Below are 115,343 nucleotides of genomic sequence, written 5' to 3' on the forward strand. Positions count from 1 at the left end.
GCTGGCGGCGCCGGCCGCGGTGACTTGGGTTTTGAAGCGCGCCACCGGCCGCTCGCCGCGCCAGACGTAGTCGAGGGCGAGCCAGTTGCCTTGGGCATCCTTGCCGATTTCCGCCAGCAATTGGCCGCCGGGGCCGTATTGATACACGGTTTTACCGCCGCTCAAGGTTTTTAACGTGCGCTGGCCCAGGGCGTTGTAGCTGTAGTTCGCGACCGCCGCCCCGCTTTGGTAAACCCGGTACAGCAGGCCGCGGCGGTTGTATTGGTAGCTGTAAGCGCCGTCGCTGGTGATGTTGCCGGCGGCATCCACGCCAATGGCCACGCCGCCTTGCTGAGTCAGGCGGTTGCCGGCCGGCGCGTAGGCGTAGCTTTCGGTCGCACCGTTGGCTAGGACAGGCTGTGAACTCTATAGCGCCACCGAGAAGGCAATTGTGGAAGTTTAATCGACATTCGTAGCGGCGGACGTGCCCGACTAGAAGGCTTGCGCCGGCTCTGCTATGCTTGTCGCCGCTGGCGTTTTCAGTTAGACCATTCTTTCAGTCAGTTCGGAAACAGTCCTAATCACCCAGCAGTCGGTCCCGGCTTGCGATGACGAGCGAACAGTCACGCTTAGCGGGCCACTACCCGAGCGCGTGTTTCGGGTAAGGCATAACGAAATCCAATCCCTCCAGGAGTTTTTATGAATAAAAGTTGCGCGTTTGTAGCAGGAATTGTTCTGTTTTTTTCCGGTTTGACCGCCCATGCCGAAGCCGGCTTCATAGCGGACGCCAACCGCTACGACATTGCCTACGATACAGTGCGGCAAGTACTGTTTATCAGCGGCGGCACCACTGTTCGGCGGTACGACATGGTCGCTAAAAAGTTTCTAACGCCGATTACGTTGGGTGGCCAAACCGCCGGCATGGACATTTCCGCCGACGGTAAATTGCTGGCGGTCGCCAATTTGTCGCGCGGGGCCAAGCAAAACTTTATCGACGTTATCAATTTGCGCACGCTCGCGGTAAAAAGGGTCGGCTTCGATTTGAGTTTCGGCGAGGGCGGCACCTTTACCGTGGCGTTCGACGAATTGAGTAATATCCTGGTCTCCAGCAACTACGAAGGCTCGGGCTGGGTGCCGCTGCGGAAAATCAATTACTTCACCAAGGCGGTCTCGGAATTGGGTTCGGTCAGACAAAACAGCATGTTGGCCGCATCGGCGGATAGGCATACGATAGCGGTCGCCGAGTCCAATATCTCCAACGGCGCCTGGGGCGTTTACAAAGCCGGAGACGAGCAATACCAATCGAATAACGCGACCAATTGGTTTAATTTCGAGATCGGCATTTCTTATACTGGCAGCCAAATCGCTGTTCCCACCTACGGCGGCACCATCATCCTGGACAGTAAACAAGTCTTCCCGGCGGTTGGCGAATACGCCGGCGTAACGCCGATCGGCGCGGCTTACGCACCGGTAGGGAACAAGGTGTATTTCCCAATGGCAAATTCCGATTACATCTCAGTTTATAACTCGGACACAATGACTGAAGTCGCTCAGATCAAAGTGCCCGGCAATTTCGACTGGAACGGCAATTTCGCCTTCGGCGAGGGCCGCGTCAAGGTTGCCTCGGACAATTCGTTTTTGTTTTCCACGCTGGATTCCGGGGTTTATTTCGCGCCGTTGCGGACGCCGGCCCAGTAATTCGCTAGTCTTCTCACGCTCAGCGGCTTGCCTTGGCTGGCCGCTGTTTGGCGGGCATCGTCGTGCGCTTGCGCCAGTGGTCTTGTGCAAGCGCCTCCAAAGCTATCTCTTCGGAGTTCTCATGAAAACCACCACTCAGCAACGCGAACATCTGGAAGCCTTGATCGGCCGGGCCGAGCAGGAAGCCAAGCGCCGGCCGCGGCGTTATCGGGCCAAGGTCGGCTTGCTGGCGCTACTGGGTTATTTGGTGATCTTCGGCATGCTGTTTACCTTGGTGGCGATCAGTGTCGGCATCGGTTGGGCGGCGCTGGCGAGTACCACGTTCGCGATATTGCTGCTGAAGAAGAAATTGATCGTTGTCATTCTGGCGATGATTTACGTGTTGCTGCGGGCACTGTGGGTGAAGTTCGAGCCGCCGACCGGCTACCGTTTGACCGCCAAGCACTATCCGAAATTGTTCGAACGCTTGAAAACGCTCAGCCGGCAATTGCGCGCGCCCAGGATTCATCAAGTCATTTTGACCCCGGAATACAACGCCGCGATCGTGCAAACCCCGCGCTTGGGCGTGTTCGGCTTTCCGAAAAACACGCTGTTTTTGGGTTTGGAATTGTTGCTGAGCCTGTCGCCGGCCCAGGCCGAAGCGGTGATCGCCCACGAATTGGGCCACTTGTCGGCTGCCCACAGCCGATTCGCCGGCTGGATTTATCGGGTGCGCTTGAGCTGGCAACGCATCGTCGCCGGATTGGAGCGTCAACAAAACATCGGCGCCTCGCTGATGCGGCGGTTTTTCGATTGGTATGCGCCCACCTTCGCCGCCTATTCCTTCGCGCTCGCTCGCACCAACGAATTCGCGGCCGACGCGGTGGCCGCGCAACTGACCAGCCGCCACGATGCCGCGCAAGCCCTGGTCAATACCTACGTGGTCAGCGGCTTGGTCAACGAGCATTTCTGGATGCCCTTTCTGAAGCAGGCAGACACTAGCGAGCTGCCCACGGCGCCTTTCAAACCCTTGCGCGATTTCCTGCGTCAGCCGCCGTTCGAAACCGCCGATTTGCACGCCAAGGTCGCCGAAGCCTTGAAGGTCGCCACCGGCCATTACGACACTCATCCGGCGCTGAGCGACCGGTTGCAAGCCCTGCAAACCGAGGCGCCGTTGCCGAAAATGCCGGCCGACTCGGCCGCGCGGGCGTGGCTGGGCGGCGAACTGGACCGGATCTTGGCGGATTTCGACGCCGATTGGCTGAAAAACAACGACGACAAATGGCGGGAGCGCTACCGCTATTGCCAGGAAGGCCGGCAAACCTTGGCGGAATTGTCCCAACAGGCTTCCGAAACCCTCAGCGCCGCGCAACATTGGCAATTGGCGGTGTTGACCGAGGAATTCGCGCCGGACATCGATCCGCTACCGCTGTTTCAAAGCTATCGCGCCGCCCACGCCGATGCGGACGCCGATTTTGTAATCGGCCGGCTGCTGCTGAAAAGCGATGACAGCGCCGGCATCGCGGCCATCGAGGCTGCCATCGCCGCGAAGCCGGAGTTGACGCTGGAGGGTTGCCGCTGGCTGGACTATTTCTACCGGCGGCGCGGCGACGAAGCCGCCGCCGATGATTGCCTGAAACGGGCCGAGCGGCAGATGGACATCAACCGGGCGGCGGGGCTGGAGCGGGATACGCTGACCCGCAAGGATAGGTTCGTCAAACCGCGGGCGGACGAGGCCACGCTGGCGGCGATTCGCGCTGCCGCGGCCGAAGTGGCCGGCGTCAAACGCGTTTGGCTGGCCGAAAAGCCGATGCAACACTATCCCGAAGCCAAGACGTATGCCGTGGTATTCGCCAAGTCCGCTTTCGCCAACGAGAAGAAATTGACGCGACAATTGTTGGAGCGTCTGTCGTTACCGCACACGCTATTCGTGCTGGCCAAGTCCGGGTCGCATGCCGCGATCGCCAAGCGCGCGATCAAGGCGGGTAGCGAGATATATCGGCGGTAGATGCGGCGTGTCGCGGAATGTTATCGGTCGCCCCCCCCACTGTTTCGAGAATGCCTTAGCGGCGAGTGGCGGTTGCTGGGCGGAGCTGAGGTTGCTGAGCGGAGCCGAAGCAAAGCCGCTTCAATGAGGCCCGGCGGGTGCCGGGGAATGCGACGCAGGATGGAACATACAAGGGTACGCACTGCGTACCCCACATCTATCAGATGGAATAGCCCAGTAGTCGCCGCGGCGTTATTGGGGAAGCTGATTCGGGATGAAGCGGATTTTCTAGTGTATTTCAATTGTATTCATAATAGACCGACAAAACTAACTGGTTAATGCCGTTAAAAGGCTGGCCATACTCGACTTGTCACCAATGCGTCTAACGCGACGTCCATCCTCTAACTTTGGCACGAATTGATGAAGACTTATATCGAATTGACTAGCTTTAACATACAGCCATTTTAGGAGATCAATTATGCGAGCGCTTCAATTTCCCGTAGCGATTGCGCTATTTTTTTGTTTTCTATATGCCGCAAATGCTAACGTATATCTTAATGAAATAAACGAGATTGACAATGACGAGATTGGCGTAGTCATCAATATGAAGTATTACCCGAGGGACAAACTTGTTGTATACTCATTTGAGGTCTCAAACAAAGGCAAAAACCCAATATTCTTGCCTCCCAAATATGACGCAACGACTCCACCGCACAAAGGTTTCGATCCTTTTTGCGATATCGAGCTTAAAATCAACGACCGATGGGTTCACTGGATCGATAATCGTCGAGTTCCGGGTTGGGAAAAACAGAATGGCGGCATGACTTATTCCCAATTTTATGTAGGCACACTTCGTGTGAATGCTCAACCCATACCATTAGAAACAAATAATCGGGAAATAAAATTTCGTTCAGTACCGACTTTTCCACAAGCCATTCGAGTAAGTTTTCCTTATAAAACCAAATTGCAAGATAAGGACGAAAAAATCGCAATTTTTGTTTTAGAACAAAAATCCCTGGAAGAATACCGAAAACTGTTGTCTGAATAAGCCAAGAAAATAGCCTCGATGGAATCGAGGATTCGAAGACATCCCCCTGCAAGTCGCCGATGTTAGTCTCGTGACAGAACCGCCGACACCCTCGATTCTGCTAACTTTGCATCGAGGCTACGCAATACCAACCAGTACGAACCTACCGCGTTGTTTCCGGCTTCTCTACGGTGATAAGCTTATGCCTGTACCCGTGGTACGCGATGCATCACGACCGCTTGTGAAGCTGTGACGGCTTTACCGGCGTCCCCCTTTCGGAGTCTAGCCGGATGAAAACCCTGCCCCTCAACCACGCCTTCACGTTGATCGAACCCGGCCCGGTGGTGTGGGTGACGACCAACGACGGCCGGCGCGACAACGTGATGACGGTTTCCTGGACCATGGTGCTGGACTTCTCGCCCAAATTCGCGATCGCAACCGGGCCGTGGAACCATTCCTATCAAGCGTTGCGCGACACCAAGGCCTGCGTGCTGGCGATTCCGACGCTGGACTTGCTCGACCGGGTGGTCGGCATAGGCATTTGCTCGGGCAGCGATACCGACAAATTCGCCAAATTCGGTTTGACCGCGCTACGCGGCCAGCACGTCGCGGCGCCTTTAATCCAAGAATGCTTAGCGAACATCGAATGCCGGGTGATCGACATCGTCGAACGCCATAACATCGTCGTGCTGGAAGGGCTGGCCGCTTACCTGGACGACGAACGCGCGGAACGCCGCACCCTGCACGCAGTCGGCGACGGCAGTTTCGTTGCCGACGGCATAAAACTGGATCGGCGGGAGATGATGGCGGCGAAATTGCCCGAAGGTATCTGATCGCCCATCCGCAAAAGCGGCGGATTTCGGTCGGTTCCGGCATTCGTTTTTAGCGACGACGCTAGCGCGGCGGGTTCATGCCGCCGCTTGCGGTCTGGAACGCGACGACGGATGTTCCGAACTCGGCGATTCTGGTTTCGAGCTCTCCGACAAAACCGTCGAGCTTTTTTGGAAAACGTTATCCTGCCGAACGGCAAGGTTTCGGCGACGAGTTCGAACAATCGCGTTATTTTCTAAAAACGCCGTGCTTCGAGCGGCAACGGCCGAGAAACTATCTGTAACGGGCGTGTTCCGAGGCCGAAGTCTCGGGTTCGATCACCCCGCACGCCGCTGCGACGTTCGATTGCCGCAGCTTTAAATCGTGAAATTGCACATAGCTTAGCGCGCAAAAATAGGAACCGACGCAGACAATCCATACACCATAAACCACTTCGCGAATAACGCTGGTTTGTCCATCCGCTCCCCAACCCTCGGTCAGACTGTCTGCTGCGGCACACAATAGTGCCGCAACCAAAGTCGGAGCCAGATAGATCACGGCTGCGGATATCACGTGTCCCCAAGCCAACTTGCAGCTGGCCTGCAATGAGGCATACGCGGGCAAGGCATCGATAACGACAAAATAAGGATAGAAGGCCAGTGAAACCGCTATAGCGGCAGCAAGGTACGCCCCTAATACCACACCGATGACCATTGAAATTCCCATGACGATGGAATTGTCGGCGCCTGACAGGACGGTGGAAATCAACATAGGGATGAAAGACACTGTGCCTATCATCATCATGCCGGTCAATCCAACCAGGATAGACGGCAGAAGTGTGGCAAGAAATAAAGGCCATATCTTTTTTACGCCTATCGTGAATACTTGCTTAAAGCTTTCCTCTCGTCCTTTTGCGACACTATCAAAACGTTGAACCATACAGGCGTATGCCCAAAATAAACAAAGCATGGTCGGTAACCAAAGGATTGTTTGTATCGTTTCAATGATAGAGACTGCGTCTGCATTCCTGTCCAACACGCTCGGCAATAGCGCTAAACCCCATTCAACAGAAAAAATCGCCGCCAAAATCCAAAATAAGGCCAATAGTTTGGGCAGGCTTTCGATATACAACTTAATGCTGGTTTCTAAAACGGCATACTTGCCGATAGGTTGCGAAGACAATAATGGCATGACGGCTCCGAAATTAGTTATGGTGGAGTTGCAAGGTCGCCCGCAAATGACAAATACGGCGTTCGGATCGGGGCTATCAATGCTGTAAACAACCGGCACCGCATCGTTCGCGATTGATGCGGTTTACAAACACATTCGCGCCGAACGCCTGATTTCGAACGAACGCTGACCGTTGGCGAGCGGCGTTTCATCCGGCGGCGCTGGACTTTAGGTTGCGCGTCGCCATCCCAGCCGGAACGCTCCCGGCAAAGCGTAAATCGCAGGAAGCGCCCACAACCGCCACACTAGTCAATTAAAAAAGTTAGGGCGCTTTTTTCCAGCCCGCCGCAAGCGCCTGTTCGACGTTATCGAAGCAGCGTTCGCCTTTGCTGAAGTCGATGACCACGCTGGCATAGGTCGGATGGCTGGGTTCGAAGTAGAGTTTGCGATACTTGCCGGAAATATTGCCCTTGACCGGGCAGGCGTTGGCATCGCCGTTGCCGGCGTTCGTATCGCCGCCGCCGGACTGGCCGCCTGTTTGGCCTCCCGTTTGTTCGCCGGGCCTGGGACAGGCAAACGGGGCGAAGTCGCGGTCGTAGCAGATGCGCCATTCCTTGGCGTTGCGGTCGAAGTAAACGCTGTCCTCGGGCAGTTGCGGATTGTGTTGCACGAACCAAGCCTTGCCCTGAGCTTCGTTGGTCATTTGCCGACTCGGCAGATGCAATGCGTTATGCAGCGCCAGGGCTTTATCGAAATAGGCCTCCGGCGTGCGCAGGTGTTGATCGATCATGCAGGTGCCGTGGTTCTCGAATTCGTGCTGCAACAACCACACGCTGGGCGTCATGCAGAAATATTTCGCCAGCAGCGCCCGGTCGATTTTGGGCTGGTCGCCGCCGCAGGCGCGCGGGTAGTCATTGGGCTTGGCCACGCTGCCTTGCGGCCAGAGTCCGTGCAGGATGTAGCCGAAGTGGGCCTTGCCGCCGCATTGCAGATAGTCTTTTTGGCCCGGACGGCGTTGCCCGCCCTTCTGGGCACAATAGCTCGGGGCCCAGGAATAAGACAAAACATAGAACTCCGACGGCCGGTCTTGGGTTGGATCGGCGACCACATTGTAAGACTCATAAGTATCTTTCGGATCGACGCAGTCGGCATGGGCGAGGACGGCGACCAGCGCCAGGCAAACCGCGGCAAACAATTTGGTTCGGGACATGGACACTCCTCTGGGGCGTTATCAGGGTTAAGCCGGCGCGCACGGGACGACGCGCGCTAGACTGATTATGCCGCGAATACTGTGACAAAATGAAGACTTTAACCCACCAATCGGCGGATCGGCCCGGCGCGAGCGGTCGGCGTTCTATCCAAATCAAAATCTCGCGGCATACTAGCCGCTGTCAGTTTAGACCCCAGGCAGGCCATCGCGGGAAAGTTGCCGTTCGCTAGCCGGGTTAGACGACGCGAAACGGGCGGTTAGCCTTTAACACCGGCTAGCGTTACACTTCAGCTCGGCTATAACTATGGCCGCGGAGTGCCTTGGTAGTTTTTTCAGCCGATAGGGGGAGAACATGAGTAACTCTTTAAAATTTAATTTGGACGACCACATACTGGCCGAATTGGTCGAAGTCTGGTACGCCAAAATGCGCGACGATTTCCGCATTAACCGTTATTTTTACGACCGACCAATCGCCGACCAGATCGCGTCGTTGAAGAACCTGATGCGCGCATTGCTGGCAAACCAGACGGTCGATCCGGCGACCTTGTCCAGACTAGCGGACGAGGCGTTTACCGCGGCCTTTGCCCGAGGCAACGCCAAACCGAGTTTGGTCAACAATCGCGATTTCGCGTTTCTCGGCGCGCTGATGAACGGCAATATCGTCGGCGACGACGACGGCACGCCGCGCTTGACCTTGCTTTGTCCGGCGCATTCTCACTTTCTGCGATTGCAGCCGGTGGACGACGTTTACGACGTGGCTTTGGAGCTACTGCAAGCAACGCTGGAGCAATTGAAAATCGCCGATGAGACGGCCGTGCGCCTGATCAATTTCGTCGCGCTGGGCAAAAAGTCGCTGATGGGCAGAGGCGAGCCGATTTTTGACGACGAAGAACATTCCAGCCGTTTCAGTACCCATGGCTAAGCTAAGCCTTTAATACGGCGGCGCTATCCTCGGCAAACTTCAACCTTGAAGATGTTTTAGCCGCGAACCGCATCTCGATAGCCTGCCGGGTTAAGCCGGTTAGGCGAACGCGGCCCGCGTTTTTATCATCCGCGTTGGATTAGTTCACGAAGCGCGTTCCAGCAAGGCGTTGCGTGCTTCGGTAATACGAATGAATTGTTCGTGGCTGCCGCCGACATCGGGATGGGTCTTTTGGGCGAGCCGGCGAAACGCGGCTTTAATTTGCGCGGCCTCCAGCACACCTTCGAGCGGCAGGTTCAGGGTCTCCCGATGCCGCTGGTCACCGAGCGTACGGTCCTGCCCCGGATATCGAAAACGGCTCTGATTGTGACGGGCCTGGTACTCGTACAGTCTTTCCTGAGCCGCGCGGCGCAGCTTTAACGATTCCCGGCGCAACGCCACTTGATCCTCCCGCCATTTTTGCCGGGACATTACCGTACAGGCTTCGAAGTCTATCCAGCCGTTGGCCTCCAACCAGTCAAGATCAAACGGACCGACCATGTCGTACGGTTCCTCCAGCCAAGCGCTCTTACCCAGCGGACCGGCTTCGACTTGGCCGATGGTCACGGTATCCACGATGCCGAGCGAGCCATTCCAAATCACCCAAAGTTCTTCTTCCTCCGGCCACGGATTTTGATGCATGGTCTTTACCTGATTGGCGAATTAACAAGAATGTTTCGGTAAAGCTGCAAGATAAATACCAAGCCGATTGACCCTCGCTGGATGCCCGCCAAACCTGGCTTGACGGCGTTTTAACGCCAATTCGCCGGTTTCGGCATTCCGTACTTAGCCGCCTATCCGGCACCGAAATGCCGACAGACTGTGGGTTTTGAAACAAGCCGGTTGCCGAGGCAAACGGCTGGAGCGAATTCCTGGCGTCGGCACCGCTTAGCCGGCAGCGCAATCGGCGAATTCGGTCGTACGTCAAAGAACTCGCCGCATAAGACTCGGAACCGAGTTTACGGCGCTACTGATTATTCGGCGGATTACCGTTGGTGTCCTCCGCTTTCCCTTAATAATAAATCGCCAGACGGGAGTCATTCGAATGGGATTTTAGGATTACGTGCACAGCGGCAAATATACGTCGGTTATTTTTACAGTAGTTTTTTTAAGGAAGTTTTATTTAGGAAAAATTCTTTATAAAACAGCCGCCTGCAAGTCAGGCATCAACCGGATTTATTATTGCTTGCCAATTGCCGGTGAAATCCAAAATCGGCTTGATCCGCGAAAAGTTATTCCCACAGTTATTTAAGGAGAAAATCATGCGCCACGCTAATTGGTTAATCTTGGCATTATCCATTCCATGTCTGTCAAACACCGCGCTCGCGGCCTCGGCCTCCGCCGGCGCGTCGCTAGACTGGAGTACGTTTTCGGTTTCCACGATCAGTCTGGGCGCCGGCACGCCGATGCTGACCTGGATAGACAGCAGTTATTCGGCCAGTACCTCGGCCATCACCTCCGGGCCGGATCTTTCACAAACCGATTTTGTGCCTGACTGGGGGACCGGTTCGCTATCGAGCGCCGGTGACTCATCGACTCAGGCATGGGCTGAAATCGCCGCGGACGCCATTTCGGCCAACGCCAGCGACGTGAACCCGACCGGCGGCAGCAGCGCGACCGCCTCGGCGATTCGGCACGGCGAATTCACCGTGTCCGGCAACGGCTTGATTCTGTTTTCGGTCGGGTATTCGATAGCCATCGATTTTTACCCGGATGGCTACTCACCGAGCTCTAACGCGACCGCCAGCGCCACCTTGGGCGCCGCTAAAGCCACCGCATCCAGCAACAGCAACCATCTCGCCTACGAGTTACTGTTCCCGGCGTCCCCGAGTGGCCTTGCGCATTCCGAACGAAAAACCGGTACGCTCTACCTGCCGGTCGTGGTTGCCGACGGCGAGACCTACAGTTTTTACGCCCAAGCGGCTAGCAGCGCGGCAATCGCCGGTTCAACCAACGTCCCCAGCGTACCTTTGCCCGCCGCGGTATGGCCCTTTGTTTCCGGCTTGATCGGCTTGGCCGGTGCTTCGCTAAGCCGACGTCGCATCGCGTAAATCGATTGGATTACCGGAGCGCCTAACCTGTGTCGTTGGACGCTACGATCCCGGCGAGCCGGGTTATTCCGCTCCTGCCTTGGAAGTCCACCTGTACAACATGGATCGAAGAGGCTGAATGGAATATCCCAACGCCATCGTAAGCTTTACGTGTGGATAGCCATCGAACGGTGCCGGACTGCTCCGGCACTACTTGAAAACCGACGCTGTTGATTGGCGGACTACCTTGATGCCGACCGCGCTTACCCGCAATGCGTCGGCAAATAGCTGATAATGCCGAACACCGCGCCTTGCGGGTCTTGCAACATACTGAAGCGGCCCAGCTTGGGAATATCCTGCGGCGGCACGCACACGCTGGCACCCAGTGCGGTAGCCCGCGCCACGGTGGCGTCGACATCGTTCACGGTGATGTAACTCCCCCAATGCGGCGGCATGCCGGCCGCGCCGGGCGGAATGGCCATCATCCCGGCCACCGGTTCGCCGTCGAGCTTGGCAACCGAATAATCGACGCCGGGCGGTGCGTTCGGCGCCGGCTCCAGCGTCCAGTCGAACAAGTTGGCATAAAAGTCTTTCGCGGCTGCCGGATCGGTGGTTAACAATTCGCACCAGCTAAATGTGCCGTGACGTAACGTGGGATTGCTCATATTGGATTCCTGGATGATGTTTGAAAAAAGGAGGCTGAATCTGCCTGAGCCGGAAAAATTCGGCACTGATAAATTCTAGCGACAAAACTAACCCGCATTAGCAACTTTTCATGTAAGCCACCAATTGTTCGAAGGCCTTGCCCCAACCGTCCTCGAAACCCATCGCGGCGTGCTGATCGCGGCCGGCGACATCGGCGTGCAACACCGCGGCTTTGTAGAGCGTGCCTTGCGGGTGATCGCTGAGCTCGATAATGCCGGTCATCGCAAAGTCGCCGCAGGCCGCAGGCTCATCCCCGGCGCTGAACCGTTTCGGCCGAAAGCCGGGCAACAACGCATTGGTCCAAACCAAGCGGCGGTTTTCGACGATGTCCAAATAAGTACCGAGATGCGGAAATTCCTCGCCCTCCGGCGAGCGCATCGTGGTCCGAAACGCGCCGCCGGGCTTTAAATCGATTTCGCAGGCCACGGTTTTCCACGGCAGCGGGCAAAACCAGGGCAGCACATGCGCGGGCACGGTCCACGCTTGCCAGATTTTGTCCTTAGGAAGGTCGGTGATGCGTTCGAATGTCAGGTCGAGTCGCGGATCTAAATCGGTCATCGGGTTTCTCCCATTAAAAATATTAAAAAGCGAGGCACGCCGGCCGAACCCGGTTGGCGTGCCCTCAGTGACCGGCGGCGAGCGCTTCAAGCATCCGCGGCGGCGCGCTCCAGCGTGGCGATGTCGATTTTGCTCATCGTCAGCATGGCCTGCATGACTCTGGCGGCTTTGCCCGGGTCGGGGTCGCTAAGCAAGCGGCCGAGCGCGGTTGGCGCGATTTGCCAAGGTACGCCGAACCGGTCGGTCAACCAACCGCATTGGCCGGGCTGACCTTCCGCCGACAGTTTTTCCCAGTAGTCATCGACTTCCTGTTGGGATTCGCAGTTAATGACGAAGGAGATCGCCTGATTGAACGAGAACATCGGCCCGCCGTTCAACGCGACGAAAGCCAGACCGTTCAGCTCGAAGCTGGCGGTCATCAGCGTACCTTCCGGCAACGGCGCCCCGGCAGGGTAGCGGTTGACATTCAGCACCCTGGCCTCTGCAAACACGGACAAGTAGAAATTCATCGCCTGTTCGGCTTGATCGTCGAACCATAAAAACGGTGTGATCGTAGCCATCGTCGTTTCACTCACAATCGCCGTGGCCGGCGAACATCGCGTCCATGCGCGACTGGAATTCGCTAGCCTCGACGTCTTCGACGTGGGTCGCCAACATCCACTGATGGCCAAACGGATCGATCAGCACGCCCATCCGGTCGCCCCAGAACTGATCGGCCGGCGGCATGGCCGGGACGGCGCCGGCCGCGACGGCCTGGGCGAAGCTGGCATCGACATCGTCAACGTACAAATGCAGCTTGACCGCCGTACCGCCCAATTTCGTTGGAGACGTCGAACCGGCGTTCGGATATTCGTCGGAAATCATAAAATGCGAGACGCCGATCGTAAACTCGGCATGGCCGATTTTGCCGCCCGGCATCGTCAGCCGCATGAATTCCAGCGCGCCGAAGGCTTGTTGGTAAAACGTCAACGCCGCCGCGGCGTCTTCGACGGTCAGATAGGGCGTGACGCTTTGGTAACCGTCGGGAATGGGGTTGACTGGCTTGCTCATCGTATGACTCCTGGTTGGGATAAAAGGGTTTGCGTTGACTAGTCGAACCCGCTTGACGGAAATCGACAACACCCGGAAAAAATTTGCGAACGGCTCGTGTCCGACCTGTAAGCCAGGCTGGCGCTCCAAGGCTTGACAAGTCGGTGGGTTGCGGCCACTTTTCGATATCGAGATGCACTTTACGCCATACTCTAACGCGACTGCTATCTCGCCCGGTAATTTAACGATGGAAACCCTAATGACGGTGACGCGCTTGTTGGAAAGTTATTACGCCTACGGACTCAGCGACCCCGGTCTGGCGCGGGCGGCGAACGAGGATGCGATCTCGATAAATGCCGCCGCCGGCTTGTGCTTGCTGGCCGACGGCATGGGCGGGCACGGTCAGGGCGATGTCGCCAGCCGGCAAGTGATCGCCAGCGTCAACGATTTGATCGGCCGCTATTTGCCGGCCGCCGCCGAGCCATTCGCGCCGAGCTGGTTCGAACGTTGGTTCAAGCGCCGCGACGGACCGGATCGGGATAGCCTGGAACGGCAACTGGATTTGCTGGCGGACATAATTAGGGAAGCCAATCGGACCTTATATCGCGACAATCAGGCCCGAGGCGCGGCGGAGGGCTGCGGGATAGGCACCACTCTGGTCGGTTGCCGGTTGGCGCGCGGGTCGGCGAAAATGCAGGTTTTTCACGTCGGCGATAGCCGCTTGTATCGGCTGCGCGGCAACGCGTTGCAAGCATTGACCAAGGACCACTCGCTGTACCGGCAGTGGCAGGACACCGGCCGGACCGGCGAGGCGCCGCCCGCCAACCGACTTTATCAGGCCATCGGCCCCAAGCCGGCGATAGTCCCGGATGTGCAGCTGGTGGAGTTTGCCGCCGGCGACAGCTTCCTGCTGTGTTCCGACGGTCTGACCGGCATGCTGGAGGACGGCGAAATCGCGGACCTATTGGGCGGATTAACCCCCGACAATCTGCCGGCCAAGGCCGGTGCGTTGATCGATGCCGCCAACGCCAACGGCGGAACCGACAACATCTCAGTAATTTTGCTGTGCCAATGAGTCGGCGTCATTGCTCGACGAACTTCAACAACACCTGTTTGATCGCGATATTGTCGTCGTTGCTCAAGCGGACCTGATGCCCGACCGCCCGGCCATTCAACCGGATGTGCTTTTTGACGACCGGGGTCAAATAATAATGGTCGCCGAGGCGGATGATTTCGGCGATCAACTTGGGCGTAAACCAGCCGCCCACCCGAACGTTGCACTGCGTCCCCTTGCCGATCGAATAATAATCCCGGTTTAACAGCAGTTTGTTGATGTTGCGGGCCTCGCCGCGCATCAACAGCGCGTAATCGCCGGTTCTCGGCGCATTGCCGGCCGGACCGGACGCGGAATTCACCAGCAAGGTTCGGTCGAAATCGTCGGCTTGCGTCTGGCCAATACCGCTGTTGGCGGCGTTGGGTTGGGCCACGAATTTTAATTCGTGCTTGCCCAAGGTGATGACGTCGCCGAATTGAAGTCGTTGCCGGCCTTCGATCTTTTTTCCGTTCAAATAAGTGCCGTTGGTGCTGTTCATATCCTCCAACCACCAGGCGTCGCCTTGTTTGGAGATCGCGGCATGCACCAGCGAAACGCCCTTATTGCCAATCGAAACGTGGTTATAGCTGGCCCGGCCGATGCTGCAAGCCTGATCGCCGATTTCGACCACGTTTTGCAGCGAGCTGTTAAAGTAAATCTCGACAAAACTCATGCCTTCGACTCCTCGGATTGAATGACGCAAACGTCACAAGTATTGGCCGGAGTCGCGGAAAAGTCAGTTTTTATTTGTATTGCCTAATGCTTTGTTTCTGGCGAGCAGACACTATTGGTGCATGGCCCCCTAATTCAGCTTCTCCAGCAAGGCGGGCTTGATTTGATCCAGCCAATCCAGAATACGGCTCTTGGTCATTTCTGGTTGGGTATGGTGGTCCAACACCAACCCGACAAATTTACCGTTGACCACGGAGTTGGAATGGGTGAATTGATAGCCCTCCGTGCTCCAGGCACCGACCACTTCGGCACCGTAGCCCGCGACGTAGTGATACAAATGAATCAGGGAACCGGCAAAGCGGGCATAGTACTTTTGCTGATTGCCCAGGCCGAATAGCGCGACACGCTTGCCGGACAGATCGACCTCATCCAAACGGTATAAAAACTCTTCCCAGTTGCCTTCCTCGCTGCCGGTGGTCCGGCCGGGGATTTCGCCGACGCCATAACTCGGCATGCCTAAGATCAAGGCCTTATAGCCGAGCAATTGCCCGACCGTTGCCCGATTAACGTTGACCGGCTCGCTGGCAATCTCATCGCCCAGCACACGGTACATCACTTGCGCCATCATCTCCGTCATGCCTTTTTCGGTCCCGTAGAAAATTCCAATCTTGTTCATCTTCAAACCCCAATTAGCTGTCTACGTTCAGCAAAGCAAAATTTAAACCAGCCTCGGTCTTGGAAGGCTAGTCGCGCCCGCCGGAGACGTTTAAGCCCGGAGATCTTTTAGAATCAAGCGATTGGCGGAACCGGCGGCCGCTATATCTAAAGCGTCGATTTCCGCTAAGCAAGTGCTGCATGAGGCGATTGCTGGTCATTTTGACAACAATCGATCCGACAGCGGGCTCCGTTTGCGACAAACTTTCGAGAAATAACCGCATTCAAAGACTCGGAAGCAGAGGAACCATAGGAAAATCTAGTGTTCATCGTGTTCCGTCCGGCGGTAAACTATCCGCCCCCGACACCGAGCTCCGGCGTTCAGAGTATCCCCGGAGCAAGCCGCGCATGCCGCCATGACCAATAACGCAATCCTGTACTCCAGTGCCGAACTTCCCGAAAACACTCGCTTCGACGTGTGGCGGGAAACCTTTGCCAAGGAAATGGCCGGATTCGACATGCGGCATTGCGACGTCCGTCCGTTCTATACCAAGGCAAGTTTTCGCGCACTGGGCGCGGTGAGCTTGGCTACTAACCTCAGCACCGCGATGCTTTTCGATAGAAACCAACAAAATATCGCGCACGACGGATTGGATGGCTTCGCGTTGCCGCTCTGCGTGAACGGAAAACTGGAAATAAGCCAAGGTAAGACCCGAATGTCGATGCACAAGGACAGAGCGGCTTTAGTGGATTTCGGTCGGGCTTTGAACGGCGGTTTGGCACCCACTGCGCCCGGAGAGCATCAATTCCAAATGAGTTTGTGCCTACCGCGCGGCGAATTTTTGCATCGAGTCCCGAAAGCGGAATGCCTGACCATGCAACCCTTCGAAAACAAGGAAGCGCTATCGTTGTTGATCAATTATCTTCGGATGCTTGACCGACAAGAATTGGAACCGAGCGCCGACCTCGATCGATTGGTCGGCGAACACGTGTTAGACCTAGCGGCCTTTTTATGCGGTAGCTGTAGCAATGATGATGCGGCTTCGGGCGGCGTTCGAGCGGCCCGCAAAGCGGCCTTGACGGACTATATCGAAAAACATTTTCGGCAACCCGGCTTGTCGGTGGCCGATATTGCTACCGCCTTGAAAATATCCAAACGCTATTTATATGCCTTACTCAACGAAAACAATGAAAGCGTCACTCAAATTCTCAATCGTCTCCGATTGGAATGTGCCGCGAGAATGTTAACTTCGCCTATTTATCGCCAGCTGAGTATAACCGATATTGCGCTGCACTCAGGATTTAACGATGTTTCCTATTTTTACCGTCAATTTCGTCGCCGATTCGGCGAGACGCCAAACGATTTTCGATCTCGGACTCAGGCGACGCCAAGCAAATCAATCGATAAACCCCGATAAATTTAATAGGCTTTGCTGATAAAATCTTCGTTGAATTGAAATAATGGATCAATATCTACGCGATATTGAACATCCACCATTCAGCTTTACCTGATTCCGAGGAAAGGCTGACAGGATAGTTTAAATCGCATCCAATTTCAATTGAAAAATTGCAATATTATCGAGTTATTTTCCGGCGCCATAACTCTCAAAACGTTCGAACGCCATAGCTACATGAACTTCGATGTAGCGTTGGAAAGCGACATCGATTATTTTGCGTATGTGAATAGTGAAATACTCGCTATCGCCATAACAATAGCACTCGAATTTTAAATTCGCCAAAAGTATTGGTCGCGGTTAAACTTCCGGCACAGTGCTGTGATAGCTTACGAACTCAAGGCAATACTCGCTAGTCTCCCTTTCGTCTGGCGGCTCCCATAATCGGTTGGCCAGATAGAAAACCTCGTCGCTGACGACCATGAAAAAGGTGGCGCCTCTCTCGACATTTCGCTGTTGCACTCGCCGGCGTCGGATGTTTTCCGGCGTACTCAGTACAAACACCCGTAAATCAAAGCCGTTTTCGATAACGCGCCGATAAAACGCCTGCCGGTCGGCGCGCTGGATCAAACCTAACTCCAACACAACGTCGATGCCGGAAGCCAATAAGGCGCCAGCGTGCTTCCAAATCAGATTCAATACTCGGTCTTTCCGTTCGAGATACCAGGTTACAACTTCCGCGTCCGGTCTATCCGGACCGAACAGCAACGCGAACCATTCGTCCAGCGCAATATAAATACCATTCGTTTCGGCGGCCAGCAATTTGGAATATGTCGATTTCCCCGCGCCGATAGGACCCTCGATTAAATATACCTTTGCCATTTTGGCTTAAACAAGTGTTTGAGTCATCGGAATTTTATCGCCTTGGCCCGCCGTTTCACGCAATTGGTAGTTGTCCTCCAGTGTCGGATAACTATCCGACTGCGAAGTCAATTGACTGTGTTCCGATGTAAATTGTCCGGGTAGTAAAGAATTATTTCGATAAATCGGCGTAATATTCGAAAACCCTTGCGAGAAAATGATCGTATTGTCGGCTTGATTGGATTCCTCGAGCAAGCCAATATTGCTATTGGAAAAAATGCCGATTTGCTGATTTTGAAAATGATTATGGTGAATGGAAACGCCTCTAGCCGATTCGACATAAATACATTGATTAATGACATTTCCCGGCGAGCTCGCCGACTCGTCGTTGCTGTTTGCGGTATTTTTATGCAGTTTGGTCAGGAATGCATTATTGGCGATTTCGACCCCGGTCACTTCCGGACTGGCGGCGCTATACCGGGAAACTAAAATTCCGCGCGTGGCGGAGGCCAGCGAATCGCCATTGAGCGTCCCCAAATGGTCGCGGGTATACAAGAAGGTATTGTTCAGGATTTTACTCATGGCGCTGCCGAACACGACCACTGCGGCGTCTTGATGCCAGCCTGCTCGATTGGTGGCGCAATTGTGACAAGCGTTGTTGGTAAATAACAAGCCGTAATGATCGGCGTCGCCCGCCTGATCGCCGCCGTATACCAACGCCGCGCCGCAATCCAAAAAATGATTGGCGTCGATGATCGAATTGAAGACGTTATCGTGGCTGCCGCTGATCTTAATCGCCGCCTGACGAATGTTTTTAAAAGTGCAAGCCTGCCACTTACAATGACTGCGACCGGCCCATGCGTAACAAGCGGCACTGGAACCCAGCGGTCCGATTCGGTCATAGGCGGTATCGGTCGGCAATTCCCACACACAGCCAGAAAATGTGGTGCCAGGCCCCGGAATGGTTGCGTTCCTGGCACCGAACGAATAGCAATTTTCCAAAACCGTACCGAAATCGCCGGGCGCGGCATCCTGCATAAACAACGCACCGCCGTAAAAATTTTGGCAATGGGAGATTCTCGCATTGCCGCACCCGTGTAAATAAATGCCGGCGCCAATATTTTCCTCGACGACGAAATTCGTCGAATCGCCCGTAGTGCTTAATCCTACGACTTTGAGCCGCGCGCAGTTTTTAAAGTACAACGCACTACGGGCCGCTTGATTGCCGATGACGGTCTCGTTGCCGACCCGGCTAGTGTCGGCGGAATAGGCGGAATAATCCAACAGACTACCGGGCTCGGCGATGACGGTTAAATCGTCTATTCCTTCGATGACCAGCGGTGCGGTCAAGGGGTATCGGCCCGCCGGAATATACACCACCGGTCCGGCCGCTTTACTCGCTTCGGCAAACAAATGCACCAATACCGACGGGCTGGCCTGCTTGTAAATGGTATTGGCCTGGTTAGCGGTTTTAGATAAAGAAAAATAAGGGGTTATTAACATTAGCGGGACCTCGTATAACAGGGTTTCTAGTCGATGGTTCGAATGCTTAGCGCCGGTCTTCAGTTACGCGGGCCATGCGGGGTAACGGGCCGTGTAGCTGACGACAAACAAGATATCGGCGATGGACTCGTCGCCTATCAACTGACTGACTAAACGCCCGTCCGCCAGCCGATCGCTAAGATCCAAATGCCAACGTCCGACCGGCGACTTACCCTGCAACGCCAACCAACTCGCGGCATTGCCGCGCCGGCTGCTGGCGATACCGGCAACCGCCGTCGCCGCACCGCCGACCGATTCGGCATTGCCGTTATCAAGGCCAAGAAATTTGATCGGCAGTTCCGGCAAGACCAAGCCATCCTTACCCACGAAGTACAGCACCAGCTGCGATATCGACACGTCCAGCGCGTTCGCCGGAAAATCGCCTTTTGCGATATCCCACTGCACGATATTGGGTGTCGCTGCCTGATCGGCATGATTCAAGTCGTACCAAAGGTCCGGGAATTGATCGCGCAAGCCGAACGAACGGTCGGCACCGAAATCGGTAGGCAGGCTTTGAATGACCTGCTTGCGGTATTGCCAGCTATCCAACGCGGTGTAATCCAACGTGACCAACACGTCGCCGATGGTGGTGAAATCGAAGGGGTTAGCCGCCTTGGGCATGCGCAGTTCCCAAAAGGTATCGACACCGACCGATTCGAACGGCATCAAAAATTCCGGCTGTTGATTGAGTTCGAATACCCCGGTCGCATTAACCGCGCCGGTCAGCGCTACCGACTGCATGCCATGATGCACTTCGACCTGCCGGAAACCGCCGTCGTCAACGACCACCCGCGATACCCCAAAATTGGTCAGCGTGGCGTGAATACCTACTGTCGGCGGGACTAACGCGACTACGCTGGTCCGCGCTTGGCGGATCAAACGCAAATAATGGCCGGGAAAATCCCGGTCGAACAGCGCCATCGCGGTGTTGAAGCGAATCACCCCGGTATCGCGGAAGCGTTGAAATTCGATCGGCGACAGCGCCGCCAGCGAGAAGGTCTTGCTCATCTGCAACTTCCGGCTATTGCTCAGGAATGCGTACTGGTCAAGCTCGGTAATATCCTGCAACAAACGCACCGAGCTGGTCATGCCGCGCTGGTCGGAAGGCTGATTGGCAGAACCGTCGTTCGGCGCTTGCCAATAATCGGCTTGGATGAACGCCGGCATCGCTTGTTGGCGCTCGAAGATCAGTTGCGTTTCAGCTAGCCGCGCGGTCGCGGTCGCTTGTTGCAGAAAATAACCGTATGCGCGTTGTAGAACTTGAGCCATCCATTTGTAGAGTTCGGCATTGGTGAACTTTTTGGACAGGAACTGAACCATGTGCATCGCATGCTCGGCCTGAGCCTTGGCGATCGCATATTCTTGATCAACGACGGCCACCTGATCACTAGAAACTTTGATTTGCGCATTCCCAATTTCTTGATCCTTTTGCGCCAATGCCAATTGCCGCCGCCATTCCTGCTCTCTACGTTCGAAACTTGCTCTAAGTCCAGTGACCTCGGCATTGGACTTTTCCGCGGAACTTTTTATATTCAAGCCTCCGCTGATAACAGAACCTATATTTGCACCGTTTCCCAGCGCGGTCGGCAAATAACTCCATAAAGCCGACATCCCGCCGGTGAGTCCCGCGGTCACCATTGGCGAGGCCACGGCGAGCGCGGTAGATGCGACGCTCGCAATTTGGCCGAACAGCCCCCAATCGCTAGTATGTTCCAAGGCGTGAAGTTGGTCGGTCTCGTTCGCGGTTAAACCCGATTTGAGTAAATCTTGATAATGCTCGACCTGCAAATCGCTGCGGCCTTTTTGCAATTGCACGACGCTGGCGGTATCACCGACCTCCGTTTGGCGCTTTTGCTGCAACTCCTGTTGTTTTTGGGCTATATCCAGGCCCTGGCTGGCCTGTTCAAGGGTATAACTTTCAGCAAAGTACTTTTCCAACGTCGACAGAAACGCGGACTCGACTTGTTCCGCCGTCGAAGTCAGTTGTTTGGCGCGCTCGATCAAGACCTGATAACGGTATGGCGTCGGTTGGCGCATCACCATCGCGCTACCGGGCGCCACATTGATGCGCTCCATCCCGGCAATGTTCAAGCCGCCTCGCAATTTTTGCAGGTTTACCTCCGCGCGTTGCCGCAGCGCTTGTAGCAGCGCGTTTGTTAGCGGTTTTCCGCTCAATTGCGGCGGAACGCTGATGACCGGCGAATTTAACAACGCTAATACGTCGAGATAGCTTACCCTCGCTTGCGCCAAACTTTGCGGCGTTTCTTGACTGAACAGGTCATCCGCCCAGGCCAGCAAGCATTCGCTCAATGCGGCAATGGTATGGCGGGTATAGACGTTACCGCGAGTTTCGGCGAATTTATGCGGGTTGAAATCGCCAGTCAGCCAATCGTTGGTCAGCGCAAAATCCACCGGATCGTTCTCTTCCCACACCAACCCCAAATAGACTTTCGGATTGCCTGGCAAATTGTAGGCATAAACCGCTTGATACCAATCCAGCGCCGTACGATAGTCCTTGGATCTCGTCAAATGTTGCGCCAATAGCATCGGAACGAAATAAAACACTTCTTGTACCCAGGCCGGCGCGTCCCAGAAATGGGTGGCAGTCGGTGCCGTGTCATCGGTCGGTACCGTGTCATGCAGTACCGCGCTAATTTTGTTACGTAGCGCGGTCACGGCGTTCACCGATGCCGGTGCCTGTAATGTAAAAGCGTCGCCCAGTTGCTGCTTAGCTTCCGCCACTTCGTTTTTCAGTGCCGATAGATAGTCGGCGGCTAGCGTTTTTGCCGTCGTCCCGGTAACGCGGGATTTGTCGTTCAACGGTTCGACCAATTTAAATCTGAACGAGTCGGTTTGGCCGCGCGCTGCCGGTTGTAATGGACGGTGATCGGCTTGCAGAAAATTTTCCGGAAACAAAAACACATTCATAGCCGACTGCCAGGCCGCAAAATCGCTCATCCACTGCCATTCCAGGTCGAATGCCGCCAAATCGACCTGCAATTTCCAGCCGCCGGTTTGGCTAGCGCCCACGGCGGGCGTTATATTCGCCAGACGTTCCCGCCGCAGCGCCGCCAGCACGGATTGCAAGGTCTCTAGCCCCTGATCGATTCGCGATAACGTTTGTTGCCCGCCGGCTTTGAAATCGATGAACAATTCCTGGGTCAGGCGTTCCGCGACATCGGCATCCGCGTCCAGGTGGGCAGCGTGAGCGACGACGTTTATTAATTGGTCGCGCAGTAACGGCAAAACCGAAGCTTCCGTGACATCCACCGCGGCAATCAATTGTTCGCGCGCCGCAGCATCGGCATCGATGCGCGCTTTTAACCGATGCTCCCAATCCTGGCGCCGAGCAATGCTCGCCCGCCAAGCCGGCAAAGGGCTGGATTCGACGGCCGGTTCCGGAATAACGAAGTCGTCGGGACCCAAAGCTACCGCCGCATTGACTTCTTCCTGGCGCCAGTTGCCATACAAGTCGCGCAGTTTCCTAGTCTGCACCAGAACCGAGAAGATACCATCCCATTCCGCGGGTAGCGGGGTATTTCCGCCCGTCAACACGGCGTACTGGTTCAGCAAAAACAAAAACGCCGGGCTGTCGAGGAATAAGCCTTTCAGCGCTTCGCCGATGTCGTGCCCTTGTCCGTAGTCGGCAACCAAGGTTTTGAATTGCGCGAATTTACCAGCGCCCAACCCGGTTTCGATGGCCGCTTCGAATAGCGCCGCACCGCTACCGGTCAATTGCCGCAATGAGTTTTCGATCTGATCCAATTGGCTTTTCCGCGCGGTAAACCAATCTTTAACCGTCTGCGACTTCAAGTCGCCGGCCGATAATAGATCCGGATCCACAATCGGTACCGGCGTCGCGGCAAACGGTGCAATGCGAACGTTATCGTCCTGCTGGCGCCACTGGTATCTGAGATATCCTTGGTGCTTGCGTAAGTACAACGGCGGTATCGCTGTCGACGCAAACGGATCGTTGAGCGCTGTGGTGTCCGCCAAACCGAACAAATTTTCCAAAGCCGTTTCGGTCAATTGGTCGTCGGCGACGACGAAATTTTGCAAAGCATCGGCTCCGATGCCTAGCCGTCCGGCCAACGCGATGCGAACACCGGCGGGAGCGCTGGCGGCCAAGCGAATTTCGGTCACCGACGTACCCAACTGATTCAACAAGACGCCGTATGCCCGCCCTAAGTAAGCGGCATTGGCGGTCGTGCTCCCGGCCACGCCACGCGTCGCAATGTAGTCGCGCAACACCTCGATCGCGATGCGCGTTTGCCGAACGTATCGCGTCGCTATCGAACGATTGGCCGGGCTGACCAGCACGCTATAACGTTGGCAAAAAATACGGCTGAAATCGTCGGCACTCGGCAACTTGTCGTCGCCGTTGGCGTTACCGCTATCGATGCGCGACGCAGCAAAACTCAGTAAGTTACCCAGGTAAGAAACCGCGCCGGTAACGTATTCCGGATCGGCGGGTGTGTAGGGCGCAACCACGTCGACGGTCAACGATGCACTGCTTTTCAAACTGAAGACGTCGGTGGCTTCGACGGACAGAGTATGCGTTTTAACCTGATCCACAACAACGTCGGTTTGCCAGCGACCGGTAACGGCGTTCAAGCTCAGGGCGCCCATCGGCGTGCCGTCCAATGTCCAGGTCAGGCCTTGTAGACCGCGATTGTCGGAGGCAATCACTTCCAACGGTATCGTTAAGGTGCCGCCGGACAATTCGAACGTCTGATCGGGCAGCGGTTTGGTAACGGCAATGGCCGGTACCAGTTTGTCGACTGCGATGGGCAAATAATCCACACGGACTCGCGCTCTTGTATCGGGATACTCGGCAATGGCGGTAATCCAGAGTAGTTGATCGTTATGACTGGCCTTGTCGAGCGGCATATCGCCGCTGAACGACCACGTCCGGTTGCCGTCGCTCGACGCCAGCGACAATTTGCGGGCTGTGGAGTCCGTTCTGCTGTTGCCGAAAGAAACAGATAATTCCATTTCGGAGGTAACGTCTTCGGTTTCTTCGGATTCATTGTTATACGTAATGGTCACCTTTCCGTACGCATTTCCTTCGAGGTCCAAACGAGTCGCATTCGATAGGTCTATATTCGCGGCCGGAGGGAAGCCGTTGACTTTTGTAATTGAGATATTTAAAGAATACGATCTTCCGGTTTCGGTTATTTTTGGCGGTTCGTTGTCCATGCGTTTTCCCTTATGTTTTTAAGTAGTATCCAAAAGATACCCAAAATTGGTAGTTGAATAATATCGATGAATTTAGTTCGTAGTTTGGCTAGCTAATTTCTCTGGCTTTTGCAAACATTAATAAACCCCTGACTAATGAAGACTTTTCAAGAAAAACCGATACAAAACTCTTCGAATTAATGGAGTCTAAAATCCAAGAGCGAACGTATTAATCAAAGGTTTCCTAAGCGCTTGTATTCCGTCGAGTAGCCCCAGATCCTTACGATTACCCGAAGCTAGGCGCGCCTACGGGACTAGAACGGAATCTCCGGCGACGGCCGGGCTACGCCGCCACCGTAAACGTCATAGGTCACATCTGTGTTTCTGGGTACCTTGATCTGCATGCGGGCATAGCCGAGCGAGCCCAGGCCGACTTCCAGTTTCTTGTAGTCGTAGCCGTTCAGGGTTTGCTGTTGCCGGTCGAACCCGAACCAGCTGACGCCGTAGCGGACTTTAATTTGCGCGCCGTCCGGCGCCTTGAAAAAGGCCGTGCCGTTAGCGTTCCAGAACGACTCGACGGTACGCCAATCGCAGCAGGTGATGAGCTTGGTTTTGATCATGATTGCTTCCTCTTCAAGGATATGATTTTGTGATTTATGAGTGGAAAGAAATACTTGTCCGGTTTTTACTACAGATCATTCGGCGGGCCAATTTCATGGTTCCGCCTTACACGAGTTGCAAGAGCCTTACATACAACATCGGTTTGCGAAGGCTCGAAAGATGAACTGTTTGACTCAGTAGTGCCGCGGAACTATATAATTTGGAAGATTTTTCAAATAAGGTAGATTAAAAACAGCAGCAGCCTCACTGTTGGATATGCCACTATTGATTGGTCTATATTCACTAGGCGAGCGACCAAATATAGCCTGGTCCAGATGAATAGCCCGCGCGGTGTGTAGCACCGCCGTTCGAGTTGCATTTCTTGGATCGCGTGTTGTTTTGCCTGAGCGTGGGATGTCGTCGCCACCTGCAAGGCGGGAGAAAAGTTTTGTAGCTGGAACGATTCCCGCGTTAAGAGCGACTCTAAGCACAGTGAATCGCTTTTCTGGATCGAGATCATCCAAGGTTTGGGATGAAGCATCGCGCGAAAGCTTATCCCGCAGCATGTTCTCTTGCATCTTGAAATAGACTCCAAACGCCGTCACTGCCTTTTCTGACGGCAATAGACCTCTCGGCTTACTATTACCTCCGGCTTTTTCAGTGGAGGTGTCCCAAGTATCCCCAGTAGCCTTTACATCGGTAAACTTTATTCCAAGAGCCGGATGAGCTGTAATGATGGCTTTCAACCCCTTCGATAAATTTGGGTCAAACCAGTCGTCCATTCCAAGTATCTCCGATGGCACTGAGCCTGCCTTTTCAGACCAAGTGGAAGCGCCAGACTCGGCAAGTAGCGATGCACCTAGAAGCCCTGGATCTATATCGAGTTCCTTCGACACGGTTTCTACACGTGATCGAAGTGTCAGATTGTTTTGAAAAATAGTATCCAAATCTTCCCGACCAAGTACTTCCGGGCTCGTTTCTGGCAGCGATTTTCGATCAGGTGCCCCGACAGGCGGCACATATTCATTTGTAGTAGCGGAGGCGACCACACTTTTCTCATCTGTTCCTCTGGGATCGATATTTATTATCGGATTGCTGGATGAATACTGATATAGCGATGGTCCACTCACCAATCCCAACGGATCAGCACTCAGCCACCTCACTACCCACGCCGCGTAATACCTCGCCGCGTGGTAATTCAAGCCGCTTTCCTCATCCCGCTCCTTGCCGGTAAACCGGTAGCGTTTCCTGGCAAAACTGCCGAAGCTGGTTTCCCCGTATGGCGTGTATTCCTCACGGTTCAGCCAGACTCCGTCGCCGCCGATGACCACATGGCTACTGCCTAGATGATCGCCCAAGTGGTATTTGATCGCCGGAGTAGTGTCGTCTGGGAAAGGCGTGCCGACTCTGACCAGCGCGATGCGCGACTGGTCGTCCATGACGTGCAGAGTGTTGTTTTCCTGGACGGTGGCGCCTTGCACCGCGCGGTGGTATTCGAACAAGCCGCCGATGTAGACGGTAACGGTATACTCGCCGCCCTGCTTGCGAGTGAGTTTTTTCACCCGCATGCCGCCGGCGTCGTACAGATATTGCGCGTGTACCGAAGGCTCGCTACCGGCCACCTGAATTCGGAAGGCTTTTAGACGGTCGCCGTGGTCCCAATCGAACCGGCGGGTTTGATGTTCGGACAGCATGTTGCCGTTGGCATCGTAGGCGTAGCGGTAAACGCCTTGGCCTATCGTCACCGTGTCCAAGCGGTTATTGCCGGCGGCATTGGTAAACACCCGGTTGCGAGCGCCGTCGGCTAATTGGTGCTTCATTTCCAGCATATTGCCCAGCGCGTCGTAGCGGTATTGCTGGCTATAGGCGCGAGTACGGGTCAGGTCGGTGCAACGCGGCTGATCCAGCCAGGGTGGCGTTTCCGGCGCTTGGTCGCACTCGCGGCCGGTGGCGGACAGCAGCCGGTAAATCGGATCGTAGGCAAACTGGCGCAGTAGAGCATCGCCGGACGCGAGCAGTTGCTTGAGGGCATTGTCGGCGACCGAGGCGGCGGCCGGATTGTTCAAGATGCCGCTGCCCTGGGCGCGGTCTTCGATTTGCAAGATATTGCCGACCAGATCGTAGCGGTAGGCAAAGTCCTGCAAGGCTTCGCCATTCGGCTGGTAACGATCGGCTTCCGGTTGGCTGTAGCGCTCGGTTCGTAGCCGCGACAAGCGAAAGGTCCGTGGATCGTAAGCATAGCGGCTCATCACGCCGTTGCCGTAGGCTACCAACACTCGTTGGCCCTTGGCGCTATAGGCAATTTGTTGCACGAATAGCTGGCCGTTCAGTTTGACTTGCGCCAAGCCGCCGGCCCGGTTGTAGAGCGGCAAAAGCTCCTGGCGTTGGCCGGTCACGTCTGTGGGATATTGCGTGCGCTTGACACGGTTCAGCGCATCGAAGCTTGAGGTCGTTTCGTAGACGTTAGCATCCAACAGGGTTTGCGCATGCGCGGCCAGCGTGGTGCCTGCCGGCGCCTGCCAATCGATGCGATATGCGTCGACGGCCCAATTGCGCGCGGCGCCGTTTTGGTAAACGCTCAGCAACGTGGCGTCGCTAAGCACCTGCCGGCTTTGGCTGAGCGGATTGCCTTTGAAGTCGTAGCCCGGCACGCTGACTAATCCGGCTTCGTCGTAGTGTTGAACCAACTTGCCGAGCAGATTTTGCCGCCGCGCCGCATCCGCGCTCAAACCCGATTCTGGCCGGTCGCCGTAAATCGACACTTCGCGTAGCGTCAACGTTTGGTTGAGGCCGTCCCTGGCCCACAGCCGGTTCGGACGATTCCCTTCGTCGTAACCGTGCAGGGTTAACGCGCCCTTGCCGTCGCGTTGTTCGAGCGGATTGCCGATCGCATCCAGTACCGTGCGCCGCAGGCCGGCATCGATACTCTCCGTGCGCCAAGGCCGATTCAACAAGTCGTAGTCGTAACGGAAAGCGACTCGGTTCAATGCGTCGGTAACGCTGAGCAAATTCCCGCGAATATCGTAGTCGGACCGGGTGACATACCAATCGGCCGGACTGGCGCCGTTCCGCGCCGTGGCCTGCACGGTGCGGCCCAACGCGTCGATGAGTATACTGGCCGGCGTGTTCCAGTGGCTTTGGAAGGCTTGCGACGTCGCGGCATGGGTGCGGCCGGCGTTGTCGTTGGCGTCGTAGGTATAGGCTTCCCAAGGTGTCGGCGCGAATTGCTCGGGCTCGGCCAAGTCGGTAGGCACGCCGTAAATCACCCGTTGCTCGGAGCCGTCCGGGTTCAAGGTGCGGATTACCTGACCGCGCGGATCGTAGCTCATGATCGCCTTTTGGCCGAGCTGCGCTTCGCCGGGTGCGGCGTAAACCCAACCCCGACTATAAAACGGCTCGTATTTTTCGACCACCCGACCCTTGTTGTCGTAAATCTGCCAACCGCTGACCAGCACGTTGGGTTGGTCGGCCTCGGCGTTGCGGTCGCCGGTAAACGCCAACTTGGTGCCGGCGGCGTCGGCTTGATCGATAGGCAAAATGCCGCCGCCGAACGTGGCGTCGCCGAAGCGAATCTCTTCCGACTGCACCCTGGTTTGCAGCAAGCGACCGAAGCCGTCGGAATATTCGACGCTGTCGATAGTTTCGTCGCGTTGCGGCAGCGGTACGTCACTGTCGCTGTCGTGATATTGATAGCGGCGAGTACGCACCGAGACCGGTTGGCCGCGTTCGCCGAACGCCGTCAAGTCGTACTCCATCTCGATACTGGGCCTATCGATGTCGCCCTCGGCGGCATCCGCCTTACCTTGTATCAGTGTGGCTCGAGGCAGGCCCAGCGGCGTGAAGCGCGCTCGGCTGCGATTGCCGTTAGGGTCGGTAACGCATGCGGCTTGCAGGACGCGGTAATCGTATTCGGCTTCGACCATCAGACCCAACGGGTCTAGGACTCGAACCGGTAACAATTGGTAGACATCGTAGGCAATCGTTGTCGCGCGGCCTAGCGGGTCGCGCTGCTGTAACAACAGCCCGCGAGGTTTGCCCGACGCATTGTCGCTTTGAAAATCGTAAGCATGCGCGGCCGTCACAACGAAATAGCCCGGCGCCGACATCGCGCCGGCGCCGCTAGGACGGTAAACGTAACCGACTAAGCCGGGTAGGGTATGAAACTCGGCGGGATAGTCGTCGTTCCAGGTCGCGCCGGCCGGTTGCAGATAGGGGGGGATCGTGAGAAGGGCCAGAGACGCGGCGGATCGTCGCGATGCTTTATGGGTCATCCCTTCGGCCGCTCCCGCGTGCTTGCCGATGCCGGCCAGGGATTGATCGCCGGGAGCCGGATCGGCAATCGGGTCGGCCGCACCGTAGAGGACTTTCAATTGCGCGTCGGTGAATACCAGGTTCTCGGTCCGGGTCAGTGCGCCGAAATCGCCCAATTGCCCGAACGGCAAACCGGCGAACGCCGGCCCGTCGTAGAAATTCAAGGTTTGCGCGAACAACTGGCTGGCCGCTTTGCCGGATTGCACGGCACTCCACAGCATCGACGCCGATAGTTTTCCGTCGTTGATCACTTGGTATTGGCTGATCTTGACGGTCCGGTCGATCAGGTAGCGCCGGTCGTCGTCGCGTTTCGCGTATACGGTTTCGCTAACGGTCGCCAGATAAGGCGATACCGGGCCGGAAGCTGCCGACCGGTAATCGCGGCCGCGCGGCACGGCAATCGCCAATGCCGCGGTCGAGCGGCCGTATTGATCGGGTTCGGCCGTGAATGCCAATTGCGTCAACGGCTCGTTGCCGCGCTCCCACTGGCTGGTGCGTTCGGCCAACCCATAGGCGAAATAAATCCCCGGTCGGCCGCTATCGTTCGGCGGCGGAACTTCTTCGCGCACTCCCTGAAGGTGTTCGGTGACGGTGTAGGGCCGATTTTCCCGTTCACTACCGTCCAGCGCATACAACTCGGTGCGCAAAACGCTGCCGCGTAACGCTCTGAGAGCGTCGCGCTTACGCCGCCTGGGTAGCGAATTGAGCTTGGCGGTGACGGCCGCCGGGCGGTCCAAGGCGTTGGTATCTCCGGGCCAAAATTCGGACCGGCAGTCCAGTTCCCGCCAATCGCCGAATTCGTCCCCGACCGGTCCTTGATGAAACCAAGTGCGGGTTTCCAGCGGCGGCGAAAACTGTTCGGCGCCCACCGCTTCAAAAGCTCGCCCGCCGTGCAGTCCACTACCGTGAAAGTCGGCAAAGACTTCGCTGTCGAGCTGATCGACCCGGCCGAAGCCTCGAAATTCGCGCTCCGCACCGTCCCAATAGCCGTGGCGGTAACGGTATTCGCTGGTGAGTTTGCCTTGGGAAATTTGGTCGATGACTTCGACCTTGGCAACCACTTGCACCGGCATCGGCAGCGGGGTTTGCCAACGATAGGCCGGATGCGCTTGGTCCTCCAGATAAAAACGCGTGGACGGCGCGTAAGCGACTTGGGTCAGCGCCCCCATGTGGTTGTCCATTTGCGTCAATAAATACGGCTTGACGCCGCCGCAAAAATCCAGGAAATACATCGGCGGCCGGCCCGAGCCGTCGGCATCGCGGCTCCACAACAAGCCGCGATGGCCGCTGCCCAGTAAATCCACCAGGCGAATCGCATCGATGTCGGTAACCGCCGGGGTGCCGGTGATTTCGATGGGGTCGCTCCACCGGTTTCCGCTCTGATTAATCCAGATCAGGACTTTGCGATCGTCCACGTAGACGATGTCGGCCAGTCCGTCGCCGTCGATATCGTCGATCAAGATCCGTTTCGGGTCGTAACCGTAGGGCAATCGCGGACTATGCGCCATCGCGACGCGAGCGCCCCAATCGCCGTATCCAAGATTGGGCCAATAGCTGACGTTGCCGTCATGAATCAGTGCGATGTCTTGCAGACCGTCTCCGCTGAAATCGCCCCATTTGACGCGCGGATCCGAGAAATTGACGTTGGGGAAGCGCTCCAAGGCTTGACGTTCGACAGCCCGGCTGGCCTGCCAGCCAACATTGCGGTCGTTGAAGAAAACTTCGAGGCGGTTACTACTGCGAATGGCATCGGTCACGCCGTCGCCGGTCAGATCGACCAGTTTGACTTCTGGGTCCTGGAAGTTAAAGCTGGGGGCCACGGTATAACGGCGAAAGGCGCTTTTATCCCATAGGCCGTCGTAGCGCAACGGGAAATAGCCGGACAGATTGTCTCGGTGCACCAGCAAATCGATACGGCCGTCGCCGTCGGCATCGATCAATTGCACGCCCGCCTGACCCAAATTCAAGCCGGCCGGCGCGTCGGCCATGGGTCGCGGCTCGGCGAAACGGCCATCGCCAAGATTACGCCAATAGCGGGCGGTACCGTTCAGTTGCACGATGTCCGGCAAACCGTTACCGAACAGATCGGCCAATTCGTATTCGGGATGGGCTAGCGACGCCGCCGGCAATGGGCCTCTTACGGCAAAAAAGGTTTGCGCCTTTGGTTGAAAACGGCTGTAGTCGAAAGTCAACGGCGGCAGAAACTCCGTAGCTTGTCCGTCGCGGCCTTCGACGCGAATCCGAGCAAGTAAAGAAGCCCCGTTGGCCGGCAAATCCGCGTCACCAAGTTGATCGAGATAGTCCAAATGATAGTTGCGAGTCAGCCTTTCTTGATCGGCTTGGGTATAGATCTCGATCCGAACGCAGCGGCGCGTCGTACGTACCTCGAAGCCGGCGCGGTAGTCGGAAAAAGGGTCCGGGCGGTCTGCGTAAACAAAACGCACCCGGACCAGGAAGTGCGGATTGGCGGGATCGCCGTAGTCCGCGTAGCGCAATTCGGATAGGTAAAGTTGATCCCAACGGCGCGTAGCGCCTTCCGGCTGATGGTCGCGTTCGTAGACATAGTCGATGCGATTGCCGAAGGGATCGACGGTTTGGCTGAGTTTCCAGGCGAATATTCGCTGCCGGTCGTTCGGGTCGGCAATCGTCGCCAGTTCCGGCGCGGCGGTTGCCGCGGAACCGTAGTAACTGACCAGACCGTCCTTGCTCGAGACTTGCCAATAGTCACGTACCTTATCGCGGCGATGAACGATGCGGGCAAACAGCCCTTCCGAACGAGGGCGGTAACGGGTAATGCCGCTGGCTTCGTTGACCGGTACCAAATCTTCCGCGCCGGACAGCAAGAAGGTGTCGCTACGGTCGTCGTAGCGCGGCAGACCGCCGGACGTTTTACGCATCACGCCAGGCACGCTCAGTGCCCAGCCAAATCCGAACGGGCCGTTGCCGCTACCGGTACTGTAACCGAGCGTCAAATGCGGTTGGAAGCCGTTGCGCCCGGAAGGCAGCGCAATCGGTACGCTGAAGTTCCCGGTGCCGGTATGTAAGTCGGGAGAAAACTTTTCGCCTAAGCCATGAATTGCCCCGCCGCCTTGCGGCAAGCCGATGATTTGACTGGATGTGCCTGATTTGTTGCTCATTTAGGTACCGAAAATTTGGTCGTATCGTTGCGGTTTTCAGATTAAGGCATAGGCTAAACAGGCCTAACGCATTGACTTAGGCCATAGCGTATACAACGCAACCTTGCCCAAACATCCTCTGCAAAGGGGGTATTTGGGCAAAACTGTCCTCTAGTCGGGTCCGCGTATGCCAATTCGCTACAGCCTTAACCCGCCGGGTTCGTTAATCAATGAACAGAGTTGACGCTCAGAAGCAAAGGCAATAAATCGCCGCGCTGCCGGATATTCAGTTTTAAATATATTTTTCCGGCGTGGTCTTTCACGGTATTTTGCTTAATATGCAGTTTTCGACCAATTTGCTCGAACGATATGCCTTTGGCCAATAACATCGCGACTTCCTTTTGCGTCGGCGACAACGGAAAGTTCCGAACAGCCCTTAATAACTTTAACTCGATTGGCTCACGGTATTTCACGGTGACGCCAATCATATTGTTACTGTCTGAATCGAGATTATTTAACCAATAACCTTTAAAGCTAAAGGCGCCGTAGGGGTTTACGCGATCGAATGCCGGGATGGCGCTCTCTTTGCCGCGATGGATACTGACTAGATCATCAGCTAGTTTCTTTAGATTTTCCAGTAGCCGGTTATTCTGGCGCCTGTCAATCAATGTTCTTGGCGTATCGGCTAACTGTATTAAGCGTTTAGCTTCCGGACATTGATAAATTAACCTCCCCTCCGGATTCATAATTAACATTCCCTGGGATGCGGTGTTTCCATACTCGGTGGCTTGGTTAGGCTTTGCCTGATAGGCGTGCGAAAGATAGGCGATTAAGCTGGTTATTTGATTTCGATCGCCGCTGCTAAAATCGGCCTGTTTTTTTGACCGATATAAACCCAACACGCCAACCTGACTGTCGTTAATAGGCACTTTAATCCAGCTCGTGTAATGCATATCGAAGGCTCGATAAATAATATTGTAGACATCGGATTTGTAAAATTGATCATCCACGATACGAGGGTCGTCAAGCGTTGGCGATTGCCGAAACCAATTGGCGACCCGAACGAGTCGCTCCTTGGTATGGTGATCCCTTAATACGTTCGGAACAGCGAGCGCCAGATACCCTAAATCGAATCCCGTCAGGTGATAAATAGAGCGTAGTTGCTGATCGCATACCGAAAAAGTATTACTATTCGATTGAATAAGATTCGGAATCGCTCGCAGAAACTCAGTCGTGATTAATTCACTACTTAAATTTGAGCAACAAATTTGGCGTAAATAGGCCAATGCGTGACTTTTTCTCATACGACATTCTCTTTTACGATGTGAAAAATTAACTAATATCGCAATGCGATTTAGCTTCCGGCGTTTAATGTAAATCTCAAACTGCGGACTGTCTTGGTAAATAGCGCACAGCCTTAGTGGACACGCGTGCAGTTTCTTGCAGAACATATCCCCGAAGCAAATAAAATCGTTGAATTTAAGCGCGATGCAGAGTTCAGATTATATGCAAGGTAATATTTCACATATTAAATACCCATTCGCACGCGACATAACCACTTAAAATACGCGGGTACTCCGCTAAATTGCTTGCCTATTTCAAGCCGCTAAAATAAATGGTCTTCAAAGCGACTCGTTGTAGCTGTGTCTCGGAGGACACTTAGGCCGTTTGAGCGTTTTGGTAGCCCGGCGGCTAACTTGGAAGCTGCGAATAGCCGATATAAGCTTTTCACCGATACATTGAAATTTGTTATTGCAGAACCAGATAAGCCTTTACCCTTGTCCCACTTATTTCGCTTGATTTAATCGGGGCGGTTTCACATGGTCCAAAGGGGAGTTGATCGAAACGACGCTCCTCTGCGCTTCCCCCGTCATTGACCAACTCAGGGTAAACTTGCGACTTTTATGTGCGAGACCAACCTGGGCGCGTGCCTTAGCCCACTCCACTTTCACGCCTAACGATTCCTAGAACCCAATGCAAGCAAATGCTCAGCGCGAAGATCGATCGATGGCTCCGGCCACGACTTTCGACCGTCACAACAATGCCTCTCAAACCCGGTATCCCGGCTTGTTTTCGAGACACCATCCGATCGGCTACCCGGAAACACGGATTCTTTGGCATAGCAACGTTTCGACTGATCGAATCGACGCAGCGTCGACGATCGAACCCGCCTTGGCGGGTCCCGCCGAGGCTGTAGCGTATGCCGATTTAACCAAGCCCAACCAACGTCCGGACTTGAATCTCTGGCGACCTTACCCGGCGTTTGGGGGCCGGCGGGCACCAACGCGCTCAGGCCCCGGAGACCCGCGGTTTTGCGCGCGATGAAGGCGAAAATTTGGGCCGCGTTGCTGGCGGTCTATCTGGTGTGGGGCTCGACCTATTTGATGATCCGTTTCGTCGTCGAAACGCTGCCGCCTTTCTTATCGGCGGGCTTTCGCTTCGTCGTTTCCGGTCTGATTTTACTGGCTTGGCGGCGGCTGGCCGGCGATGCCGCGCCGACCGGACGACAGTGGCGTTCGGCCGCTATAGTCGGTACCTTGTTGTTACTCGGCGGTAATGGTTTGGTGTGTTGGGCCGAGCAAACCGTGGCGTCCGGGCTCACCGCGCTGATCATCGGCGCCGTGCCGATGTTTCTGGTGATTGCCGACGCTCTTCGGCCGAACGGCGTCCGACCGACGCCGCGCGTACTCGTTGGCTTGGTCATCGGCTTTTCCGGCATTTATCTGCTGGTCGGACCGACGGCGGATACCGAAAGCATGCCGTTAAACATCTTCGGCGTGGCGGCGTTGCTGTTGGCTAGTTTGCTGTGGGCGATCGGTTCGATCTACAGTAAGAGCGCGGATTTGCCGAAATCGGCCTTGATGACGACCGGCGCGGAAATGCTGAGCGGCGGAATGGCCTTGTTGCTGGTCAGCCTGCTCGGCCAAGAGTGGCGCGCTTTCGATCCCGCCGAGGTATCCACCGAGTCATGGCTGGCATTGGCCTACCTGATCGTGTTCGGTTCGATGATCGGTTTCGCCTCTTATGCGTGGTTGTTGCAGAACGCCTCGATCTCGCTGGTGGCGACGTATGCCTACGTCAATCCGCTGGTCGCGGTGTTTTTGGGAAATTGGTTCGCCCAAGAGCCGCTGACGCCACGTATTCTAGGCGCGTCGGCAATCATCATCGGCTCTATCCTCTTCATGAATAGCTCGCGTGCCGCGCGGCCGAAACCGCAAGCGGCCCGGCGCGGGAACGACTGATGCACCGTCGTTGGCACTGGTTTTAAAAAAACATCGCCGCAAGCTAGCGCTAGCTCGCGTGGGCTTAGCGCTTTCTGTTTACACAGCGCTATGCTGTTTTCGTCTGGACGTCGAGACAAGCGGCTTATTCGAACTGCGGCAACACCTCGGTTTCGGCGCGACCGGCCGCCAGCCATTCTTGCATGGCGGGCTCCGCCAACACGGTTTCGATGTAGTCCCGAGATTCCGGTCCGTGGGGGAGGGCGTAAGCCTGAAAGCGCAACGCGACCGGCGCGAACATCGCATCGGCGATTGTGAAGCGGCCAAACAGCCAAGGTCCACGCTCTGCGTAGCGTTGCCGGCATTCTCGCCAGATCGCGTCGATCCGCGCCGCGTCGGCCTTCGCGGCGTCTGGCAGCGCTTTGGCGGCCGGCGTCCGGCAGACGTTCATCCCGCAATGTTCGCGCAACGCCATGAAACCGCTGTGCATCTCGGCCGCCAACGCGCGCGCCAGTGCTCGTTCGGCGAAGTCTTCCGGCCAGCCTTGGGTTTGCGGAAATCGCTCGGCCAAATATTCCAAAATCGCCAGAGAATCCCAAATAGGCAGTTCTCCGTCCCATAACACCGGCACCTTGCCGGCCGCCGAGTAGCGCTGGATTTCGGCTTTCGAGCCCGCCTGGTAAAGCGGGATGCGTACTTCCTGAAATTCGATGTCATGGTGTCTCAAAAATAGCCAGGGCCGTAGCGACCAGGACGAATATTTCTTATTGCCGATGATTAAGCTCAGACTCATGTCGATTAGCTCCTGACGAACAAAAAGGATCAACGCGGAGCGCTAACGCCGATAATGCGCGTTGACGCGGGTGATTTTGGCATCCTGATCGATTTCCATGACTTCGGCGGCCAGCAAGTCGTTAACGCTACGGTAAACTAGGGTCAGGCTAGCAACGCCGGGCAATGCGTGCAATAGCGTGAAGTGCAAATCGGGATATTTGCCTAGGCCGATCCGGAAATAGTCCCGCAAGGCCGGTTTGCCGACTACCGTGCCGCTCGCTTCGCCCAGCAAAGCCTGCGCGAACGGGCTGGTAAACTCGATTGAGTCGGCATAATGGCCTAGGATACGCGCCAGGTCGCGGTCGTTCCAAGCTTGCAACCATTCTGCGGCGAAGCGGTCTGCAAATTCTTCGGTCATTGGGCGTCCCTTGAAGAGAGAGTGCTTGTCGAATCAGTCCGCGGCGCTGATGCGTTTATCAAACGTTACCGCATGGCCGCTAGCTATCGCGTCCGAAACCGTTTCCACACTGCGGGGATTGTTGGTATTCCGGGACGAAAACCGTCTTCTGCTCGGCAGGCCGGCCAGAGAGCCAAACTGCGGCGAGCGCGCATATTCTACCGATTATTTCAGGTGGCTAGAAGCTCGGGCCAGCCGGCGATACCGCGCCTAGCGAATGTCCGTCCGCCGGCGTAGGACTACCGCAGGAGGGACTTATCATACGTAATACCCTCTGAAATACCATCCGAAGATCGCCGAGCAAACACCCGACACGTCCCATTACCAACGATCCCTCGCGACGACAACTGAAGCCGCCATCCTCAGAAAAACTCGCCGGCCGTCATAGGCCCGGCTCGGACGGCATCGGGTAACTTGATCCAAGAACGCCGCGTTAACCCGCCGGGCTCAGCGCCGCCTGCATTTGCGCGACGCTTTGCGGACGGTGTTCCGGAAACACCGCCATCGCCCAATCGATGGCCTTTAGCAGATATTCCGGGTAACGGCGTTTGAAAGCCTTGACGGCCGGCGGCAAATCGTCTTGCTTGACCCGGTCGGGCGACGACATCGGAATCCGGCAATCCAAACAGGCGCGCATACTGGCGCCCACCGCATACAGGTCGGACCAAGGTCCCAGATTGCCTTGGCTATCGTATTGTTCGATCGGCGAATACCCGTTGGTCAGCACCTTGGCTCGACTGCGTTGCGGCGACAGCGAGATCTTGCGAATCGCGCCGAAATCCAGCAACAGCGGATCGTTGCCGCTACGGATCAAAATGTTGGCGGGTTTGATGTCCAAGTGTACCAATCCCTTGTGATGCACGACTTCGATACCGGTCAGCAATTGCCGAAACACGGTCAAAAGGAATTCCTCGGTGATCGGCAGCATGCGTTTATGGAGAATTTTATCGAGGGTGACGCCGTAGTCGTAGGCCATCACCATGTACACGGTATCGTTGGCCTGAAAGAAGTTGATAACGTCGACGATGTTGTGGTGCTTGAGCATCGCCAATACCTTGGCTTCCTCGAAAAACAAGGCCCTGCCGCGCATGAACAACGCCTTGGCTTCGTCGCCGTTGGGCACGACCACATTATTCCAGGTGCGGTGCGCCAGCTTGCGCGGCAGGTATTCCTTAATCGCGACTTGTACCTGATCGGCCATTTGCCTGGCCAGATACACCGAACTGAAGCCGCCGTGCGCCAATTCCCGCTCGATCATGTACTGATCTATAATGGTGCCCGATTGCAGGTAATTCCACTGCTTAGGATAGGTTTCGGGATCGTAGTATTCGGCCATGGGCAAGCAACGCGGATTGAGGCTCTGGATTATAGGTGAAAAATGATTAGAAGCATGACCGCTTTCGCGGACGGCGAGCTGAGCGCCGACAACCTGACATTATTGTGCGAGCTGCGTTCGGTCAATCACCGCTATAGCGACGTCAGCGTCAAATTGCCGGAACGCTTGCGCTTCGCCGAAGCCGAGGTTCGGCGCCTGATCTCGGAAAAACTCAAACGCGGCAAAATCGAATGCTCGCTCGGCTACAAAAAACAAATTGGCGAACAAAGCTTGCACGTCAACCACGAATTCGTGCGCAAGTTGCTGAGCGTAACCGCCGAAATCGAAACGGCCATGGTCAATCCCCAGCCATTCTCGGCACTGGAAGTCTTAAGCTTTCCCGGCGTGCAACAAGAAACCGAAATCGACAAGGAAGCGTTGCGCGAGCTTATCCTGCGGTTGCTCAACGCCACACTGGAAAAAATGCTGGATACCCGGGCTCGCGAGGGGACGCAACTGGCACAGTTGATCGACGACCGTTGCCAAAAAATCTCCTTGCTGGTCGAAGCCGCGCACAAACGCATGCCGGATGTCCTGCATAACTTGCGCGGCAAGCTGACCAGCCGGGTCGTCGAAATGGTCGCGGATCCCAACTTCGACCGTCTGGAACAGGAACTGGTCCTGCTGGCGCAAAAATTGGACGTGGCCGAGGAATTGGACCGTTTGGAAACCCACGTCGCCGAAGTCCAACGCACCCTCAAATTGCCGGAGCCGGCCGGCCGCCGCCTGGACTTCCTGATGCAGGAAATGAACCGCGAGGCCAATACGCTCGGGTCCAAGTCCGCCGACCGGGAAATGACCCAAATCTCGATAGACTTGAAAGTGCTGATCGAACAAATGCGCGAACAAATTCAAAACGTCGAATAAGCCGCCCATTCGGAATTCACATGAGTGTTAACGACACCAAAACCGGCCACGCCGATCCTACCCTGAAACTGACATTGCGCCTGATGCACTGCGGCGAAATCGCGATGGGTCCGGGCAAGGCCGATTTGCTTGAAGCCATCCAATCCACCGGTTCGATCAACGCCGCCGGCAAATCGATGAACATGAGCTACCGGCGCGCCTGGCTGCTGGTCGACGTGATGAATCGCAGCTTTATCAAACCGCTGGTTCAAGCCGCCAAGGGCGGTCGGCACGGCGGCGGCGCCAAACTGACGCCGTTCGGCCTGGAGGTGCTGGCCAACTATCGCAAAATGGATCAAGCGGCTAAATCGGCTGCCAGAGCCTACTTGCCGCTGTTCGACGGCTTGATGGCCCCGGCCGATTCCATCAGCCCAGCGGAAACGCTACCGGCGGATGCCGAGACTGAAGAATCAGGCACCTGAATGTTGTTACCCCATCTTGCCGGCCCGAGGCCAAGACCGAGTCGGTTTTAAGCTCACGGTCTGAAACGCCTCGGCCTCCGCGGCTAAAACGCAATCAGCGCGCCATTAGCCTGAGCGCTCACTCGGCCAGACGCCGCTCCAACCGACCCCGCAAGGTCTCCAGAAACGCTTCGGTCGTTTGATACTGGTCCTCGTTCAAGTTCTCACCATGAATGCACAAAGCCAAATCCTTGGTCATATAGCCTGCTTCGACGGTATCGACGCATACTTTTTCCAGCAAGTCGCAGAAATGAATGAGCTCGGTATTACCATCCAATTTGCCGCGAAACGCCAGGCCGCGCGTCCAGGCGAATATCGACGCGATCGGGTTGGTCGAGGTCGGTTTGCCCTGTTGATGCATGCGGTAATGGCGGGTGACGGTACCGTGGGCGGCTTCGGCCTCCATGATTTTGCCGTCCGGCGTGACCAAGGTCGAGGTCATTAGACCCAGCGACCCGAAGCCTTGAGCGACGGTATCGGACTGGACGTCGCCGTCGTAGTTCTTGCAAGCCCAGACGAAAGCGCCATTCCATTTCAGCGCCGAGGCGACCATGTCGTCGATCAGTTTGTGTTCGTACACAATGCCCTTAGCCTGAAACAAATCGCGGTATTCAGACTGATAAATGGCCTCGAAAATGTCTTTGAAACGACCGTCGTATTTTTTCAATATCGTGTTTTTAGTGGACAGGTACAGCGGCCAGCCGCGATCCAAGGCCACGTTAAAACAGCTGCGAGCGAATCCGACAATCGATTCGTCGGTGTTGTACATGGCCAAGGCCACGCCGTCGCCGTCGAAGTGGTAGACCTCGAAGCTCTGCTCCGGGCTGCCGTCATCCGGCGTAAAGCTGATTCTTAACTTGCCTTTGCCCTTGGTGACGAAATCGGTAGCGCGGTATTGATCGCCGAACGCGTGCCGGCCGATGCAAATCGGCTGAGTCCAGTTCGGCACCAGTCTCGGCACGTTTTTACAGATAATGGGCTCGCGGAACACGGTGCCGTCCAGAATATTGCGTATGGTGCCGTTGGGCGATTTGTACATTTTCTTCAAGCCGAATTCCTCGACTCTGGCCTCGTCGGGTGTGATCGTCGCGCATTTGATACCGACACCGTATTTTTTGACCGCCTGAGCGGCGTCGATGGTCACTTGGTCGTCGGTGGCATCGCGATGCGTGATACTCAGGTCGTAGTATTCGATCGGCAGATCCAGATAAGGCAGTACCAGTTGGTCCTTAATGAAATGCCAGATGATGCGAGTCATTTCGTCGCCGTCGATTTCGACGACCGGCTGATTGACGGTAATTTTCTGCATGGCGGCCTCCGATCGGATGGGTAGAAGCCGCCAGTATAGCCCGCCGCCTCGAGAACCGGTGCGGACAATTCGGTAACTCGAGGGAATCTGATCCGGCTATCCGCGCAAGCCACACCGCGTGCGAGTGCCTGTGTTAGAATCGAAACAATGCAGGAATTAGAGACTTTTAAGCTGATAGAGCGTATCAGCGCCATATTGCGCTCGGAAGAGCGCAAAAAATACGCGGCGATCGGCTTGCAGCCGGTGCACGGCCAAGTGCTGGACTATTTGGCCAAATGCAATCATTACAGCAACACCCACGCGGCTGTCGCGGAATATCTGGGTTTGACCAAGGGTACGGTATCCCAGACCATCCAGATTCTGGAGCGGCGGCATTACTTGGAGAAAACCACCGATGCCGTCGACGGCCGGGTAGTACACCTGACGCTGACCGAAACCGGGTACGCTCTGCTGGAAGACTTGAAACCGCTGGATGTGTTTAAGCACGCCGAAACCCAACTCAGCGAACGCGAGTTCGAGACGATAGGTCAGGCCTTGCGAGCCACGTTGAGCGTGTTGCAAAAAGTCAATAATTCCAAAAGTTTTGGGCTGTGCCGCTCTTGTCGACATTTTGCCGTCGAGGCCAACCATTATCATTGCGGCCTCACTGAACAACCGCTGGCGCGCGGCGATACCGAAAAGATTTGCCGCGATCACCAGCCATTTTCCGATCCACACCACGAAGAGTAACCGCCATGTTCGATACCAAGACCATCGATAACCTTGCCGACCGCATCTCTAGTGCTATCCCACCTGGGCTGCATAATCTGAAGGACGACATGGAGAAAAACATCCATGCCTTGTTGCAAAGCGCCCTGTCCAAGCTCGATTTGGTCAGCCGCGAGGAATTCGAAGTTCAAAAAGCCGTACTGGCCAAAACCCGCGCCAAGCTCGAAGACTTGGAAAAACGCGTTGCCGAGTTGGAGCAGCGGCTTCCCAAAGACTGAACCGATGTCGCTGGCAGTGGTGTACAGCCGGGGGCGCACCGGCATAGACGCCCCGCTGGTCACCGTCGAAGTCGATGTCGCCAACGGCTTGCCGGCCCTAAACATCGTCGGCTTGCCGGAAACCGCCGTCAAGGAAAGCAAGGATAGGGTGAGGGGCGCGATCGTCAATTCGCAATTCGAGTTTCCGATCGCGCGGATCACCGTCAATCTGGCGCCGGCCGATTTGCCCAAGGAAGGCGGCCGTTTCGATCTGGCTATCGCGCTCGGCATTCTGGCCGCCTCCGGCCAAATCCCGAAAACCGCGCTTCACCAATACGAATGTATCGGCGAACTGGCACTGGGCGGCGAGTTGCGGCCGATACCCGGCGCGCTACCAGTCGCGATTCACTGCCGCAACGCCGCCAGGCGACTGATTTTGCCGGTGTCCTGCGCCGCCGAAGCCAGTCTGATCCAAGACGCGGCATTGCTGCCTGCCCGCACTTTACTGGAAATCTGCGCCCATCTGACCGGCCGGCAAGCCATCGACTCCGCGCCATACGCATTTGGGCTGCCCACGGCCGCATTCGACATCGATTTTGCCGACGTTCACGGACAATTCCACGTCAAACGCGCGCTGGAAATAGCCGCCGCCGGCGCCCACAACTTATTGATGCTAGGCCCGCCCGGCACAGGGAAGTCGATGTTAGCGGCACGGTTGCCGACGATTTTGCCGGAACTCAGCGAACAGCAAGCGCAGGAAACGGCGGCGATCGCCTCGGTCAGCGACCAGGGACTAGACGTCGGCCGCTGGCGGCAACCGCCGTTTCGAGCGCCGCACCATACCGCATCCGCCGCGGCGCTGGTCGGCGGCGGCAGCAACCCCAAACCTGGCGAAATTTCCCTGGCTCATCACGGCGCCTTGTTCCTGGACGAATTACCGGAGTTTGATCGCAAGGTGCTGGAAGTCTTACGTGAACCGTTGGAAACCGGCCATATCACGATTTCCCGCGCGAATCGCCAAGCCGATTTTCCGGCACGGTTTCAGTTGATCGCGGCCATGAACCCTTGTCCTTGCGGCTACTTGGGCGATTCGTCGGGGCGTTGCCGTTGCACCTCTGAGCAAATCGCGCGCTACCGGGCCAGAGTATCGGGCCCGCTACTGGACCGAATCGACATGCACTTGGAAGTCCCCAGGGTGCCGATCTCGGTGTTGCGCGAGGGCGCATCGGCCGGCGAGGAGCGCAGCGAGATCATTCGCGAGCGCGTGGCGGCGGCTCGAAACATCGCCGATAGCCGTTGCGGCAAGGCCAATTCGGCATTATCAGCGGCGGAAGTCAAACGCTACTGCACTCTGACGGACGCAGGCCACCGGCTGCTCGAACAAGCGATGGAAAAGTTCGGACTGTCGCACCGTGCGTATCATCGCATTCTGAAACTGGCCCGCACCATCGCCGACCTGGCCGGTTCCAATACGATCGAAATTCCGCATCTAAGCGAAGCCATCGGCTATCGAAAGCTGGATAGAACCCGAGGCGGGCCAAACTCCGGCGCATAAAAAAGGCGCGTTGCCTCGACAGCAACGCGCCTACAAGCCTAGACCGACGAAGCTTACAGTTTGTCGGCGTTTTTGCTCAAATACTCAGCCACGCCTTGCGGATTGGCGTTCATGCCGGAATCGCCTTTGTTCCAACCGGCGGGACAAACTTCACCATGCTCTTCATGGAATTGCAACGCATCGACCATGCGCAACATTTCGTCGAAGTTGCGACCCAATGGCAAATCGTTAACCACTTGATGGCGCACGACACCTGCTTTGTCGATTAGGAAACTACCGCGAAACGCTACGCCGCCAGCGGATTCAACATCGTAATCTTTGCAGATACTGTGAGTCAGGTCGGCGGCCAGGGTGTAACGAACCGGACCGATACCGCCTTGGTTAACCGGTGTGTTACGCCATGCATTGTGAGTAAAGTGCGAATCGATGGACACGCCAACGACTTCGACACCACGGCTTTTGAACTCGTCGATACGGTGATCCAAAGCGATTAGCTCGCTAGGGCAGACGAAGGTAAAGTCCAGCGGATAGAAGAAAAGTACAGCATATTTGCCGCTCGTGGCTTCAGAAAAACTATAGGAGTCGACGATCTGACCATCGCCCAGAACCGCAGGAACCGTAAAATCGGGGGCTTGCTTACCAACTAAAACACTCATTGAGTTCCTCCAAAATTTTTTAAAAACAAAAGGTTAACAGGGGGGAAACGCCTTTGGGGTAAGGCTGAAGCTTATTCTACACTAAAATACTGGGTATTCACCCAATAATCCAGGCAAATTCTACTTGCAAGATGATGCGATTCGCGCTAACTTGTAGGCAAAAGCTTACACAATTAACAGACAGTCTGCGTGTGTCTGACTTTAAAATTCACCTGCAGACCTTTTGTGAATTTTCTGGTTGGGGTATTAAGTATGGCAAAAGTAAAACACATCACAGAACCCGATGCATTCGGTTTTCAAGTTCGCATCGTTCGGCGCGGCAAGGAGAGCAGCCGTTATTTTTCGCATAAACTTTGGGGTAGCAAAACCAAGTCGCTGAAAGCCGCGATTACTTGGCGCGACCAAATGTTAGTGGTATTAAAAGGCAGCAAGACCCGATTCTTGAAGCCGCCGAAAAACAAAACCACCACCGGCGTAACCGGAGTATCCAGAACCATTAAGTTCGACCATCGCAAGGACAAAAGCTATCTGTGCTATACCGTGTTCTGGGTCAAAGACAGTAAATCCCGCAACAAAACCTTCCAAGTCGGCAACGTCGACACGGTAACCGCCGACGACGAGTTACATGCATTTCGAACCGCCAGACTATTCCGTAGCTGTTACGAACACGCCATCGACCACGATGCCTATTTCGATGACAGCAAGTTCGCGAACTGGAAAAAACTGCGTTTGTACGAAAACGAAATGCTAAACGCGGTCAGCTAAAACGGCCTAGGTTCAGTCGATGCGCATCTGAATGCGCATCGACAAATCGACGGCCTTAATGTTTTTGGTCAAGGCACCAATAGAAATAAAATCCACGCCGGTCTCGGCGACCTCTCGAATATTTTCCAGCGTGATATTACCTGACGCTTCCAATTCCAACTGTCCTTTGTTCTTCGCGACCGCAACCGCCATATCGGCTAGCGAGAAATTATCCAACATAATTCTATCCGGACTGGCTTGCCAAGCCACTTCGAATTCCGCCAGGTTTTCGACCTCCACCTCGACCGGCACACCGGCATAAACCCTAGCAGCCGCTATAGCCGCCGGAATCGATCCGGCCGCCAAGATATGGTTCTCTTTAATCAAGACAGCATCGAATAATCCGATTCGATGGTTAACGCAACCTCCGCAAGCCACGGCGTATTTCTGCGCCACTCGTAGTCCGGGTAAAGTCTTGCGGGTATCCAGCACCCGGCAACCAGTACCTTCCACCGCGTCGGCATATTGACGCGCCAGCGTCGCGGTAGCCGACAACGTCTGCAGCAAATTTAACGCGGTCCGTTCGCCGGTCAACAACGCTCTGGCCTGACCGCGAACCTGGCACAGCTCGCCGCCGGCCGGCACCCGGTCGCCGTCGCCGAATTGCCAATCCACAATCACATCCGGACTCAACTGGCGAAACACCGCATCGAACCAAGCCCTACCGCACAGCACCATGGCGTCGCGCGCGACAACGCTGGCAACCGCCTGAGTTTCCGACGGGATCAGCGCAGCGGTCAAATCCCCCGTACCGACATCTTCGGCGAGGTAAGTAGCAATTTCGGAGTCGGAAGGCCCAGTAGTCATTAGAATCGCCAATCGTTTAGACAAAGCCGTTATTATACCCGGCCAATGTGTCGAGACCGGACTACCCGATGATAACTCAACCGCCAGCCGATGAAAGCTCGCTACCGATCAACCATCACTTGCTGCTTTGCGCCAGGCAAGTTCCATCGCCGAATCACGACGCTCGCCCGAACCCGACCGACATTTCACTGGTCGTAATCCATTGCATCAGTCTACCGCCCGGCGAATTCGGCGGACCGCACATCGATCGGCTGTTTTGCAACCAATTGAATCCCGACGACCACCCATTTTTCGCCGAAATTCAAACGCTACGGGTTTCCGCGCATTTATTGATAAATCGGGAGGGCGACCTGTCTCAGTACGTTGCGTTTGACCGCCGCGCTTGGCACGCGGGGATTTCACGCTACCAAGACCGCGAACGCTGTAACGACTTTTCGATAGGCATCGAATTGGAAGGCGCGGTGGATTGCCCGTACACCGACGAACAATACTTGAGCTTAGCGACGACGATTAAAGCGCTGTTAGCCAACTACCCCGGCTTATCCCACGAACGCATCGCCGGTCATAGCGAAATTGCCCCGGACCGCAAAACCGACCCTGGGCCATTTTTCGATTGGCGACGCTTGCGGCAGTTGTTAGCAGGGGAATAGCGAAGGATTTGCGGATCGATTCACCGGTGGGATTGCAAGATCGCGCAAGCCATCAACCCGGCTTTACGTCCAAATGCATGGCCTTGATAATGGTCAACAGCTCCTTCTGCTGTTGCTCCAGCGGAGCAAGCTCCGACTCCAACTGAGCGATGCTTTCGGCGACGCTGCCTTTGGATTCGTTGATCTTGCGCAGCATGACCAAACGGCTTTCTATCTGCTTTTTATGATCCTTGATTTGGTGCATCAATGGCGTCAACACGCTGTTGCTCCAAGTCACCGCGTCTTTTTGGGCTTGCTGCAAAATGTTTCTCGCCTTGGCGATCAAGGTACTGTACAGCTTATTCACCACGATGCTTTGCTCGGTCATCGTGGTTCGGGCGCTAGTACGGAACGCTTCGCCTTCCTCGAAAATCTGCTCCAGCTCGAATTGATATTGCTTGATCGAGAACAATTGCGGCTCGATTTCCTTGAAGCCGTATTCGTCCTGGAATTTCTTATGTATGGCTTTAATCAAGCGCCGAGTTTCCTCGGTCATATCCACCGAGTCCTGTAACAAATCACGCAACTCGTCGAACAGTTTGCGCATATTTTGCTTCATACCGTAGGTCGTCAGACTTTTACTCATATCGTGACGCGTACGCTTGATGATGTCGTCGATTCTTTCCCTGGAAAACGAATCGATCAGCATCTTGGCCTGCACCGCAAACACCTTGCGACTGGCCTGGAAATTCTCGACATTCGCCATGTAGGCGTTTTGCCGGTCGCGAGTTTCCGCCATTAGCTTGCCGGTCATCTCCTGGTTTTCGAAATCCATTTGCTTGAACTCGTCCAGTTGCTTACTGGCATTACTGATTTTGGCTTCCATCAGCTTGGCCGATTCGCTAACCAAAAATCCGATTTCCTTCTCGACCACGCCTTTCAAAATATCCCGGCGCTGATCCAGAATATCGTCGGACAAATAATTTTCCAGCAAATCCAAACGACTCTTGCGCAGCAGTGCTTCGTCGCCCTTGACCTTGGCCAGCAAGGCCTGCTTGGCGGATACCGGAAACACGACATTCCGATCCAGATTCAGAATAGACGCGGAGGTTTCGATCTGCTTGCGTATCGCCGCGTCGTAGCCGACTTCGCCGATCAAATCGTCCCACATCGAGTCGATTTTGTTCATGACGACCGCCAGGCCCTGCCGGCGCGAACCCGCACGGGAACTGCAGACATGGCTCTTCCACATTTCCAGATCGCTCTTGGTGACGCCGGTGTCGGCCGCCAACACGAACACGATGGCCTGAGCGCTGGGCAACATGCTCAAGGTTAGTTCCGGCTCGGTACCCAACGCGTTCAGGCCCGGCGTATCGAGGATACACAAGCCTTCTTTCAACAAAGGATGCGGAAAACTGATCAGCGCGTGACGCCAGCAAGGCACCTCGACGCTTTCCGGATTAATGATGCCTTGTTCCGCCGCTTCGCGTTCGTTCCATAAGCCCAGCTTGTCGGCCATTTCCCGCGAAATCCGCTTGGTAGCGATCAACTCTTTGAACGCCTCCTGCATCTGGGTGGGCGAATCGCAATTCAAGTCGATCTGAGTCCAACGGTCCGGATTACGCTTGTAATCCATCAGCGAGATGTCTTCCAAACGACTTTCGATATTCAACAAACGGATATAGCTGCCGCCCTTCTCGTCCCAAAACAACTCAGTCGGCGACATCGTGGTCCGTCCCGGCGAGGACGGCAACAAACGCACGCCGGTCTCGGCAAAAAACAACGCGTTAATCAACTCGGTTTTACCGCGCGAGAATTCCGCGACGAAGGCCAATGTCACCCGATCGTTTTGCAAGCCCTGCAGAATATTTAACAAGGTGTCGGTACTTTGCGGATCGCTGAAGCGATAACGCGTACGCCAGTCCCGGTACATGTCGATAGCCTGAATCAGTTGTTCGCGCCAATGCGCGTACTCATGCAACTGTTCCCTAAATTCCAGATTTCTCATGGCTTGCCTTTGTGCTGACGGTACTCGATTTGAGGGCTGATAGTAAGGGCTAAGTGTAGACCATTCTCCGTGAGAGAGCCCGGCCGCACTTCGGCCTAAAGCCCGTATTGCTCGCGATATTCTCGGATCACCGACAACTTATCGGCATAGCCAGCTTCCCGCTCGATAAATACGACAATGTCCGCCAATGTAATAATGGGCAACACCTGAATACCGAACTGGGATTCCACCTCTTGCACCGCGGATCTCTGATTCTGGCCCTTTTCCTGACGATCCAACGCTATGACCACGCCCTCGGGTTCAGCGCCCGCCGCGCGGATGATGTCGACCGACTCCCTAACCGAGGTGCCTGCCGTGATGACATCGTCCAGAATCCAGACCCGCCCCTGCAGCGGCGCCCCTACGAGTACCCCACCTTCGCCGTGATCCTTGGCCTCCTTGCGGTTGAACGTAAACGGGATGTCGCTCTGCATCCTGGCGTAGGCGATTGCCGTCGCACTCACCAACGGAATTCCCTTGTAAGCCGGCCCGTAAAGCACATCGACCGAAACACCCGCGTCTATGATGGCCTGAGCGTAAAACTGGCCCAACCGATCGAGCATCGCTCCGGTATTGAATAATCCGGTATTGAAAAAGTAAGGGCTGCGCCGGCCGGATTTGAGTTGAAAATCGCCGAATTTAAGAACGCCGCAATCCAAGGCGTAACGGATAAACTGGTATTGATAGTCTTGCATGGGCCTATACTAGCGACATAAAACTTGGAATTATACCCGCGCCCTATTCAGGCACGAACTTTTCTAACAACACGTCCAGAAAATCCCAACCGCGCGCCGAACAACGGTAAAAGCCGTCCGCTAGCTCCAGCAAGCCTTCCGCCAGCCCATTCCGCAACGGAGCGGCTAGCGCTTCGCCGGACAAGCCGGTAGCCACCTCGAATTCGCTCAAACGGAAACCGTCCCGCAAGCGCAAACGATTCATCGCAAACTCCAGCGGTAGTTGGTCAAGCTCGATCCGGGATCGGCTGACAGTCCAAGGCTCGCGCAAGTATTGCTCGGGATTTCGCGGTTTCGCGGTGCGGACAATGTTGCTCGGTAAGGCCTGACTGATCTTACCGTGAGCCCCGGCGCCTATTCCTAAATAGTCTCCAAACTGCCAATAGTTACGGTTATGCCGACACTGATTGGCGGTGGAGGCGTAGGCGGACACCTCGTATTGGCTGTAACCGTGTTCGGCCAGCCAAGCCTGACTACGCTTCTGCGCGGCAAAGATGACCTCGTCGTCCGGCAAGCGGGGCGGAAACTTATGGAAATAAGTATTCGGTTCTAAAGTGAGCTGATAAAACGAGATATGCGCGGGCCGTAAACCGGTTGCCAACCTTACATCGTCGAAGGCTTCGGCCTCGCTCTGTCCCGGCAAGCCAAACATCAAGTCTAAATTGAAATTTTCGAAACCGGCCGCCACCGCGATTTCCGCCGCCGTGATCGCTTCCGCCGCCGAGTGAACCCGGCCGAGGGTTTGCAAATGCCGATCTTGAAAGCTTTGAATGCCTATCGACAGGCGATTGATCCCCAGCGCTCGAAATTCGCGGAATTTGCCACTTTCGAAGGTACCGGGGTTGGCCTCCAGCGTGATCTCGCAGTCGACGGCCAGCGACACTAGGCCGCGAACCCCCGCCAGCAAACGATCCAGCATCGGGGGCGAAAACAAGCTGGGAGTGCCTCCGCCCATAAAAATACTGACAACCGCCCGATCCAGGCCAAAGTATTCCAAATCCCTTGCCAAATCGCGCAACAACGCCTCGATATACTCTGCTTCAGGAATCGATTCCTTCACCGCGTGCGAGTTAAAGTCGCAATAAGGGCATTTGCGGATACACCAGGGGAAGTGAATATACAGACTAAGTGGCGGCAAACGGTTCGACCTCACCAGACGCCGGCATTCGCCATCGAAACCCAAGGCTCTTGCGGCGGTAGGGCACCGCCCTTTTGCAACAATTCTATCGATATTTGATCGGGCGAGCGAATAAACGCCATCCAACCGTCGCGTGGCGGCCGGTTGATCGTCACGCCTTGGTCCAACAAGCGCCGACAGACCTCGTATATGTCGTCAACCTCGAAGGCCAAATGGCCGAAATTACGGCCTCCAGCATACTCCTCGACATCCCAATTGTACGTCAGCTCCAACAAGGGAGCGTCTTGAGCGCTAGCACTCGCCAGATCGGCCGGGGCAGCCAGATACACCAATGTAAACCGCCCCGCTTCGCTGTCCATTCGCCTAACTTCGCTCAAGCCAAGCTTGGCGCAGTAAAAGTCCAACGACTCTTCCAGGTTGTTTACGCGGACCATCGTGTGCAAATAGCGCATAGCTAATCTCCATCGCAAAACCGCCATTATCGCCGACACCCAGCGGTCTACGACGAAGATTTTACGAGGTATCGCTAATTGGCTTTTCCGTATTGCTCAATCAACCCGGCGATGGACTCCAGCGGCAACTCTTGCTGAACCGCACCGAGTTTGACCGCTTCCTTGGGCATGCCGTAGACAACGCAAGTCTTTTCGTCCTGGCCGGCGGTACGGGCACCAGCCGCCAACATATCGCGCAAACCGCGAGCACCATCGTCGCCCATCCCGGTCATGATGATACCTAACGCGTTTTTCCCGGCGTATTTCGCCACGGACCGGAACAACACGTCGACCGATGGGCGGTGCCGGTTCACCAACGGACCGTCCTGGACCTCGGCAATGTACTGGGCGCCGCTACGGATTACTGTCATATGCTTACCGCCCGGCGCAATCAACGCCCGGCCCGGAATCACCCGATCGCCACTGACGGCCTCCTTGACTTCGATTTGGCAAATGCCGTTGAGTCTGGCCGCGAAGGCGCCGGTGAATTTCTCAGGCATGTGCTGCACAATCACAATGCCGGGGCTAACCCTCGGCAAATGTGTCAATACCACCTCCAAGGCCTGAGTACCGCCGGTCGATGTTCCTATAGCGACTAGCCTGTCGGTGGTCGCCGCCAGCGCGGAAGGCGCCGATGTCGGCTGGCTTGGTTGATGATGACTTTTAACCTCGGCGGCATGCGATGCCATCGTCATGGCTTTCATCCTCCGCATATCGGTCAACGCCGCCGCTTTGATCGCGTGAACGATATCGCCGCTATCGTCTTCGAGAAAACTCTTTAGTCCCGCTTTCGGTTTGGTAACGATACCCACGGCGCCGGCCGCTAATGCCTGCATCGTGGTTTCCGCGCCTTTTTCGGTCAAGGTTGAGCAGATCACAACCGGCGTGGGACGTACCGACATAATTTTCTTTAGAAACGTGATGCCGTCCATTCTCGGCATCTCGACGTCCAGGACTATCACGTCCGGCCAATCCTGATTCATTTTCGCCATAGCGAATATCGGGTCGGAAGCCGCCCCGATCACGTCGATCTCTTGGCAATGCCCTAAAAAAGCGGTCAGCACTTGCCTGACAACCGCCGAATCATCGACGATCAACACTCGGATTTTGGGTGATGTCATTTGTCGCGCCTGTTTGTGTTAACCTCAGCGGCCCCGCCTCAAACGACGCCGCATTCGAAACCGTGACCGTGACAACCGGGACCTAGAATTTCTCGGGTTTACGGTAAATAGATGGCCGAATCAGTTGCAATTCGGTATTCAAGCCGTTTAGGGACTCGGAATGACTGACGAAAAAATAGCCGCCCGGCTGTAGCGATTTCAGTATCCGCTCCAATAGACGTTGTTTGGTTTCAATATCGAAATAAATCATCACGTTCCGCAAAAATATCACCTCGAACCTACCCAAATCCGGCAGGTTGCCGATCAAATTGGCGTAATCGAATTTGACATTCCTCCGTAGAGCCGGGTCGATCAATAGAAAACCGTCGTACTCACCCGTGCCTTTCAGGCAATATTTTTTCAACAAGTCAGGCGGGATTTTCTCGGAAGCCTGACTAGGATAAAGGCCTCGCTTGGCTTTATCCAAGATGCGAGTGGAAATATCGGTCCCTAGAATTTCCCACTGCATGCCGCGACCGTATTCCGCTAACAACATCGCTAAAGTATAGGCTTCTTCACCGCTGGAACTCGCCGCGCTCCAAACCCGAAAGCTTCGATATGACGAGTATTGCGGCAAAATGCTGCCGGTGAAGAAATCGAAATGGGCGGGCTCGCGAAAAAAATAAGTTTCGTTGGTCGTCAACAAATCGATGGCGATCACTCGTTCGTTTTCGAAGCCCGGCTTGGTAAAAAGCTTGAAATACTCGGTATAGCTCGACAAATCGTAATAACGCAGGCGCTTTTCCAATCGCCCCATCACCATGACTTGCTTGGATTCATTTAGGACAATTCCGGCATTCTTATACAAATAGTCCTTAATCCACAGGAACTCGTGGTGTTGCAATACCGGAGCATTGCCGTAGTGATTTGCCGGTTTGTTCATTACCGTGAATTATTCAGCAAACGCATTTCCGGGGATATGATCGGCCGCTTGTCCCAGCGCCGCCATTTCATCCACCGAAAGCACTTTGTCGACGTTCAATAAAATGACGAAACGATTATCCCGCTTAGCCATCCCGTTGATAAAATCCGGCCGAATACCGGCGCCAAAGCTAGGCGGCGGCTCGATTTCATGCCCGGCAATCTCGACGACCTCGTTGACGGCATCGACGATAATGCCCAAATATTGGCGATTATCGTCGTTATCTCCGACCGAGGTTTCCACGATGACAATCCCCGTCCGCTTGGCGATCATGGTAACCCCTTTGCCGAAACGCGCCAGCAAGTCGATCACGGGCACCACGCTGCCGCGCAAGTTAATCACGCCACGAACAAATACGGGCATCATCGGTACTTCCGTTAGGTTTCCGTAATCGATAATTTCCTTGATGTTTAGTATCCCCAAGGCGTAAACCTCACCCCCTAATACAAAGGTCAGGTATTGGCCGGCCGCCGCAAGTTGTTGCCCGACGACCAAGTCCATAGACTGCGAAGATCTTGTTGCCAATGTGCCCATATGCCCTCCTAGAAGCGCTCGAATTGGTTCAAATCGAATTCAGGCTCGTAATTTCCCACGGGCTCCGAAGTTACCATGCTGTGAGTAGGCGTAGTCTTACGCGGCGTCTTGATCACGGCGCGCCTACTGCCACCCTGTTCTCGGTGACCAATTTTGAAGAAACTCATCAAACTCTGCAGTTGCTCCGCCTGCCCAGTCATTTCCTCGGAAGTGGCCGCCAATTGTTCGCTAGCCGCCGCGTTCTGTTGGGTAATCTGGTTCATTTGGTTCACGGCGTTGTTGATTTGGCCGACACCCGCGGACTGCTCGTGCGAGGCAGCCGCGATCTCTTGGACCAGGTCCGAAGTCTTAGCGATGCTGGGCACGATTTCGTCCAACAACTTGCCGGCGCTTTCCGCGGTTTTCACGCTGTTCTCAGCCAATTCGCCAATTTCCTGTGCCGCGACTTGACTGCGTTCCGCCAACTTCCGTACCTCGGCCGCCACCACGGCAAAGCCTTTGCCGTGATCGCCGGCCCTGGCCGCTTCGATCGCGGCATTCAACGCTAACATATTAGTCTGATAGGCAATATCGTCAATGATGCCGATTTTATTGGCGATCTCTTTCATCGCTTCGACAGTATGCTTGACCGCCTCACCGCCCTCCATGGCTTCTTTCGAAGCCTTACCGGCCATACCGTCGGTGACTTTGGCGTTTTCCGCGTTCTGATTGATACTGGCCGCCATTTCCTCGATGCTGGCGCTGGTTTCCTCGACGCTGGCCGCCTGCTCACTAGCGGATTGCGATAGCGCTTGCGATGTCGAGCTAATTTGCTCGGAAGCATTGCTTAGCTGGTTCGTCGCATCGACAACTTCGCTGATTGTTTGCGACAACTTGGCAATCGTGTTATTCACAGTATCCTTGAAGTCGGCCAATTGCCCCTTATAGTCGCCGTTGACGGTACGGGTCAGATCGCCTTGTTCAACCAGTGACAGCACTTCGACCGCTTCGTTGACCGGCAAAATTACTCGATCCAATGTCTCGTTTACGCCTTCAACGATTTTGCGGAAGTCTCCCTGATGTTTGCCCGCATCCGCCCGAGTCGACAACTGCCCCTCCATGGCCGCCTTCGCCAACATGTTGGCATCGGACACCAAAGCGTTAACCGCTTCAATGCAGGTATTCAGGTTGTTTTTAATCGTATTGAAATCGCCGTTGTAACTGTCGGTAATCTTAGCCGGAATGTTGCCTCGGGATATGTTGTCCACATAATCCGCCGCCACGTTCAACGGCCCAATCACCGCATCCAGGGTTTCGTTGACACCTTCGACAATCTTGCGGTAATCGCCTTGGTGCAGGGTCGCATCGGCGCGAGTCGACAGTTTGCCTTCCACCGCCGCTTGCGACAACATCACCGCGTCCGCCACTAACGCATTGACCGCGTCGATACACGTGTTCAAATTATTTTTGATCACATTGAAGTCGCCGTTGTAACTGTCGGTGATTTTCGCCGGGATGGCGCCTTTTGCAATGCGGTCTACATAGTCGGCCGCCACGTTCAACGGCCCAATCACCGCGTCCAGCGTATTGTTTACACCCTGTACGATCTTCCGATAGTCACCTTGGTACTGGCTCGCATCCGCGCGCGTCGCTAACCGACCTTCGATCGCGGCTTTTTCCAAGCTCGCCGCTTCGGCAACCATATTGCCGATTGCGTCGATACAGTTGTTCAGGTTGTTTTTAATCGTATTGAAATCGCCGTTGTAACTGTCGGTAATCTTAGCCGGAATGTTGCCTCGGGATATGTTGTCCACATAATCCGCCGCCACGTTCAACGGCCCAATCACCGCATCCAGGGTTTCGTTGACACCTTCGACAATCTTGCGGTAATCGCCTTGGTGCAGGGTCGCATCGGCGCGAGTCGACAGTTTGCCTTCCACCGCCGCTTGCGACAACATCACCGCGTCCGCCACTAACGCATTGACCGCGTCGATACACGTGTTCAAATTATTTTTGATCACATTGAAGTCGCCGTTGTAACTGTCGGTGATTTTCGCCGGGATGGCGCCTTTTGCAATGCGGTCTACATAGTCGGCCGCCACGTTCAACGGCCCAATCACCGCGTCCAGCGTATTGTTTACACCCTGTACGATCTTCCGATAGTCACCTTGGTACTGGCTCGCATCCGCGCGCGTCGCTAACCGACCTTCGATCGCGGCTTTTTCCAAGCTCGCCGCTTCGGCAACCATATTGCCGATTGCGTCGATACAGTTGTTCAGGTTGTTTTTAATCGTATTGAAATCGCCGTTGTAACTGTCGGTAATCTTAGCCGGAATGTTGCCTCGGGATATGTTGTCCACATAATCCGCCGCCACGTTCAACGGCCCAATCACCGCATCCAGAGTTTCGTTGACACCTTCGACGATCTTGCGGTAATCGCCTTGGTGCAGGGTCGCATCGGCGCGAGTCGACAGTTTGCCTTCCACCGCCGCTTGCGACAACATCACCGCGTCCGCCACTAACGCATTGACCGCGTCGATACACGTGTTCAAATTATTTTTGATCACATTGAAGTCGCCGTTGTAACTGTCGGTGATTTTCGCCGGGATGGCGCCTTTTGCAATGCGGTCTACATAGTCGGCCGCCACATTCAACGGCCCAATCACCGCGTCCAGCGTATTGTTTACACCCTGTACGATCTTCCGATAGTCACCTTGGTACTGGCTCGCATCCGCGCGCGTCGCTAACCGACCTTCGATCGCGGCTTTTTCCAAGCTCGCCGCTTCGGCGACCATATTGCCGATCGCGTCGATACAGTTGTTCAGGTTGTTTTTAATCGTGTTGAAGTCGCCGTTGTAACTGTCGGTAATCTTAGCCGGAATGTTGCCTCGGGATATGTTATCCACATAATCCGCCGCCACGTTCAACGGCCCAATCACCGCATCCAATGTCGCATTGACCCCTTCCACCAATCTCCGGAAATCGCCCTGATGCTTGCTGGCATCTGCGCGAGTTGCCAATCGCCCTTCCACAGCCGCACTTACCAAATGGTCCGCATCTTGAATGACCGCTTTCAAGTTACCACGCACCAATTCGATCGTGTCATTGATAAACGCTTTTTTACCAGGCAATTTCTCCATACTGGCGTCGAAATCTCCCTGACCGAACTTTGTAAAGACTGCCATCGCTTTCTTTTTGACCGCGATATGGCCGTTAACCATATCGTTGACGCCTTGAGCCATCGCTTTGTAATCACCCTGGAATTTCGCGATATCGACCACCACGTCGATATCGCCTTTTTCGTGCTCGCTGCTCATGCGCTCCATTTCGGCCAGCAGCGCTTTGACGTTGTCGCTCATTCGCTTCATAGCCGCCATCACACTGACGTGATCGCCGTCTTGCAACTCGATTCGAGACGAAAAGTCGCCGACGGCCACTTTCGCAGCTAATGCCGCGACAAAACCCGGTTCTCCGCCCATTTGACGCATCAGATTACGGGTAATCAGCCCTCCGATCGCACCGATGATCGTTATCCCCAACAAAGCGATCAGGCTGGAGAGGAGCGCTGCACTTCCACGTATCGCTTCCGCGGATGCGGAGGAATTTTTACCCAAATCGGCGTTGTATTCGCCGTGGCGCCTAAAATTATTTACGGTCCGGTTCATTAAGGCTTGATTGTCAAGAATCAGATTCTTAGCCTCCGATTTTTGGCCGGCACGCGATAACTCGCGCACCCTGTTCCAAAATAGTCCGTATTCGGCCAACCCGGCTTTATCCGCATCAAGAAGTTTTTTATCTTCGTCGTCGGCCAACAGCGGTTCGTAATCTTTTATTAATTTATCGATTTTGTTGTCGCTCTCGGCAAAACCTCGCTCCAGTTCATCCATTGCCGCCGGCTCGCTTTGCAGCAAGTGTTGCCAAACGTTAGTGCGCATTTTTGCCAGTTCAAAACTAATGTCGTTCAGAATAAGCACGCTCGGCAAAGTATTCTCCGTGTTGAAATTGGCTGCGGTATAGACACGGCCGATCTGAACATAATTAAATCCAGCTAGCCCCCCCAAACCCAAAACCGCCGCTAAAACCAGAAGCAGCATTCGTTGTTTAATCGTCATTTTTTCAACCCCATGCCCACGGAAACTTTCGTTTTTGCTTTCCGCAGGATAAATATTCGCAAACTTGGGTAATAGAACAAGCGATGCTTTGACGCAAGCATCCTTAAAACCGACCCAACCAACATTCATCCCTGCATTAACTGTTACGCCGCAAACCCGCGCACCATATACTGCTCGAAGGCACCCACCAATACCGGGATATCCAGTATCAATGCCACCTCGCCGCTACCGAGTATTGTGGAACCGCCCAAACCTTGAACGTGGCCGAACAATTTACCCAGTGGTTTAATAACTGTTTGAAATTCGCCCAATAATCGATCGACAACCAGCCCAGTCTTCGCACCGGCCACCTCGACCACCACCACGTTGGCACGCCGCGCCGATTCGCCAGGAACGCCGAATAATTTCTTCAAACGGATGAAAGGCAGGACTTCACCTCGCAAATCCATATAGTCGTGCTCGTCATCGTCATGGCTGAGTTCGACGCACTCTACGACCCGGTCAAGCGGAATCACAAAGGATGCCTTGCCGACGCCAACCAAGAACCCGTCGATAATCGCCAACGTCAGCGGCAAACGGATGCGCACGGTGGTGCCGACGTTCTGCGCACTATCAACCTCTATCGATCCGCGTAAATCGGTAACATTCCGCTTGACCACATCCATTCCGACTCCACGTCCGGATAGATTGGAGATTTGCTGAGCCGTGGAAAATCCCGGTTCGAAAATCAATGCATAAACCTCCTGATCAGTCAGTTTGGCATCCGGCTGAATTAAACCTTTTTCGATGGCCTTGGCCAGAATCCGCTCCCGATTCAAACCACCACCGTCGTCCTGCACTTCTATGACAATCACGCCCGACTCGTGATAGGCATTGAGCCGCAGGGTGCCTTGGGCCGACTTGCCATTCTCCCGACGGACTTCGGCTGATTCGATACCGTGATCCATCGCATTGCGGACCAAATGCATTAACGGATCGCCGATTTTTTCGACCACCGATTTGTCCACTTCGGTCTCGCCACCGGAAATCGCCAGCGCAATGTCCTTTCCCAGCTCCTTGCTGACATCGCGAACCACGCGCTGAAAACGACTGAAAGTGGTGCCTATCGGCACCATTCGCAGTTGCAAAGCACTGTCCCTGACTTCTTCGACCAAACGCATCATTTCCCCGGTCGCTTCCAGCAATGCGGTCTGTGCGGTCTGCGACGCGCGCAGGTTCACACCCGCGCTGGATATCACCAACTCACCGATTAAATCGATCAGCTTGTCCAAGCGCTCCGCATCGACACGAATACTCTGGTTTTCTCTGGCCTTGTTGTCTTTAATCTGCTTTTGTTTTTCCAGCGCGGCATTCACCAAGGGCTGCTGGACGGATTGTTGCTCGACTAAAATTTCACCGATAGGCTGAGCGGATTTGGTCGGTTCCGTAGTAGCCTGCTGTTGACTTAAACCTTCCTCAAGCTCCCGGCGCGTTAATACGCCACTTTTGACCAGAAGTTCGCCCAAATAGGTATCGTCTTCCGGCAATGCGCGGATCAACTCGATGTATTCACCTATAGCGCTTTCCAGTGGCAAAATGTGAATCAAGCTATCCTCGCGCACGAACTCGAATACATTCTCCAACGCCTCCTTGCCGGCTTCGCTCTTAATGTCGATTTCGAAGCCTAAATAATTGGTCTCGGGGTCCATCTGCTCCGCCGGAGGAATCGCTTCGCTGATCGTGGTTAGATTGACCAGGGTTCCCAAGGTGGACAAATAGCGAATGAAAGACAACGGATCCATGCCGTTCCGCAGGCTATCCGAACCGAAGCGCAAGGAAATATGCCAGTTGCCGCTTTCCATAACGCCTCCGCCTCCGATGGTCTCCACACGATCGGGGCCGGCGGCGACCACCTCTTTGGCGAAATCCGGCTGCTCCAGAAACGGGCGCAGTTTGGCCAGTAATTCGTCGCCAGCTACCGTCAAATCGGGGTCTTCGTCGGTATTGCCATCGGCAACTGCTCGAATCAACAGCGCAATCTGATCGCAACACGGCAACAAGATGGCGACCAACTCCGGTGTAACCTCCAAAACGCCGTCCCGCAAGGCATCCAACACACTCTCGACCACGTGAGTGAAACGTACAATGTGGTCCAAACCAAACAAGCCGGACGAGCCTTTTATCGTGTGCGCGGCCCGAAATATCGCGTTGATGCGTTCGGACTGATCTTCACCGTTCTCGATCGTCAGCAGGCAATCTTCCATGTCCTGCAACAATTCCAAACTTTCGATGGTGAACGTCACCAAGGCTTGCTTCATTTCGTCGTCGATACTCATCTGTCCCACCTCTTAGTTTTGTGCCAGGACGACCTGGTCGCCGAATGCGGTCGTCAGATTCGCCAATTCCAAAATATCCAGCACCGCTTTGCTGTGCATGACGAACCTTAACTGTTTGCCGGCCAGACCAGCCTCGCGCTTCGACAAGATCAATAATTGCAGGCCCGCCGTATCCATTTCCGCGACTTGCGAAAGGTTAATTTCCAAGTCATCGCCGGTACTTAGAAAATTGAGCAAATTCCGCTTTTGCTCGGCGGCCGTAAAGATGGTCAATTCATCGTCTATAGTGAGCGTTTGCATTGCGAGTTACCTCCGTTCTAACCGATCGGTCGCCGAGCTCAAAGCCAGCATTCGGATCAGGGCAATATCAATTTGGAAACAGCCGCCAACATTTGCGCCGGTTGAAACGGTTTAACAACCCAAGCTTTCGCACCGGCGGCCTGGCCTTCCTGCTTCTTGGATTCTTGCGACTCGGTGGTCAGCATGATCACCGGTGTAAACTTGTAAGCCGCTAATTGCTTGAGTTCCTTTACGAACGTAATGCCGTCCATATTCGGCATGTTGACGTCGGAAATGATCAAGTGAATCTTTTGGCCGTTCAACTTGCTCAAGCCATCCTTGCCGTCCACGGCCTCAATGACGTCATATCCAGCGCCTTTCAAAGCGATTGCGACTACTTGTCGAACGGAAGCCGAGTCATCAACGATTAAAATAGTTTTTGCCATATGTCGTTACCTTAGAAGAAAGTGATTTCGGAAGCGTGGTGTTCGTTAACCGGGGAGCCGGCGCCGTGATGCACGTGCTCCGACTCCATAGTGTAGCTGCTCGTCAGCGCATGCAAGATTTCGTCGGCCACCAGCGGCTTCAACGACAAGGTGCCGCCGGCATGACTCAATTGAACCTGACGCGGAAAATCGTTGATGCTATCGCGCACATGGACTAACACCTGGCCAATTCTGTCTTGAAACTGAAACTGCACAATCGAGCCATTGATTTCCTGCTTGATCATCTGCGCGGACTGATTCAGATTGACCGCGTTATTCTGCAAATTTTCAAACGCTTGCTGCAAACCAGCTAATACGGTCCTGATGTTTTCGCTGGAGGCCGCGACAACAGCCGCTTCTTTTTCGGTACTTTTTTCGACCGCGCTCAAGGTCCCGTGAATCGCGGTACTGACCTGATCGACCTTGGCGCCGATTAATTTACCGGTCTCGCCGGACTGATTGGACAACTTGCGGACTTCGTCAGCCACCACCGCAAACCCGCGCCCCGCTTCTCCGGCTCGCGCGGCTTCTATTGCCGCATTCAATGCAATTAAGTTGGTCTGTTCCGCAATTCTGGCCACTTCCTTGGCCATATTCTTCAATTCACCGACGAAACCGCTGAGGGAGCGAATTCTTTCCAATACCACGACATTTTCTTGTAGCGCGGCATCAAGCGCTTGAACGACTTGCTGCAAACGCGCGTTACTGGAACCGAATATATCTTGGTCGCCACTCTGCAAGGTCGCCGATGACGCGCTGAGTGCGACATCCAGGTTTCGAATGATGCCGCCGAAGCGCATCGTCAACTCTGAAACGGCCTGCTCCATTTGTTGGCGGGAAGATTCGATATGCGCCGACCAAATCGGCGTAACTTCGGTAGCAAAACGTTCGATCCCGTTGGCGTACTTCTCAACCTCGGTCAATGGCAATACCGGAGCGGGGGGGGGCAGGTTGCGCTGTTCCCGCAATAAACGCCGATAGCCAACCCTAACGCCAATCATTACACCGCCAATAAGTACCACCGCCACTAAAACTGCAATCAGATAGATAGGCACTTGCCGGACCTCCACTATTTCGACGGACCCGTTGATACCGCATCTCACCTACGGTTGCGGCGACAACCCTGAAAAAAGTATAGACAGCAATTACCTTGACAACCATGACGGAAAGAATAATTTGTCATGGCTATCGCATTGCCAACAGTAATTTTGTGGCGAAATGGGGATATTTGAAATATTGCGCGACAAGACCCCGCTATTTTTTATAGCTGTGAAACAATAACCAGATTAACTAGAATCCTTACACCTTAATCCAACAAACCTTACGTTATGAATGCTTTGCCAGAAAAAACCTGTTCGATCGATAAACTGATCCGTCACCCAAAATTGATTGCCTCCGCACTGGCCGGACATAAAACCCAGCAACGCCGAGACGGCCTATATGCCTATCCCGGAGAGAGATTTTTTTTGGAAGGGATCGAGTTCGAGATTATCGGCGTGGATCGCCAACGCCTCGGAGATATGACCGATGCCGACGCTGACGCCGAAGGCTATCCGGATTTAGCAAGCTACAAGACAGTGATTTTAAGCATGCATGCCGGCATGCAATGGAACGAGGACGGCTTGGTTTGGGTTCACCGCTTCAGCCGTCGCCTGGAATAACGATGCCTTTCTCGGCGAGTTCGGTCAACATCCTCGCGCCAAACTCCAAAACCGAGGTGCGATCGAGCTGCGGGAACTCTTCACCGAGTTTATCCAGGCAGGCTCGCCCCGGCATTGCGCCGCATTCGTCCAAGATTTGCAAGGCTCGAATTGTTAACGGCGTGGTTTTCAGAAAATGCACGTCGTCATCGATATCGCGGTAAACAATCAAACATGTCGGCTGATCGCCCGGCATTTCCGGTAGAAACGCCGGAGAAATAGCTTGTACTGGAAATTGGTAAAGCAAGGGCCAAGCCAGTGGCGACAGCCGGACGACGCGATTCAGCGAATCGGTTATAAAGTCGGCATCCCCAATCGTGGCTTGCTCTTGGGCGATCGACAACGCCATTTCCACCCATTCGTAATGAGCTAACTCCAGTAGGAAAGGGTAATCCGCTGGGTTATCCCGTTGGTTTTGCAGATAATCGAGAAACTCTTCGGCGATTTGCGAAAAGTATGGCGTTCGGCACGGGTGACGGGCATAAAAATCCTCGGCCATCTCCCGCCATTGCTGGTCGGTCAGCACGGTTTTCAAAACCGGGAAGTTGCTTGCTAAGAAGCTGTCAATATTGTTGAAGAACAATTCGCGGTACATCGCCATCCTGCCCGAATCGACGTCAGCCGGCGGCCGGTTGGCTAGGGGCGCGCGAATATAGCCGGCAAACTCGCGTTGTGTGGTCGAAAAGTCGACCACCATCAGGCAACCTGCTTACGGCTATCCATCAACCAATGCTGTTGGATTTGGCTGATCGTATCAACTTCCCCCAACAATTCGGTCAACGGCGGCAGATTGAAATCGCGTTCCAGCAGGGTCGGAAATACGCCGAACCAGTCATAGGCCTTATTCAGCAATCCCCAAACCGGGTCTACCACGGGGGCGCCGTGCGTATCGACTAGAAAATCCTCGGCTTCGACGTAGTGCCCGGCGATGTGAGCATACGCAATCCGTTCCGCCGGCATCGCCCGCAAGAATGCCTCGGGATCGTAGCCGTGGTTAACGCTGTTGACGTAGATATTGTTGATGTCGATCAACACGTCGCAATCGGCCTCGGCGACCACGGCGTTAAAGAAGTCGATCTCGGCCATTTCCTGGCCCGGCGCGGCGTAGTAGGAAATATTTTCGATGGCGATGCGCTGCTCCAGAATATCCTGAACCCTGCGAATCCGCCCCGCGACATGCCTGACCGCAGCTTCGGTGAACGGTATCGGCATCAAATCGTATAAGTGCCCGCCATCGCTACAATAACTCAGATGCTCGCTGTAAAATTTGATGCGGTGCAGACGCAAAAACCCTTTCAAATCGCGAACAAATTGCTCGTCCAAGGGATCGCTGCTACCGATCGACAGCGATAAACCGTGACAAACAAAAGGGTAGCGCTCGGTCAGCGCTCGAAATTGCTTGCCATATTTGCCGCCGATCGGCATCCAGTTTTCCGGCGCGACCTCATAAAAACCGACATTGGTCGGCGGTGCATTCAGGATTTCACCAATAAAGCCGCGCCGCAATCCCAGGCCGGCGCCATGCACGAGATTGCGAACGCTGTCCATACCTTATTCCTCCGGCTTGTGCGTGGATCGCCAAAACAACACCAATCCAATCGCCACGAGCACGCCCAGAATATACATTTCGTATTTTTTGACTTGGCCCATGATGGATTCGGCAAACTGACCAAAGGTGTAACCTAAATATCCAACCGCTATCGCCCAAATCGCCGCGCCAAGAAAATTCAGCGCGAAGAACTTCAACGGATGGATCTTGCTGGCCCCGATCACAAACGGCGTGACGTTACGCACGCCGTATAAAAACCGGAAACCCAATATGACCGGTATCTGATGCTTGTGCAGCAACTCAAACACTTTGTCGGTCTTGCTGTGCCAGAGCGGCCGCTTCTCCAGAAAGGCGATACCTTTCCAGCGCCCCAGATAGAAAAAAGTCTGGTCCCCGGCAAACGTGCCGAGAAAAGCCGTCAGCATCACCCATTGCAACTCCAAATAACCACCGTGGGCCAGAAAGCCGGCTATCACGAGAATGGTTTCCCCTTCCAAATAGGTACCGATGAATAGCGCGAGATAACCGTAGTCGATAACGAGCTGCTGTAAATCCTGAAAATCCATAATGAGGGTCTATACGGTCATACCAAGAATTAATGGCCGGCCGCTTTATCGGCGTCCACTTTGCCGCCGCAACTACCTTCGCCACCCTTCATCATCGCTCCACAGGAACCGTCTCCACCTTTACCACCTTGCATCATCGCTCCGCAACTGCCTTCGGACGACTTTTTATCCTTATCATTGTCATGATTCATGCCGCCCATCATCATGCCGCACGCCCCATCCTTGCCTTTCATCATCGCTCCGCAGGAATGTTCCATGCCGGGTTTCATTTTGCCGCCCTGCATCATCCCACCGCACATGCCTTCGCCGCAGGAACCCTCAGTTTTTTTAGGTTCGGCTTTTTTGGCACCTTTTACGACTTTTTGGCCGTTGCTATCCATCGCATTCGAACCGCAAGCACCTTCGCTGATTCTGCCGTTGGAATGGCTAGGATGAGTTTCGGCCAACTGCATGTAACCGCCATCCATTTCCGTCAGCGAAAAGGGATTGGCATCGGCTTGGACATTGACGGCCAAACTGGACAAAACGGCGGTACCCATCGCGGCGACCAGCGGAGATTTGTTGAATTTTTTCATACTGTTATCCTCTCGTTGAATTTTTATAATAATTTTGGTCGGCAACCCGAAACCGTTGCTACGACCGATGTACAACCGTATTCGTTCATTCTGATTATTGCATACTCAGGTTAAATTCTTGTCTTTAAATTCGCACAGGTCGGCGATGCAACAAGCCTCGCAACGCGGTTTTCTGGCCACGCAAATATAACGGCCATGCAAGATCAGTAAATGGTGGGCATCTTTCTTGAAAAGCTTGGGTACGGTCTTGTCCAATTGCTTCTCCACCGTCAATACATTTCCGCCCGCCGCCAAGCCGGTCCGATTAGCAACCCGGAAGATATGGGTATCCACCGCGATCGTCGGTTCACCGAAGGCCGTGTTCAAAATCACGTTCGCGGTTTTGCGGCCAACGCCGGCCAAGGCTTCCAGCGCCGCCCGGTCGCGAGGCACCTCGCCGCCGTGCTTTTCGATCAAAGTCTGACAAAGTTTTATGACATTTGCCGCCTTGCTGTTGAATAAGCCTATGGTCTTGATGTGTTCCTTCAGCCCCACTTCGCCTAACGCCAGAATCGCTTGCGGCGTATTCGCGACCGGAAATAATTTCGCGGTAGCCTTGTTGACGCCTTTGTCGGTGGCCTGAGCCGATAGCACCACCGCCACCAACAATTCGAACGGCGTCGTGTAGTTTAACTCGGTAGTGGGCTCGGGGATGGCTTCGGCCAATCGCTGAAAGATCGCCAGACGCTTGGAAGTATTCATGACAGTTGAAGATCGGTTTAAATATGAACCATTCGGTAACCTAGAGAGTCACTGCTAGGCATCCAGTTCGGATGCATTGGAACTACTTTCGGGGGATTTATGAATAAAATAATCACGTTAGCCATCAGCACCCTATTGTTCGCCGCGACCGGCGCCTTCGCCGAAGAGCATGCCGCGACAGCTTTAGAACACGCCAACCAAGCAGTGGTCCACGGTAAGGCCGGCCACGCGTCCGTCTTGGTCGAACATGCCGAAGCCGCGCTACCTCACGCCAAAAAAGGCGAAGAAGTCGCCAAGGGTGAGGCCAAAACCCACTTAAGCGCCGGCGTCAAGTCGCTGGAAAGCGCCATCGAACACGGCAAACTAGGCCACACCGATATGGCAACCAAAGCCGCCGAGGAAGCGGTCGAACACATCAAGGCCGGCAACAAATAAGCGTCAATCAAGCAAAACCAGAGCGGAAATGTCCGCTGCTTAAAACCTCGCCAAACGGCCCCGGCCTAATGCGGCCGGGGCTACTCGACTAAACCGAAACGGTTCCCGCGATATGCGGGTGCGCCCGGTAATCGACCAGCTCGAAGTCCTCGAACGCGTAATCGAAAATTGACGCCGGCCGGCGTTTAAACTTGAGCAGGGGTGGCGGCAGCGGCTCGCGGCTAAGTTGCAACGCGACCTGTTCGAAATGATTGCGATAAATATGCACGTCGCCGAAGGACATAATCAATTCGCCGAGCTGCAAATCGCACTGCTGGGCCAGCATCCCGGTCAATAACGCCACGCTGGCTTGATTGTACGGCACTCCCAAAAAGCAATCGGCGCTACGTTGCGTCATCATGCACGACAATCGGCCGTTAGCGACATAAAACTGATACAGCACATGGCAGGGCGGTAAGGCCATCCGGCCGGCGGCGGCATTTTCACGCGGACCGACCGACTCGTCGGGCAAATGGGCCACGTTCCAACCGCTGATTATATGACGGCGCGAATCCGGCTTTTGCCGCAAACCGTCGACCAATACTTGAATTTGATCGAATTCGCGGCCGTCCGGCCCCGGCCAACGCCGCCATTGCGCGCCATAAACCGGCCCAAGCTCGCCCTCGGCGGTCGCCCATTCGTCCCAAATCGTTACGCCGTGCTCGCGCAAGTAGTGGATATTGGTATCCCCGCGCAAAAACCACAGCAATTCGTAAGCGATCGATTTGAAATGCAGTTTCTTGGTGGTCAGCAACGGAAATCCATCGCTGAGATCGTAGCGGATCTGCCGACCGAATACCGAGCGGGTGCCGGTGCCGGTGCGGTCACTTTTGTCGAGGCCGTTATCCATGATATCGGCGAGCAGTTCCAGATAGGCTTTCATAGTCGGTTAACGCAAAATTGCCGGGCAGTATACCTGACGACCGGTAATCCGCGAGCGGCAACCTTTAATTCAACTTTGTAAGATTTCAGGCTCCCACTTACCGGAGGCTATCGTTCCGGTATGGATTGCCGGCCCCGTTAGAGCGCGGAGCGAATCTAGCCGCCATGGATGATTCGAAGCTCGCCATCCATGGCACTGGATACCTGCGCTTCCCGGCGGGTATGACGGAATCTGACAAATTAGAATTAAGCGTTTAGGCTTTTAACCGCCACCGCCGTCTTTGCCAAGCGCTCGCCCAACACCCAGCACAAACGCTTTTCGTGCTCGGTCAAACCGTTGTCGCTCTCGGCGCAGCGGCTCGGCCCGTAAGGCGTGCCGCCGCTGACGGTTTCGCGCAGGGCGATTTCGTTGCAAGGCATGCTCATGACCAGCATGCCGTGGTGCATCAACGGCAACATCATCGACAGTAATGTACTTTCCTGACCGCCGTGCATGCTGCCTGCCGATGTAAACACCCCGGCCGGTTTCCCCGACAACGCACCGGTAAACCAAAGCGCCGTGGTACCGTCCCAAAAATACTTGAGCGCCGCCGCCATATTGCCGAAATGGGTCGGACTGCCCAGCGCCAAGCCATCGCAGCTCTCCAAGTCTTGCTGGGTCGCGTAGGGTGCGCCGCTATCGGGAATACTGTCGGCCACTTTCTCGCACACCGCCGAAACTTCCGGCACTGTCCGTAACACGGCTTCCGCGCCGGCCACCGACTCGATGCCGCGGGCAATCTGCCTAGCCATCGCCGCGGTACCTCCGTCGCGGCTGTAATACAAAACCAGAATATTCGCCATCGCGCCGCCGTTACAATATCGCCAGTACGGCTTCCGGCGGCCGACCGATCGCCGCCTTGCCGTCTTTCAGAACGATAGGCCGTTCAATCAATTTCGGGATGCGAACCATCACCTCGATCAAGGCTTCGTCGCTCAACGACGGGTCGCCCAAACCATTATCTTTATATTCCGGCTCCTTAGTCCGCATCAAATCGCGCGGCTTGATGCCCAGTTTGCCGAGAATATCGCGCAATTCGCCGGCCGTCGGCGGCGTCTTCAAATATTCAATGACATCCGGCGCAATCCCTTTGGATTCCAACAGTTTCAAGGTGTCGCGGGACTTGCCGCAACGCGGGTTATGGTAAATCTTGACGCTCATGCTTGGCACCTTTCCGAGATCGGGTTGCGGCTATAATAGCACCCTTCGTTTTCCCGTTAAGCCCCAGATCACCATGCAATTACCCAATTATTCCGCCGCCCGCGTCCTGGTGGCCGGCGACCTGATGCTGGACCGTTACTGGCATGGCGCCACTTCGCGTATCTCTCCGGAAGCGCCGGTACCGGTGGTCCACGTCAATCTCGACGAACAGCGGGCCGGCGGCGCCGGCAACGTGGCCTTAAATGTCGCCGCGCTGGGCGCCAAAGTCTCGTTATTGGGTTTTACCGGCGAGGACGAAGCCGCCGGCGCCTTAAAGCAATTGCTGCAAGCCGCCCACGTGCTGTGCCTGTTTCAAACCGTGCCCGGCTATCCGACCATTACCAAACTGCGGGTGATGAGCCGTCATCAGCAATTGATCAGGCTGGACTTCGAAGACGGCTTTCATGCCGTCGATAGCGATCCTCTGCTCCACCTATATCACGCGGAATTGATGCAGTCGCAGGTGGCCGTGCTATCCGACTACGGTAAGGGTACGCTAAACCGGGTTCAACAATTCATCGCGTTAGCCAGACAACTGAAAAAACCGGTCTTGGTCGATCCGAAGGGCAACGACTTCTCGATCTACCGGGATGCGACGTTGATTACCCCCAACCTCGGCGAATTCGAAGCCGTGGTCGGCCGCTGCGCCGACGAAGCCCAAATCGTCGAGCGCGGCCTCAATCTGATTACCGACCTAGGCCTGGATGCCCTGCTGGTTACCCGCGGCGAGCACGGCATGAGCTTGCTTGGCAAGAACGAAGCGCCGCTGCACCTGCCCACCCACGCCCGCGAGGTGTTCGACGTCACCGGTGCCGGCGATACCGTCATCTCGGTATTGGCCGCGAGCCTGGCCGCCAAAAAACCGTTGGCCGAGGCCACGCAACTGGCCAATATCGGGGCCGGTATCGTGGTCGGCAAACTGGGCACCGCCACCGTCAATACTTCGGAATTGGCCGACGCGCTACACGGCCCGCGCGCCCACCAAAAAGGCGTACTCAGCCTGCCGGCCTTGTTGCAAGAACGGTCGGCGGCGCGGCAAAACGGCGAAAAAATCGTCGCCACCAACGGCTGCTTCGACATCCTGCATCCCGGCCACGTCCGCTACCTGCAACAAGCCAAAACCCTCGGCGACCGTTTGGTGGTATTGGTCAACAGCGACGCCTCGGTGCAACGCCTGAAAGGTCCCGAGCGTCCGGTCAACGGCCTGGCACACCGGATGGAAATGCTGGCGGCGCTGGACTGCGTTGACTGGGTCGTGGAGTTTGACCAAGACACCCCCAAGGAAGTCATCGATCAATTACTGCCCGACATCCTAGTCAAGGGCGGCGACTACACCGACATCACCAGCATCGCCGGCCACGAAAGCGTACTGGCCAACGGCGGCGAAGTGAAGATTCTGTCATTTATCGAAGGGCATTCGACGACGGGGATTATTCAGACGATTAAGGATAAAGCCGGCAGCTAGCGCATGCGGTCAATAAAATGCAATACAATGTATGTATCCAGACAAGGACATTATGATTACGTTTGGACGCGAGAAAAATGAATTGCTGAAGCAAAGCCGAGGTATCTGCTTTGAAGATATTATCGCGGCCATCAATGCCGGAAACATACTGGATGTGTTCGATCATCCCGATCAAGTACAGTATCCGCAGCAAAAAATCTATGTGGTTGAGGCGCTTGATTATGTTTATCTGGTGCCGTTTTTACAGAACGAAGACGGCATTTTTCTTAAAACCATCATTCCAAGTCGCAAAGCCAAAAAACGTTACAAAGGAGGAAACCATGTTCGATGACGAAGAAATGTCGATATTAACCGCATTGGAAAATGACCAACTGGTACGCAGCATCAATGCGGATGAAGAAATTGCCTTGGCAAAACAGGCGGCTAAAGAATATCTGTCTAAATCGAAAAATGTCACTATTCGCCTGAGTTTGGGCGACGTGACATTGATTAAAAATCGCGCGCAAGATGTTGGTATCCCTTACCAAACGCTGATTTCTTCATTAGTCCATCAATATGCTACCGGCAAAATTCGGTTGGAAACATAACAAGTTTAGCCGGTTCCGTAATGATCCGCTCGTCAAAATCCGCGAGGTAAAAATTTTGTCGTATATAGATCAGCATTCGAATATAAAACGGCAAATTTTTCACAAGTAGCAACCGAAATTTGTTTAGAAGTCGTAACGACCTAGGAAGGCATGCTGGAAAACGTTCTGCATAACCTGATTGAGCCGCATCGTGGCGAAGATCGGAGTTAATGCGGTTGTTATACGACTTTACCCGCACCGCTAACAATCTTTTCCCATGCTTTCAGTGCATACTCTAGATATTTAAAAGCGTCACCGAGTTTTTTGCCATCCTCGCCGAGCACTATCATTTCTAAATTCACGAATTTAGGATTGGTGACCATCACATTCAAGTCATAAGCTCCGATGCACAGCGAGCCAATTGCTTTCTGTGGGACTTGATATCTTAATACTCCGAGCTGCGGTGATTTCCCTGAACGAGATGTAAATCGTGGATTTTGATCAAGACCTCCATGCTTTAGAGCATTTGCTAAATCAGCACATATACATAGATATGGATCTGCATTTACTTTATTCTCTACCCAATCCTTGCTCTTTCCGCGTTTAACAACATATTTCTTTACATAATCTTTAAGATTCCAAAGCCATATAAACATGGATGAAATATCATCTTCTAATTCTTCAGGAGACTTAACTCCATGAATAGATATGTAATGCGTTTCGCCATTTTCTAGAGTAAAAGGCCAGCCGGTTCCATCACCTTGTTTTTCGTGAAGCCTTTTTCTAAACCTATCGGCACGCCCAATTAGCTTTTCTAATTCGGAATACTCCACGAAATTTCCTTTGCCGTATAACGCATAGCTCAGCGGCGGAGCGTTAGCGGAGTCCGTTGGAGCGTTGCGTCAGGTGTGGTCGTAAAATAATTTAGAGTTCTGTTGAAGAGCGTGTAGCATTCCAGCCATGCTTGCTATTTTCTTGCCTTCAATAGCAAATGAATCATGGCAAACATTCTTTGGAATAAATAATCAAAGTGGTCGCCTGAATTAATTGGTGTTTGATTTAACTCAGTATGCCTAATATAAAAGTTGTTGCCAATATTAGTTAATTGAGCACCTTCTTTATCAAGTAGTTCTTTAAATTTAGGTTCGCTGGAAGCTTTATCAAATAAAAGTTGAATTGAATTCACCTTATTCGATGGGTTTTCCATTGTTTTAAGACGCTCCCACGCACCCCATAATTTTTCCAAAGCTTCACGCCTTAATGTTGGATTAGGGTCAGGACTTAAATATTTTTCTTTTGCTTGCTCAAGCAATTCATTAAGTTCAGCATTGCCTGTATCAAAAAATGATTGCAAAGATTCTTGAAATACAAATGGAATTAAACGAATAACCTGTCCATTTTCTTTTAATTCATAAGCAAGCCCATGCCGTTTAAAAAGCTCATTAATGTATTTACGAAACTCTTTTTGTCCTTTTTCATGATCATAAACATAATGATCGTGATTCCAACAGCTACCATTACCAGTTGATGTTGGTTTTGCAACGTATTTATAACAAAACTCAATCAGGTCTAATACCTTTAATTTTTCTTTATAGAAATTAATATAATCGTAATCTTTTGTACCTATATCTGAAATAAGAGCATTATCAAAGGCTGTTCTATTTATGCCAGATATATCCTGATGATAGCCGCACCTTGCAGGAAAGGCTTCTCCGAAAGCGTTATTTTCGATTAATTTATGTATGATTGAAACTAATCCCAGATAAGCGCGCTCTGTTATTTCTTCTTCGACTTGTGGTGGAAGCCCTGTTTCTCGTTCACTAAAATATAAATTTGTTTCCATCATAAAAATCAATAATTAACTGGGTCAATTGCGAACACCTAACAAGTAATTAGATAGCTTCCGTATACCCACCGACATATGGCCTTCAAGTCGATAACTTAATGTTCGGCATATAATTTTTCTTTCTGTATATCATCGGCGGATCTCCGCTATGTCGAATATTGCTAACGTCTATGCTATTGAATCAGACAACGCAATGGCCTGCAATGCGTCGATTTGTTACCAAATTCCGACAAGCTACTCTCAGGCGCTTTATCTTGGCAAATTGCTTTAAAATGCTTGGAAAACACATCCTTTCTGACGACACCGACTACCCGGAATCATGGAAATACTGAAAGACCGCCTCCACCAATACTGGCTCCTGGCCCGCTTCGACAAACCCATCGGTATTTTTATTTTGCTGTGGCCGACACTGTGGGCCTTGTGGATTGCCGGGAACGGCAAGCCGGATTTGTTGGTGTTGATCGTATTTACGTTGGGGGTGGTGTTAATGCGCGCCGCCGGCTGCGTGATCAATGATTATGCCGACAGGGATTTCGATCCGCATGTCGATAGAACCAAGCTCAGGCCCATCGCCGCCGGCAAGGTAACCCCTAAGGAAGCGCTGATCGTGTTCGCGGTATTGTGCCTGACCGCTTTCGGCTTGGTGTTGCTAATGAACTGGTACACCATAGCCCTGTCCTTCATCGGCGCGTTTTTGGCGGCCAGTTATCCGTTCATGAAGCGCTTTACCCATTTGCCGCAGGCTTATCTGGGCGCGGCGTTCGGTTTCGCGGTGCCGATGGCGTTCGCGGCGCAGACCAACGATATTCCACTGCACGGCTGGGTACTGTACTTGGCGGTCCTACTGTGGGCCTTGGTCTACGACACCATGTACGCGATGGTCGATATCGACGACGATTTGAAAATCGGCGTCAAATCCACGGCTATCCTGTTCGGTAAACGGGTGAGGGAGATTACCGGCGGCTTGCAAATCGTCATCTTGAGTCTGCTAACCTGGATAGGCAGCGACCAAAATCTGGCTTGGCCGTATTTCGCTGGTCTAACGGTGGCTGCAGGTCTTGCGATCTATCAGCAAAAGCTGATTTTTTATTTTCACAAGCCGGACTGCTTCAAGGCGTTTTTGAACAATAATTGGTTTGGGCTGGCGGTATTTGCCGGCTTGGTTTTGGCCTATCTGGTGTAAGTGTGGCGAAGTGACGGCTATCTCGGCTTCGACTCCGCTCGGCCAACGGTTAGTTTTAAAACTCAGTCTTCCGCTACTCCTGACATCCAATGAACCCGATCTCGCCCGATATTCTGCTTTCGTATTGGTCCACGCCGCAGATCGAAGTCAACGTCGTGATTTTGATGAACATCGTCGGCGCGCTATTGCTGGGCATGGTGGTCGGTTACGAGCGCTCGTTTCACGGCCGCGCCGCCGGCATGCGCACCTACGGCTTAGTATGCATGGCGTCGGCGGCCCTGACCATCATCGTCGGCTACCCGCATTACTGGTTCGGCGGCTTGCAACCGTTGACGCCGGCCGCCGATCCGACTCGGGTGATACAAGGCATCGTCACCGGCATCGGCTTTCTGGGCGCCGGCGTGATTATGAAGGAAGGCTTGAACATCAGCGGCCTGACCACTGCGGCATCGATTTGGGCCTCGTCGGCCATCGGCATCCTGTGCGGGTCCGGCTTTTATTTTGCCGCCATCGTTCTGACGCTGATCGCCTCGGTGACGATGATCTGGGGCGGCCATATCGAAAATATCCTGCCCTCCCGGCATTCCGCGTCGGTGCAACTGACATTCCGTCCCGGCCAGATTCCCAGCGAGCAACAGGTTCGGGAGCTTGCCGCCGGTCTGGGTTACCGAATCGCCGACGGTGCCACTGCCATCGTTCACGACGGCGAGCACACCGAATGGCATTTGGTGTTTATCGCAACTTCCGAGCGGCCGGTATCGATTCCGGCGCTGTCGGCCGGCCTACAAGCCAGCTCGCTGGTCGCGGGTCACAAAGTGGCGTTTGCCCGCAACTGAGCCGCGAGCGCAACGGGTCTTATTCGACTAGACTTGCCGACTCCGTCACCCCAACTCGCCGTGGAGCCGCCGATGAATTACGCAAAGTTACTGGCCGTTGCTATGAATGAAGCCAGAATCGGATTCGAGGAAGGCGGCGTGCCGGTCGGCGCCGCGTTGTTTGCCGCCGACGGCCGCCTGCTCGGCAGCGGCCGCAATCGGCGAGTGCAGGACGGCGATCCGTCGCTACACGGCGAAACCGACGCTTTTCGCAAGGCCGGCCGCCAGACCGATTACCGCGACAAAATCCTGGTTACGACCCTGGCGCCGTGTTGGTATTGTTCGGGCCTAATCCGCCAATTCAACATCGGCACCGTCGTGATCGGCGAATCGGCCAACTTCGCCGGTCACCCGGATTGGCTGCGCGAGGCCGGCGTCAAACTCGTCGAACTAAACGACCCTGAATGCATTGCACTGATGCGCCGCTTTATCGAGCAGTCGCCAGCCATCTGGTACGAAGACATCGGCTTGCCGCCCGCCCCTTCAATGCCCTGAGCCGGGTGCGACGTTGTCCACGTTAAACCCCTGCAACTCTACCATGACGTTGCGATCCGGCGCGGCCTGTAGGAAATCGGCAATCGCCTCTTGAATATCTTGATCGATGAACAAGGCCTTGGTACCGTCGATCAGTAAATCGCTGTCGTCCGGTATGCTGCTTAAGTGCCGACGCAACAGCGCTTTATTCAAAAACGAGACGTCCTTGTGCATCCGCAACAAATAGTTCTGGCCGTGTTGTGTCAACGTAATCGCTTCGTGGAAATTGGCGCGCAACACGAAGAATATACCGGCCGCCATGCCGATCGCGATGCCTTGCAGCAAATCGGTCAACAAGATCGCCGCGACAGTGATGACGAAGGGTAAAAACTGATTCCAGCCCTTCCGATAGAATTCGATGAACAAATGCGGCTTCGCCAACTTAAAGCCGGTTTGCAGTAAGATCGCCGCCAAGCAAGCCAGCGGAATTTTGTTCAAATACTCGGCGAAAAACAACACGCTGACCAACAACAACACGCCGTGCAAAAAGCAGGATATCCGGGTTTGGCCGCCGGCGTTGATGTTGGCGGAACTGCGCACGATGACCGCGGTAAGCGGCAAGCCGCCGACCAGCCCGCTCAGCAAGTTGCCTAAGCCTTGTGCCTTCAACTCCCGGTTGGTCGGCGCAACGCGTTTATGCGGGTCCAGCTTGTCGACCGCCTCGAGGCTCAGCAAGGTTTCCAGGCTGGCGATGATCGCCAATGTGACCGCCACGCTGTAAACCTTGGGGTTGCTGACGGAACTCCAATCCGGAAAACGTAATTGGCCGATGAAATTTGACAAACTACCGAGATCCGGCAACGCGACCAAGTGGCGCTCGCTGATCGCCCAAGCCGGCGCATTCTCGACCGCCCACAGATTGAACAACACGCCCCAGACCACGGCCAACAACGGCCCCGGCACCAAGCGCAGCCAGTTTATCCGCCTGATTGCCGGCGCATCCCAAATCACCAGGATGATCAAGGCCACCCCGCTGACCAGCGTGGCACCCAACGAAATGCCTTCCAAGGCTTCCAACAGTTCGAAGAAACTGGATTCGGCGGTTTCCTGCATGTAACTCTCGTCGCCGTCGAAGCTGGCGTCGTAGCCGGTGGCATGCGGCGTTTGCTTGATAATCAGGATCAGGCCGATCGCCGCCAGCATGCCTTTAATCACGGCCGCCGGGAAAAACGCGCCGATCAAACCGGCTTGCAGAAAACCCAGCAGCATCTGCAAGCCTCCCGCCAGCACCAGGCTGAACAAGAAGCCGTTGAAGCTCCCCAGCGCTTCGATCGCGTTGAACACGATCACGGTCAGGCCGGCGGCCGGGCCGGAGACGCTGAGTTGCGACCCGCTGGCCCAGGCGACGACCAACCCGCCGATAACGCCGGCAATCACGCCGGAAAACAGCGGCGCGCCGGACGCCAGCGCGATCCCCAGACATAGCGGCAGGGCCACCAGAAACACCACGATACTGGCCGGTACGTCCTGGCCGAGATTTTTAAGATAGTAATCCATTTGCGATTTCATGCGCGTCTCTCTCGTTATGGGCGGTGGTGACTCAATCGGCGTAACGGTAAATCGGATTGATTTGGGTGTTGTGGTCGAGCTTGATCAATTCGCTGATCAAACCGTCGTGCAAACCGTAAACCCAGCCGTGCAGCGACGGCTTATGGCCGTGTTTCCAGGCCGACTGAATAATCGAGGTATGAGCGAGCCGGTAAACCTGCTCGACGATATTCAATTCGATCAAGCGATCCAGTTTTTTGTCCGGCGCGGTGAAATCCAGTTCCTCCTGGTGCAGCCGGTAGACGTCCTTGATGTGCATCAGCCATTTGTTGGCGATGACCAATCCGGCGCTTTGCGGTTGCAAGGCCGCCTTGACACCGCCGCAACCGTAATGGCCGCAGACGATGATGTGCTTGACCTTCAGCACGTCCACCGCGTATTGCAACACGCTCAGGCAATTGAAGTCGGTGGTGATGACCTGGTTGGCGATATTGCGATGGACGAAGATTTCGCCGGGCTGGGCGTTGACGATGGTATCGGCCGGTACCCGGCTGTCGGCGCAGCCTATCCACAAAAATTCGGGTTTTTGCTCCTTGGCCAGATTCTTGAAAAACTCCGGGTTCTTCGAAGAAACCTCCTGCGACCAGGCCTTGTTTTCCAACAGTAACTTCGCGGGTGTATGCATAAAACTCTTCCTTATCAGTGTCGGGTGGGAGATAGATGTTCGACCGGCGGTTTTGTTCAGTCGGTCACCCGACACGGCGGAAAACCCTCGGCATTTAATATCGAATCAAAACTATATTCCAAGCTCTTCGCTTAATCAACCCTCACCCGCCTTTTTGTTCAAACGCGAAATCGGCTTAAATCGACCGGTCCGCCGCCGGCGCCTGAAAACCCGTGACGGGCGCGAGCCTTAGCGCCGGCGGATTCACCCGCGACAGCCATGCCGTCAGCGTGGCCTCCTGGCGGGACAGCAGCCATTGCGGCGACAAACCGAGCGCCAGCACCAACAAGGCCGGGACGATCAACGCCGCCAACTCCCTGCCGCGTAAATCCCGCAATCCGGCCAATTCCGGCGCTTTTAGCGGCCCGAAAAAGCCCTTACGGATGAAGTCCAGGGTATAGGCCGCGCCGAGCACGGCTCCCAGCAAGGCCACCAAGGCCAATACCGGATAGGCTTGCAGAATCCCAAAAATCATCAGCAATTCGGCCGGAAAGCCGTTGCCGCCCGGCACGCCGATAGACGACAGCGCGAACAGAAAGAACAGCGCGGTCAGGCGCGGCAACGGCTTGGCCAGGCCGCCCAACTGCAATGCGTCGTTACTGCCCAGGCGTTGTTGCAACATGCCGGCGATCAGCATCAAACTGGCGGCGACGCTGGCGAAATTCAACAACTGCATCAGCGCGCCTTGCAAACCCGACAAGTTAAAACTGGCGATACCGAGGATCACCATGCCGACATGGCTGACCCCGGCATAGGCCAGCAAGCGGCGCAGATTGGTCTGCCGTAGCGCGACCAGCGCGCCGTAGATCAGCGTCACCGCGCCGCCTATCGCCAGCGGCCAGCGGTATTCGGACGCGGCGGCCGGCGCCAGCGGAATCGCGAAACGCACAATGCCGTAAACCCCCAGTTTCAAACCGAGCAGCAACGCGGCGATTTGCGGCGGCGCCTCCATCGCCACGGTCGGCAGCCAGGTATGAAACGGCAGCAGCGGCGCCTTGACCGCGAAACCCAGCAGCAGCAGGCCGAACACCACCGTCTGCGCCGAAGCCGGTAGCGGCGACCTGAGCAATTCCGGCAAGCCGAACACCGGCAACGCGCCTGGCTCGCCGGCGGTCGCCAGCAATATGAACGCAAACAGCAGCGGCACGCCGCCGAACAACATATACAAGGTGTATTTCATCGCCGCGTAGCGCCGATGCGGACCGACACCCCACAAACCGATCAAAAAAAACAGCGGCGGCAGGGTCAGTTCCCAAAACAAAAAAAACAACACGGTATCCAGCGCGGTAAACACGCCTATCGTCACGCTTTCCAAGGCCAGCAGCAGCGCCAGATAAAACCGGTTCAGACGCTGCACCGCATTCCAGCCGGTCAGCAGGGCCGCCAAGGTCACCAGCGCGGTCATCGGCAGAAAACCGATCGAAATGCCGTCCACGCCCAGCAAAAATCGAGCGTTCAAGCCGGGTATCCAGGGATGGTCTTCGACCAGTTGGAAATCGCCGTCCTCGGGCCGAAATGCCGCGAATGCCCACAAACAAAACAGCAGCTCCAACCCGGCCACCGCCAAGGCCCAACGCCGCGCCGATGTCCGCCCGATCGGCGCCGCCAACGGCAGCGCTCCCAACAGCGGCCAGAACAGACAAAGCGATAACAGCGGAAATCCGTTACTCATGATGCGGCGTATTGCGATGGTGGCTATGGTGCGCGGGGTAGTGTTCGCCGATTTCGCTGGCTTCCTGATCGATGAATTTCAACCACGGCGTCGTGTAAAAGCCGGTGCCGATCAACAAGCCGCAAATCACGACGGCAATGATGCGTTCCTTGATGACCGGATGATGTATGCTGCCGTAGGGCTGCACCCAACGCCGCGGGTGGGCGATGAACAGGCGTTGAAACGCCCACAGCAAAAATGCCGCGGCCAGCACGTTGCCGAGCAATATCGCGATCGCGATCAGCCAGCCGTGCTCTTCTATCGTGCCTTCGATCAACAAATGCGCGGCGTCGAAGCCGGGCGTGCCGGGCATCACCATCGTACTCAACGCCGAAATCATAAACAGCAACGCCAGCGTGGTGTTGGTCTCGAACAATCCGCCCAGGCGGGGTAGAAACGAAGTCCGGGTCCGTTCGTAAATCAGGCCGATACTGAACAGCATGCCGGCGGTCGCCAGACCGTAGGCAACCGACAACAGAATGCTGCCTTCCAACGCGAAATCGTTGAACGAAAACACCCCGATCGCCAGCATGCCGGTATGGCTGATCACCGCGAAGGCCACCAGCCGACGCATGTTGATCTGCATCAGCGCCAACAACGCGCCGTAAAATATTCCGATCAAGCCCAAGGTCAGCACGAAATGCGCCCATTGCTCGGCGGCGCCGGGTACCAGCGGCAGGATGAAGCGAATCAGCGCATAGATGCCCAGCTTGATGCCGTGCAGAAAGATCGCGGCGCTGGCGGCGGTGCCGTGCTCGGCCAACGGCGGCAGCCAGGCGTGAAACGGAAACAGCGGCATCCGCACCGCGAAACCGAACAGCAGCAGGATGAAGATCAAGGTCTCGTTGGGAATCGCCAAATCGTGGTGCTTAAGCGCCAACCAATCGAAACTGAGCGGCATGCCGTTCTGAGCCAGACCGCCGCTAAGCAGCACGAAACCGATCAGACTCATCGCCAGTCCGGACAGCCAGTATTGCAACACCGCTTTGACGACCCGGTTGCGTTGGCGGCCCGTGCCGGCAAACACGGTCAGCAGCACCACCGGCACCAGTTCCAACAGGCACCAAAACCAAAACTGCAAGGTGTTCAACGCGCTGAACGCGCCGATCAGAATGCCCTGATACGCGAGTAGGCAGGCGACGAACAAACGGTCGTCGCGGTGGCGGGTAATCAAGGTATAGACCAAGGCCAACAAGCCCAGGATGGCCGCCAGTGGGATGAATAGCACGTTGGTGCCGTCCACGCCGGTGCGGTAATGCAGACCCAGCCATTCGACGCTCTCGGCCAAGTGAATGCCGGGGGCTTCGGCATCGAACACCCACAGCATGTAAACGCTCAAGGCCACGTTCAGCAACGCGCCGGCGAAGGCCAGGCGTAGCGCGTGCGGCGGCCGTGCCGCCATCACCGCCAACGCGGTCAGCAGCGGCAACAAGGTCAGAACGCTCAAGACCGGCAACGCGGCAGCGGCTTGCCAATAAACGATATCGGTTGTCATCGGTATCCCAGAGCCACCATCAACGTAATCAGAACGAACAGCGCCAAATAGCGCGGACTCAGCAGCAATTTCTCGAAGCGGTTGGCGGCGCGTCCCAAGCGCCGGCCGAACCGAATACTGTCCCCGCCGATGCCGCGCAAAATGAAGCGATATTCGAACCAGCCCAACAGCGCCGCGCTCCATTGCGCCAGTTTGCCGGCCAGACCGCTGCCGTAAGCGAAACTGTCGCGGTCGCTGTCCAAATTCGCGCCGAGCTTGCGCTCCTCCCATTGCGCCAGCGACGAAATCGCCCGCATCGCCGGCGCCGGCGCGCCCAGGGCCGGATCGATGACGTGCTCGTCCAGATACCTTAAATCCTCGGACAAGCGCCGCACCGGCTTGACGAACAGCCGATCCAGCGCCGGTTCCAACCAGCCGCGCTGCAGCGACACCCAAAACGCCCAGCGCCGCCGCGCCAGCCAAGCCGGCACCGGCGCGGTCGGCCGGCAGGCGGTGGCTTGCAAAATCGACGGCGCCGACAGCAGCAAATAGCAGCGCACCACCGCGTGGGCCAGCAAATGCCAGGACGCCAGCGTCCACCAACCCAGCCCGCATTCGACGAACATCAAGCCCAATTGCACCGCCGCCGCGAAAATCTGCGAACTCTTGATGTCGGTCTGACTCAAGCCGACCCAATAGCCGTAGAGCGCGGTCAACGCGCCGAGCTCGGTCAACAGGGCCATCGCCTGCGGCGCCTGCTCGAACAAGGGCTGCAATTGAATCAGCAAAAATACCCCGGCGTGGGTCATCACCCCGCCGTAAAAAATCGCGCTGGACGGCGTCGGCCCTTCCATGGCTCGCCCCAGCCAGAACGTAAACGGAAATTGCGCCGACTTGACGCTGGCCGCCAACGCGAAACAAGTCGCCAACAGCAAAGCGTCGCCTTTTTCCAAATCCGCCGCGCCGTCGTTGATCGCTCGCCAGTCGCAACTTTCCAGCCAGGCCAGGCTCAGACCGATGGCCAGCACAAAACCGGCGTCGCCGATCCGATTGGTAACGAATACCCGCAACGCATTAGCGGTCGCGATCGGCCTGTCGTAGGCATAGCCGATCAGCAAATACGAACACAAGCCGGCCAGTTCCCAGCCGACGAAGGTCAGCAAGGCATTGCCGGCCAGCACCAGCAACAACATCGCCGCCGAGAACAAACTCAGCAGGAAGAAGAAGCGGTGGAAGCCGGCCTCGCGGTGCATATAATTGACCGAGAAACGTAGCGTCACCCACAGCAAAATACCGAACACCCCGGCCACTGCCAGGCGGAACCGGTCGCCGGCCAGCTCCAGACCGATACTGATCTTGCCCAGCCGCAGCCAGTCGCCGTAGGCCTGTGCGTCCAGCCCGGCCGGCCAAGCATTCCAGGCCAGCGCCAACACCAGCAGCGTCGCCGCGCCTATCCCCAGCAAAGCCAATCGGGCCGTGACTTTTTCGCCGGCATCGCCGCTCAGCGCGCCGCCGAACTGTAAAGCGCCGATCACCAGCGCCGACAACAGCGGCAACAACGGTACCAAGGCCAACCAATACGCGCTCATCGCTCGACTCCCGCTTGCCGGATCAGCATCGGCGCCACCGGCTCAACGGCATCGCGGTAGCAATCCGGCGAATTTTCCCGGATCGGCAATTCGTCCGGCAACGGCTGCCACGGCACGAAGCCGTCGCCGCGCTCGAACACGAAAATCTCCCCGCTATCGGGGTCCTGGGCGCTCAGATGCACCCAGCCGCCACCGATCAATTCCCGCAGACCGTCCTGCCGTTGGTAGATCTCGGTCAGCACGCCGATCTTGGCCTCGACCACGAGTTGCAGCCTCATCGCCTCGTGAATTTCGATCATCTGCTTGGGCAAACCGGTGCGCAAATCGCTGCCGGCGCCTTCCATGACCGCGAAGAAACCGGTCGGATTGTGCGGCACCTTGGAACCGCAACCCAGCCGCTCGTTGTTGACCGTGGAAAAGTAGTATTCCAAATTAATGCCGGCGCCGACCGGGCCGACCGCCAGCAAAATACCTTCCAGAATTTGGCCGCTCGGGTCCTGGGTCGGATCATAGGAAATCAAGAACAAGCGCCGATCGAAAAACGCGCCCTGACTAGCCGCGCGCCGACCGACGTAGGCGGCCGCGTTGGTGGCGTGGCCCAATTCCGGCCGGGCTTGCGAAAAATCGGCGGCGCGGTTCAAAAAATGCCGCAGCGCTTGAGCCGGCCTGGGCCGGCGCGGCGCCGACGCCAGCCTTCGGCAGCGTTCGTGGGCCGACATGCGTTGGGCATGGCGTAATTGCTCGTTCAGATTAAGCCAATCCGATCGGCGCTCGGCCGGCAAACCGTCCAGATCGTACCAAGCGATGTCTTCGTCGCAGGTATTGTGCTCGGCGCCAATGAAATAGGTATCGGGCGGAATGACGATGCCGCGTTCCGCCAACAGCAGCCGCACCTCGGCACGATTAGCCATCGCCGCGAACAAACGCGCGTTCGGCCCGCCGTGCCGGCCGCTGCACGCACCGCAGTCGTAAGCGGCCAGATGCGGATTGTTGCGACTCATCGAGCCGTGGCCCATCAACACCACCCATTCGGCAAAGCCGTAGGTCAGGCCGGTATTGCGCAAAAAACCGGCGACCCGCTCGGCTTGCTCAAGGTCGGTAAACCCCAGTCTCGGCTGCTCCGGCGTGGCCGGGGTCGGCTCGGTCGCGGAAAAATTCAGTCGAGTCTTCAGATCCGGCGCGACGATTTTGGCTGCGACGCCCAGCAAATTTTGTTGAGTCCTGGGAAACAGGGTCTTGCCGACCAAGCCGGCCAGCGTCAACGGCGCCATCGCGTTGATTGCCGGATAAGCCAGCCAGGGATCGCGGCGCAAGCGGTGGTGTATAAAATCCGCGAGACCGCGCACGACTCCGCCGCCGGCCCTATGCCGGCTCGCCCTAAGCGGCGCGGTGCCCGGCGCGGCTTGTTCCTCGACATCGTGGGCTGGCACGACCACCACCGGACACAACGGCGTCTTGGCCGCATCGTCCAAGCCCCGGTAATTCATCGGCACCCCGAAAAATCCGGCCGCGCCCAAGGTCTCGACGTCCGGATTCAGTTCCTCCAGATGGCGGCGGAAGCCTTCCTCTCTATCATCCATGCAAAACACGATTTGCGCGGCGGGACGGTGCTCGCGGCGCGCCCAGCGCCCGCGTCGCCGATTGGCGTGCAGTGCTTGCAACACCTGATCGCGGTAATGGCGTTCGTAGGCCCCCAACCAGACCCGGCGCCGGGCGCTGTCGTCGAACCCGTCGCTGGCGCTGAGCCAATGCAGCAACTGGGCCTTACTCAACTGCGCGATCTCGGCGGCGTTCAACCCCAAGGCCCGGCAAATCCGCCACAAGCGCCAGCCGTGATCGTAAACCGCCAAGCCGCCGCCTACCGCAGCCAGCGGGCTGCGTTGCCAAGTCCGGATCCGCTCCGCCAGCCCTTGCCAAGCCGACTTATCGCGGCCGCCGTCGGCGATCTGCACCTGACAGGCTTGCACCAGATATTCCGGCAAGCCGCCGCCGAATAAGGCATCGCGCACGAAAAATTCGTAAACGTGCTTGCCGAAATAACCCGCCAATTTGTCGTAGCGGGCATCGCAGTGCCACAGGGTCCGACAATGGGTTTGCAGAAAGGCCCGATCCAAAATCAAGCGCAGGGCCAAGTAGTCAGCCAATTCCGGGCGAGCCGCGCCGTCCCGGTAGCCGGGATGGGTCTGCCGCCAATTGATCAAGCCGGACCAACCCGGCAGTTCCAGCGCCAAGCGTTGCAGATAACCGGACCAGCGCTGTTCCGGTATCGCCAGGGCTTGCAGTTGCTGAACGACCGCATCGGCGGCATCGTCCGGCAGGGCCGCGACTATATCGTCCCAATCGTCGAGATCGTGAAAAAAACCGCTAGGATCGAAAGCCAAATTGCGCCGCCAGGCCCGATATAAACCCAATCCCTCGCGGTCGGGCAACTGCCAGGCCGCCAAACCTTCGTCCAGCCAGGAGGCGCACAGTCCGATTAATATCGGGCGCACCTGATCCAGCACATCGACACCGGTCAGCGCCGCCAGCAAACCGCGTAAGCTCAAGCCGTGACCGATCCGGGCAAAGCACTCGTCAACGACGCCAGCCGCCCGTTGCCGCAAATCGCCTTCGCCGCTCAGCCAATCTTCGGCCTGCTCGGCGCTCAAATCCAGCAAATCCTCGGCATGCAGTTGCGGTTCGCGCAATTCCAGAATCGCCAGCAGCGCCCGCCAAGCGGCAGCGGCTTCCGGCTCGGCCAATACACCCAGTTCGCCGACCTGCCAGGACCATTGCGCCGGGGACACCGGGCTGATGTCTTCCAGTAGCGCCAAGCGGTACAACGCGCGGAGCGTGACCGGCCGGCCGCCGCTACGGGCGATCACCGATTCGATGTCGTCGCCGAAATGGCGGGCGAGTTCGGCGTCCAATTCGGCGTCGGAAATCCGCCCTTGCCGGTAAAACTCGCGAAAGCGCTCGATCGGTAGATAACAATCGATACCGGTCAGTGCGGTGAATTCGGCCAAGGCCTGTTCGAACGGCAGATGTTGAAAACCGTGCAGGGTGTTGTGGTGGACGAAATCGTGGATCGGCGCCTGGCCGGGCAACACGTGATCGAGATGGGCAATGGCGTCCAGAACGATTTGGCGCGGCTCCCGGCCGGCGGCGGTGGAGGCTGACATGGCTTAAATCCGGAAAACGGCAGGGCGGCGATCCACGCGGCCGGCCGGAGAGACTATCCAATTCACGGCAGGCGCTCTCCTATCACCGCCAACATTCTATCCACCGTGACGCTGGACAACTCGATCAGCGGCGCCGGCAGCAAACCCAACGCGACGATGCCACCGACCAACACCCCGGACGCCAGCATTTCGACCGGCCGCAAATCGGCGATCTCGCGCATTTGCGGCTTGACCGGTCCGGTAAACAACAGGCCGACGGTGCGCATCGCGTAAGCGGCGCTGATCAGGATGCTCAGGCTGAAAAACACCATCAAGCCGCCCCATTGCCGGAAACCGCCGATCAGCGTGTGCAACTCGGCGACGAATCCGACCGAGCCCGGCAAGCCCATCGCCGCCAGCAAGGTCAGCGTCGTAAACACCGCGAAACGCGGCATGACCTGGACCAGCGAGCTGTAGTCCGGCAGGTGACGGGTATGGGTGCGTTCGTAGAGCAGTCCGACCAGCAGGAACAAGGCGCCGGCGATCAGGCCGTGCGCGGTCATCTGCAAAATCGCGCCGGTGAAACCGGTATGATTCAACGCCGCGATGCCCAGCAGCACCACGCCCATATGACTCAAGGACGAATAGGCCACCATCGCCTTGATGTCGGTCTGCCGCCAAGCCAGCAAGCCGCCGTAGAGCATGCCGAACAAGGCCAGGAACAGCAACGCCGGCTGCAGCAATTGGGCGGCGACCGGCAGCATCACGCACGACCGGATCAGACCGTAGGCGCCCATCTTCAGCAGGATACCGGACAGCAGAATGCTGATCGGACTGGGGGCTTCGACGTGCGCCAGCGGCAACCAGCCATGCAGAGGGAAAATCGGCATTTTGACGCCAAAGCCGATCAAGAAACCCAGCAAAACCAGAACTTGCTCGACCACCGGCATGGTTTGCGCCGCCTGACCCATTGCCGCCATCAGCGAACCCTGCTTTTCCAGGTCGTACTCGCTGATCGCCAGCAGACTAAGCAACATGAATACCGACCCACCCATCGTGTACAACACGAAGTTGAGACTGGCCGCGTGGCGGCGCTTGCCGCCCCAACGATCGATCAGGAAGTAGAGCGGAATCAGCGTGACTTCCCAGAAAATGTAAAACAGCGCCCAATCCTGCGCCATGAACACGCCCAACATACCGAATTCCAGCAGCAACACGCAGATATGATAACCCTTGACGCCGTCGCTGACCGACACCGAAGCCAGCAACGCAATCGCGGTCAGCAAGGTGGCCAAGACCAGCATCGGCAGCGACAAACCGTCGATGCCGAGCGCGTAGGCGCTGCCGAGCTTGGGATTGAGCGGATAGAATTCGCCGAATTGCATCGCGCTGTCGCCGGCGTCGAAATCCAACAACAGCTTGCCGGCCAAGGCCAGCGCGCAAAGACTCACGAGGTTGCCGAGGATGCGGATCAGCCTGACACGGTCGCCGGAAACCGGTACCAACATCAGCGCCCCTAGCGCCGGGGTCCACAGCAACGCGCTTAAAATCGCCATTTCGAGGTGGTGGTTGAAGTCCAATTCCGGCCATTCTAAAGGCAGCCGGGCCGGCTTGACCAGCCTGAATTCGCGGCTTGGGCCGTTTTCCGGGCCGGCTCGGCGCCGGAATCGGCCGTTCGGTTTAAAAATCCGGCGGCTTCGTGTACTCTAGCCGGCTGGCGTGGCCCACGGGCGACGCTACTTTTTAACCCCGCGCAGGCCGCCACCGCGTCCTCGGTGTCCGCCTCAAACCACGATGCAAATTCACCTGATAGCAGTCGGCAACAAGATGCCGGACTGGGTACAGCAAGGTTATAATGAATACGCCAAACGCCTGCCGCGCGAATGCGAACTGGTCTTGCGGGAAATCGCGCCGGATAAGCGCAAAAGCGGCGACATTGCTCGTATCGCCCGCGACGAAGGCGAGCGGATGCTGGCGGCGTTGCCGCCCAGAGCTCACGTCGTGACCCTGGATATCCCCGGCAAACCCTGGGCCACCTCGGATTTGGCGCAAGCCCTGCAACGCTGGCTGGGCAACGGCCAACCGGTAGCGTTGATGGTAGGCGGCCCGGAGGGCCTGTCGGAGCAAGTCAAAAGCGTCGCCAAGGAATCCTGGAGCCTGTCGCCGTTGACCTTTCCCCACCCGCTGGTACGCATCGTCGTGGCCGAACAAATCTACCGGGCCTGGAGTCTGCTCAACCACCATCCTTACCACCGCTGACCATGAGCCCACAAATCATTCTCGCCTCCGCCTCGCCGCGCCGTAGCGAATTGCTGAAGCAAATCGGCGTGCGCCACCGCGTCGTCTCGGTCGACATCGACGAAGCACCGCTGCCCCACGAAGCACCGGATGCTTATGTCGCCAGGGTCGCCGCCGAAAAATCCGAAGCCTGCCGGCTTGTAGACCGTTCCGGCCTGCCGATTCTGGCGGCCGATACCAGCGTGATCCTGGACGGCCGCATCCTCGGCAAGCCCGCAGACTTGCAACACGCGATCGAGATGCTGAGCCGGCTGTCCGGCCGTACCCATCAGGTTTTCAGCGCGGTGTCGCTACGCGGCGATCGGCATTGGCAAGCCATCAGCGTCAGCGAGGTGCGTTTTCGACCGCTCAGCCACCAGGAAATCGTCGCCTATTGGCAAACCGGGGAACCATGCGATAAAGCCGGCGCCTATGCCATACAGGGCTTGGCCGTCACGTTTATCGAATCGATGGCCGGCAGTTTCTCCGGCGTGATGGGTTTGCCACTGTTCGAAACCGCCCAATTACTGGCCCAACAAGGCATTACCATCCTCCCATGAGCGAAGAAATTTTAATTAATGTGACGCCGCCGGAAACCCGGGTCGCGGTCATCGAAAACGGCGTCTTGCAGGAATTGATCATCGAGCGGCTGCGCCAGAAAGGCCTGGTCGGCAATATCTACAAGGGCGAAGTTTGTCGGGTACTACCGGGCATGCAGGCCGCCTTCGTCGACATCGGCCTGGAACGGGCGGCATTTTTGCATTTGTCGGATTTCAGCAGCCAGGAATTGGCCGAGAAGGCCTCGGAAAACATCGAACACTATCTGAAGGAAGGTCAGAAACTGGTGGTCCAGGTCACCAAGGACCCGATCGGCAACAAGGGCGCCCGGCTGACCACCGATATTTCGATACCGTCGCGCTACCAGGTTTACATGCCCTACGCGGGCAACTCCGGCGTGTCGCAACGCATCGAATGTGAAGCCGAACGTGGCCGTCTGCGCGCCTGTATCGAGTCCTATCAGCAAAAACACAGCGTGCCGGGCGGCTTTATCGCCCGCACCGCCGCAGAATGCGTCGAGGAAGCCATTCTGTATTCGGACATGACTTTTTTGCACAAGCTCTGGGAATCCATCCTGGAAAAAAGTCAAAAAGCTAAGGTCAAGACCCTGATCCACGAGGACTTGCCGCTCAGCGTTCGCACCCTGCGCGATTTGTACAAGGAAGGCATCGAGAAAATCCGCGTCGATTCCAAGGAAACCTATCTGCGCATGGTCGAATTCGCCGAAACCTTCGTGCCGGAAGTGGTCACGGTCATCGAGCACTATTCCGGCGAGCGGCCGGTGTTCGACATTTACAATGTCGAGGACGAGATCAGCAAAGCATTGGATCGCAAGGTCAAACTCAAATCCGGCGGACATCTGGTATTCGACCAAACCGAATCGATGACGACGGTGGACGTGAATACCGGCGGCTACGTCGGCGGACGCAATCTGGAAGAAACCATCTTCAAGACCAATCTGGAGGCGGCGCAGACCATTTCCCGACAACTGCGCTTGCGCAATCTGGGCGGCATCATCATCATCGATTTCATCGACATGCAGAGCGACGAGCACAAAAAACAAGTGCTCCAGGCCCTACAGCGCAACCTCGACAAAGACCACGCCAAGACCAAAATCACCGAGGTCTCGGCACTGGGTCTGGTGGAAATGACCCGCAAGCGCACCCGCGAAAGCCTGGAACACATCCTCTGCGAGCCTTGCTCCACTTGCGGCGGACGCGGCGTGCTGAAAACCGCCGAATCGATTTGTCTGGAAATCTTTCGCGAGATTATCCGAGTGGTGCGCCAATATTCGGTTCAGCAAATTCTAGTGTTGGCCTCCGAGCAGGTCGTCGAAATGTTGCTCGACGAAGAGGCGGACATGCTGGCCGAACTGGAAATGTTTCTGAAGGTGGCGATCAAGATTCGCGCCGAAGCCGAATACAATCAGGAACACTACGACGTGGTGCTGTTATAGGCCGTCGCCTTGGTGATTCGACACGTCAGCCGCGCGAGTCGGCATCTGCTATTCTGGTCGCTGATAACGGCGGCGCTGGTGCTCAGCGCCTTCCGGATTTGGCTGACCGACATCGCCGACTATAAACCGGAGCTGGAACGGCGCATCCGGGAGGCGGCCGGCATCGCCGTGCATATCGGCCGGCTGGATGCGAACATGCGCGGTTTCAGCCCGGAGTTGAAACTGATCGACATTGCCGTCGATTCGGCCGACTCGGCGGCCCGGCCGGCCATCCGCCTCAGGGAAATCCGGATCGGCATCGATCTGCTGGCCTGGCTGTTCAGCCAGGACCCGATGGCCTCGGGCTGGGTCAGCTTGGTCGGCGCCAAGCTGGACATTATTCGCAACAGCGACGGCAGCCTGGCTGTCAAGGGCTTGCCGAGCAGCGACGAACAACCGCTGTGGCTGTTGCAAGGCGGAAAGTACGAGATACTGCAAAGCCAGCTGACTTGGCAAGACCTGAAACGCGGCAGCCCGAAAGTTGCCGTCGACGACTTCGATTTGCTGATTAAAAACACCGCCGACGGCGCCAATCACGAAGTCCATCTGCTGGCGAAACTGCCGGAAAGCCACGGCGACCGACTGCGGGTTTCCGCGCGGCTGACAGGCAATCCGTTCCAGCCGGACACAATAGACGGCAGCCTTTACCTCGAAGCCGACAATCTGCAAGGCCCGGCTTGGCTGAACGACGCATTTCCCGAAGGCCCGAGGCTGAACTCCGGTTCCGGCGATTTCCGAATCTGGAGCGAATGGCGCCACGCGCTACCTTACCGGATCGCCGGCTATGCGCAGGCGCAACAAATCCAGCTCAGCCGTCCGCAAGGCGCGGCGTTGCAACTCGACACGCTGGAAGGTAACTTCGTTTGGCGCGACGAGGCCGGCAGCCAACGCTGGTGCGGCTACGACGTCAATCTCGTCGCCAAGCACCAACGTTGGCCGAACGCCGAATTCTGCGTCGGCCGCAATGCCGACGGCGCGTTGTCCGGTTTAATAGAAAGGATCGACTTGCAAGCGCTGATGCACTTGGCCGCCGCCTGGACCCCGGCCGACGATAGGCAGGCCCAATGGCTGAAGATCAATCCGCACGGGATTCTGCGGCAAGTCGGCTTTTACGCCGACGCCAACTTCGACCGCTATGCCTTGCACGGCGACTTTACCGAGCTGGGCAGTGAAGCAGCCGACGTATTTCCGCAACTCCAATCCGTGAACGGCACGTTCTCGATCGCCGATGCCGGCGGCCACCTGCGACTGAACGGCCACGAAGTCTTGTTGAACGCACCGGCGCTGTTCCGCAATCCGTTGACTTTGCATAACCTCGACGGCAGTCTGAGCTGGCGACAAACCGCCGACGCCTGGCAAATCCACGGCGCCGATCTGATGATCGACGCCGATATGCGCACCGCCAGCGCATTCGACCTACTCGTGCCTAAAAACGGCGATAGCCCGACGCTGGCGATGCGTACCCGCTTCAGCGACTTTAACGACATCGGCAAAGTACCGCTGTATCTCCCGGCCAAAGTCATGAGCCAGGACGCGGTGGCCTGGCTGGACGACGCCTTCGTCGCCGGCCGGATCGAACGCGGCGAAATGGTCTTGTCCGGCCGTCTGGCGGATTTTCCGTTCGAACAAGGTAACGGCCGTTTCGAAACAGTCTTCGCGATCGACGGCGGCGAAATTCAGATCAACGAGGATTGGCCGCATCTGCAAGACGTACACGCCGACGTGCAGTTTCTCGGCGCCGACTTGCAGGTGGCCATCGACGGCGGGCACAGCGAACAGGTCGACATAAGCCAAGCGGTCGTGGCGATACCCGATTTGGCCAATAGCGAGGCGGTTTACGTGTGGGGCCGGGTCGGCGGCAAGCTGGCGGCCGGCCTGAGTTATCTGCAAAAGACGCCGTTGCACGGCAAGGTCGATCCGCTGGTCAAGGCCTTTAGCGCCGAAGGCGAGGTCCGCGTCGACCTGGATCTGAAGATCCCGTATTACGAGAACCAACCGACCGTCTCCGAGGTCGCCGCCCATTTGACCGAGGCGAAATTAACGTTGAATTCGGTGGCGCTGGCGATCTCCGACATCAACGGCGTTCTGCATTTCAGCGAAGACGGCGCTAGCGGCGAACGCCTGGACGCCCGCGCGCTAGGCCACCCGATTCGCGGTACTTTGAGTCACGACCAAAGCAGTACCCGACTGGTCTTAGACGGGACCACTGGTACCGCCGAATTGCAAAAGCAATTCGCCTTCCTGAAAAACCAAAGCGCCGCCGGGACATTCCGTTACAGGGCCGATTTGCTGATACCCTACGCCGCCGAACGCCCGTCGGTCTTGACGATCACCAGCGACTTACAAGGCGTCGCCGTCAACGGTCCCGACTGGCTGGCCAAATCGGCCGAACAGAGTCTGCCGATCGCGCTGAATTTTCGTTTGGACAGCGGCGACCGCCTGCCGCTGGACATCCGCTACGGTCAGGATCTGAGCTTGGCGCTAACGATAGACACCAAGCAGAATCGGCTATATGCCGGCCATGTCGTCTATGGTGGCAGCCAAGCCGAGCCCTATCCGGCCGCCGGTCTGAAGCTGGACATCGACCGACCGACCTTTAAATTGTCCGAAGCCCTGGCCGCCTTCGGCGACAGCGAGCAACAGCAGCGCCTGCCGCCGTTGCGGGAGATTGGTCTGACCACCGAACAATTGATCTGGCAGGGCCGCGACATCGGACCCTTTCATTGCAGTTTGACCCGTCGCGATCAAGGTTGGCAAGGCAGTATCGACAGCAAATTCGCCCGCGGTCAGCTGAATATTCCCAACCTGCGCGGCGGCGGCGAACGTTTTGTGTTGAACATGGATTATTTGAATCTGTCGGCGGCCGATCAACTGGATTTCGACGCCGCCGAAGATGTCGTCACCGAATTGCCGCTGATCGAAATCGACAGCCAGCAATTGCTCTGGCGCGGCGTCGATCTGGGCAAATTGAAATTGCGTAGCGAACGCCGTCCGCAAGGCATGCACTTCAAGCAGATCCAGCTCAACAAGGGCGGCCGGACCATGGAATTCCGCGCGGACTGGACCAAATTGGCCGGCGCCAGCGTCACCCAATTGAGCGGCCGCTTGACCACCGACGGTTTCGGCCAATTTCTGACCGAACTGGGTTACACCGATGAAATCAAGGAAACCCATGCCGACATCAGTATCAACGGCGGCTGGAGCGGCGCGCCGCATCAGTTTTCGCTGGCCGGCTTCGACGGCACCGTCCAAATCGACCTCAGCGACGGCCGGATTTCCAGCATCGAGCCTGGCTTCGGCCGACTGCTGGGCCTGATTGCGATGGAACAATGGGCCAAACGCTTGAGCCTGGATTTCAGCGACGTTTACCGCCAGGGCTTTGCCTTCGACCGGATTACCGGCCATTTCCGTTTCAGCAACGCCCAAGCCTACACCGACGATCTAGTCATCGACGGCGTGGCCGCGAAGCTTAGTTTGGCCGGCACCGCCGATCTCGCCAAAAAGACCGTGGACCATCGCGTCGCGGTAATACCCAAGAGTTCCGACGCCTTGCCCATAGCTGGTACAATCGTGGGCGGGATTGCCGCGATGATTACGCAAGTGGTTACCGACGATTATAAAGAAGGTTATTTCTTCGGCTCCCAATACAAACTCGCCGGCCCTTGGGGCAATGTTGAAGTCACACCGCTGCACGATCAAGACGGTCTGGTGAAAAAGGCCTGGCGCAGTCTGACCGGCTTCGAGTGGCTGAACGATCTGACAAAATAACGCGATACCGCCAATCTCCTCGCCAAACAATTAGAACAACAAGGACAACATGACTATCTGTGCCGCCATTCAAATGGCCTCCGGGCCGCAAGTCAGCGCCAATCTGCTCGAAGCCGACAAACTGATCGCCGAGGCCGCCAAGGCCGGCGCTAAACTGGTCGCGCTGCCGGAAAATTTCGCGATCATGGGCATGCACGAGACCGACAAGATCAAGGTCGGCGAACAAGACGGCAGCGGCCCCATTCAGGACTTCCTCGCCGCCACCGCCAAAAAATACGGGATCTGGCTGATCGGCGGCACGATACCGGTATTCGGCGAAGCCGCCAACAAGGTGCGCGCCACCTGCCTGGTGTTCGACGAGAAGGGCGAGCGAGTAGCCCGCTACGACAAGGTACACTTGTTCGACGTCAACGTGCCGGATTCGGCCGAGGTCTACCGCGAATCGGATTCCATCGAGGCCGGCGAAACCCCTTGCCTGATCGATTCACCGTTCGGCAAGATCGGCATCGCGGTCTGCTACGACCTACGCTTCCCGGAGTTTTTTCGGCCGATGGCGCGCAAGGGCATGGACATTCTGGTGTTGCCGGCCGCTTTCACCGCCAAAACCGGCGCGGCGCATTGGGAGGTTCTGCTGCGGGCGCGCGCGATCGAAAACCTATGCTACGTCTTAGCCCCCAACCAGGGCGGCTTTCATATGAACGGCCGACAAACTTACGGCCACAGCATGTTCGTCGATCCCTGGGGCGTCGTGCTGGATTGCTATAAAACCGGCCCCGGCTTCGTCAGCGGCGACGTGGACCGTGGCCGTCTGGAAAAAACCCGAGCGTCGTTTCCGGTCCTGGAACATCGCCGCTTTTTTTGCGAGTAAGCCCCATGTTGAAAACGTTGCGTTACACCCTGCCTTGTCTGCTATTGGCCGGTTGCGCCGACGCCCCGGAAAAATATCGCGACATCAAGCACCTGGAATTGCCGCCGGTACTGCCGATCGAGAATCCCCATCCGCAACCAGCCATCGCCGCCGACGATCTGACCGGCTCGAAAAGCGGGGGAAAATCCATGCTGGCGGGCTTGGTTGACTTCAAGGACGACGGTCAAAAACCGCAGCTAACGTTGATGACCCGGCTGGATCGGGCCTGGGAAATGGTGGAAACCGCGCTGACGCTGAGCGATATCGACATCGTCGACAAAAACCGCAACGACAACAAAATCCAAGTCCGCTACGACCCGGATACCGGCGGCAAAACCAAAAGCCTGTTGAACCGGCTATTTTTGGATAACGACTTCCCGGAAGCGGAATACACCATTTCATTGACCGACGCGATTTCCGGCGTCAAAGTCAATGCCGCTCTGGGCAAACCGGACGACTTCGCCGCCAACGAAGACGGCTCGGCCGCACTGATCCGCCTGCTGCACGACACCATCGATAAGAAGATCATCAACCGCGACGAGAAGGCAAAACCGGAGGAGTAAGCGCTGGGAGCCCGTTCGGCACTGTTCGGCCGTATTGAACGCGATGGCGATGGATACGTCTCGCTACGAACTCCGGTCAAACCGACTCAGCGCTCCAAAAAATTCCGCAACATGTCGTGCCCGTGCTCGGTCAAAATCGACTCGGGGTGAAACTGCACGCCTTCGATGTCCAGGGTTTTGTGGCGCACACCCATGATTTCGTCGATGTTACCGGCTTCGTCCTGGGTCCAGGCGGTGACTTCCAGGCAATCGGGAATGGTCGCCTGTTCGATGACCAGCGAGTGATAGCGGGTGGCGGTAAACGGATTGCTCAAGCCTTTGAACACACCCAAATCTTTGTGATACACCGGCGACACCTTGCCATGCATGATTTGCTTAGCATGGATGATGTTGCCGCCGAAGGCGTAGCCTATGCTTTGATGGCCCAGGCAGACGCCAAGAATCGGATACTTGCCGGCGTAGCGGTGGATGGTTTCGACCGAGATGCCGGCCTCTTTGGGGGTGCAGGGGCCGGGGGAAATCACGATTTTGTCCGGGCGCAGCCCTTCGATGTCTTCCACCGTCACTTCGTCGTTACGCACCACCGCCACCTCGGCACCCAGTTCGCCGAAATATTGCACCAGGTTGTAGGTGAACGAATCGTAGTTGTCGACCATCACCAATCTGACGCCGCTCATGCTTTGCCTCCGAGGCCGGCTTCGGCCATGCTGACGGCGCGGAACACCGCGCGGCCCTTGTTCATTGTTTCATCCCATTCGCTGCGCGGCACGGAATCGTAAACGATGCCGGCGCCGGCTTGAATGTGCAGGGTTTGATCTTTAATCACCGCCGTGCGGATGGCGATGGCGGTATCCAGATTGCCGGACCAGGAGATGTAACCGACCGCGCCGGAATAAATGCCGCGCTTAACTGGCTCCAGTTCGGCGATGATTTCCATGGCCCGAATCTTGGGCGCGCCGCTGACGGTGCCGGCCGGGAAGGTGGCCGCCAGCACGTCGAAGGCGTTTTTGCCTTCCTGCAATTCGCCGGTGACGTTGGAAACGATGTGCATCACGTGCGAATAACGCTCGACGATCATCTTGTCGGTGAGTTTGACGCTACCGATTTTCGCGACCCGACCGGTGTCGTTACGACCCAGATCGATCAGCATCAAATGCTCGGCAATTTCTTTCGGGTCGGCGAGCAGTTCTTTTTCCAGCTCCAGATCCTGCTCGTGGGTTTCGCCTCGGCGGCGGGTGCCGGCGATCGGCCTGACCGTGACTTCGTTGTCTTCCAGGCGGACCAAAATTTCCGGCGACGAGCCGACCACGTGCAAATCGCCGAGATTCATGAAAAACATGTACGGCGATGGATTCAAACAACGCAAGGCCCGGTACAAATCCAGCGGCGAGGCCTCGAACGGAATCGACATCCGTTGCGACAACACCACCTGCATGCAATCGCCGTCGGTAATGTATTGCTTGGCTTTCATGACCGCGGCTTCGAAACCTTGCTGGGTAAAGCCGGACACGAAGTCGGTTTCCCGCACATGCTTGGTCGTCGCGCTCGATTGCGGGTGGGCGTGCGGCTCGCGCAGCTTCGCAACCAAGCTATCCAGCCGGGCCTTGGCGTTGTGATAGGCATTGTCCTGGGCCGGGTCGGCGTGAGTCAGCAACAGCATTTTGCCGGACAGATTGTCGAACACCAATAAGTCCTGCGAGACCATCAACAAGATATCCGGCGCGCCGATGGGATCGGGTTTGTCGCCGGGTGTTAGGCGCGGTTCGATGTAAGCGATGGTCTCGTAGCCGAAATAGCCGACCAAACCGCCGTTAAAGCGCGGCAGACCGGGCACGTCCGGCACCTGGTATTGCCCGCGAAACTCTTCAATCCAGGCCAGTGGCCGCGCGTGTTCGAAGGTCTCGGCGGCCGCTCCGTCGCGTTCGACCGTGATCGTCAAACCGTGGATTTTGATGCGCGTGTTACACGGCAAGCCGATAATCGAATAGCGTCCCCACTGCTCCCCGCCGTGTACCGATTCGAGCAAATAGGAATAAGCGCCGTCGGCCAGCTTCAAATAAGCGCTGAGCGGCGTATCCAGGTCGGCTAAAACTTCGCGGCAAACCGGAATGCGGTTGTAGCCCTGTTGGGCATATTCGGCAAATTGGGCGGGTGTCATCAGTGTTGCTCAGAATGGGTCGTAGCGACCGTTGCGAATCAACGTGCGATTGTACCCCACAACGCGACTAGCGGGCGAACGCCCGCCGAGCGCCGCCGCCAAAACCCGGCCGATCGGCTAAAATGACCGATTTTCGGATCGAGCGATTATATGAAACTGGTAACTTTTCTAAGTAACGGCGCTTGCAAGATCGGCGCGCTGGTCGGCGATGCGATCGTCGCCGCCGACGACAGCTTGCCGAACGATATGATCGGTTTTTTGGCGGCGGGCGTCGAAGCCAGACGGGCCTTGCAAGCGCTGATCGACGGCGGCGCGCCGAGATTGGCGCTGGCCGACGTGACCTTGCTGGCGCCGATCCCCAGACCCGGCAAATTGCTCGGCATCGGCCTGAACTATGCCGACCATATCAACGAAACCGGCTGGGAAAAGCCCGAATACCCGACTTTTTTCACCAAACAAAGCACTTGTGTCATTGGCCCCGACGCCGCGATCCATATCCCGCCAATATCGGACAAGGTCGATTACGAAGGCGAATTGGCCTTCGTAATCGGCAAACGCTGCAAATATGTCGGCGTGGAGAACGCCCGCGACGTCATCGCCGGATATACCATCTGCAACGATGTCACGGTTCGGGACTGGCAGGCACGTACGCCGACCTGGACGCTGGGCAAATCCTTCGACAGCCACGGTCCGCTCGGCCCGTGGCTGGTCACCGCCGACGAAATTGCCGATCCGCACAATCTCACGTTGAAGACCTGGGTGGGCGGCGAATTGCGGCAGAACGCCAACACCGGCGAGATGATCTTCAATTGCTACGAAATGGTCGCCTATCTGACCCAGGCGATGACGCTGGAGCCGGGGGACGTGATTACCACCGGCACCCCGGCCGGCGTTGGCGTAAAGATGAAGCCGCGCGGCTATTTGAAACCTGGACAGACCGTGCGCATCGAAATCGAGGGACTTGGCGCGCTAAGCAATCCGGTGATTACCGAACCGCCCGAAAATCTCGGCATGTAAAGACCGCCGCGCTACTCGCTGGCCATCCGGCTTAGGCCGAACCGGTCGATTTTCTTGTACAGCGTGGTTCGGGTGATACCTAGCGCCTTGGCCGCCTGCGAAATGTTGCCGGCGCAAGCTCGCAACGTGGTTTTGATACCGTAAAGCTCCCAATCCTCTAGCGTCATCGCCCGTCCCGGCTGCGACGCCCTGGGCGAAGCCTCCAACTCCGGTTCGGACTCCCGCGCGGTTTTCGCCAGTTCCGCGACAAAGTCCACCGGCAGATCCTCGCGCGTGATGAAATTGCCGCCGGCGGTATACAGCGTGGCGCGTATTACGTTGATCAATTGCCGAATATTGCCTGGCCACGGATGCTGCTCGATCAAGGCAATGACGCTGGGACATATGCCGATCGCTTGTGCGTTGGGCATTTTCGCGAGTTCGCGCTGCAGAATGTGATGGATGATGGCCTGTTTGTCCTGCCGCTCGCGCAGTGGCGGCAGGTGGATTTGCGCGCCGTTGAGACGGTAATACAAGTCGCGCCGAAAGCGACCGGCCTCGACCGCATCCAGCAAAGGCACATTGGTGGCCGCGACGATCTGCACATCGACCCGAATCGGCTTGGCACCGCCGACCGGCGTGAATTCGGAGGTTTCCAATACCCGGAGCAACGTGGATTGCAAATCCAGGCTCATATCGCCGATTTCGTCCAAAAACAAAATGCCGCCGTCGGCCAACAAAAATTTGCCCGGTTTACCGCCGCTGCGGGCGCCGGTGAAGCTGCCGGCTTCATAGCCAAATAACTCGCTTTCGATCAAATCGTGCGGTATCGAGGCGCAATTGATCGCGATCAAGGGTTGCTCCCGGCGTGGCCCGGCATGCTTGAGGAGATTGACGAAGTGATCCTTACCGACGCCGGATTCGCCGGTGATCAGGATGGGAATCTTGTATTGCTGCAACTTGACCGCCTTATCAACCAAGGCCGCCAATTGCTCCGACATGGCCGGTTCCTCGGTTTGCGGCGGCCTTTTCGCTAATTTGAACGGGATTTTTTCCAAGACCCTGGCCTGCGCCGCCGGACTTCGCGTTAACGGTAGATTGGTATTCAACACCACGCATAGCAGATGCAGAAAGGCGAACAAGGAATTCATACTCTCCTGGCGATCGGCAACCAGGCCGATCACCGCCAGCAATTCGCCGCTGTCGTCCAGCAACGGGTAACCGACCGTGCTGAAAGGATGTAACAAACTCAAGAAATGCTCCATGCCTTGAAAGGCGACCGGCCGTTTCAGCAAGGCCGCGCTACCGATACCGTTGTTGCCCAGCACCGCTTCGCTCCAACGGCTGTTTTGTTCGTACAGGTTGCGCATGAACGGGCTGGGGAAGGGATTCTCACCTAGAGCTTGTAACAACGCGCCGTCGGCGGCGGTCAGCACCAGCATCACGCCGGCTTCTTTCAAAAACACGTGAAATTGGTGACCCAAGTCCGCCAGCGACTCGGCGATCTGGCGGGACTGCGCATCGCCGCCGACAACGCCCTGGCCCGAACGCTGCCAATTGGCGAAATTCCCTAGCGGCAATTGATAGTCCTCCAAGCAACGCCGCCAAGCTTCGGCCACTTCCGGCCGAACCCAGTCGCTCTGATCGGGCACGGAGCGGGTTTGATTCATCCATCGCCAGGCTTGAACCGGGCGGTCGACTTCGAATTCCAGCGTACGCTTGTACAGAAAGGTTTCCTGAACAATTTTGGCGGTTTCGGGTAACCGTAACGCAATATCCATTTCTTGTCTCGATGTCCGGGCGCCGATTTTGGTTTTGGCGCGAAACTAAATAAAAAACAGCGGCTTAGGCTGTTTTTCGTTCGTTTAGAGTAGAACGCGCACCATAACAAAATAAAAAAAAGAGGCAATGCGACATAACGTCACATTGCCTGTTCTCGGAGTTGCAAGATTCCCGGAGCGGAGAATCCTCTAGTCGAGAGAGGAGGTTTAAGAGGTAGGTTGCATCACGCGCGCGGGTCCTCGCGAGTCGCCGCGGCCCATTCCGGCGAATAGCCGGCCATAATGGTGGGATCGGGCACATCCATCACCACTGATTCGCTGGCCATTAACGTGCCAACGATGCTCACTGCATTACGTAATCCCAAACGGACTACCTTCACCGGATCGATGATGCCGATGTCCAAGAAGGGACCCAAGCGTTGCCGCTGCGTATCGTAGGCATAACTCTCGCCGGCGTGTCGGCGTAAGTCCGCCGCGACGATTTCCCCATTCAGACCGGCGTTGCTGAGTATTTGTCGCAACGGCGCGAATAAGGCCTGACTCAAAATCGCCACGCCGCGCTGTTGTTCGGCATTCTCGGCGATGACCTCGTCCAAGACCGCCGCGACGGCGACAAGCCCGGCACCACCGCCGGGCATGACGCCTTCCTCCAGCGCCGCTTGCACCGACTTGTAGGCGTTTTCGATGCGGACCATGCGTTCCTTGATTTCGATGTCGGTGACACCTCCGACGCTGAACACCCCGGTTTTACCGGACAGCATCGCGATGCGTTCTTCCAACTCGTCCGCTTCGTGCTGATTGCCGGTCGGGGAGCCGTCGCCCGGTTTGCGGGCGCGCACGTCCGCGAGCGCTTGACGCAAGCCGGACACAACCCGCGCGACGGCTTCGGAATCACCGGCGCCGGCCAGTATGGTAGTTGTTTCCGCGCCGACGATTGCGCGCTCCGCCTGGCCCAGTTGCGCCAACGTCAGATCTTCCAACCGAGTCCCGTGGCTTTGTAGGACCGGCGTGGCGCCTGTCAACAAGGCTAAGTCGTTCAATCTTTCCAGCCGGCGATCGCCAAAACCGGGCGGCTTGACCGCGACAGTTTTGAACACGCCCCGAATGTGGTTCAGCAGCATGCCGGTCAACGCGCTGTCGCGGACATCGTCGGCGATCACTAATAACGAACGATGCTGGTCGGCGACTTGTTCCAAGATGGGCACCAAATCCATCAAGTCGACGATTTCCCGATCGCAGAGCAGGATGTAAGGACGCTCAAGTTCCGCCGTGGCCCGATTGCGGTCGGTCACGAAATAGGGCGACAAATAGCCCTGGTCGTAGCGAATACCCTCGACAATATCCAGTTCGTCGTCCCGCCCGTTACCCAGTTGAAAAGTCAAGGGGCCATCTTGACCCAATTCGGCGAAAGCTCGGTTGAGCAATGTGCCGACGCCGGGCTCATCCTTGCTGGCGACTGCCGCTATTCGGGCGATCCATTCCGGCGTGACGTCTGTCAATGCCCGGCGCCGCAATTCAATTTCAACCAGCGTCAGCGCCAGATCCAGGCCTTTTTGCAGTTGCAGTGGATGGAAGCCGGCCGCGACGCTTTTCAAACATTCCGCGGCGATCGCTCGAGCCAATACGATCGCCGTGGTGGTGCCGTCGCCGACTTGCCGCGACACGGATCCCGCGACGTCGCGCAGCATTCGCCCACCCAGATCGGCAACCCGGTCTTCGAGAATGATCGAGTTGGCGACGGTCACCCCGTCGCGAGTAAAGATGGGCGGCATGCCATCGGTACGGTGCTGAATCAGTACCGCCGGCCCGGAACTGCCTAGCGTTGCCGCCGCGGCCCTAGCCACGGTGTCCATGCCTTGCATGATCCGTAAGCGGGCCTCGGGGTTGTAAATAATTTGTTTACTCATAAGTCTCGTATGCTGGTGACGGACCAACGCTCCCCGCCAAAATCGGCTTGCTCCCGAAGGGAGAACCGGCGAGGGCGCTAACCCAAGTTCTTAAAACCCAAACCGCCCCCTAAAAGCCATTCGTCCGGAACAGCTTTTCAGAAAGGTATCCTTTTGCCTTTGGGGAAGGTTGGGAACTAGTGCGGCAATCAAGTTCGGTTTTTCATCAACGCCTGACCGGCCCGCGCTCGCGACAATCTGGCCCGCTTCAGCCTCAGCCAAACCCAAGTCAGTTTTTTGTCGTTATGGTCCAGCGCCAGTCGAAAGGCCTCTTCGTCCTCGGGCGGCATGCGCCTTTCCCAGTACTCCAGCAACTCGGCAACGCGCTCGTCGCCGAGCTTGGCAACCAAACGGATTTCTTCGGCGGCAAGCGCCCGAATGCTGTCTTCCAATTCCATGACCATTTCGTTGATAAACGCTTGATCTTCGCTTTTCATCGGATTCAAGCGGCGCTAGGCAAAAATTTTTCCAGGTAGATTTTGTCGCGCGGGATGCCGACTTCGGCGCAGACCGCGTAAGTGGCATCGACCATGCCCGGCGGACCGCACAAATACAAATCCGGTTTGACGCCGGTACCCTGCAAGTCACGGCGTAAAATATCCACGACGCTGCCTTTCTCGCCATGCCAGCCGTCGCTGGCCTTCCAAACGCAAATACGCACCGACAAGGTCGGCATGGCTTGTTCCAGTTGCTGGAGCTGATCTCCGTAGAACACTTCCTGCTCGGTGTTGACGCCGAAATAGATCACGCAGGGCTGAGGTTCTTCCCATTCGTGCATGCGGCGTACCATTGATAGGATCGGTGCCAGTCCGGTACCGCCGGCCACGAAATAACGTGGCGTAAAACCGTTTTCCTTCAATCCGAACACGCCCAAGGGCCCAACTACGTGAATGGTCTGGCCGACATAGGCATCCTGTTGCAAATAGGAAGAAAACTTACCGTTGTCGACGATACGAATTAAAAACTCCAACTCGCCGCGATTGTTGGCGGTATTGGCCGGCGAATAAGACCGACTGATTTCCGTACCCGGAATGACCAAGTTGTAGTACTGTCCCGAATCCAGCCGAATTTGCTGATCGTCACCGAGCTTTTGCAAACGCAATTTCACAACGTTACTGGACACCTGCGCCAATTCAACAATTTCGGCGTCGAATTCCAAACCCTCCGGCGAAAACGAAATCCGGTCATAGGTATACGGCACTTCGATTTCCAGATTAGTCGTCGGGAAACAACGGCACAACAATACGAAACCCTCTTCGGCCTCGTCGGGCGGCAGGGCCTGGACACTGACCTTACCGATTTCGTAATCGCCTTCGGTACAAAATCCCTTGCAGGTCGCGCAACCGCCCTCGCGACATGAGGCCATCAGATAGATATCCTGGCGCAATCCGGCGCTGATGATATCTTCGTCGTCTCCGCAATCGAAGGCGACCGATTCACCGTCCTCGGTGATGATTTTGACATTATGCATCATGTTAAGCGTCTCCCTGGCCGACGCGCGCCGCAGAGACATTGAAAAACGCCATCACGTGCTCAACTGCCCGGCGAGAGGCGTCCAGCGTCAACGAGCACCCTTCTTGCACCAGCTTGCGGTCGCGGTAGATGGTCCAGCGCCACATGAAGTCCAAGTCTTCGCCGAATGCGGTATAGGGGGCAACATCGTATAACTTGGTCACCGGCGCGGAGGCGTCCGGAAACGGCGGTGGCGTCGCCGATTTGATATTGGCTAGTAAATCCATCGTACTGTCTATCGAGTTAGATTGAGAATAAGCCGAGACGCGATCCGGCGCCCCAACCGAAAAAACCGGGGGAAAGAAGAGCCCGCCATCCATGGCGGAACCCTAACATGCCGGAGAACGGGCCTCCCGCATACGAATAAAGGCCCGTTCGCCGACAATTCGATGCCCGACTATTGCAATGTCACGACTCTGACGCCACGCACTTTGCGTAGATCTTCGAGAGACATTTCGTAATAGTCGGTGTTACGCAACTCCATCAGCTTGGTGCCGAGAATGCGGTCGGTATCCATGAATACGTTGACCGGCATCATCGGCGGCTTGAAGGCTTGGCGGAAACCAATATGGATTTTTTCCGCCGCGAATTTATCGGTGCAGGCCGCCATTTTGGCAAGCACCGCATCCGCTTCCTTCTGGGCATCGGCGCCGTTGGCGCATTGGTTTTGGATTTGCTGATCGTTAAGCTCCTTGTGTTTCAACAAGGCTACTTTTTCCTCGAGCTTGCACTCGATCCAACCCCAATCGAGTTCAAGATCATAGCTTGCACGAAGCGGCGTGGTGTACTTGAGACGAAACTCGTTAAGCATTTCCACGCCTTTGGCCAGCGTATTGAGCGAACCGATTTTTTTGATCCATTCATCGCGAACCGGGTTGTCATGAATGTTGTAATTTGCCATGGGTAAAAACTCCTATGATTTCAGGTCTTCCAATTGACGATCCAGGCCCATCAACTCCGAAGTGATGGTGAATTTCTCGCCCAGGGTAAAGGCACGGCCGATCGTGGACGAAACGTCCACCAGGAAGTCATAGACGCTGAAGTGACGACCCAACAACTCCGAGACTTCCTCGCAATCGACTTCGATTTTGCCGGTGGCTTTCAACCACCAGTAGCCGGCGCGGTCTTCGACCACTAAAGTCGGATTGTCGGCCTTGCGATCGCCCAGCAAGATTTCGTCGACGACGATGTTAATCTCGTCGGATTTTTTCAGCACCAGAACCACTTCGTTGCTTTCATGCACCACTTGGTTTTCTTCGGCGAAATACTCGTCGGCAAAAGCTTTGCCGGTTTTGGCCATAATGCCGGCGCCGTACGCGTTAGAACTGACTGACATGTTGCTCTCCTTATTTCAAGCCTTGCAGAATGGTTTTGATAATGGCCGCTTTGTCGAATTTGTAGCTGACTTTGTCGGCATAATCGAGTTTCCAGTCGTCGAAGACCCGCTCTAACGCAGCCTCAACGGCATCCTTGCTGGTCACACCGGGAATGGTCGGGATTTTTGTAAAAATGCCCATGAAATCCTGCAATGCTTGCACTGTTCTTGGCAACCATTTGTCGGTCCAAGCCCGCATCATCCGGCGGTTGTAGTCGCCGAACTCAGCGTCGTCACCTAGACATTCGAAGAACATGTCGGAGGTGATGCCCTTGGTTTGCGAGAAATACAACTGCATTTGGTTGATAAAAAACGGCGTCAAGGTATCACCGTAGTAGGAGGACAGGCGTTGGAAAAACTCCCGACGCACGAACTGGCCGAACAAGGGGTCGTAAACCATGTGGCAAGACCACAGGATTTCGTTCCAGTCGTACGTAGCTTGCCAGATGTCCTGAACCGTTTCGCGCGCACCTTTGTAGATGGCCCCTTGCGTCCATTCGCGTTTCGGTTCGTCGGTGGATTCAGGAAATCCAGGCACCAATTTCGCCAAAAAGGTTCTTTCCAATTGTATCATTTGCGCGTTATCGACTTTATCGAAGCCGATCATCGCGATACTCATCCGCAAGGTATCGCCCAGGCAGTCGCGGGACGCCGAGGAATGCGCGTTGAACAAACCGTACTCGTTGAAGCAAAACGCGCCGAGATAGTCGTTCAATACTTCGTCGCGCCAAATGGGGTCGATCGAGCGCACTTGACCTTCGGATGAATACGCCAGCAGGAAACGATCGGTGTAACGCCATTCCTCCGCTTTGTCTTTCACGTACGGTGCGTGCCAACGTTTAGCGGGATCGCGGTGTTTGTGCCAGTCGGTGGAATGCAGTTCAGTAGTCTCGTTACCCCAGGACGGACGGCCGCCGTGGAATTTTTGAGTCCAATCGCCCCAGTCCAACCCCCCGGGAATCCAGTCCGGGGTGGGTTGCGCATAGCAGGTCAATACTTCGTATTCGGTCAGCCGGCGACCGCGCGGCTTAACGAAGTAGTTCATCTTACGTTGTGTATCCAGCGGCTGATCGGGAATGGCTTCCAGAATTTCTTTGACCATGTCCGGATCGGTCAATCCGCGTTTTCCTTGTTGTACTTGTACAGACATTGAGCTGTCTCCTAAGATAGTGGTAAGAACGACGTTTACAGAGCGTCCAACGGGTCTTTAAACACGCAGTTCAGCTTTTTGATGTCGTCCAAGGTCCACAACTTGCCGTTTTTGTTGGTGTGCGGTTGGGCGATCAAGGTTTTACCGTCGCTACGCACGCCGTGCTGTTCGGCGATTACTTCGGACAATTCGCGTCCCGCATATTGTTCGAACATGTTTTGGCATTCGTAACGTTCCGGCTCGCTCAACCACATCCGCTCGCCCCATTCGTCGCTAAACGAATGTTTTTTGCCGTTGTACTCGTGGACTCTCAGCGTGCTGGCGCCTTTGCACAATGAAGGGCAGAACGGTACTTGCGAAACGCGGTCGATGTAGATCGGATGGTTGTTTTCGATGAACCACATCAACGGAATAAAGCCGCTGTTCGGATCTTCGCAACCGCGCGCGCGCCACTCGTCGTAGATTTTGCCGTATTGGTCGTACCAGCCTGGATAGTTGGCTTCGAACCAGTCCGCTTCTTCGGCGGTCGGCAGCGTCAAGCGGAAGAAACCGGTGGGCCACAAGGCATAGGCCAACAGGAACAGGTCGTGGTGAGCCCAATACGCGTCTTTTTTCGCATCGCGCAAACTGCGTGGCGATTCGACACCATATTTGCCTAGACGGCCGATCCAGATGCCACCCCAGTCTTCGTAAACCCAGCGGTTCCAGGTTTTGACCCAAGGCTCGACTTTGAATTTCGAGCCGTACTCAAACAACATACCCAATACCGGCGTGAAGTATTTTTGTTGGGTCCAGAACGCGTTGTTCAAATCGGTGTTCAGATATTTGGAAGCCGCCGCGTCGTTGGCGATGGACACCACGGTTTGATAACCGTTGGCCATGTGGCGCAACTCGTCGGTTTCGATCGACAGGAACACGGTCGGGGTAATTTCGTCGCCGTTGGCCGCCGCCCATTCAGTGATCGCGACGATCAACGGATTGGTGAAGCAAGCCTCGCCGACCAATTGCAGGTTAACCGAGCACTCGACGGCGTCACCGGAGATAAAGCCGTCGGAGAACACCCGCTTCATACCTTTCCACAGCGGGCCGATGGTACGAGTCCGGCGTGCATCGTTATGGCCGGCGGGATCGTGGAAATGCTTACTGAAGTAGTAGTTTACGTAACCGCATTGGTTGGTGTGGCGAATTTCATCCAACACCTGAGCCAAGTAGCCGTTTTTTTGCTCGGGCGCGGAAGCCGAATCCCACAGCATGCCGGTCGCGGCGATGGCGTTGTATTCGCCGACTTCCAAGAAGTTGGAAGCGACTTTCATGGTTTCGCCCCATTTCGGATGTACGCGATTGCCCGCATCCAAGCGAGTCAGCACGTCTTGCAAACTGCCGAACTGGCGCTCGTCCTTGACCGACTCCATTCTGGCGTATTCCTTGGCGATCAGCTTGAACTGTTCCTTGGTTTCATTCGCCATTTTGTACTTGGTAGGATACTTGGTGCGATTTTTGTCAAAGTCCCAAGTGAAACTTTGCAACCACCGATGGACTTCCTGGGCGTTGACGCTGGTTGGCGCGCGATTGACGGCCAAGGCATCGGTTGCGGCTTTTGTTGCTGCACTTATAGCCATGTTGATTCCTCATTGTACTGTTATAGGTTTGATCGAGGCCGGCGCCGATCGGCGGGGTGCTTTTCGTCGTCTTGAAGTGCTTTCATCTGCGGGGCGGCGCAGGCCTCGGTGCCTAATAGTGCAAGCAGCGTACCAACTTGAACAAAAGCAATTTTTTTGATCTGAATCAATAATTTGAAAGCCGCCGAAGCCAGCGCCAATACAGCGGAATTAGCGTCCACTTTCTGGACGTTGCTTAGAAATAAGACGTTCAATCGAAGCGACCGGTTCGCGGCGATTAAGCGGCCATTAAGGGGACGCGGCTACTCTGGAACCCACTCAAATCAATCGAGCGAACAGCCCAGAGGCACCGTATGAAAACCTTGCAAGTCACGATACTGGCGATTGCCGCGTTCACCCTGTCGGGTTGTGCGACGGGTTATTACCAACGTGGCTACACCGGTTACGGGTATGGCTCCAGTTACGGCGTGTATCAGCCCTATCAGGGTTACGGTAGCGGTTATTACTCTCCCGGCACGCAATTCAACTACGGCACCTATTACATTCAACCCGGCCACTACCGCGATCATCACGATAGGGATCGCCATGAGCACCATGAGCGACGCGAATCGAATTCCGGAAACCACGAACATCACGAGAGTAACTGGCATGGTGGGGTGGGGCACCACGAGTCGCACGGAAGCGAGGGCTGGGGGGAACGCGGCCATCGGAGCGAGACCGAGACAAGACACGATTTCAGCGGCGGGCCTACCGCCAATGCCGCCGGCAGCGAACATCATCGCCATCACGAACACGGCGAACGCCGCCATTGAAAATCATCGCTTGGGAAAGCAGCGACCCGACGTTAGCCGGGCCTCGGCCAACGGGATTTAGTCGCTTAGAGTTCTATGCGAATGCCTAACTCGATCACGCGCTCGACGGGGATTTTGAAGTACTCGATCGCACTGGTCGAGTTATGAGTCAGGAAACTGAATAAGGAACGGCGCCATTTAGGCATCGGGCTCTTGCGGCGGAACGACAAGCGCTCGCTACCAATGAAAAACGACACGGTCTTTTGGTTGATGTCCAAACCTTCATGGCAACACAGTTGCAAAGCGCGGCGCACATCCTGTTCCTCCTGAAAACCGAAATAGAGCTTCACTCGGTAAAAACTGCGGTTATGGCCGAACGCCCTGATTTTTACGCGATGAGATTCGTCGACGTAAGGCTCTTCGGTGGTCACGATCGTCAACACGATGATCTTCTCGTGTAACACCCGGTTGTGCTCCAAATTGTGCAACAAAACTTGCGGAACCCCGTGCATGCTGCGGGCCATGTAAATCGCGGTGCCGGGCACCGTCACCGGCGGCTGGGTCTTCAACCGTTCTTCCAGTTCTTCGAACAACACCCGCCGATCTTCGAGATATTTGGCCAGTAATTCGCGCCCCTTGATCCAAGTCGTCATCACCAAGAACAATATTGCGCCCACCACCAGCGGCAGCCAGCCGCCAGTCGGAATCTTCAAGCTGTTGGACGCCAAGAACAACAAATCCACCGACAGGAAAATAGACAGGAATGCGATGCTAGTAGGGCGATTCCAACGCCACAAGCCCTGAATGACGATGAAGGCCAGAACTGTATCGACGATCATGGTACCTGTCACGGCGATGCCGTAAGCGGAAGCCAACGCCGAAGCCGATTTAAAACTTAACACCAGCACGAACACGCAAACCGCCATCAAACCGTTGATGGCCGGCACGTAAACCTGGCGCATTTCATAGCCGGAGGTATGCCGCACGGTCATCCGTGGGCAATAACCGAGTTGTATCGCCTGCCGGGTCACCGAAAACGCGCCGGAAATCACGGCCTGCGAAGCGATCACCGTCGTCAGCGTCGACAAAATCAGCAGCGGATATTGCGCCCAATTCGGCGCCAACAGATAAAACGGATTGCGTATCGCCGACGGATCGCTGATCAGCAAGGCGCCCTGACCAAAATAATTCAGCATCAGCGCCGGAAACACCACGAAGAACCATGCGCAACGTATCGGCTTCAAACCGAAATGCCCCATGTCGGCATACAAGGCCTCAGCGCCGGTGATGACCAACACGATGGCTCCCATGATCAAAAAGCCCTTCCAGCCGATCTCTACCAACAAATGCAGAGCATGAAAGGGATTGATCGCCATCAGGACCTCGGGGGCGCTACCAATATTGACGATGCCCAGCAATGCCAGGGTGGCGAACCAAGCGCACATGATCGGCGAGAACAAGCGGCCGACGACGCCGGTACCCTTGACTTGCAAAATGAACAACAAGCTCAATACCGCGATCGCGGCCGGCACGACGTATTCGTGTAAACGGGGCGCGATGACCTTTAAGCCCTCCACCGCACCCAACACCGAGATTGCCGGCGTAATAATGCTATCGCCGTAAAACAACGAGGCGCCAAGCAAACCCAGCGTGACGATGAATCCCTTACGGCGCGGATCGTTTCTGGCGCCTCGCAGCGCCAGCGCCATCAAGGCCATGATGCCGCCTTCGCCGCGATTGTCGGCCCGCATGATAAACGTGGCATATTTGGTGCTGACGACCAGTGTCAGCGACCAAAAGATCAGCGACAACACCCCGAGCACATGTTCGGTATCGGTTGGCAAGCCGCCGTGAAACACCTCTTTCATCGCGTAAAGCGGACTCGTGCCGATATCGCCAAACACCACGCCGATAGCGCTTAGCGCGAGAGTAGAAAGTTTTTCCTTGGGGGGGAATGGGTGTTTCGAAGGCATGGCGAGTGTTGGATGCAAGCGAAAAGCTGTTGAAATTATGCCACATAACCCAGAATTGACCGCAATCGCAATTCTTTGGTGGGGATTTTATTTTCTGAATCGTCTTATGTTAATGAGGCTGTTTTCCAGGGAATGACTAACTCGCAGATGAAGCGAAGTTCATCCCGGACCGGCAAATAACTTACAATGTAAGATCGAATTTAGAACCTGCATACCTTCCAGCACTCATTGCATTCATGTATTTATTTAAAACCCACGAAGAGGCTTTGCAGATCAGCCCGCTAGCAAACTTTGGCGGCACGGGACCATCTCCGCGGGAGGCGAGAACTTCGATTTGGCGAACATTGCTGGGCGAGGAAAAGCCTTCCAATATGCTGAGTTTGCTGAGCGTGTTGGTACTGCTGGTTCATGTTTGGGGCTTGCGACAACTGTTGCAGCCTGTGGAAGCCTTGACGCAAGCGCAACCGCTGATGATGGAAGTGTCGATGATCGCGATCTCGGCGCCCAAACCCAGCGTGGCGCCGCCACCGCCCGCCCCGGCGCCTCCCGAGAAAAAACCGCCCGAAATCAAACCCAAGCCCAAACCCAAGCCGCTGCCCAAAAAGGCGCCACCCATCGTGCAAAAAGCACCGGAGTACGCGCCCAGCGAAGCGGCGGCCGAAACCCAGCCGACGCCAGTGACCGCACCGGCCAATCCGTCGCCGTCAGTGACGCAAACCACCAGTACCGCAACTCAGGCCGAGCCCTTTACCGAAGCCAATTTTCGGGCTAACTACGCTCATAATCCCAAGCCGGAATATCCGATGATCGCCAAAAGTCGGGGCTGGCAAGGAAAGGTCTTGCTGAAAGTGCAAGTGTCCGCCGAAGGCTTGGCCGATGCCGTGGCGCTGGAGCACAGCAGCGGTCACGAGGTTTTGGACGACTCGGCGGTCGAAGCGGTCAAACAATGGAAATTCATCCCTGCCAAACGCGGCGAAACACCGGTAGCCAGCTCGGTGATCGTCCCCATCATCTTTACATTGCGTGAATAAAAACGGAGAAATTAATGCCCTACCATATAGCCCCGGAATTGGTTATCGACGCCACGTTGTATACGTTGCTGGCGTTTTCGTTGATAACCTGGACTTTGATTTTTTTCAAAATCTGGCAGTTCGCTAAAAACAACTATTACAACAAGCAATTCAACGAAGCGTTTTGGGACTCCGCCGATCTATCCGCCGCCCAGCAATTGCCAGCCGAAAAGTTGCGCGGCCCTAAGGCGCGTGTCGCAACCTGCGGCTTTACTTGGCTGGCTGAAATGAGCCATCCCGAGACTTGCGCAAGCCTGCGATTCCGCGGCTCGCCGCAAGACTTGCTGGAGCAAACCTTGCGGCACCAAACCCAGATGGAACAGCGCAAAATGGAAAGCGGACTGACGATGCTGGCCAGTATCGGCAGCACCGCGCCGTTCGTCGGCTTATTCGGCACAGTGTTGGGCATCATGCACGCAATGCACGACATCAGCGCCAGCGGCTCGGCCAGTCTGGACGTGGTCGCCGGTCCGATCGGCGACGCGCTAATCGCCACCGCGATCGGTATCGCGGTAGCGGTTCCGGCCGTATTGGCCTACAATTTTTTCATGCGCCGGGCTAAGCATCACCGCGCCTCACTGGAAAATTTCGTGGACGGTTTCCTGCATATCGCGTTCGGCGACAACGCCAAAGACAAGGAGTAATCGATGGGCTTTAAAACCAATTCCGAAGAAGACGAAGCCGTTAGCGAAATCAACGTCACGCCGCTGGTCGACGTCATGTTGGTACTGGTGATCATCCTGCTGGTCACCGCGCCGCTGTTAACGCAATCGGTCAATGTGGCGCTACCCAAAACCGCCTCGACCACCCCTGACACCGAAAAACAGCCGATGCAACTCGGCATCGACGCGCAGGGCGGCGTCACGCTGAACAAAAACCCGATCGCCGACTTGGCTGGATTGGAGACCACGTTGCAGGGCGAATTAGCCGCCAATCCCGACATCGTGATCCACATCTACGCGGACCAAGGCGTTAACTACGGTAAAGTCGCCGAAGTGATGGCAACGGTGCAACATGCCGGTATTTCCAAACTGGCCTTCGTCACTGTCGAGCAATAAAGCGCCAAACCAAGCATTGCCTAAGGCCTAGTGCTTTAACTTGGCGAGTTCGGCCTCGAACTCATCCATCGTTAAGGCACCGCTCTTACCTGTTCGCCGATGAGCCGCATCGAAGAAATAGGTTCTAGGCAATTCCCCGAACCACGCCGGATCGATTTCATAACGCAATTTTTCCGAATTTTCGTCGGCGAACACCCAGTTATCCAGCGCCGCCAGGCGCTCATCGCCAATGATTCTGCGTATCTCCGGCAAAGCCTCGCCGTCGTCGACCGCGAGCATGACGATCTTCAGCTCCGGATGTTTTTCGTGCAGCGCCCTTAAGTTCTTCATGTCTTTCAGGCAGGACGGACAATCCACCGACCAAATCGCCAACAACAACGGCGCGTGCGCGGACTCGGCAAGAATTTGCCGATAGCTATCGATCCGAAACGGCTTGAACGCTATCTCATCGGCAACAGCCGAATGCCAGCCGGCCAGCACGCACGCAACCCAAACCAGCCATCTAAGTATTTTCATCATTTCCTCGGCAATACGGAGTAAAACTCCGTCAAATAACATAGTTTTAAAATCATTTGCCGCCACCATTTTGCGACCAAGAATCTCAAGCGTCACGGTTCGCCCGAATTGCCGAAAATTGTTTGAGCACTATCGCAGATTTGGCTTCAACGGCTTAATAACCGCCAATCTGCCGGACCCCGCCGCAGTCCATTTTCGGTGATTTCCCAGATACTGCCAGCCATTAATATTTTATATAACATAGTTTATTTAAATATTGGCTCCCTCCCGAATAAAACCATTTATTTATCATTGCCTTGAATTACAGGCTCCAAAATTGCTCGCGCAACGCTATTCCCAAAACCGGGCGAACACGCTTCCGTCCGGCCTTGGCGAGCCAATTTTATTTTCAAGGAACACTCGACATGCGAGAAACCATAAAAAAGACATCATTGCTACTGGCACTACCCACCATCCTGCATTCATCGCATAATTTGCAAGCGGCGGAATCCAAGGACAACACACTAGCCGATGTTATCGTTTCGGAAGATTCCGAAGACGGCCGCCCGGAAAAGCCCTCGAAAACCGACCTATCAACGCCTAAAACCAAAATCTCCAAGAAAGACATCGCCGAGACCAACGCCGTCACCACCTCCGATTCAATCAAATTCGAATCCGGCGTATTCGTCAGACAACGTTATATCGGCGATCCGAATGCACCGGTCGGCATGCGCGGCTCCAATCCTTACCAAGGCGGCCGGGTCATGGTATTTATGGATGGCATGCCAATCTGGAACGCCTTGCAATATTCGTTCAACGGCTCGCCGCGCTGGGGATTGATCGGTCCGGGCGAAATCAAATCGGTCGATATTCTATCGGGACCGTTCTCCGCCGAATACAGCGGCAACGCCATGGGCGGCGTGATCAACTTCAATACTCTGCTACCGCAAAAGCGCGAGGTCTATACCGAGGCAACCTATATCTTCCAACCCTATCAGTTCGAAGGCACCAGCAAAAACCTGCAAGGATTCCGGACCTTCGGCTCTTACGGCGATAAGTTCGGCGACTTCAGCAGCTACTTCTCTTACAACCATTTAGAGAACGAAGGCCAGCCGATGACCACCTATAACTACTCGAATACGTCCGGTGCCAACGGCGGCGCGCTAAGAGCCTACACCTCCGGAGCCGGATCGGTCAGCGGCGCCTATCTCGAGCGCAATCCCCGAGCCGTCGGAAATCAGGCCAACCAAGGCGGTTATGCCGGCCAGCCTCGACTATCCTATGGCGACAGCGGTGTCGTGCATTCGGTGGACGATTTGTACAAATGGAAAGGCGGCTATCAAATCAATCCGCAACTCGACGCTTTGTTCACCGTCGCTTTCGAAAATCTGGACGTCACCAGCGTTGGCCAAACTTATCTGCGCAAGGCCGACGGTACGCCGGTCTACGGTAACGGCAGCACGACTTACAACTACAACGGCTTACGGATCGTCCCGGTCGGGACCAATTTCGGCGCCAGCCAACAAAATCGGCAAACTCTAACGCTAGGTGGCGGCTTGAAAGGCCAGCTATTCGGCAATTGGAACACCGACACCCACGTCAGTTATTTTGACGTCCTGCACGACCAGACGATCTCCTCGTCCTTGAATCCCAGCGACCCCAACAATACCAATGCCGGCCAAATCAGCGATGTCGACAGCATGGGCTGGGTCAATATTTCAACGAAATTCGACAACCAAAAGTTCTTCGATCGCGAAGACCTGTCGTTTTCGACCGGCATGGAATATCAACACGCCAAAATGTTCACCAGCCAATACAGTACCAGCAACTATACGGCCACCAACCGCGATCGGCTAACCTTGCGTAGCGGCGGCGCGACCGACACCTACGGCCTGTTCGGCCAACTGTCATGGCGGTTTATCCAGGACTGGGACGCCACATTCGGTAGCCGGTTGGAACGTTGGAACGTGTCGGACGGCATTTATCTGTCCGGCAACAATAATTACTCGCCACGGGACCGTCAAGCATCGACATGGTCGCCAAAATTCTCGTTGGGCTACGAACCGGGCCGCTGGAAATTCCGCTACTCGGTCGCCAAAGCCTACCGGTTTCCGCTGGTGGGCGAATTGTTCGACAACTCGAACAGTTTGAGGGGTAGCGTCAGTCTGGCCAATTCGCTATTGAAGCCGGAAGACGGAACCCACCACAACCTGATGGGGGAGTACGATTTCAATAACGGGTATATCCGCTTGAATCTGTTCCATGAAAACGTGCGCAACGCCATTTACAGTTCGACGATCTCCAACTCGTTATTGATCGCTCAAGACCCCGCTACCTTCGGGCCGGGCGGCTTGAACCTGAACGCCAGCAACTTCAGCAGCCTGTTGGCGTCAATCGACGAAGTGGAAATTAACGGTATCGATTTGACAATCAACCAAGACCGGGTATTCGACTCGAATTTCGACATCAAACTGGATACGACGATTTTGAATTCGAAAATTCTGAAGAACGATGCCAACGTCAATTACGTCAGCAAGAGCTTTCCGCTGCTACCTGACTATCGAGCCAACCTGTTAACGACCTACCACTACGGCAAAGACTGGGACTTTTCGGTCGGTACCCGCTACCAAGGCAGAATGTACGCCCAGCTCGACAACAAGGATCTGCAATTGCCCTATTACGCGGCCTTTACCGAATCGGTCTACGTCGATCTGAAAGCCACTTACCGCTTCAACAATGCCGGACATATCTCGGCGGGGGTCGATAATATCAACGACTATCAAGCCTTCTTTAACCATCCGTTGCCGCAACGGACATTCTTTGCTCAAATCGGCTACAAGTTCTAGACGG

Annotated in this window: 101 protein-coding genes (1 of these 101 only partly in view); 36 read left to right on the forward strand and 65 right to left on the reverse strand. The window is 55.8% G+C overall.

The genetic code is table 11. The features are described 5' to 3' along the window. Nucleotides 1-321, reverse strand: partial view of an RHS repeat domain-containing protein gene (locus ACQE3E_RS22005; protein ID WP_313730288.1) — the 5' portion only. 765 nt of this gene lie to the left of the window's left edge; the window shows 321 of its 1,086 coding nt (coding positions 1-321); its start codon is at nucleotides 319-321; its stop codon lies beyond the left edge, outside the window. 357 nt (nucleotides 322-678) lie between these two features. On the opposite strand from ACQE3E_RS22005, the gene ACQE3E_RS22010 reads away from it, so the two are divergent. The 4 genes from ACQE3E_RS22010 to ACQE3E_RS22025 all read left to right on the forward strand — a co-directional run bounded on the left by ACQE3E_RS22010 (nucleotide 679) and on the right by ACQE3E_RS22025 (nucleotide 5,503). Beyond that, entirely contained in the window at nucleotides 679-1,677 is a 999-nt protein-coding gene (locus ACQE3E_RS22010; RefSeq protein ID WP_313730287.1) for a YncE family protein, read from the forward strand. Between the two features lie 121 nt (nucleotides 1,678-1,798). Continuing rightward, nucleotides 1,799-3,664 (forward strand): M48 family metallopeptidase, encoded by a 1,866-nt coding sequence (locus tag ACQE3E_RS22015; protein WP_313730286.1) that lies wholly within the window; start codon nucleotides 1,799-1,801, stop codon nucleotides 3,662-3,664. A gap of 457 nt (nucleotides 3,665-4,121) precedes the next feature. Then, on the forward strand, nucleotides 4,122-4,691 hold the full coding sequence (locus ACQE3E_RS22020) for a hypothetical protein (protein ID WP_313730285.1): 570 nt from the start codon (nucleotides 4,122-4,124) through the stop codon (nucleotides 4,689-4,691). A gap of 269 nt (nucleotides 4,692-4,960) precedes the next feature. Further along, complete coding sequence (locus ACQE3E_RS22025; protein WP_071159117.1) at nucleotides 4,961-5,503, forward strand: flavin reductase family protein; 543 nt, start codon at nucleotides 4,961-4,963, stop codon at nucleotides 5,501-5,503. 271 nt (nucleotides 5,504-5,774) lie between these two features. Here the strand turns inward: ACQE3E_RS22025 and ACQE3E_RS22030 are convergent, their stop codons facing one another. After that, nucleotides 5,775-6,671 carry a hypothetical protein gene (locus ACQE3E_RS22030; protein ID WP_427501088.1) on the reverse strand — a complete coding sequence of 299 codons (897 nt, stop codon included), beginning with the start codon at nucleotides 6,669-6,671 and terminating at the stop codon, nucleotides 5,775-5,777. Between the two features lie 301 nt (nucleotides 6,672-6,972). Continuing rightward, nucleotides 6,973-7,860 carry a ribonuclease T2 family protein gene (locus tag ACQE3E_RS22035; RefSeq protein ID WP_313730283.1) on the reverse strand — a complete coding sequence of 296 codons (888 nt, stop codon included), beginning with the start codon at nucleotides 7,858-7,860 and terminating at the stop codon, nucleotides 6,973-6,975. A gap of 352 nt (nucleotides 7,861-8,212) precedes the next feature. Here ACQE3E_RS22035 and ACQE3E_RS22040 point away from each other — a divergent pair, with 352 nt between their 5' ends. Further along, on the forward strand, nucleotides 8,213-8,782 hold the full coding sequence (locus ACQE3E_RS22040; RefSeq protein WP_313730282.1) for a hypothetical protein: 570 nt from the start codon (nucleotides 8,213-8,215) through the stop codon (nucleotides 8,780-8,782). Between the two features lie 144 nt (nucleotides 8,783-8,926). Here ACQE3E_RS22040 and ACQE3E_RS22045 read toward each other — a convergent pair whose 3' ends face one another. Further along, on the reverse strand, nucleotides 8,927-9,463 hold the full coding sequence (locus tag ACQE3E_RS22045; RefSeq protein WP_064023886.1) for a J domain-containing protein: 537 nt from the start codon (nucleotides 9,461-9,463) through the stop codon (nucleotides 8,927-8,929). Between the two features lie 620 nt (nucleotides 9,464-10,083). On the opposite strand from ACQE3E_RS22045, the gene ACQE3E_RS22050 reads away from it, so the two are divergent. Then, entirely contained in the window at nucleotides 10,084-10,872 is a 789-nt protein-coding gene (locus tag ACQE3E_RS22050) for a hypothetical protein (RefSeq protein ID WP_313730281.1), read from the forward strand. A 242-nt stretch (nucleotides 10,873-11,114) separates the two neighbouring features. On the opposite strand, the gene ACQE3E_RS22055 is transcribed toward ACQE3E_RS22050, so the two are convergent. The 4 genes from ACQE3E_RS22055 to ACQE3E_RS22070 form a co-directional block, all read right to left on the reverse strand. Beyond that, nucleotides 11,115-11,516: a VOC family protein gene (locus ACQE3E_RS22055; RefSeq protein ID WP_064023888.1), complete on the reverse strand. Its 402-nt coding sequence runs from the start codon at nucleotides 11,514-11,516 to the stop codon at nucleotides 11,115-11,117. A gap of 97 nt (nucleotides 11,517-11,613) precedes the next feature. Further along, nucleotides 11,614-12,114 (reverse strand): SRPBCC family protein, encoded by a 501-nt coding sequence (locus tag ACQE3E_RS22060; protein ID WP_427501089.1) that lies wholly within the window; start codon nucleotides 12,112-12,114, stop codon nucleotides 11,614-11,616. An 86-nt stretch (nucleotides 12,115-12,200) separates the two neighbouring features. Further along, the gene (locus tag ACQE3E_RS22065; protein ID WP_313730280.1) at nucleotides 12,201-12,674 is read right to left on the reverse strand and encodes a VOC family protein; all 474 of its coding nucleotides are present in this window, start codon (nucleotides 12,672-12,674) and stop codon (nucleotides 12,201-12,203) included. A gap of 7 nt (nucleotides 12,675-12,681) precedes the next feature. After that, nucleotides 12,682-13,164 carry a VOC family protein gene (locus ACQE3E_RS22070; protein ID WP_313730279.1) on the reverse strand — a complete coding sequence of 161 codons (483 nt, stop codon included), beginning with the start codon at nucleotides 13,162-13,164 and terminating at the stop codon, nucleotides 12,682-12,684. 226 nt (nucleotides 13,165-13,390) lie between these two features. On the opposite strand from ACQE3E_RS22070, the gene ACQE3E_RS22075 reads away from it, so the two are divergent. Continuing rightward, complete coding sequence (locus ACQE3E_RS22075; protein WP_313730278.1) at nucleotides 13,391-14,218, forward strand: PP2C family protein-serine/threonine phosphatase; 828 nt, start codon at nucleotides 13,391-13,393, stop codon at nucleotides 14,216-14,218. 7 nt (nucleotides 14,219-14,225) lie between these two features. Here the strand turns inward: ACQE3E_RS22075 and ACQE3E_RS22080 are convergent, their stop codons facing one another. Beyond that, the gene (locus ACQE3E_RS22080; RefSeq protein WP_313730277.1) at nucleotides 14,226-14,909 is read right to left on the reverse strand and encodes an FHA domain-containing protein; all 684 of its coding nucleotides are present in this window, start codon (nucleotides 14,907-14,909) and stop codon (nucleotides 14,226-14,228) included. A gap of 129 nt (nucleotides 14,910-15,038) precedes the next feature. Continuing rightward, nucleotides 15,039-15,584: a flavodoxin gene (locus ACQE3E_RS22085; RefSeq protein WP_064023894.1), complete on the reverse strand. Its 546-nt coding sequence runs from the start codon at nucleotides 15,582-15,584 to the stop codon at nucleotides 15,039-15,041. 394 nt (nucleotides 15,585-15,978) lie between these two features. Between ACQE3E_RS22085 and ACQE3E_RS22090 the strand changes: the two genes are divergently transcribed. Next, entirely contained in the window at nucleotides 15,979-16,980 is a 1,002-nt protein-coding gene (locus tag ACQE3E_RS22090) for a helix-turn-helix domain-containing protein (protein WP_313730276.1), read from the forward strand. Between the two features lie 336 nt (nucleotides 16,981-17,316). Here ACQE3E_RS22090 and ACQE3E_RS22095 read toward each other — a convergent pair whose 3' ends face one another. The 6 genes from ACQE3E_RS22095 to ACQE3E_RS22120 all read right to left on the reverse strand — a co-directional run bounded on the left by ACQE3E_RS22095 (nucleotide 17,317) and on the right by ACQE3E_RS22120 (nucleotide 33,868). Next, nucleotides 17,317-17,838, reverse strand: a complete 522-nt coding sequence (locus ACQE3E_RS22095) for an AAA family ATPase (protein ID WP_427501090.1) — start codon at nucleotides 17,836-17,838, stop codon at nucleotides 17,317-17,319. A gap of 6 nt (nucleotides 17,839-17,844) precedes the next feature. After that, entirely contained in the window at nucleotides 17,845-19,320 is a 1,476-nt protein-coding gene (locus ACQE3E_RS22100) for a hypothetical protein (RefSeq protein ID WP_313730274.1), read from the reverse strand. A 63-nt stretch (nucleotides 19,321-19,383) separates the two neighbouring features. Further along, nucleotides 19,384-24,408 carry a neuraminidase-like domain-containing protein gene (locus ACQE3E_RS22105; protein ID WP_313730273.1) on the reverse strand — a complete coding sequence of 1,675 codons (5,025 nt, stop codon included), beginning with the start codon at nucleotides 24,406-24,408 and terminating at the stop codon, nucleotides 19,384-19,386. Nucleotides 24,409-24,851: 443 nt separating this feature from the next. Then, the gene (locus ACQE3E_RS22110; protein ID WP_313730272.1) at nucleotides 24,852-25,157 is read right to left on the reverse strand and encodes a hypothetical protein; all 306 of its coding nucleotides are present in this window, start codon (nucleotides 25,155-25,157) and stop codon (nucleotides 24,852-24,854) included. A 174-nt stretch (nucleotides 25,158-25,331) separates the two neighbouring features. After that, on the reverse strand, nucleotides 25,332-32,585 hold the full coding sequence (locus tag ACQE3E_RS22115; protein ID WP_313730271.1) for a SpvB/TcaC N-terminal domain-containing protein: 7,254 nt from the start codon (nucleotides 32,583-32,585) through the stop codon (nucleotides 25,332-25,334). A gap of 206 nt (nucleotides 32,586-32,791) precedes the next feature. Then, on the reverse strand, nucleotides 32,792-33,868 hold the full coding sequence (locus ACQE3E_RS22120) for a helix-turn-helix transcriptional regulator (protein ID WP_197471880.1): 1,077 nt from the start codon (nucleotides 33,866-33,868) through the stop codon (nucleotides 32,792-32,794). Between the two features lie 1,017 nt (nucleotides 33,869-34,885). Between ACQE3E_RS22120 and ACQE3E_RS22125 the strand changes: the two genes are divergently transcribed. Further along, nucleotides 34,886-35,806: an EamA family transporter gene (locus ACQE3E_RS22125; RefSeq protein ID WP_427501091.1), complete on the forward strand. Its 921-nt coding sequence runs from the start codon at nucleotides 34,886-34,888 to the stop codon at nucleotides 35,804-35,806. Nucleotides 35,807-35,930: 124 nt separating this feature from the next. Here the strand turns inward: ACQE3E_RS22125 and ACQE3E_RS22130 are convergent, their stop codons facing one another. From ACQE3E_RS22130 to ACQE3E_RS22140, 3 genes are all read right to left on the reverse strand, one after another. Next, nucleotides 35,931-36,578, reverse strand: a complete 648-nt coding sequence (locus ACQE3E_RS22130) for a glutathione S-transferase family protein (RefSeq protein WP_427501092.1) — start codon at nucleotides 36,576-36,578, stop codon at nucleotides 35,931-35,933. Between the two features lie 42 nt (nucleotides 36,579-36,620). Next, nucleotides 36,621-36,977, reverse strand: a complete 357-nt coding sequence (locus tag ACQE3E_RS22135; protein ID WP_064031389.1) for a nuclear transport factor 2 family protein — start codon at nucleotides 36,975-36,977, stop codon at nucleotides 36,621-36,623. A 472-nt stretch (nucleotides 36,978-37,449) separates the two neighbouring features. Further along, complete coding sequence (locus tag ACQE3E_RS22140; RefSeq protein WP_064031390.1) at nucleotides 37,450-38,352, reverse strand: serine/threonine protein kinase; 903 nt, start codon at nucleotides 38,350-38,352, stop codon at nucleotides 37,450-37,452. Nucleotides 38,353-38,406: 54 nt separating this feature from the next. Between ACQE3E_RS22140 and ACQE3E_RS22145 the strand changes: the two genes are divergently transcribed. Continuing rightward, a complete protein-coding gene (locus ACQE3E_RS22145; RefSeq protein WP_231883758.1) occupies nucleotides 38,407-39,258 on the forward strand; it encodes a YicC/YloC family endoribonuclease in 852 nt (283 codons plus the stop codon). 20 nt (nucleotides 39,259-39,278) lie between these two features. Further along, nucleotides 39,279-39,719, forward strand: coding sequence for a winged helix-turn-helix domain-containing protein (locus ACQE3E_RS22150; protein WP_313730270.1), 441 nt, complete (start codon nucleotides 39,279-39,281; stop codon nucleotides 39,717-39,719). A gap of 118 nt (nucleotides 39,720-39,837) precedes the next feature. Here ACQE3E_RS22150 and ACQE3E_RS22155 read toward each other — a convergent pair whose 3' ends face one another. Further along, entirely contained in the window at nucleotides 39,838-41,067 is a 1,230-nt protein-coding gene (locus ACQE3E_RS22155) for an NADP-dependent isocitrate dehydrogenase (protein ID WP_313730269.1), read from the reverse strand. Nucleotides 41,068-41,214: 147 nt separating this feature from the next. Between ACQE3E_RS22155 and ACQE3E_RS22160 the strand changes: the two genes are divergently transcribed. From ACQE3E_RS22160 to ACQE3E_RS22170, 3 genes are read left to right on the forward strand one after another with little or no spacing between them, the layout of a single operon-like run. Then, entirely contained in the window at nucleotides 41,215-41,796 is a 582-nt protein-coding gene (locus tag ACQE3E_RS22160) for a MarR family winged helix-turn-helix transcriptional regulator (RefSeq protein WP_064031394.1), read from the forward strand. 5 nt (nucleotides 41,797-41,801) lie between these two features. Then, entirely contained in the window at nucleotides 41,802-42,053 is a 252-nt protein-coding gene (gene ubiK, locus ACQE3E_RS22165) for a ubiquinone biosynthesis accessory factor UbiK (protein WP_071159226.1), read from the forward strand. A 4-nt stretch (nucleotides 42,054-42,057) separates the two neighbouring features. Continuing rightward, the gene (locus tag ACQE3E_RS22170; protein ID WP_427501093.1) at nucleotides 42,058-43,587 is read left to right on the forward strand and encodes a YifB family Mg chelatase-like AAA ATPase; all 1,530 of its coding nucleotides are present in this window, start codon (nucleotides 42,058-42,060) and stop codon (nucleotides 43,585-43,587) included. A gap of 53 nt (nucleotides 43,588-43,640) precedes the next feature. On the opposite strand, the gene ACQE3E_RS22175 is transcribed toward ACQE3E_RS22170, so the two are convergent. Next, entirely contained in the window at nucleotides 43,641-44,243 is a 603-nt protein-coding gene (locus tag ACQE3E_RS22175) for a peroxiredoxin (RefSeq protein WP_064031397.1), read from the reverse strand. A 252-nt stretch (nucleotides 44,244-44,495) separates the two neighbouring features. On the opposite strand from ACQE3E_RS22175, the gene ACQE3E_RS22180 reads away from it, so the two are divergent. Continuing rightward, on the forward strand, nucleotides 44,496-45,008 hold the full coding sequence (locus tag ACQE3E_RS22180) for a hypothetical protein (protein ID WP_064031398.1): 513 nt from the start codon (nucleotides 44,496-44,498) through the stop codon (nucleotides 45,006-45,008). Nucleotides 45,009-45,020: 12 nt separating this feature from the next. Here ACQE3E_RS22180 and nadC read toward each other — a convergent pair whose 3' ends face one another. After that, nucleotides 45,021-45,854 carry a carboxylating nicotinate-nucleotide diphosphorylase gene (gene nadC, locus ACQE3E_RS22185; protein WP_313731052.1) on the reverse strand — a complete coding sequence of 278 codons (834 nt, stop codon included), beginning with the start codon at nucleotides 45,852-45,854 and terminating at the stop codon, nucleotides 45,021-45,023. Between the two features lie 68 nt (nucleotides 45,855-45,922). Here nadC and ampD point away from each other — a divergent pair, with 68 nt between their 5' ends. Next, nucleotides 45,923-46,504, forward strand: a complete 582-nt coding sequence (ampD, locus tag ACQE3E_RS22190) for a 1,6-anhydro-N-acetylmuramyl-L-alanine amidase AmpD (protein WP_313731051.1) — start codon at nucleotides 45,923-45,925, stop codon at nucleotides 46,502-46,504. A 52-nt stretch (nucleotides 46,505-46,556) separates the two neighbouring features. Here the strand turns inward: ampD and ACQE3E_RS22195 are convergent, their stop codons facing one another. The 12 genes from ACQE3E_RS22195 to ACQE3E_RS22250 form a co-directional block, all read right to left on the reverse strand. Next, nucleotides 46,557-48,491: a dynamin family protein gene (locus tag ACQE3E_RS22195; protein ID WP_071159232.1), complete on the reverse strand. Its 1,935-nt coding sequence runs from the start codon at nucleotides 48,489-48,491 to the stop codon at nucleotides 46,557-46,559. A gap of 95 nt (nucleotides 48,492-48,586) precedes the next feature. Next, nucleotides 48,587-49,225, reverse strand: a complete 639-nt coding sequence (pyrE, locus tag ACQE3E_RS22200; protein ID WP_313731050.1) for an orotate phosphoribosyltransferase — start codon at nucleotides 49,223-49,225, stop codon at nucleotides 48,587-48,589. A gap of 43 nt (nucleotides 49,226-49,268) precedes the next feature. Beyond that, nucleotides 49,269-50,402 (reverse strand): radical SAM family heme chaperone HemW, encoded by a 1,134-nt coding sequence (hemW, locus tag ACQE3E_RS22205; protein WP_313731049.1) that lies wholly within the window; start codon nucleotides 50,400-50,402, stop codon nucleotides 49,269-49,271. 11 nt (nucleotides 50,403-50,413) lie between these two features. Next, complete coding sequence (locus tag ACQE3E_RS22210) at nucleotides 50,414-50,854, reverse strand: VOC family protein (RefSeq protein ID WP_064031402.1); 441 nt, start codon at nucleotides 50,852-50,854, stop codon at nucleotides 50,414-50,416. Between the two features lie 74 nt (nucleotides 50,855-50,928). After that, on the reverse strand, nucleotides 50,929-52,014 hold the full coding sequence (locus tag ACQE3E_RS22215; protein ID WP_313731046.1) for a protein-glutamate methylesterase/protein-glutamine glutaminase: 1,086 nt from the start codon (nucleotides 52,012-52,014) through the stop codon (nucleotides 50,929-50,931). A gap of 82 nt (nucleotides 52,015-52,096) precedes the next feature. Next, nucleotides 52,097-52,936, reverse strand: a complete 840-nt coding sequence (locus ACQE3E_RS22220) for a CheR family methyltransferase (RefSeq protein ID WP_064031404.1) — start codon at nucleotides 52,934-52,936, stop codon at nucleotides 52,097-52,099. Nucleotides 52,937-52,945: 9 nt separating this feature from the next. Continuing rightward, nucleotides 52,946-53,509 carry a chemotaxis protein CheW gene (locus ACQE3E_RS22225; protein WP_064031405.1) on the reverse strand — a complete coding sequence of 188 codons (564 nt, stop codon included), beginning with the start codon at nucleotides 53,507-53,509 and terminating at the stop codon, nucleotides 52,946-52,948. A gap of 8 nt (nucleotides 53,510-53,517) precedes the next feature. Then, nucleotides 53,518-57,600 (reverse strand): methyl-accepting chemotaxis protein, encoded by a 4,083-nt coding sequence (locus ACQE3E_RS22230; protein WP_427501094.1) that lies wholly within the window; start codon nucleotides 57,598-57,600, stop codon nucleotides 53,518-53,520. A gap of 143 nt (nucleotides 57,601-57,743) precedes the next feature. Continuing rightward, on the reverse strand, nucleotides 57,744-59,915 hold the full coding sequence (locus tag ACQE3E_RS22235) for a chemotaxis protein CheA (RefSeq protein ID WP_064024005.1): 2,172 nt from the start codon (nucleotides 59,913-59,915) through the stop codon (nucleotides 57,744-57,746). A 12-nt stretch (nucleotides 59,916-59,927) separates the two neighbouring features. Continuing rightward, complete coding sequence (locus ACQE3E_RS22240) at nucleotides 59,928-60,215, reverse strand: STAS domain-containing protein (protein ID WP_064023982.1); 288 nt, start codon at nucleotides 60,213-60,215, stop codon at nucleotides 59,928-59,930. Nucleotides 60,216-60,271: 56 nt separating this feature from the next. After that, nucleotides 60,272-60,640 (reverse strand): response regulator, encoded by a 369-nt coding sequence (locus ACQE3E_RS22245; RefSeq protein ID WP_064023983.1) that lies wholly within the window; start codon nucleotides 60,638-60,640, stop codon nucleotides 60,272-60,274. Between the two features lie 11 nt (nucleotides 60,641-60,651). Further along, on the reverse strand, nucleotides 60,652-61,680 hold the full coding sequence (locus ACQE3E_RS22250; protein WP_281021751.1) for a methyl-accepting chemotaxis protein: 1,029 nt from the start codon (nucleotides 61,678-61,680) through the stop codon (nucleotides 60,652-60,654). A gap of 327 nt (nucleotides 61,681-62,007) precedes the next feature. Between ACQE3E_RS22250 and ACQE3E_RS22255 the strand changes: the two genes are divergently transcribed. Beyond that, a complete protein-coding gene (locus ACQE3E_RS22255) occupies nucleotides 62,008-62,340 on the forward strand; it encodes an ASCH domain-containing protein (protein ID WP_064023985.1) in 333 nt (110 codons plus the stop codon). Here the strand turns inward: ACQE3E_RS22255 and ACQE3E_RS22260 are convergent. From ACQE3E_RS22260 to nth, 5 genes are all read right to left on the reverse strand, one after another. Then, nucleotides 62,321-63,076, reverse strand: coding sequence for an HvfC family RiPP maturation protein (locus ACQE3E_RS22260; RefSeq protein ID WP_313731040.1), 756 nt, complete (start codon nucleotides 63,074-63,076; stop codon nucleotides 62,321-62,323). The genes ACQE3E_RS22255 and ACQE3E_RS22260 overlap by 20 nt on opposite strands. After that, nucleotides 63,076-63,927 (reverse strand): HvfB family MNIO-type RiPP peptide maturase, encoded by an 852-nt coding sequence (locus tag ACQE3E_RS22265; RefSeq protein ID WP_313731038.1) that lies wholly within the window; start codon nucleotides 63,925-63,927, stop codon nucleotides 63,076-63,078. Before ACQE3E_RS22265 ends, ACQE3E_RS22260 begins: the two co-directional genes overlap by 1 nt. Before the next feature lie 3 nt (nucleotides 63,928-63,930). Continuing rightward, nucleotides 63,931-64,494, reverse strand: a complete 564-nt coding sequence (locus tag ACQE3E_RS22270; protein WP_064023988.1) for a DedA family protein — start codon at nucleotides 64,492-64,494, stop codon at nucleotides 63,931-63,933. A gap of 29 nt (nucleotides 64,495-64,523) precedes the next feature. Next, entirely contained in the window at nucleotides 64,524-65,069 is a 546-nt protein-coding gene (locus ACQE3E_RS22275; protein WP_168028499.1) for a hypothetical protein, read from the reverse strand. A 105-nt stretch (nucleotides 65,070-65,174) separates the two neighbouring features. After that, nucleotides 65,175-65,810 (reverse strand): endonuclease III, encoded by a 636-nt coding sequence (gene nth, locus ACQE3E_RS22280; protein ID WP_313731037.1) that lies wholly within the window; start codon nucleotides 65,808-65,810, stop codon nucleotides 65,175-65,177. 99 nt (nucleotides 65,811-65,909) lie between these two features. Here nth and smbP point away from each other — a divergent pair, with 99 nt between their 5' ends. Further along, a complete protein-coding gene (smbP, locus tag ACQE3E_RS22285) occupies nucleotides 65,910-66,245 on the forward strand; it encodes a small metal-binding protein SmbP (protein ID WP_064023990.1) in 336 nt (111 codons plus the stop codon). 88 nt (nucleotides 66,246-66,333) lie between these two features. On the opposite strand, the gene ACQE3E_RS22290 is transcribed toward smbP, so the two are convergent. From ACQE3E_RS22290 to arsC, 3 genes are all read right to left on the reverse strand, one after another. After that, nucleotides 66,334-67,167, reverse strand: a complete 834-nt coding sequence (locus ACQE3E_RS22290; protein WP_071160720.1) for a thymidylate synthase — start codon at nucleotides 67,165-67,167, stop codon at nucleotides 66,334-66,336. Between the two features lie 245 nt (nucleotides 67,168-67,412). Then, the gene (wrbA, locus tag ACQE3E_RS22295) at nucleotides 67,413-68,009 is read right to left on the reverse strand and encodes an NAD(P)H:quinone oxidoreductase (protein ID WP_064023992.1); all 597 of its coding nucleotides are present in this window, start codon (nucleotides 68,007-68,009) and stop codon (nucleotides 67,413-67,415) included. Between the two features lie 10 nt (nucleotides 68,010-68,019). Further along, nucleotides 68,020-68,367, reverse strand: a complete 348-nt coding sequence (gene arsC / locus ACQE3E_RS22300; protein WP_313731035.1) for an arsenate reductase (glutaredoxin) — start codon at nucleotides 68,365-68,367, stop codon at nucleotides 68,020-68,022. Between the two features lie 73 nt (nucleotides 68,368-68,440). Between arsC and hldE the strand changes: the two genes are divergently transcribed. The 3 genes from hldE to ACQE3E_RS22315 are packed head-to-tail and all read left to right on the forward strand — an operon-like array spanning nucleotide 68,441 to nucleotide 70,458. Beyond that, complete coding sequence (gene hldE / locus ACQE3E_RS22305) at nucleotides 68,441-69,871, forward strand: bifunctional D-glycero-beta-D-manno-heptose-7-phosphate kinase/D-glycero-beta-D-manno-heptose 1-phosphate adenylyltransferase HldE (protein ID WP_313731034.1); 1,431 nt, start codon at nucleotides 68,441-68,443, stop codon at nucleotides 69,869-69,871. Nucleotides 69,872-69,902: 31 nt separating this feature from the next. Next, nucleotides 69,903-70,202, forward strand: coding sequence for a toxin (locus ACQE3E_RS22310; RefSeq protein ID WP_313731032.1), 300 nt, complete (start codon nucleotides 69,903-69,905; stop codon nucleotides 70,200-70,202). After that, a complete protein-coding gene (locus ACQE3E_RS22315) occupies nucleotides 70,192-70,458 on the forward strand; it encodes an antitoxin (RefSeq protein ID WP_313731030.1) in 267 nt (88 codons plus the stop codon). Before ACQE3E_RS22310 ends, ACQE3E_RS22315 begins: the two co-directional genes overlap by 11 nt. A 218-nt stretch (nucleotides 70,459-70,676) precedes the next feature. Here the strand turns inward: ACQE3E_RS22315 and ACQE3E_RS22320 are convergent, their stop codons facing one another. Next, nucleotides 70,677-71,270 carry a hypothetical protein gene (locus ACQE3E_RS22320; protein ID WP_313731029.1) on the reverse strand — a complete coding sequence of 198 codons (594 nt, stop codon included), beginning with the start codon at nucleotides 71,268-71,270 and terminating at the stop codon, nucleotides 70,677-70,679. A gap of 134 nt (nucleotides 71,271-71,404) precedes the next feature. Beyond that, on the reverse strand, nucleotides 71,405-72,283 hold the full coding sequence (locus ACQE3E_RS22325; protein WP_427501095.1) for an AbiJ-NTD4 domain-containing protein: 879 nt from the start codon (nucleotides 72,281-72,283) through the stop codon (nucleotides 71,405-71,407). 319 nt (nucleotides 72,284-72,602) lie between these two features. On the opposite strand from ACQE3E_RS22325, the gene ubiA reads away from it, so the two are divergent. From ubiA to ACQE3E_RS22340, 3 genes are all read left to right on the forward strand, one after another. Next, nucleotides 72,603-73,466 carry a 4-hydroxybenzoate octaprenyltransferase gene (gene ubiA / locus ACQE3E_RS22330; protein WP_313731027.1) on the forward strand — a complete coding sequence of 288 codons (864 nt, stop codon included), beginning with the start codon at nucleotides 72,603-72,605 and terminating at the stop codon, nucleotides 73,464-73,466. An 89-nt stretch (nucleotides 73,467-73,555) separates the two neighbouring features. Further along, nucleotides 73,556-74,302 carry an MgtC/SapB family protein gene (locus ACQE3E_RS22335; RefSeq protein WP_313731025.1) on the forward strand — a complete coding sequence of 249 codons (747 nt, stop codon included), beginning with the start codon at nucleotides 73,556-73,558 and terminating at the stop codon, nucleotides 74,300-74,302. Between the two features lie 72 nt (nucleotides 74,303-74,374). After that, nucleotides 74,375-74,836, forward strand: coding sequence for a nucleoside deaminase (locus tag ACQE3E_RS22340; RefSeq protein ID WP_168028512.1), 462 nt, complete (start codon nucleotides 74,375-74,377; stop codon nucleotides 74,834-74,836). Here ACQE3E_RS22340 and ACQE3E_RS22345 read toward each other — a convergent pair. The 7 genes from ACQE3E_RS22345 to ACQE3E_RS22375 all read right to left on the reverse strand — a co-directional run bounded on the left by ACQE3E_RS22345 (nucleotide 74,825) and on the right by ACQE3E_RS22375 (nucleotide 86,557). Continuing rightward, the gene (locus tag ACQE3E_RS22345) at nucleotides 74,825-76,384 is read right to left on the reverse strand and encodes a SulP family inorganic anion transporter (protein WP_281021763.1); all 1,560 of its coding nucleotides are present in this window, start codon (nucleotides 76,382-76,384) and stop codon (nucleotides 74,825-74,827) included. The genes ACQE3E_RS22340 and ACQE3E_RS22345 overlap by 12 nt on opposite strands. A gap of 31 nt (nucleotides 76,385-76,415) precedes the next feature. Continuing rightward, nucleotides 76,416-77,048 carry a carbonate dehydratase gene (can, locus tag ACQE3E_RS22350; protein WP_064024003.1) on the reverse strand — a complete coding sequence of 211 codons (633 nt, stop codon included), beginning with the start codon at nucleotides 77,046-77,048 and terminating at the stop codon, nucleotides 76,416-76,418. 175 nt (nucleotides 77,049-77,223) lie between these two features. Next, nucleotides 77,224-78,759 (reverse strand): complex I subunit 4 family protein, encoded by a 1,536-nt coding sequence (locus tag ACQE3E_RS22355; RefSeq protein ID WP_313731023.1) that lies wholly within the window; start codon nucleotides 78,757-78,759, stop codon nucleotides 77,224-77,226. After that, entirely contained in the window at nucleotides 78,752-80,293 is a 1,542-nt protein-coding gene (locus ACQE3E_RS22360) for a complex I subunit 4 family protein (protein WP_168028518.1), read from the reverse strand. The genes ACQE3E_RS22355 and ACQE3E_RS22360 overlap by 8 nt, the downstream gene beginning before the upstream one ends. Beyond that, nucleotides 80,290-81,861: a proton-conducting transporter membrane subunit gene (locus tag ACQE3E_RS22365; RefSeq protein WP_313731022.1), complete on the reverse strand. Its 1,572-nt coding sequence runs from the start codon at nucleotides 81,859-81,861 to the stop codon at nucleotides 80,290-80,292. The genes ACQE3E_RS22360 and ACQE3E_RS22365 overlap by 4 nt, the downstream gene beginning before the upstream one ends. Beyond that, nucleotides 81,858-85,022 carry a DUF2309 domain-containing protein gene (locus ACQE3E_RS22370; RefSeq protein WP_313731021.1) on the reverse strand — a complete coding sequence of 1,055 codons (3,165 nt, stop codon included), beginning with the start codon at nucleotides 85,020-85,022 and terminating at the stop codon, nucleotides 81,858-81,860. The genes ACQE3E_RS22365 and ACQE3E_RS22370 overlap by 4 nt, the downstream gene beginning before the upstream one ends. Nucleotides 85,023-85,084: 62 nt before the next feature. Beyond that, nucleotides 85,085-86,557: a complex I subunit 4 family protein gene (locus tag ACQE3E_RS22375; RefSeq protein WP_071160735.1), complete on the reverse strand. Its 1,473-nt coding sequence runs from the start codon at nucleotides 86,555-86,557 to the stop codon at nucleotides 85,085-85,087. Nucleotides 86,558-86,795: 238 nt separating this feature from the next. Between ACQE3E_RS22375 and rlmH the strand changes: the two genes are divergently transcribed. The 6 genes from rlmH to ACQE3E_RS22405 are packed head-to-tail and all read left to right on the forward strand — an operon-like array spanning nucleotide 86,796 to nucleotide 94,569. Further along, the gene (gene rlmH / locus ACQE3E_RS22380; protein WP_064028363.1) at nucleotides 86,796-87,260 is read left to right on the forward strand and encodes a 23S rRNA (pseudouridine(1915)-N(3))-methyltransferase RlmH; all 465 of its coding nucleotides are present in this window, start codon (nucleotides 86,796-86,798) and stop codon (nucleotides 87,258-87,260) included. Nucleotides 87,261-87,262: 2 nt separating this feature from the next. After that, on the forward strand, nucleotides 87,263-87,838 hold the full coding sequence (locus ACQE3E_RS22385; RefSeq protein WP_313731018.1) for a Maf family protein: 576 nt from the start codon (nucleotides 87,263-87,265) through the stop codon (nucleotides 87,836-87,838). Continuing rightward, entirely contained in the window at nucleotides 87,835-89,292 is a 1,458-nt protein-coding gene (gene rng, locus ACQE3E_RS22390; protein WP_064028367.1) for a ribonuclease G, read from the forward strand. The genes ACQE3E_RS22385 and rng overlap by 4 nt, the downstream gene beginning before the upstream one ends. 12 nt (nucleotides 89,293-89,304) lie before the next feature. Continuing rightward, nucleotides 89,305-93,099: a YhdP family protein gene (locus tag ACQE3E_RS22395; protein ID WP_313731072.1), complete on the forward strand. Its 3,795-nt coding sequence runs from the start codon at nucleotides 89,305-89,307 to the stop codon at nucleotides 93,097-93,099. Between the two features lie 49 nt (nucleotides 93,100-93,148). Next, complete coding sequence (locus tag ACQE3E_RS22400; RefSeq protein ID WP_064028371.1) at nucleotides 93,149-93,967, forward strand: carbon-nitrogen hydrolase family protein; 819 nt, start codon at nucleotides 93,149-93,151, stop codon at nucleotides 93,965-93,967. Between the two features lie 5 nt (nucleotides 93,968-93,972). Then, the gene (locus ACQE3E_RS22405) at nucleotides 93,973-94,569 is read left to right on the forward strand and encodes an outer membrane protein assembly factor BamC (RefSeq protein ID WP_064028373.1); all 597 of its coding nucleotides are present in this window, start codon (nucleotides 93,973-93,975) and stop codon (nucleotides 94,567-94,569) included. A gap of 86 nt (nucleotides 94,570-94,655) precedes the next feature. Here the strand turns inward: ACQE3E_RS22405 and ACQE3E_RS22410 are convergent, their stop codons facing one another. Further along, nucleotides 94,656-95,246 carry an anthranilate synthase component II gene (locus tag ACQE3E_RS22410; protein WP_071160739.1) on the reverse strand — a complete coding sequence of 197 codons (591 nt, stop codon included), beginning with the start codon at nucleotides 95,244-95,246 and terminating at the stop codon, nucleotides 94,656-94,658. Beyond that, entirely contained in the window at nucleotides 95,243-96,727 is a 1,485-nt protein-coding gene (gene trpE, locus ACQE3E_RS22415; protein WP_313731016.1) for an anthranilate synthase component I, read from the reverse strand. The genes ACQE3E_RS22410 and trpE overlap by 4 nt, the downstream gene beginning before the upstream one ends. A 150-nt stretch (nucleotides 96,728-96,877) precedes the next feature. Here trpE and ACQE3E_RS22420 point away from each other — a divergent pair, with 150 nt between their 5' ends. Further along, nucleotides 96,878-97,744 carry a fumarylacetoacetate hydrolase family protein gene (locus ACQE3E_RS22420; RefSeq protein ID WP_427501096.1) on the forward strand — a complete coding sequence of 289 codons (867 nt, stop codon included), beginning with the start codon at nucleotides 96,878-96,880 and terminating at the stop codon, nucleotides 97,742-97,744. An 11-nt stretch (nucleotides 97,745-97,755) separates the two neighbouring features. On the opposite strand, the gene ACQE3E_RS22425 is transcribed toward ACQE3E_RS22420, so the two are convergent. The 10 genes from ACQE3E_RS22425 to ACQE3E_RS22470 all read right to left on the reverse strand — a co-directional run bounded on the left by ACQE3E_RS22425 (nucleotide 97,756) and on the right by ACQE3E_RS22470 (nucleotide 107,360). Continuing rightward, a complete protein-coding gene (locus ACQE3E_RS22425) occupies nucleotides 97,756-99,504 on the reverse strand; it encodes a sigma-54-dependent Fis family transcriptional regulator (RefSeq protein WP_427501097.1) in 1,749 nt (582 codons plus the stop codon). 224 nt (nucleotides 99,505-99,728) lie between these two features. Continuing rightward, nucleotides 99,729-101,411, reverse strand: a complete 1,683-nt coding sequence (groEL, locus tag ACQE3E_RS22430) for a chaperonin GroEL (protein WP_313731012.1) — start codon at nucleotides 101,409-101,411, stop codon at nucleotides 99,729-99,731. Nucleotides 101,412-101,599: 188 nt separating this feature from the next. Beyond that, entirely contained in the window at nucleotides 101,600-101,887 is a 288-nt protein-coding gene (locus ACQE3E_RS22435) for a hypothetical protein (protein ID WP_064028385.1), read from the reverse strand. 5 nt (nucleotides 101,888-101,892) lie between these two features. Further along, the gene (gene mmoC / locus ACQE3E_RS22440) at nucleotides 101,893-102,924 is read right to left on the reverse strand and encodes an aromatic/alkene monooxygenase hydroxylase FAD-binding subunit MmoC (protein WP_231883651.1); all 1,032 of its coding nucleotides are present in this window, start codon (nucleotides 102,922-102,924) and stop codon (nucleotides 101,893-101,895) included. A 1-nt stretch (nucleotide 102,925) separates the two neighbouring features. Continuing rightward, nucleotides 102,926-103,189 (reverse strand): soluble methane monooxygenase-binding protein MmoD, encoded by a 264-nt coding sequence (gene mmoD / locus ACQE3E_RS22445; protein ID WP_064028387.1) that lies wholly within the window; start codon nucleotides 103,187-103,189, stop codon nucleotides 102,926-102,928. 170 nt (nucleotides 103,190-103,359) lie between these two features. Further along, nucleotides 103,360-103,863: an aromatic/alkene monooxygenase hydroxylase subunit gamma gene (gene mmoZ / locus ACQE3E_RS22450; protein WP_064028389.1), complete on the reverse strand. Its 504-nt coding sequence runs from the start codon at nucleotides 103,861-103,863 to the stop codon at nucleotides 103,360-103,362. Between the two features lie 12 nt (nucleotides 103,864-103,875). Further along, nucleotides 103,876-104,298, reverse strand: coding sequence for a methane monooxygenase regulator MmoB (gene mmoB, locus ACQE3E_RS22455; RefSeq protein WP_064028391.1), 423 nt, complete (start codon nucleotides 104,296-104,298; stop codon nucleotides 103,876-103,878). Between the two features lie 10 nt (nucleotides 104,299-104,308). After that, complete coding sequence (mmoY, locus tag ACQE3E_RS22460; protein WP_168028529.1) at nucleotides 104,309-105,487, reverse strand: aromatic/alkene monooxygenase hydroxylase subunit beta; 1,179 nt, start codon at nucleotides 105,485-105,487, stop codon at nucleotides 104,309-104,311. A 35-nt stretch (nucleotides 105,488-105,522) separates the two neighbouring features. Beyond that, a complete protein-coding gene (mmoX, locus tag ACQE3E_RS22465; RefSeq protein WP_064028395.1) occupies nucleotides 105,523-107,106 on the reverse strand; it encodes an aromatic/alkene monooxygenase hydroxylase subunit alpha in 1,584 nt (527 codons plus the stop codon). Nucleotides 107,107-107,126: 20 nt separating this feature from the next. Beyond that, nucleotides 107,127-107,360, reverse strand: coding sequence for a hypothetical protein (locus ACQE3E_RS22470; RefSeq protein ID WP_139306385.1), 234 nt, complete (start codon nucleotides 107,358-107,360; stop codon nucleotides 107,127-107,129). Between the two features lie 99 nt (nucleotides 107,361-107,459). Here ACQE3E_RS22470 and ACQE3E_RS22475 point away from each other — a divergent pair, with 99 nt between their 5' ends. Next, nucleotides 107,460-107,918, forward strand: coding sequence for a hypothetical protein (locus ACQE3E_RS22475; RefSeq protein WP_071160744.1), 459 nt, complete (start codon nucleotides 107,460-107,462; stop codon nucleotides 107,916-107,918). Nucleotides 107,919-107,983: 65 nt separating this feature from the next. On the opposite strand, the gene ACQE3E_RS22480 is transcribed toward ACQE3E_RS22475, so the two are convergent. After that, nucleotides 107,984-109,870 carry a potassium transporter Kup gene (locus tag ACQE3E_RS22480; RefSeq protein ID WP_064028403.1) on the reverse strand — a complete coding sequence of 629 codons (1,887 nt, stop codon included), beginning with the start codon at nucleotides 109,868-109,870 and terminating at the stop codon, nucleotides 107,984-107,986. 371 nt (nucleotides 109,871-110,241) lie between these two features. On the opposite strand from ACQE3E_RS22480, the gene ACQE3E_RS22485 reads away from it, so the two are divergent. From ACQE3E_RS22485 to ACQE3E_RS22495, 3 genes are read left to right on the forward strand one after another with little or no spacing between them, the layout of a single operon-like run. Continuing rightward, nucleotides 110,242-110,901, forward strand: coding sequence for an energy transducer TonB (locus tag ACQE3E_RS22485; protein ID WP_313731007.1), 660 nt, complete (start codon nucleotides 110,242-110,244; stop codon nucleotides 110,899-110,901). Nucleotides 110,902-110,915: 14 nt separating this feature from the next. After that, nucleotides 110,916-111,584 carry a MotA/TolQ/ExbB proton channel family protein gene (locus tag ACQE3E_RS22490; RefSeq protein WP_064028407.1) on the forward strand — a complete coding sequence of 223 codons (669 nt, stop codon included), beginning with the start codon at nucleotides 110,916-110,918 and terminating at the stop codon, nucleotides 111,582-111,584. Nucleotides 111,585-111,587: 3 nt separating this feature from the next. Continuing rightward, entirely contained in the window at nucleotides 111,588-111,998 is a 411-nt protein-coding gene (locus ACQE3E_RS22495; protein ID WP_064028409.1) for an ExbD/TolR family protein, read from the forward strand. 27 nt (nucleotides 111,999-112,025) lie between these two features. Here ACQE3E_RS22495 and ACQE3E_RS22500 read toward each other — a convergent pair whose 3' ends face one another. After that, nucleotides 112,026-112,514 (reverse strand): TlpA family protein disulfide reductase, encoded by a 489-nt coding sequence (locus ACQE3E_RS22500; protein WP_313731005.1) that lies wholly within the window; start codon nucleotides 112,512-112,514, stop codon nucleotides 112,026-112,028. Nucleotides 112,515-112,918: 404 nt separating this feature from the next. Here ACQE3E_RS22500 and ACQE3E_RS22505 point away from each other — a divergent pair, with 404 nt between their 5' ends. Further along, a complete protein-coding gene (locus ACQE3E_RS22505; protein ID WP_071160745.1) occupies nucleotides 112,919-115,339 on the forward strand; it encodes a TonB-dependent receptor in 2,421 nt (806 codons plus the stop codon). Nucleotides 115,340-115,343: the final 4 nt, after the last annotated feature.

Origin of the sequence: Methylomonas sp. MED-D (genome assembly GCF_050276835.1) — a bacterium.
GTDB classification, from domain to species: Bacteria; Pseudomonadota; Gammaproteobacteria; order Methylococcales; family Methylomonadaceae; genus Methylomonas; species Methylomonas koyamae_A.

Coding starts and splice junctions, on each gene's coding strand:
- ACQE3E_RS22435 (WP_064028385.1), bottom strand. CDS start 101,887: ATGAAAAGCGAAGATCAAGCGTTTATCAACGAAATGGTCATGGAATTG.
- ACQE3E_RS22260 (WP_313731040.1), bottom strand. CDS start 63,076: ATGGTGGTCGACTTTTCGACCACACAACGCGAGTTTGCCGGCTATATT.
- ACQE3E_RS22270 (WP_064023988.1), bottom strand. CDS start 64,494: ATGGATTTTCAGGATTTACAGCAGCTCGTTATCGACTACGGTTATCTC.
- trpE (WP_313731016.1), bottom strand. CDS start 96,727: ATGACACCCGCCCAATTTGCCGAATATGCCCAACAGGGCTACAACCGC.
- ACQE3E_RS22225 (WP_064031405.1), bottom strand. CDS start 53,509: ATGGGCACATTGGCAACAAGATCTTCGCAGTCTATGGACTTGGTCGTC.
- ACQE3E_RS22385 (WP_313731018.1), top strand. CDS start 87,263: ATGAGCCCACAAATCATTCTCGCCTCCGCCTCGCCGCGCCGTAGCGAA.
- ACQE3E_RS22100 (WP_313730274.1), bottom strand. CDS start 19,320: ATGTTAATAACCCCTTATTTTTCTTTATCTAAAACCGCTAACCAGGCC.
- ACQE3E_RS22040 (WP_313730282.1), top strand. CDS start 8,213: ATGAGTAACTCTTTAAAATTTAATTTGGACGACCACATACTGGCCGAA.
- ACQE3E_RS22010 (WP_313730287.1), top strand. CDS start 679: ATGAATAAAAGTTGCGCGTTTGTAGCAGGAATTGTTCTGTTTTTTTCC.
- ACQE3E_RS22160 (WP_064031394.1), top strand. CDS start 41,215: ATGCAGGAATTAGAGACTTTTAAGCTGATAGAGCGTATCAGCGCCATA.
- ACQE3E_RS22125 (WP_427501091.1), top strand. CDS start 34,886: ATGAAGGCGAAAATTTGGGCCGCGTTGCTGGCGGTCTATCTGGTGTGG.
- ACQE3E_RS22170 (WP_427501093.1), top strand. CDS start 42,058: ATGTCGCTGGCAGTGGTGTACAGCCGGGGGCGCACCGGCATAGACGCC.
- rng (WP_064028367.1), top strand. CDS start 87,835: ATGAGCGAAGAAATTTTAATTAATGTGACGCCGCCGGAAACCCGGGTC.
- ACQE3E_RS22310 (WP_313731032.1), top strand. CDS start 69,903: ATGTATCCAGACAAGGACATTATGATTACGTTTGGACGCGAGAAAAAT.
- ACQE3E_RS22240 (WP_064023982.1), bottom strand. CDS start 60,215: ATGCAAACGCTCACTATAGACGATGAATTGACCATCTTTACGGCCGCC.
- ACQE3E_RS22480 (WP_064028403.1), bottom strand. CDS start 109,870: ATGCCTTCGAAACACCCATTCCCCCCCAAGGAAAAACTTTCTACTCTC.
- ACQE3E_RS22135 (WP_064031389.1), bottom strand. CDS start 36,977: ATGACCGAAGAATTTGCAGACCGCTTCGCCGCAGAATGGTTGCAAGCT.
- ACQE3E_RS22065 (WP_313730280.1), bottom strand. CDS start 12,674: ATGGCTACGATCACACCGTTTTTATGGTTCGACGATCAAGCCGAACAG.
- can (WP_064024003.1), bottom strand. CDS start 77,048: ATGCATACACCCGCGAAGTTACTGTTGGAAAACAAGGCCTGGTCGCAG.
- ACQE3E_RS22500 (WP_313731005.1), bottom strand. CDS start 112,514: ATGAAAATACTTAGATGGCTGGTTTGGGTTGCGTGCGTGCTGGCCGGC.
- ACQE3E_RS22035 (WP_313730283.1), bottom strand. CDS start 7,860: ATGTCCCGAACCAAATTGTTTGCCGCGGTTTGCCTGGCGCTGGTCGCC.
- ACQE3E_RS22060 (WP_427501089.1), bottom strand. CDS start 12,114: ATGACCGATTTAGATCCGCGACTCGACCTGACATTCGAACGCATCACC.
- pyrE (WP_313731050.1), bottom strand. CDS start 49,225: ATGCAAGACTATCAATACCAGTTTATCCGTTACGCCTTGGATTGCGGC.
- hldE (WP_313731034.1), top strand. CDS start 68,441: ATGCAATTACCCAATTATTCCGCCGCCCGCGTCCTGGTGGCCGGCGAC.
- ACQE3E_RS22475 (WP_071160744.1), top strand. CDS start 107,460: ATGAAAACCTTGCAAGTCACGATACTGGCGATTGCCGCGTTCACCCTG.
- ACQE3E_RS22095 (WP_427501090.1), bottom strand. CDS start 17,838: ATGGCAAAGGTATATTTAATCGAGGGTCCTATCGGCGCGGGGAAATCG.
- ACQE3E_RS22490 (WP_064028407.1), top strand. CDS start 110,916: ATGCCCTACCATATAGCCCCGGAATTGGTTATCGACGCCACGTTGTAT.
- ACQE3E_RS22130 (WP_427501092.1), bottom strand. CDS start 36,578: ATGAGTCTGAGCTTAATCATCGGCAATAAGAAATATTCGTCCTGGTCG.
- ACQE3E_RS22020 (WP_313730285.1), top strand. CDS start 4,122: ATGCGAGCGCTTCAATTTCCCGTAGCGATTGCGCTATTTTTTTGTTTT.
- ACQE3E_RS22340 (WP_168028512.1), top strand. CDS start 74,375: ATGAATTACGCAAAGTTACTGGCCGTTGCTATGAATGAAGCCAGAATC.
- ACQE3E_RS22485 (WP_313731007.1), top strand. CDS start 110,242: ATGCTGAGTTTGCTGAGCGTGTTGGTACTGCTGGTTCATGTTTGGGGC.
- ACQE3E_RS22210 (WP_064031402.1), bottom strand. CDS start 50,854: ATGCGCTATTTGCACACGATGGTCCGCGTAAACAACCTGGAAGAGTCG.
- ACQE3E_RS22325 (WP_427501095.1), bottom strand. CDS start 72,283: ATGATGGAAACAAATTTATATTTTAGTGAACGAGAAACAGGGCTTCCA.
- ACQE3E_RS22120 (WP_197471880.1), bottom strand. CDS start 33,868: ATGAGAAAAAGTCACGCATTGGCCTATTTACGCCAAATTTGTTGCTCA.
- rlmH (WP_064028363.1), top strand. CDS start 86,796: ATGCAAATTCACCTGATAGCAGTCGGCAACAAGATGCCGGACTGGGTA.
- ACQE3E_RS22495 (WP_064028409.1), top strand. CDS start 111,588: ATGGGCTTTAAAACCAATTCCGAAGAAGACGAAGCCGTTAGCGAAATC.
- ubiK (WP_071159226.1), top strand. CDS start 41,802: ATGTTCGATACCAAGACCATCGATAACCTTGCCGACCGCATCTCTAGT.
- nadC (WP_313731052.1), bottom strand. CDS start 45,854: ATGACTACTGGGCCTTCCGACTCCGAAATTGCTACTTACCTCGCCGAA.
- ampD (WP_313731051.1), top strand. CDS start 45,923: ATGATAACTCAACCGCCAGCCGATGAAAGCTCGCTACCGATCAACCAT.
- ACQE3E_RS22015 (WP_313730286.1), top strand. CDS start 1,799: ATGAAAACCACCACTCAGCAACGCGAACATCTGGAAGCCTTGATCGGC.
- ACQE3E_RS22365 (WP_313731022.1), bottom strand. CDS start 81,861: ATGAGCGCGTATTGGTTGGCCTTGGTACCGTTGTTGCCGCTGTTGTCG.
- ACQE3E_RS22090 (WP_313730276.1), top strand. CDS start 15,979: ATGACCAATAACGCAATCCTGTACTCCAGTGCCGAACTTCCCGAAAAC.
- mmoX (WP_064028395.1), bottom strand. CDS start 107,106: ATGGCTATAAGTGCAGCAACAAAAGCCGCAACCGATGCCTTGGCCGTC.
- mmoD (WP_064028387.1), bottom strand. CDS start 103,189: ATGGATTTACTAGCCAATATCAAATCGGCGACGCCACCGCCGTTTCCG.
- groEL (WP_313731012.1), bottom strand. CDS start 101,411: ATGAGTAAACAAATTATTTACAACCCCGAGGCCCGCTTACGGATCATG.
- ACQE3E_RS22030 (WP_427501088.1), bottom strand. CDS start 6,671: ATGCCATTATTGTCTTCGCAACCTATCGGCAAGTATGCCGTTTTAGAA.
- ACQE3E_RS22025 (WP_071159117.1), top strand. CDS start 4,961: ATGAAAACCCTGCCCCTCAACCACGCCTTCACGTTGATCGAACCCGGC.
- ACQE3E_RS22050 (WP_313730281.1), top strand. CDS start 10,084: ATGCGCCACGCTAATTGGTTAATCTTGGCATTATCCATTCCATGTCTG.
- ACQE3E_RS22400 (WP_064028371.1), top strand. CDS start 93,149: ATGACTATCTGTGCCGCCATTCAAATGGCCTCCGGGCCGCAAGTCAGC.
- ACQE3E_RS22145 (WP_231883758.1), top strand. CDS start 38,407: ATGACCGCTTTCGCGGACGGCGAGCTGAGCGCCGACAACCTGACATTA.
- ACQE3E_RS22355 (WP_313731023.1), bottom strand. CDS start 78,759: ATGAGTAACGGATTTCCGCTGTTATCGCTTTGTCTGTTCTGGCCGCTG.
- ACQE3E_RS22250 (WP_281021751.1), bottom strand. CDS start 61,680: ATGATTGGCGTTAGGGTTGGCTATCGGCGTTTATTGCGGGAACAGCGC.
- ACQE3E_RS22195 (WP_071159232.1), bottom strand. CDS start 48,491: ATGAGAAATCTGGAATTTAGGGAACAGTTGCATGAGTACGCGCATTGG.
- ACQE3E_RS22070 (WP_313730279.1), bottom strand. CDS start 13,164: ATGAGCAAGCCAGTCAACCCCATTCCCGACGGTTACCAAAGCGTCACG.
- ACQE3E_RS22245 (WP_064023983.1), bottom strand. CDS start 60,640: ATGGCAAAAACTATTTTAATCGTTGATGACTCGGCTTCCGTTCGACAA.
- ACQE3E_RS22110 (WP_313730272.1), bottom strand. CDS start 25,157: ATGATCAAAACCAAGCTCATCACCTGCTGCGATTGGCGTACCGTCGAG.
- ACQE3E_RS22085 (WP_064023894.1), bottom strand. CDS start 15,584: ATGAACAAGATTGGAATTTTCTACGGGACCGAAAAAGGCATGACGGAG.
- mmoC (WP_231883651.1), bottom strand. CDS start 102,924: ATGATGCATAATGTCAAAATCATCACCGAGGACGGTGAATCGGTCGCC.
- ACQE3E_RS22080 (WP_313730277.1), bottom strand. CDS start 14,909: ATGAGTTTTGTCGAGATTTACTTTAACAGCTCGCTGCAAAACGTGGTC.
- ubiA (WP_313731027.1), top strand. CDS start 72,603: ATGGAAATACTGAAAGACCGCCTCCACCAATACTGGCTCCTGGCCCGC.
- wrbA (WP_064023992.1), bottom strand. CDS start 68,009: ATGGCGAATATTCTGGTTTTGTATTACAGCCGCGACGGAGGTACCGCG.
- ACQE3E_RS22075 (WP_313730278.1), top strand. CDS start 13,391: ATGGAAACCCTAATGACGGTGACGCGCTTGTTGGAAAGTTATTACGCC.
- ACQE3E_RS22335 (WP_313731025.1), top strand. CDS start 73,556: ATGAACCCGATCTCGCCCGATATTCTGCTTTCGTATTGGTCCACGCCG.
- ACQE3E_RS22290 (WP_071160720.1), bottom strand. CDS start 67,167: ATGAAAGCCTATCTGGAACTGCTCGCCGATATCATGGATAACGGCCTC.
- ACQE3E_RS22315 (WP_313731030.1), top strand. CDS start 70,192: ATGTTCGATGACGAAGAAATGTCGATATTAACCGCATTGGAAAATGAC.
- ACQE3E_RS22405 (WP_064028373.1), top strand. CDS start 93,973: ATGTTGAAAACGTTGCGTTACACCCTGCCTTGTCTGCTATTGGCCGGT.
- ACQE3E_RS22275 (WP_168028499.1), bottom strand. CDS start 65,069: ATGAAAAAATTCAACAAATCTCCGCTGGTCGCCGCGATGGGTACCGCC.
- ACQE3E_RS22425 (WP_427501097.1), bottom strand. CDS start 99,504: ATGGATATTGCGTTACGGTTACCCGAAACCGCCAAAATTGTTCAGGAA.
- arsC (WP_313731035.1), bottom strand. CDS start 68,367: ATGAGCGTCAAGATTTACCATAACCCGCGTTGCGGCAAGTCCCGCGAC.
- ACQE3E_RS22360 (WP_168028518.1), bottom strand. CDS start 80,293: ATGACAACCGATATCGTTTATTGGCAAGCCGCTGCCGCGTTGCCGGTC.
- ACQE3E_RS22150 (WP_313730270.1), top strand. CDS start 39,279: ATGAGTGTTAACGACACCAAAACCGGCCACGCCGATCCTACCCTGAAA.
- ACQE3E_RS22055 (WP_064023888.1), bottom strand. CDS start 11,516: ATGAGCAATCCCACGTTACGTCACGGCACATTTAGCTGGTGCGAATTG.
- ACQE3E_RS22140 (WP_064031390.1), bottom strand. CDS start 38,352: ATGGCCGAATACTACGATCCCGAAACCTATCCTAAGCAGTGGAATTAC.
- ACQE3E_RS22180 (WP_064031398.1), top strand. CDS start 44,496: ATGGCAAAAGTAAAACACATCACAGAACCCGATGCATTCGGTTTTCAA.
- ACQE3E_RS22215 (WP_313731046.1), bottom strand. CDS start 52,014: ATGACATCACCCAAAATCCGAGTGTTGATCGTCGATGATTCGGCGGTT.
- ACQE3E_RS22045 (WP_064023886.1), bottom strand. CDS start 9,463: ATGCATCAAAATCCGTGGCCGGAGGAAGAAGAACTTTGGGTGATTTGG.
- ACQE3E_RS22370 (WP_313731021.1), bottom strand. CDS start 85,022: ATGTCAGCCTCCACCGCCGCCGGCCGGGAGCCGCGCCAAATCGTTCTG.
- ACQE3E_RS22505 (WP_071160745.1), top strand. CDS start 112,919: ATGCGAGAAACCATAAAAAAGACATCATTGCTACTGGCACTACCCACC.
- ACQE3E_RS22375 (WP_071160735.1), bottom strand. CDS start 86,557: ATGGCGATTTTAAGCGCGTTGCTGTGGACCCCGGCGCTAGGGGCGCTG.
- ACQE3E_RS22175 (WP_064031397.1), bottom strand. CDS start 44,243: ATGAGTGTTTTAGTTGGTAAGCAAGCCCCCGATTTTACGGTTCCTGCG.
- ACQE3E_RS22345 (WP_281021763.1), bottom strand. CDS start 76,384: ATGAAATCGCAAATGGATTACTATCTTAAAAATCTCGGCCAGGACGTA.
- mmoB (WP_064028391.1), bottom strand. CDS start 104,298: ATGTCAGTCAGTTCTAACGCGTACGGCGCCGGCATTATGGCCAAAACC.
- ACQE3E_RS22235 (WP_064024005.1), bottom strand. CDS start 59,915: ATGAGTATCGACGACGAAATGAAGCAAGCCTTGGTGACGTTCACCATC.
- mmoZ (WP_064028389.1), bottom strand. CDS start 103,863: ATGGCAAATTACAACATTCATGACAACCCGGTTCGCGATGAATGGATC.
- ACQE3E_RS22255 (WP_064023985.1), top strand. CDS start 62,008: ATGAATGCTTTGCCAGAAAAAACCTGTTCGATCGATAAACTGATCCGT.
- mmoY (WP_168028529.1), bottom strand. CDS start 105,487: ATGTCTGTACAAGTACAACAAGGAAAACGCGGATTGACCGATCCGGAC.
- ACQE3E_RS22230 (WP_427501094.1), bottom strand. CDS start 57,600: ATGACGATTAAACAACGAATGCTGCTTCTGGTTTTAGCGGCGGTTTTG.
- ACQE3E_RS22410 (WP_071160739.1), bottom strand. CDS start 95,246: ATGAGCGGCGTCAGATTGGTGATGGTCGACAACTACGATTCGTTCACC.
- smbP (WP_064023990.1), top strand. CDS start 65,910: ATGAATAAAATAATCACGTTAGCCATCAGCACCCTATTGTTCGCCGCG.
- ACQE3E_RS22220 (WP_064031404.1), bottom strand. CDS start 52,936: ATGAACAAACCGGCAAATCACTACGGCAATGCTCCGGTATTGCAACAC.
- nth (WP_313731037.1), bottom strand. CDS start 65,810: ATGAATACTTCCAAGCGTCTGGCGATCTTTCAGCGATTGGCCGAAGCC.
- ACQE3E_RS22115 (WP_313730271.1), bottom strand. CDS start 32,585: ATGAGCAACAAATCAGGCACATCCAGTCAAATCATCGGCTTGCCGCAA.
- ACQE3E_RS22420 (WP_427501096.1), top strand. CDS start 96,878: ATGAAACTGGTAACTTTTCTAAGTAACGGCGCTTGCAAGATCGGCGCG.
- ACQE3E_RS22265 (WP_313731038.1), bottom strand. CDS start 63,927: ATGGACAGCGTTCGCAATCTCGTGCATGGCGCCGGCCTGGGATTGCGG.
- ACQE3E_RS22155 (WP_313730269.1), bottom strand. CDS start 41,067: ATGCAGAAAATTACCGTCAATCAGCCGGTCGTCGAAATCGACGGCGAC.